Annotated in this window: 83 protein-coding genes and 1 tRNA gene (1 of these 84 cut by a window edge); 34 read left to right on the plus strand and 50 right to left on the minus strand. The window is 35.5% G+C overall.

From position 1 onward, the window contains the following. The 13 genes from GFU89_RS19805 to GFU89_RS19865 form a co-directional block, all read right to left on the minus strand. Positions 1–503, minus strand: partial view of an alpha-L-fucosidase gene (locus GFU89_RS19805; protein ID WP_318848768.1) — the beginning only. The gene continues 940 nt to the left of window position 1, outside the view; the window shows 503 of its 1,443 coding nt (coding positions 1–503); it begins with the start codon at positions 501–503; its stop codon lies off the left edge, out of view. Positions 504–553: 50 nt separating this feature from the next. Then, a complete protein-coding gene (locus GFU89_RS19810) occupies positions 554–1,453 on the minus strand; it encodes a TIGR01777 family oxidoreductase (RefSeq protein WP_318848769.1) in 900 nt (299 codons plus the stop codon). 80 nt (positions 1,454–1,533) lie between these two features. Continuing rightward, the gene (locus GFU89_RS19815; protein WP_318848770.1) at positions 1,534–2,238 is read right to left on the minus strand and encodes a DUF2071 domain-containing protein; all 705 of its coding nucleotides are present in this window, start codon (positions 2,236–2,238) and stop codon (positions 1,534–1,536) included. Positions 2,239–2,256: 18 nt separating this feature from the next. Continuing rightward, the gene (locus GFU89_RS19820; RefSeq protein WP_318848771.1) at positions 2,257–2,733 is read right to left on the minus strand and encodes an SRPBCC family protein; all 477 of its coding nucleotides are present in this window, start codon (positions 2,731–2,733) and stop codon (positions 2,257–2,259) included. Between the two features lie 33 nt (positions 2,734–2,766). After that, the gene (locus tag GFU89_RS19825) at positions 2,767–3,579 is read right to left on the minus strand and encodes a DCC1-like thiol-disulfide oxidoreductase family protein (protein ID WP_318848772.1); all 813 of its coding nucleotides are present in this window, start codon (positions 3,577–3,579) and stop codon (positions 2,767–2,769) included. A 5-nt stretch (positions 3,580–3,584) separates the two neighbouring features. Next, positions 3,585–3,938, minus strand: coding sequence for a hypothetical protein (locus GFU89_RS19830; protein ID WP_318848773.1), 354 nt, complete (start codon positions 3,936–3,938; stop codon positions 3,585–3,587). A 131-nt stretch (positions 3,939–4,069) separates the two neighbouring features. After that, positions 4,070–4,462 (minus strand): hypothetical protein, encoded by a 393-nt coding sequence (locus GFU89_RS19835; protein WP_318848774.1) that lies wholly within the window; start codon positions 4,460–4,462, stop codon positions 4,070–4,072. A gap of 430 nt (positions 4,463–4,892) precedes the next feature. Continuing rightward, positions 4,893–5,396 carry a transcriptional regulator gene (locus tag GFU89_RS19840; RefSeq protein WP_318848775.1) on the minus strand — a complete coding sequence of 168 codons (504 nt, stop codon included), beginning with the start codon at positions 5,394–5,396 and terminating at the stop codon, positions 4,893–4,895. A 131-nt stretch (positions 5,397–5,527) separates the two neighbouring features. Beyond that, complete coding sequence (locus tag GFU89_RS19845) at positions 5,528–10,045, minus strand: TonB-dependent receptor plug domain-containing protein (RefSeq protein ID WP_318848776.1); 4,518 nt, start codon at positions 10,043–10,045, stop codon at positions 5,528–5,530. A 3-nt stretch (positions 10,046–10,048) separates the two neighbouring features. Then, the gene (locus tag GFU89_RS19850; protein ID WP_318848777.1) at positions 10,049–12,817 is read right to left on the minus strand and encodes a hypothetical protein; all 2,769 of its coding nucleotides are present in this window, start codon (positions 12,815–12,817) and stop codon (positions 10,049–10,051) included. 63 nt (positions 12,818–12,880) lie between these two features. Next, on the minus strand, positions 12,881–14,791 hold the full coding sequence (locus GFU89_RS19855) for a VWA domain-containing protein (protein WP_318848778.1): 1,911 nt from the start codon (positions 14,789–14,791) through the stop codon (positions 12,881–12,883). A 118-nt stretch (positions 14,792–14,909) separates the two neighbouring features. After that, complete coding sequence (locus GFU89_RS19860; RefSeq protein ID WP_318848779.1) at positions 14,910–17,369, minus strand: vWA domain-containing protein; 2,460 nt, start codon at positions 17,367–17,369, stop codon at positions 14,910–14,912. A 12-nt stretch (positions 17,370–17,381) separates the two neighbouring features. Next, a complete protein-coding gene (locus GFU89_RS19865; RefSeq protein WP_318848780.1) occupies positions 17,382–17,900 on the minus strand; it encodes a sigma-70 family RNA polymerase sigma factor in 519 nt (172 codons plus the stop codon). A gap of 174 nt (positions 17,901–18,074) precedes the next feature. On the opposite strand from GFU89_RS19865, the gene GFU89_RS19870 reads away from it, so the two are divergent. Both GFU89_RS19870 and GFU89_RS19875 read left to right on the plus strand, forming a co-directional pair. Further along, positions 18,075–19,277, plus strand: a complete 1,203-nt coding sequence (locus GFU89_RS19870) for an aminopeptidase C (RefSeq protein ID WP_318848781.1) — start codon at positions 18,075–18,077, stop codon at positions 19,275–19,277. Between the two features lie 186 nt (positions 19,278–19,463). Then, on the plus strand, positions 19,464–19,628 hold the full coding sequence (locus GFU89_RS19875) for a bacteriocin-like protein (protein ID WP_318848782.1): 165 nt from the start codon (positions 19,464–19,466) through the stop codon (positions 19,626–19,628). A gap of 228 nt (positions 19,629–19,856) precedes the next feature. On the opposite strand, the gene GFU89_RS19880 is transcribed toward GFU89_RS19875, so the two are convergent. Beyond that, the gene (locus GFU89_RS19880; protein WP_318848783.1) at positions 19,857–20,918 is read right to left on the minus strand and encodes an NADH:flavin oxidoreductase; all 1,062 of its coding nucleotides are present in this window, start codon (positions 20,916–20,918) and stop codon (positions 19,857–19,859) included. Positions 20,919–21,084: 166 nt separating this feature from the next. On the opposite strand from GFU89_RS19880, the gene GFU89_RS19885 reads away from it, so the two are divergent. Both GFU89_RS19885 and GFU89_RS19890 read left to right on the plus strand, forming a co-directional pair. Further along, positions 21,085–21,477, plus strand: coding sequence for a helix-turn-helix domain-containing protein (locus GFU89_RS19885; RefSeq protein ID WP_318848784.1), 393 nt, complete (start codon positions 21,085–21,087; stop codon positions 21,475–21,477). A gap of 108 nt (positions 21,478–21,585) precedes the next feature. After that, positions 21,586–22,002, plus strand: a complete 417-nt coding sequence (locus GFU89_RS19890) for a carboxymuconolactone decarboxylase family protein (RefSeq protein ID WP_318848785.1) — start codon at positions 21,586–21,588, stop codon at positions 22,000–22,002. A gap of 31 nt (positions 22,003–22,033) precedes the next feature. Here GFU89_RS19890 and GFU89_RS19895 read toward each other — a convergent pair whose 3' ends face one another. Both GFU89_RS19895 and GFU89_RS19900 read right to left on the minus strand, forming a co-directional pair. After that, complete coding sequence (locus GFU89_RS19895) at positions 22,034–22,378, minus strand: hypothetical protein (protein ID WP_318848786.1); 345 nt, start codon at positions 22,376–22,378, stop codon at positions 22,034–22,036. A gap of 84 nt (positions 22,379–22,462) precedes the next feature. Further along, a complete protein-coding gene (locus GFU89_RS19900; protein WP_318848787.1) occupies positions 22,463–24,895 on the minus strand; it encodes a thiamine pyrophosphate-dependent enzyme in 2,433 nt (810 codons plus the stop codon). Positions 24,896–25,032: 137 nt separating this feature from the next. Between GFU89_RS19900 and GFU89_RS19905 the strand changes: the two genes are divergently transcribed. After that, a complete protein-coding gene (locus GFU89_RS19905; RefSeq protein WP_318848788.1) occupies positions 25,033–25,326 on the plus strand; it encodes a hypothetical protein in 294 nt (97 codons plus the stop codon). Positions 25,327–25,456: 130 nt separating this feature from the next. Beyond that, on the plus strand, positions 25,457–26,266 hold the full coding sequence (locus GFU89_RS19910; RefSeq protein WP_318848789.1) for a hypothetical protein: 810 nt from the start codon (positions 25,457–25,459) through the stop codon (positions 26,264–26,266). A 74-nt stretch (positions 26,267–26,340) separates the two neighbouring features. Here GFU89_RS19910 and GFU89_RS19915 read toward each other — a convergent pair whose 3' ends face one another. The 5 genes from GFU89_RS19915 to queA all read right to left on the minus strand — a co-directional run bounded on the left by GFU89_RS19915 (position 26,341) and on the right by queA (position 31,813). Then, a complete protein-coding gene (locus GFU89_RS19915) occupies positions 26,341–27,318 on the minus strand; it encodes a polyprenyl synthetase family protein (RefSeq protein WP_318848790.1) in 978 nt (325 codons plus the stop codon). A gap of 71 nt (positions 27,319–27,389) precedes the next feature. Further along, positions 27,390–28,298: a hypothetical protein gene (locus GFU89_RS19920; RefSeq protein WP_318848791.1), complete on the minus strand. Its 909-nt coding sequence runs from the start codon at positions 28,296–28,298 to the stop codon at positions 27,390–27,392. Between the two features lie 335 nt (positions 28,299–28,633). Continuing rightward, entirely contained in the window at positions 28,634–29,584 is a 951-nt protein-coding gene (locus tag GFU89_RS19925; protein WP_318848792.1) for a sterol desaturase family protein, read from the minus strand. Between the two features lie 73 nt (positions 29,585–29,657). After that, positions 29,658–30,692, minus strand: a complete 1,035-nt coding sequence (gene rlmN / locus GFU89_RS19930; protein ID WP_318848793.1) for a 23S rRNA (adenine(2503)-C(2))-methyltransferase RlmN — start codon at positions 30,690–30,692, stop codon at positions 29,658–29,660. A 71-nt stretch (positions 30,693–30,763) separates the two neighbouring features. Beyond that, entirely contained in the window at positions 30,764–31,813 is a 1,050-nt protein-coding gene (gene queA, locus GFU89_RS19935; protein ID WP_318848794.1) for a tRNA preQ1(34) S-adenosylmethionine ribosyltransferase-isomerase QueA, read from the minus strand. A gap of 154 nt (positions 31,814–31,967) precedes the next feature. On the opposite strand from queA, the gene GFU89_RS19940 reads away from it, so the two are divergent. The 6 genes from GFU89_RS19940 to GFU89_RS19965 all read left to right on the plus strand — a co-directional run bounded on the left by GFU89_RS19940 (position 31,968) and on the right by GFU89_RS19965 (position 38,206). After that, positions 31,968–32,201, plus strand: coding sequence for a hypothetical protein (locus GFU89_RS19940; RefSeq protein WP_318848795.1), 234 nt, complete (start codon positions 31,968–31,970; stop codon positions 32,199–32,201). Positions 32,202–32,266: 65 nt separating this feature from the next. Next, on the plus strand, positions 32,267–32,959 hold the full coding sequence (locus tag GFU89_RS19945) for an AIM24 family protein (RefSeq protein WP_047378211.1): 693 nt from the start codon (positions 32,267–32,269) through the stop codon (positions 32,957–32,959). Between the two features lie 55 nt (positions 32,960–33,014). After that, the gene (locus tag GFU89_RS19950; protein ID WP_318848796.1) at positions 33,015–34,550 is read left to right on the plus strand and encodes a hypothetical protein; all 1,536 of its coding nucleotides are present in this window, start codon (positions 33,015–33,017) and stop codon (positions 34,548–34,550) included. A gap of 329 nt (positions 34,551–34,879) precedes the next feature. Next, positions 34,880–36,277 (plus strand): Gfo/Idh/MocA family protein, encoded by a 1,398-nt coding sequence (locus GFU89_RS19955; protein ID WP_318848797.1) that lies wholly within the window; start codon positions 34,880–34,882, stop codon positions 36,275–36,277. Beyond that, on the plus strand, positions 36,267–37,181 hold the full coding sequence (locus GFU89_RS19960) for a sugar phosphate nucleotidyltransferase (RefSeq protein ID WP_318848798.1): 915 nt from the start codon (positions 36,267–36,269) through the stop codon (positions 37,179–37,181). Before GFU89_RS19955 ends, GFU89_RS19960 begins: the two co-directional genes overlap by 11 nt. Continuing rightward, the gene (locus GFU89_RS19965; RefSeq protein ID WP_318848799.1) at positions 37,172–38,206 is read left to right on the plus strand and encodes an aminoglycoside phosphotransferase family protein; all 1,035 of its coding nucleotides are present in this window, start codon (positions 37,172–37,174) and stop codon (positions 38,204–38,206) included. The genes GFU89_RS19960 and GFU89_RS19965 overlap by 10 nt, the downstream gene beginning before the upstream one ends. A gap of 192 nt (positions 38,207–38,398) precedes the next feature. Here the strand turns inward: GFU89_RS19965 and GFU89_RS19970 are convergent, their stop codons facing one another. Together GFU89_RS19970 and GFU89_RS19975 are read right to left on the minus strand one after the other, a co-directional pair. Next, positions 38,399–38,890 carry a DNA-deoxyinosine glycosylase gene (locus GFU89_RS19970; protein ID WP_318848800.1) on the minus strand — a complete coding sequence of 164 codons (492 nt, stop codon included), beginning with the start codon at positions 38,888–38,890 and terminating at the stop codon, positions 38,399–38,401. A gap of 143 nt (positions 38,891–39,033) precedes the next feature. Beyond that, positions 39,034–41,028, minus strand: coding sequence for a S9 family peptidase (locus GFU89_RS19975; protein WP_318848801.1), 1,995 nt, complete (start codon positions 41,026–41,028; stop codon positions 39,034–39,036). Between the two features lie 207 nt (positions 41,029–41,235). Between GFU89_RS19975 and GFU89_RS19980 the strand changes: the two genes are divergently transcribed. Continuing rightward, the gene (locus tag GFU89_RS19980) at positions 41,236–42,102 is read left to right on the plus strand and encodes a chitobiase/beta-hexosaminidase C-terminal domain-containing protein (protein ID WP_318848802.1); all 867 of its coding nucleotides are present in this window, start codon (positions 41,236–41,238) and stop codon (positions 42,100–42,102) included. A gap of 53 nt (positions 42,103–42,155) precedes the next feature. On the opposite strand, the gene GFU89_RS19985 is transcribed toward GFU89_RS19980, so the two are convergent. Together GFU89_RS19985 and GFU89_RS19990 are read right to left on the minus strand one after the other, a co-directional pair. After that, complete coding sequence (locus tag GFU89_RS19985) at positions 42,156–42,500, minus strand: phage holin family protein (protein ID WP_318848803.1); 345 nt, start codon at positions 42,498–42,500, stop codon at positions 42,156–42,158. A gap of 119 nt (positions 42,501–42,619) precedes the next feature. Further along, the gene (locus tag GFU89_RS19990) at positions 42,620–43,042 is read right to left on the minus strand and encodes a PaaI family thioesterase (RefSeq protein WP_318848804.1); all 423 of its coding nucleotides are present in this window, start codon (positions 43,040–43,042) and stop codon (positions 42,620–42,622) included. A 242-nt stretch (positions 43,043–43,284) separates the two neighbouring features. Between GFU89_RS19990 and GFU89_RS19995 the strand changes: the two genes are divergently transcribed. The 5 genes from GFU89_RS19995 (at position 43,285) to GFU89_RS20015 (ending at position 46,048) form a co-directional block, all read left to right on the plus strand. Then, entirely contained in the window at positions 43,285–43,707 is a 423-nt protein-coding gene (locus GFU89_RS19995; RefSeq protein WP_318848805.1) for a hypothetical protein, read from the plus strand. A gap of 67 nt (positions 43,708–43,774) precedes the next feature. Further along, the gene (locus tag GFU89_RS20000; RefSeq protein ID WP_318848806.1) at positions 43,775–43,909 is read left to right on the plus strand and encodes a hypothetical protein; all 135 of its coding nucleotides are present in this window, start codon (positions 43,775–43,777) and stop codon (positions 43,907–43,909) included. Between the two features lie 74 nt (positions 43,910–43,983). After that, positions 43,984–44,838, plus strand: coding sequence for an AraC family transcriptional regulator (locus tag GFU89_RS20005; protein WP_318848807.1), 855 nt, complete (start codon positions 43,984–43,986; stop codon positions 44,836–44,838). A 227-nt stretch (positions 44,839–45,065) separates the two neighbouring features. Then, on the plus strand, positions 45,066–45,560 hold the full coding sequence (locus GFU89_RS20010) for a hypothetical protein (RefSeq protein ID WP_318848808.1): 495 nt from the start codon (positions 45,066–45,068) through the stop codon (positions 45,558–45,560). Between the two features lie 418 nt (positions 45,561–45,978). Next, positions 45,979–46,048, plus strand: a tRNA-Ala gene (locus tag GFU89_RS20015). A gap of 18 nt (positions 46,049–46,066) precedes the next feature. Here GFU89_RS20015 and GFU89_RS20020 read toward each other — a convergent pair. Together GFU89_RS20020 and GFU89_RS20025 are read right to left on the minus strand one after the other, a co-directional pair. After that, positions 46,067–48,193 carry a DNA topoisomerase 3 gene (locus GFU89_RS20020; protein ID WP_318848809.1) on the minus strand — a complete coding sequence of 709 codons (2,127 nt, stop codon included), beginning with the start codon at positions 48,191–48,193 and terminating at the stop codon, positions 46,067–46,069. 118 nt (positions 48,194–48,311) lie between these two features. Next, positions 48,312–49,931, minus strand: coding sequence for a reverse transcriptase domain-containing protein (locus GFU89_RS20025; protein WP_318848810.1), 1,620 nt, complete (start codon positions 49,929–49,931; stop codon positions 48,312–48,314). Positions 49,932–50,389: 458 nt separating this feature from the next. Here GFU89_RS20025 and GFU89_RS20030 point away from each other — a divergent pair, with 458 nt between their 5' ends. Continuing rightward, positions 50,390–51,589, plus strand: coding sequence for a hypothetical protein (locus tag GFU89_RS20030; protein WP_318848811.1), 1,200 nt, complete (start codon positions 50,390–50,392; stop codon positions 51,587–51,589). A 56-nt stretch (positions 51,590–51,645) separates the two neighbouring features. Here GFU89_RS20030 and GFU89_RS20035 read toward each other — a convergent pair whose 3' ends face one another. The 13 genes from GFU89_RS20035 to GFU89_RS20095 all read right to left on the minus strand — a co-directional run bounded on the left by GFU89_RS20035 (position 51,646) and on the right by GFU89_RS20095 (position 64,369). After that, positions 51,646–52,386 carry a M17 family peptidase N-terminal domain-containing protein gene (locus tag GFU89_RS20035; RefSeq protein WP_318848812.1) on the minus strand — a complete coding sequence of 247 codons (741 nt, stop codon included), beginning with the start codon at positions 52,384–52,386 and terminating at the stop codon, positions 51,646–51,648. A gap of 257 nt (positions 52,387–52,643) precedes the next feature. Then, entirely contained in the window at positions 52,644–54,011 is a 1,368-nt protein-coding gene (locus GFU89_RS20040) for an alginate export family protein (RefSeq protein ID WP_318848813.1), read from the minus strand. Between the two features lie 2 nt (positions 54,012–54,013). Further along, positions 54,014–54,439 carry a DoxX family protein gene (locus GFU89_RS20045; protein WP_318848814.1) on the minus strand — a complete coding sequence of 142 codons (426 nt, stop codon included), beginning with the start codon at positions 54,437–54,439 and terminating at the stop codon, positions 54,014–54,016. A gap of 217 nt (positions 54,440–54,656) precedes the next feature. After that, positions 54,657–56,429 carry an amidohydrolase gene (locus GFU89_RS20050; RefSeq protein WP_318848815.1) on the minus strand — a complete coding sequence of 591 codons (1,773 nt, stop codon included), beginning with the start codon at positions 56,427–56,429 and terminating at the stop codon, positions 54,657–54,659. Positions 56,430–56,487: 58 nt separating this feature from the next. Next, positions 56,488–57,177, minus strand: coding sequence for a hydrolase (locus GFU89_RS20055; protein ID WP_318848816.1), 690 nt, complete (start codon positions 57,175–57,177; stop codon positions 56,488–56,490). A gap of 42 nt (positions 57,178–57,219) precedes the next feature. After that, positions 57,220–58,095 carry a pirin family protein gene (locus GFU89_RS20060; protein WP_318848817.1) on the minus strand — a complete coding sequence of 292 codons (876 nt, stop codon included), beginning with the start codon at positions 58,093–58,095 and terminating at the stop codon, positions 57,220–57,222. Positions 58,096–58,453: 358 nt separating this feature from the next. Continuing rightward, positions 58,454–59,038 (minus strand): Crp/Fnr family transcriptional regulator, encoded by a 585-nt coding sequence (locus GFU89_RS20065; protein ID WP_318848818.1) that lies wholly within the window; start codon positions 59,036–59,038, stop codon positions 58,454–58,456. A 10-nt stretch (positions 59,039–59,048) separates the two neighbouring features. Beyond that, positions 59,049–59,360, minus strand: a complete 312-nt coding sequence (locus tag GFU89_RS20070) for a hypothetical protein (RefSeq protein WP_318848819.1) — start codon at positions 59,358–59,360, stop codon at positions 59,049–59,051. A 132-nt stretch (positions 59,361–59,492) separates the two neighbouring features. After that, positions 59,493–61,103, minus strand: coding sequence for a Na+/H+ antiporter (locus tag GFU89_RS20075; RefSeq protein WP_318848820.1), 1,611 nt, complete (start codon positions 61,101–61,103; stop codon positions 59,493–59,495). 236 nt (positions 61,104–61,339) lie between these two features. Next, entirely contained in the window at positions 61,340–61,960 is a 621-nt protein-coding gene (locus GFU89_RS20080; protein WP_318848821.1) for an alpha/beta hydrolase, read from the minus strand. Positions 61,961–61,965: 5 nt separating this feature from the next. Beyond that, on the minus strand, positions 61,966–62,919 hold the full coding sequence (locus GFU89_RS20085) for a VOC family protein (RefSeq protein WP_318848822.1): 954 nt from the start codon (positions 62,917–62,919) through the stop codon (positions 61,966–61,968). Positions 62,920–63,081: 162 nt separating this feature from the next. Next, positions 63,082–63,378, minus strand: coding sequence for a GNAT family N-acetyltransferase (locus GFU89_RS20090; RefSeq protein WP_318848823.1), 297 nt, complete (start codon positions 63,376–63,378; stop codon positions 63,082–63,084). Positions 63,379–63,436: 58 nt separating this feature from the next. Beyond that, positions 63,437–64,369: a ring-cleaving dioxygenase gene (locus GFU89_RS20095; protein WP_318848824.1), complete on the minus strand. Its 933-nt coding sequence runs from the start codon at positions 64,367–64,369 to the stop codon at positions 63,437–63,439. Positions 64,370–64,944: 575 nt separating this feature from the next. Here GFU89_RS20095 and GFU89_RS20100 point away from each other — a divergent pair. From GFU89_RS20100 to GFU89_RS20120, 5 genes are all read left to right on the plus strand, one after another. Beyond that, positions 64,945–65,943: an EamA family transporter gene (locus GFU89_RS20100; RefSeq protein ID WP_318848825.1), complete on the plus strand. Its 999-nt coding sequence runs from the start codon at positions 64,945–64,947 to the stop codon at positions 65,941–65,943. A gap of 18 nt (positions 65,944–65,961) precedes the next feature. After that, positions 65,962–66,990 carry a methionine ABC transporter ATP-binding protein gene (locus tag GFU89_RS20105; RefSeq protein WP_318848826.1) on the plus strand — a complete coding sequence of 343 codons (1,029 nt, stop codon included), beginning with the start codon at positions 65,962–65,964 and terminating at the stop codon, positions 66,988–66,990. Next, positions 66,983–67,639, plus strand: coding sequence for a methionine ABC transporter permease MetI (gene metI, locus GFU89_RS20110; protein WP_105704006.1), 657 nt, complete (start codon positions 66,983–66,985; stop codon positions 67,637–67,639). The genes GFU89_RS20105 and metI overlap by 8 nt, the downstream gene beginning before the upstream one ends. Positions 67,640–67,726: 87 nt before the next feature. Further along, the gene (metQ, locus tag GFU89_RS20115; protein ID WP_318848827.1) at positions 67,727–68,536 is read left to right on the plus strand and encodes a methionine ABC transporter substrate-binding lipoprotein MetQ; all 810 of its coding nucleotides are present in this window, start codon (positions 67,727–67,729) and stop codon (positions 68,534–68,536) included. 282 nt (positions 68,537–68,818) lie between these two features. Continuing rightward, positions 68,819–71,029 (plus strand): glycoside hydrolase family 3 C-terminal domain-containing protein, encoded by a 2,211-nt coding sequence (locus tag GFU89_RS20120; RefSeq protein ID WP_413228615.1) that lies wholly within the window; start codon positions 68,819–68,821, stop codon positions 71,027–71,029. A gap of 602 nt (positions 71,030–71,631) precedes the next feature. Here the strand turns inward: GFU89_RS20120 and GFU89_RS20125 are convergent. From GFU89_RS20125 to GFU89_RS20160, 8 genes are all read right to left on the minus strand, one after another. Continuing rightward, on the minus strand, positions 71,632–73,818 hold the full coding sequence (locus GFU89_RS20125) for a TonB-dependent receptor domain-containing protein (protein WP_105704003.1): 2,187 nt from the start codon (positions 73,816–73,818) through the stop codon (positions 71,632–71,634). 382 nt (positions 73,819–74,200) lie between these two features. Next, the gene (locus GFU89_RS20130) at positions 74,201–74,752 is read right to left on the minus strand and encodes a DUF2652 domain-containing protein (RefSeq protein ID WP_105704002.1); all 552 of its coding nucleotides are present in this window, start codon (positions 74,750–74,752) and stop codon (positions 74,201–74,203) included. 58 nt (positions 74,753–74,810) lie between these two features. Beyond that, positions 74,811–76,223, minus strand: coding sequence for an efflux transporter outer membrane subunit (locus GFU89_RS20135; RefSeq protein WP_228407005.1), 1,413 nt, complete (start codon positions 76,221–76,223; stop codon positions 74,811–74,813). A gap of 17 nt (positions 76,224–76,240) precedes the next feature. Then, positions 76,241–79,381 carry an efflux RND transporter permease subunit gene (locus tag GFU89_RS20140; protein WP_318848829.1) on the minus strand — a complete coding sequence of 1,047 codons (3,141 nt, stop codon included), beginning with the start codon at positions 79,379–79,381 and terminating at the stop codon, positions 76,241–76,243. Positions 79,382–79,390: 9 nt separating this feature from the next. Then, the gene (locus tag GFU89_RS20145) at positions 79,391–80,536 is read right to left on the minus strand and encodes an efflux RND transporter periplasmic adaptor subunit (RefSeq protein ID WP_318848830.1); all 1,146 of its coding nucleotides are present in this window, start codon (positions 80,534–80,536) and stop codon (positions 79,391–79,393) included. 218 nt (positions 80,537–80,754) lie between these two features. After that, positions 80,755–81,669, minus strand: a complete 915-nt coding sequence (locus GFU89_RS20150; protein ID WP_318848831.1) for an AraC family transcriptional regulator — start codon at positions 81,667–81,669, stop codon at positions 80,755–80,757. A 76-nt stretch (positions 81,670–81,745) separates the two neighbouring features. Next, a complete protein-coding gene (locus GFU89_RS20155) occupies positions 81,746–82,576 on the minus strand; it encodes a metallophosphoesterase (RefSeq protein WP_318848832.1) in 831 nt (276 codons plus the stop codon). Between the two features lie 26 nt (positions 82,577–82,602). After that, positions 82,603–83,991: an MFS transporter gene (locus GFU89_RS20160; protein ID WP_318848833.1), complete on the minus strand. Its 1,389-nt coding sequence runs from the start codon at positions 83,989–83,991 to the stop codon at positions 82,603–82,605. 144 nt (positions 83,992–84,135) lie between these two features. On the opposite strand from GFU89_RS20160, the gene GFU89_RS20165 reads away from it, so the two are divergent. Continuing rightward, positions 84,136–84,606, plus strand: coding sequence for an Lrp/AsnC family transcriptional regulator (locus tag GFU89_RS20165; protein WP_309433853.1), 471 nt, complete (start codon positions 84,136–84,138; stop codon positions 84,604–84,606). Between the two features lie 83 nt (positions 84,607–84,689). Here GFU89_RS20165 and GFU89_RS20170 read toward each other — a convergent pair whose 3' ends face one another. Together GFU89_RS20170 and GFU89_RS20175 are read right to left on the minus strand one after the other, a co-directional pair. Then, positions 84,690–85,229 (minus strand): hypothetical protein, encoded by a 540-nt coding sequence (locus GFU89_RS20170; protein WP_318848834.1) that lies wholly within the window; start codon positions 85,227–85,229, stop codon positions 84,690–84,692. Continuing rightward, positions 85,222–86,223 (minus strand): hypothetical protein, encoded by a 1,002-nt coding sequence (locus GFU89_RS20175; RefSeq protein WP_318848835.1) that lies wholly within the window; start codon positions 86,221–86,223, stop codon positions 85,222–85,224. Before GFU89_RS20175 ends, GFU89_RS20170 begins: the two co-directional genes overlap by 8 nt. A 507-nt stretch (positions 86,224–86,730) precedes the next feature. Between GFU89_RS20175 and mnmE the strand changes: the two genes are divergently transcribed. The 9 genes from mnmE to GFU89_RS20220 form a co-directional block, all read left to right on the plus strand. Further along, positions 86,731–88,116, plus strand: a complete 1,386-nt coding sequence (gene mnmE, locus GFU89_RS20180; protein WP_318848836.1) for a tRNA uridine-5-carboxymethylaminomethyl(34) synthesis GTPase MnmE — start codon at positions 86,731–86,733, stop codon at positions 88,114–88,116. A gap of 510 nt (positions 88,117–88,626) precedes the next feature. Further along, positions 88,627–88,977, plus strand: coding sequence for a helix-turn-helix domain-containing protein (locus GFU89_RS20185; RefSeq protein ID WP_318848837.1), 351 nt, complete (start codon positions 88,627–88,629; stop codon positions 88,975–88,977). Positions 88,978–89,042: 65 nt separating this feature from the next. Next, positions 89,043–90,209 (plus strand): site-specific integrase, encoded by a 1,167-nt coding sequence (locus tag GFU89_RS20190; protein ID WP_318848838.1) that lies wholly within the window; start codon positions 89,043–89,045, stop codon positions 90,207–90,209. Positions 90,210–90,637: 428 nt separating this feature from the next. Then, a complete protein-coding gene (locus tag GFU89_RS20195) occupies positions 90,638–92,377 on the plus strand; it encodes a DNA cytosine methyltransferase (RefSeq protein WP_318848839.1) in 1,740 nt (579 codons plus the stop codon). Between the two features lie 10 nt (positions 92,378–92,387). Continuing rightward, positions 92,388–94,130, plus strand: a complete 1,743-nt coding sequence (locus GFU89_RS20200) for a nuclease-related domain-containing DEAD/DEAH box helicase (RefSeq protein WP_318848840.1) — start codon at positions 92,388–92,390, stop codon at positions 94,128–94,130. Continuing rightward, positions 94,130–96,595, plus strand: a complete 2,466-nt coding sequence (locus GFU89_RS20205) for a hypothetical protein (RefSeq protein ID WP_318848841.1) — start codon at positions 94,130–94,132, stop codon at positions 96,593–96,595. The genes GFU89_RS20200 and GFU89_RS20205 overlap by 1 nt, the downstream gene beginning before the upstream one ends. Beyond that, positions 96,595–100,875 carry a helicase-related protein gene (locus GFU89_RS20210; protein WP_318848842.1) on the plus strand — a complete coding sequence of 1,427 codons (4,281 nt, stop codon included), beginning with the start codon at positions 96,595–96,597 and terminating at the stop codon, positions 100,873–100,875. Before GFU89_RS20205 ends, GFU89_RS20210 begins: the two co-directional genes overlap by 1 nt. A 1-nt stretch (position 100,876) precedes the next feature. Further along, complete coding sequence (locus GFU89_RS20215) at positions 100,877–103,150, plus strand: DUF1998 domain-containing protein (protein WP_318848843.1); 2,274 nt, start codon at positions 100,877–100,879, stop codon at positions 103,148–103,150. Positions 103,151–104,347: 1,197 nt separating this feature from the next. Continuing rightward, on the plus strand, positions 104,348–105,354 hold a 1,007-nt coding region (locus GFU89_RS20220; RefSeq protein WP_318848844.1), incomplete at its 3' end, for a hypothetical protein.

Raw genomic sequence — 105,354 nt, forward strand, 5'->3', positions numbered from 1 at the left:
AAGATTTCTTTTGTCACATCTGATTTGGGATTTTTTGAAAATGGTGTTTTAGAAGAAGTAATCTTATAATCTGATTGTTGAGTATCAAACATTGCGAAACCGTCGTGATGCTTAGTCGTAAAAACCACATATTTCATTCCTGCTTTTTTTACGGCATCAGCCCATTTTTGAGGATTAAACTGCGTTGGGTTGAAAGTGGTCTGAAGATTTTCATAATTCTTTACATATTCGTAGTAAGATTTTCCGTGTTCGGGTTTTCTCTGAGTCCATGATTCGTCTTCGGGGCATAAGCTCCAGCTTTCAACAATTCCCCACTGGCTGTAGGTTCCCCAATGCATAAACAGCCCGAATTTCATGTCCTGCCATTGGTCCAGATTCTGAACAACAAGAGGGTCTGTGGGTTTCTGATATCCGTCAGATACATTATGAGCCTGTGAAAATATTACTGAACTTATTAAAAAGGATGAAAGAAAAAGAGGTTTTATTTTGGGTATAACCAGCATATGGAATAGTTTTCCGCTAATTTAATTATCCTTTGCGAAATCCACAAACATTAGGATTCCAAGAGATTAAGAATAGCTTCATAAAACTCTGGAAATGAAAACTTAAATCCACTTTTCATTAGTCTTTCAGGATATACATAGCGGCTTTTTAAAAGTAATTCGGTTTCTGTTTTCAGGAATAAAGAAGCAATTTCCAACTGCCACACCGGAGCATTGAGCCCGAAGGGTGCTTTTAATTCTTTTCTTAATTCTTTCATCATATTTTCATTAGAAACAGGTGTCGGAGCGGTTATATTGATGGTTCCTGACATATTCTCATGTTCAATAATCCAATCTACAGCTTTACAAAAGTCATCGATATGAATCCAGCTTACCATTTGATTTCCCCGTCCCTGTTTTCCTCCTAAGCCCATCTTTGTAACCATTTTTAGTTTTGGAAAAGCTCCGCCATTATTACCAAGAACAATTGATGTTCGGAGAGCTGCTTTCCGTATCCCTTCATTTTTTACTGCAAAGAATTCCTTCTCCCAGCTTTTACAAATATTCATTGAAAAATCATCTCCGATAATTCCGTTTTCTTCTGTATTCAGATGTTTCTCGGAATGAACATAAATGGTTGCAGAACTTGCATTCAGCCAAATTTTCGGTTTTTCAGAACACTGATCTACCGCTTCCTGCAATATTTTTGTGCTGTTAATTCTTGAAGCATAAATTTCCTGCTTATTTTTCTCGTGATACCGGCAGTCCACAGATTTTCCCGTAAGATTGATCAAAACATCTGATTTTTCCAAACTGCTTTTCCATTCACCCATTGTTCCGGCATCCCAAAAAATTTCGTTTTTACGTTGAGGATTACGGGTCAGGATATACACTTGGTTTCCCTTTTCGGTAAAATATTTTTCAAGGTTTTCACCAAGAAATCCAGTGCCTCCGGCTATAATTATTTTCATTGTTTTACAATTTAAGGTTTTGGGTTCAATGTTTAAGGTTCAGCTGCAGATTTGTACAGAGGTTTGTGTTTTTGTTCTTTTCAGTTGATGTGTTTCTTTGTTTTCACTTCAATTTCTGAGCCTTCAGCAAGCATTACTGAAACAGGTTCCTGATGATTCAGACATTCAAAGTCATCTCCGTAAATTTTTTGAAAATCAATTTCCAAACAGTGGTCTTTTATGGTGTAGAAATCCCATTTTGGGTGACATACTTCGTATTCTGAAGTTGTATTCTCTTTTTTTGTAAAACCAAAATAATGTTCTGTGATAAATTCAAATTCTGAGTTTTCTTCCATAGGTTTTGGTGTACTGTCAGCCATAATCTGAATAGAATGCCAGCTTTTATCTTTCCATGAATACCGGATCAGCAGTTCGCCTTCTTTTTCATGAATCTGGTTTTTCATTGGCATTGTGTGATAATTTTCTTTGTAAATGGTATTGGCAACAAAACTCAATGCAGGTTTGGGAACTATTTCTTTAATAAATACCACACCTCTTTTCCAGACTCCGTCTTGTTTTTTCTTTACATAAAATCTCAGGTTTACTTCTTCAAAATTACGGTGAAAAGGAATGGGCAATCCTAACAGTTTTGTATTTAAAAACATGAATCCTACTAAGCTTACATAGCATTTACCGTTGTAAAAATCAAGTTCTGTACCTATAGGTAAATAAGGCAATAAGATTTCAGGATCAATTTCGTAATTGATGATGGCCAGTTTTCGCCATTCTGCTTTTAGAAAATTCATAACGGTGTGTTTTTGAGGTTAAAAAATGGCTATTCCGTCTCGGGTAGCAGATTCTGCAATGGTTTTGATCATTTCGTTTCTTTTGAGCAGAAATTCCTTTAGATAACCGGTAAGAAAAACGGCATTAAATACTTTTCCAATGATCCCCAGCGGAGATTCGAATTCAAAAACATCGGTCATCAGTGTTTTTCCGTTTACCGTTTTAAAAATATGTCGATGACGCATAGATTTGAAAGCTCCTTTTTGCATCACATCAATGAACTGAACCGGTTTTTCCATGCTGACAATTTTGGTGGTGAGATTTTGGTATACTCCCAGATGTTTTGCCCGCCAGGTTACTGTTTCATTTTCTTCAATGAGTCCTGAAGTACGTCCTGCAATTGCTTTTTCATGAGATGTTGAGGTCGACTGCTGATGCAGATCAATGTTTCTTGCCAGATCAAAAACATAGTGAATATCTGCATTGATTACGGTATTTAAATAAATTCTTGACATTTTCAGAGGTTTTATGATTATACAAATTGTAGTTTAAATGATTGTCAGAATAATTATGGTCAGTGCTATGAGCCTGAATAATATCCATGAAATGGTAGGAAGAAAGTTCAGTTTTAAGATTCTGCATCTTCTTATATGTTCCAGAAACATGATCAATACTACTATTCCAAAGTATATTATGTAAAAAACAGGTGTAAAATTGGTCATCAGCGCAGGAATTAGCAGTAAAGTCCCTATTAAGGAAACCGTCATCATATTTCCAAGATAATCCCAGATTTTATCTTTGAGATAGGCTTTTAAAAAGAGGGTCTGCCAAAGGATCTGGCCGAGACACACAGCAAATTCTCTCAGAAAATTCCTTTCTAAATTAATATCCAGCTTTGCTGAAAATTGACTTAGGATATAGGCTGAAAAAATAACAACAAAGCTGATGTATGCCATTCTGTATTTCAGGTTAAAATCCGGAACGCAAGATTGTTCTGTATAGTCTTTTGAGGAAGGGATAATCTGTTTTCTGTTATATGAAACGAAGGAATATAGCTTTTGAAAAAACCAATAGAGAGGCTTTATCCAAGCGATTTTGGCCAACAAAGGAAAAGAGTTTCCAATAATGAGAAGCAGACTGTCTAATCCGTAAGTGACTTCATTTTTGTTATGATCTACCAGGGCAATTTCATTTTTCGCCCTGTTGAAATCGATTAGATTTTTATTTCTAACAGAGAGTTCTGTAAATGCTTCTCTACCTTCTTCATCCAGCATTCCACATTGGGTAAAACCTTTGGAATAGAGATTACACATAGGACATTCATTGTCGTAGATCAGGGTGTGGTTTTTTAGTGTTTTCATAATGATCATTTGTAAGATTCATAAGTGTTGTAGCAATCATACACATATGCTGCTGCCATCACAGGACTATAGAGAAGAGATGCCATTAAAATATATCCAAAAAAATCATTGATATGTTTTTCCATATACAACATTGTTACAATGATCCAAACTGGTATTATCACAATACTATAGGCGATATATAACAGTGACTTTTTTGTTCCAAGAAATAGTTTGATCAGGAAGCTTATCAATTGTGGGATTCCTACAATAAAATAAAAAAGAATCAATCCCGACAAACCACCAAATATAAAAGTCATAGGTCCGATTATTATAAAGAACAACTGAATGTAATAATCATATTTAGCAAATGTTTTCATGGTAATTAAGGTTTAAAGTGAGCCTTTTCTTCTGAAATAAATAATCAGAAATAAATGAATGATTAGATTTTTCATACTTATTATTAATTTAAAATTTTCAGTAATTTTTGAAAAATAATTTCAAATAAAAACTACTTTTCTTCGGCAGACATTTTTTCTTTTCTGATTGCATGTTTACGACCTTTCAGGAATAATAGTAAGTTCAATAGCATCATCACTCCAAGATAAATTGAAAATCCTCCAATCTTCTTACTTAGAGCAACAACTAATCTTTCCATTGTTTCTATTTGAAAAAACTCAATAATACATAAGGCAAATCCAATATTTAAAAGATAAAACCCTATTTTAAAAAGGGAATTTGTTGCCATAGCAATATCCTTTTTCTGATGAAAAATATCAATCATAAAAGTTTTTGAATTTTTAAATAAAAACTGAGAAACCAATACTGTAAGAGTAATTACAATAGGTAGATAAATCATATACGCTGAAAAGTTATACGTTGCGGTTAAAACTGTAGTTGCCATAATAGTATTATTTTAATGTTAATTTATTTCTCAAAAAGTAAAGGATGAAAATGTTCATATAATGCAGTATACAAAGGATTAAAATGATACTTCCAACTCTTGTTGCAGTAATGGTTATCATTTCTTCCAGACTGTTTATTTTGTTCCATATTGTAAGATTAATTGCAATGAAACCGAGATTCAAGAGATAATAACAACCAAGAAGTATCCTGTTAATTGTCAGACAAAGACCTTCATCATGGAGTAAGTATTTCAAATAGGCCTTTCCTTCATGGTAACATCTTCTACCAACATCAATTGTGATATATGAACTGATACTTAGGAAAATTATATAAGAAATAATATTGAACATTTTATAAATTTTATATTTTCAGTAATTATTGAAAATTAATTCGAAATAAAAAAGGATTTTCATCCTCTTTCAATTTCTTTATTTCAACAGATTGGTAATCTTTCCTACCAGCCAGTGATCATCACTTTTGATCGCCAGATCCATAATATTATTGATCTTTCCGGTTACCGAACTGAAGTCGTTCATCAGTTTGATAAATTCCTGAGCTTCTTCTGAGTCTTTATCCTCAATATTCTTTAATTCTTCAAGAAAAGAAATTACAGGTTCTATTTCTCGCTTTCTGCGTTCTTTGGTAATTTGTTTGAAGAGATACCAGACATCTTTTTCTGCAACAAAATATTCTTTACGGTCCCCTTTCACAAATTCCTTTTTCACAATACCCCAGTCTATCAGTGCGCGAAGATTCATATTGGCATTGCCTCTTGAAATCTCCAGCTGTTCCATTACTTCATCAGTAGAAAGCGCTCTTCCACTTGCCAAAAGTAGTGCATGCACCTGTGCCATTGTACGGTTGATCCCCCAATTGGTAGCAAATGTTCCCCAGGTCTGAATGTATTTTTCTTTTGCTTCTGAAAGTTGCATTTTGTTTTCTTTTAGATTTCTATTACAAATGTAATTATATTTTTTGAATTTTCAATAATTATTGAAAATTAATTTTTAAAATAAAACAGACACCCTTGAGAATGCCTGTTTCGGTTGATAAAAAATTAAAATTAAGGTTCTATATTCGTCGCTATTCCCTGATTCCAATATTTGGCTTCAGGCATATAATAGAGATACACATTGCTTGATTTACCAGTATATGTTCCTGCAAATTCTACTTTGAGATCCAGATTGATTGTTTTCGTTTCCTCTGCGTTGAAATGTTCCCAGTAAAGCACCAGATAATTATCAAATATTTCATAATAGGAAATCTGCTTTTTATCAATCAGATCTTTTAGTAAGGCATTTTGCAAGGTCAAACCTGCAGGAATACCAATCTTCGCTATGGTCATTGGAAGCTGTCCGTTGATTTTATTTTTAACAGTAATTATCATTCTGTTGGTCTCTCCTACTCTGGACACTGCGGATTTAAGTTTTGTTTCCAGGGTAAGAGGAATATCTTTGCTTTCCGGAGCCTGCAATGTATAATATTGATATTCCAGTTTATAAGGCAGCCCATTTTTGGCTGGATAATGAATATTGATCTTGTTTTCTCCAGCTTTATACGCTGATGAAAGACTGATATTGGGATAAGTATTTGCTTTATTGATGGTGATAACCGGTCTTTCATTACCGTAAAGCTTTTGATTTTTGGAGTAAAAATCAGACAATGCCTGTATTGCCAGCGTTGTTGCCTGTGTAGAACCGAACCCATAATATCCGTTTAAATTAATAAGCTGATCAGCAGCTTCTGCGATTTTCAACTGATTCAGTTTCTCCTCTTTCTGAAGTGCCATAATGTATAACGAGAGGGTTTCTGCATCCGCAGACCTTCCCCATGAGCCTGTAAAAGTGATGTTAGATTCTACATTCTTCATTTCATACTGCTTGTCCAGCAGCTTCATCAGATCATCATATTCTCTTTGTTTTCCGAGATGAGCCGCAGTATTGGCAAGTAAAGCCAGCTGATAGGTATCTTTTGTAGCCAAAGCTCTTTTCATCATTACTGTAAAGGAATCTTCTATTTCATTTTTAAAGCCCAGTTTGGATAAAGCATATACGATATACATATTTCTCGACCAGGAATATTCTGAATATTTTTCCTTTAATTCATACCCTCTTCTTACTTCAAATAACCCGTTTGCATTCTTTTTGGATAAAATGAATGAGGAAAGCCCCTGCATAAGCTTAGCATTAGGGTTTACATACTTTTTTAAATCTGTAAATTCCAATAATGCAAATGCAGAAAGTGACACATCCGATTCTTCGCTGCTGAAATATCCGAAACCTCCGTCTTTATTTTTATAGCTCAGCATTTTCTGGAAACCTTTTTTCATGTTTTTAATGACCAGATTCTCTGTTGCTGTATCTATTTTTTTACTTGATTTTAAATAATCCAGAATAAAAACATTAGGATATACCGTTGAGGAAAGCTGTTCAAAGCATCCGTAAGGCTCTTTCTTCAGCTGTTCAATATCTGAAAACATCTGTAAAGCAGTGTTCTCAAATACATAATATGAGGAGTACAGACTTCCATTGATATACTCCGGAATATTGATTTTAATATCTTCCGTTTTGTTATTGATGATCGAAAATTGATGTGGGAATCCTTTCTCTTCTACTTTAAACGGAAGAATCATCGTTTCCCTGAAGTCCCCGGATCTTATGGTAAATTGAATATTAGAATCTACGATCTCGTCTGTCTGTATTTTAACAAATAATCTTCCTGATTCTAGTGGTTTCAGAGTAATCAGGCTATCGGAATTGATCAGTTTTACATGATTGGGAACAATAACATTCATTGTTATTTTCCGTGTTTCAGGAGAATTATTTTTAATCACAACAGGAATCGTCATCTGATCTGTTCTTGTGAGATACTGGGGAGTTTTAGCATCTATTGAGATAAGGCTCTGTGCAGCATAGGTAGTTTCATCATTTCCTACAAGTCCTGATCCAGCAATTCCCTCTGTCATAATTCTAAAGGTGGAATTGGCATCAGAATTATAAAATTCCACTTTTGCTTTCCCATTTTTATCGGTTTCTACCACAGGGTTCCAATACAGTGCTTCTCGGTAATCGAAACGGTAGGATGTATTGGTCGTTTTATATTCCGGATAGGCAAATTCTCTTGATCCGGCATATGATATAAGCCTTCCATAAGGTATTGCTTCAACAGCAATATAAGATTTCGGGGTAATATCAAAACTAATATTTGAGCTGTTGTTTTTATATGAATTAATAATCACAACTCCGTTTGCGGCCCTGCTTCCATAAACAGCGGCAGCGACAGCATCTTTGAGAACGGTAATACTACTGATATCATTCGGGTTTATGATAGTATTGAAACTTTCTACAGGAGTACCGTCTACGATAAATAATGGATTCTTATTGGTGATGGATGCTGTTCCTCTGATATTGATTTGTTTTCCTGCTCCTGATTGTCCGACAACCGTAACTGCTATTCCTGCAACCTTCCCATTCAATAAAGAAGTTACAACAGGATTTTGAATTTCCAAGGAAGACGTTATTGTTGTGGAACTAACTGCAGCTTTCTCTCTTTTCGAACTGTATCCCAAAACAACAACTTCTTCAATCCTTTTATCTTGAACAGTATCTTTCCTTGATCGACCGGGTTTACTCAATGTTTCGGTATTATTTCTGTTTTCTGTCTTTATCTCTTCTTTTCTTTCCGCCTCTTTTACAATTTCTTCTACATCAATATTGGAAAGCTTCTGCTTCACTAAAGGGTTAATATCCAAATTATAAGACAGAATCCTGATTTTCAATTGATGTTTAGGCTGAGAAGATCTGGCTATCATTTTATATGAATATTCTGCATTCAGGTCTGAAAAATAAAACTTCCCGTTTTCAGCAACAGTCTGTCTGAGGATTTTTTTGTTATCTGTATCCAAAAGGAAAACATCTGCTTTCACCGGTTTTTTGTTTTCATCTTCCACAATTCCGTAGATTGTATTTTTCTTTTCAGGAAGATACTTGTACTTATTGGTCTTTACAACTTCAGGGATCAATTCGAAGTATCTGTAACCGTTTGTCAGCATAACAAGGTCTAAGCTTTTATTGGCTTTTTCTTCTTTTTTATCGAAATAAAACTGTGGTTTTTCAATTTTCCCTTTCAGCTCGGAGTCCATCAGAAGCCAGGAAATGATATGATTCTGCTTATCGTCAGCATACGTCCATAGTTTATCATCCACCACACTCAGCCCAAGATTGGCAGGAATAGGTCTGTCATTTTCATCGCTAGTTTCTATATTCAGCATTACTTTTTCCCTTGGCAGATAATGCTGTTTTACAGGTTTAACTTTTATATTCAACCGATTTTCTTTATTGGTAAAAACAACACGCTCTGCAAGAGGAATATTGTTTTCCAGAGCGGTAAATCTGCAAATTCCTATCGGGAAGTCTTTTTCATCAATTTCCAATGCGTTGCTACCTTTTTTTAACAGAAGATCTTTGGTATACATTTCTTTTCCACGGAAACTTCCTTGCAGGGTAATCATTTTTTCCTGGGTTGAAATGATGGTAAAAATCAGCTTTTTGTTGTCATTCTGAATATTTAAAACCAACCCTTCATCTTTTGCTGCCGGGAAATTAAAAGTCTGGGTACTATTTTCGGGCTTTATTACTTTTGCATAATAGGTTTCTCCATTTTTAGCGGTAAAACGAAAGCTTCCCATCCCGAAATTATAGGCTGAAATTTCTTTTATTTTTTCATGATTCTGATTGTAAACAGCCAGAACAGCATCAACAGGTTTTTCAAATTCATCCAGAATTTTAAAGGCAATATTTTGTTCTATTCCATTGATAAAAGTTCCTCCTTCAGGCAAAAACTTCACATCCAGATTATTCAGAACAATGGGAATATTTCTTGAAATAGATTCTGTAAATCCATCAAAATTCACTTTAATATTCAAAAGTGCATCAGAGGATTTCAATACTTCAGGAAGTTTGAAAATCAATTGATTTTTACCTTCTTTATTGGTGATAAGTTTCCCTTCAGAAACGGTTTCTCCATTGATCATTACTGTATAATCCGCTTCATAAAAAGGAATGGGAAGGTTACTAAGACTTCTCATCGAAAAGTCAGCAGTCACCTCATCTCCCGCACCATATCCTTTTTTAGGGAAATCCAGCTTCATTAATATTCTTGGAGATACTATTTTCTGGAGGGTAATTTCTTTCTCGAAGGTATTTTTCCCTTCTTCATTCTGCATCCAGTTGGTAAAGGCTCTGATCTTATAAATTCCGCCTTTCATTTCTTCATCAAAATAGAAATAACCCTGGGCATATCCATTGGTAATTTCATATTTCATTTTTTTCAAAACGCTTCCTGCGGGATCAATAATTTCAAAATTAACGATTCTGCTGTCTTCCACCGGAAGGTTGTTTTTTCCTTTTACAACGTATATTTTAAAGTACATTCCTTCACCAGGTTTATAAAAAACATGGTTGGTCTGAACGTAGGTCTTTTCTTTTTCAAAGTTCTGAAAAGGCTGCTGTGCTTTTAGAAAAACCGTTGACAATACTAAGCTCAGCAAGATGATATAGGGTGATATAAACTTGAAATTCATGGGTTAAAATTTGAGTGAAACAATACATCCAAATGTTTTAAATGACAGAAGGTTGAAAAAATCAAGTCCTCTTCCGTTATCCGCATCATAAAAATTCTGATTGGGGTCTGCTCCTTTATTGGCCTGCCAAAGCATTAGATTATTCACATAAAAAGTAAGTTTAAGATTCTGTTTTCCATAGTTGACCGGAAAACTGGAAGACAGTGAAATATTGCTGATTCTTATGTAATCTGCCTTTTGAATATAGTTTTCTGCCACACCAAGGTAACCATATCTGGACCATCGGTTTTCCTGAACATTCAGGTTGGGATCATAGAAATCTACAGGAATCTGGTTTATCGTTCCATTAGCATGTACACCCTGAAAAACATAGTTTTTGATATTTCTGTCTTCTCCTGACTCGGAAGAACGTCCATAATAATCGAGAACTGCCTGTGTCCCGTTCCAGAGCTGGCCGCCTTTTTTCCATTCCCAATTGATATCTAAAGAGAAGTTTTTATAGGCAAAATTATGGTTGAATTTCATCACAAAATCCGGAGTGGGGTCTGCTATAATTTTCATTCCGTCTGCTTTTTTGGGGAATCCAAACTCATCAATAATCAATTGTCCGGTAGCATTTCTTTCAAAGTAGCTTCCCATGACAGCTCCCAAAACCTGTCCCTCCGACAATGTTTTATAAATATCCTTAAATCCGGAAACAGCCAGGTTCTGATAGCCGGGAGCAATACGGTTTACAATGTCTTTATATTTAAACAATGAAACTTTATGGGTGCTGTAAAAGTTGTATCCCAAGCGCAAACGGTCATAGGCGAAATTGAATTCATACCCGCTGTAGGTATGATCCGCTATATTTTTTAATCTCAGCTGATTGTTTTCGAAAACAGGAAATATATCATCTGTATTTTTTCTATTGAAATATTCTCCTTCAAAGCTTACATTATAGCCAACGTTAAGTCTGGCACCAACTTTCAATTCCCTGGTATTGATATTGGATAAACCTCTGAAGCTTTCCGCTTCCTGTATAGGGAAATATTGATTGTAATTTTGAGCATTCAGTAAAGTTGTGGCATAAGAAGCGTATGATCTTGTAATTTCTGGCTCTGAGCTCAACTGTGTGTAACTTCCCAGTAATTTAAAACTGTAATTATTCCAATTGAAAATGTCATTAAATTTCACATAGAAATTAGCTGTGGGAAGCCAATAGTTATTTTTCAGGGATGTATTTGAGATATAAAAAGAATTTCCAAGATTAAGACCTGCTTCAAAATCATAATCACGAATATCCATATTGTAATTAAAGATATGATCCTGCGAAGTTCTCTGATAAAGGTATTGCTGATGAGTCAAACTGTTATAAACATCCGACTTTCTATCGTTTAAAATAAAATTCAGGCTGAACGTATTTTTAAAATCATAATTCCCTAATGCATAGGAACCTAATATGTTGGAATGATACAAGCTGTTCTCTTGAATCCTTTCATTGAGTAATCCGTTGCTGAAACCAGAAGTAGAAGGCTTATACTGATCTTTGTTCCAGATGCTGTTATTTTCATAAGACTGGCTGACATTCAGTTTAAATTTATCCCAATTTTTAACAACATTAAAACTCAACTGTCTTTCACGGTTCTGATAGCGGTATTTGCTGTCCTGTTCAAAAAGAAATGAAGGATTGTCTGCCTCTTTGCTGTAACTTCTCTGTGAGCCATTTTTCAGAAGGGAATTTTGTCCATTTGAAAAAGAAACAGGTGTTAACAAAGAATTCTGATACGCTCTGTTAAACAGCCCTATTCTATTGGTATTGGTGCCTTTATCTTCTTCGTAATTAAAAGCAAAATTAATGGAATATCCGCTTAGGTCGGTATTTAGTTTAGCTTTAAAAGTATTGGCAATATCAAACTGATCTATAAAATACATCTGGTTCTTCTGCTGCCCAACATTCAAAGACAATCGGATTTTTTCTTTGTTACCTTCTTTTATAAAAGCATTTACATTCAACTGATTATTGTATCCTACTGTTGTTTTAAAAAGACTGTTATCATATTTTCGGGCTCGTTGAAGTCCATCAACCCACGGAATTAATCTTCCGTTCCGGTCGTATTCATAAGCCAGCCCGTCAAATCCTAATGTAGAAATATCCGGTCCAAAACTGAACATTTCATTGGTTTCAGAGCCTTTCCAGACAAGATTCCCGTTTTCTGATCTTCCCTGTACATATTTGCTTTGAGTTCCCGGAATAGCGTTCCTGTTTTTAATATCTAAGGATGTGGTAAAGCTTCCGTTAAAAAGTAATGTTTTCTGATCGAGTCTTTTGACAATATAAATACTGTCATTCTTTTGTTTTACTTTTCTTATCTGATCAAAATACGAATGAGATCTTTTACTTAACCTGGTCTTCGTTTTTTCAATGCTGAAATCATCCTTTGTTTCTTTTGAAACCAGACTGTCATATGTTTTGCTGTAGATATTTTCTACATTTTTATTGCTTGTCTGATTTTCCAGAATAGTTTTTAATTCCCTGAGCTCATAGGTAGAAATAACATGCGTATTTTTTCCCTGGTTCCATGCGATGGTATCATAAGGCTTGGCAGCAATAATTGCAAATCCTTCCTCATCAGTCAGTTCATAAACTCCACTGTTTTTATTAGAAACCTTTAAAAAGTTCTGTGCTTTATCTTTAGTTGTTAAAAATTTTCCAGAGTAATATAATTGTGAGTTTTGTGCCTGTAATAAAGTAATGGTAAACGGCAGCAACAGCAAATAATTCTTTTTCATCGGTGATTAGTATGCTTAAAAATATAAAAAAAGAAACTTCCGTGGAAATTTCTTTTTTATTAATTATTTTTGAATTGTTTTATAACTCTCTACCAGCTTTATAAATTCTGAGCGGTAGCCTTCTTCATCTTTATTTTTACCTTCTTTAGCCAGTTTCTCAATATCAGAAAGATCTTTTTTTGTAATCAGTTCCGAATTTCTGAGTACCAAACCGAACCATGCTACGGAAGATACAAATTTAAAATCCGGACTTATTGAGGCAGATGGATTTTCTTTTTTAATCACTTTACTGATCTCCATACTTTTATTACCATCAGGCTTTTTATATCTGAATTTCACAGTTGCCAGCTCATCTCCAAATTTCCTTGTATCTGATGTTTCAGAGTATTTCAATTTAGTTTCTTTAGGAATAAATTCTGATTCTACATTTGCAGGAATAATCTCATATAGTGCAGTAACTGTATGTCCGCTTCCCAATTCTCCTGCATCAATCTTATCATTGACAAAGTCTTCATTTCTCAGCTTCCTGTTTTCATAGCCTATTAAACGGTAAGATTTTACAAATTTAGGATTGAATTCAATCTGAATTTTGACATCTTTAGCAATAGCATACATGCTTCCTGCAAATTCTTTTCCTAAAAACTTATTCGCCTCCTGCATATTATCGATATAGGCATAGTTTCCGTTTCCTTTATCTGCAAGGGTTTCCATTGTGTTGTCTTTATAGTTGCCCATCCCATAGCCAAGACAGGTAAGGAAGATTCCTGTTTTTCTTTTTTGTGTAATTAAGGTTTCAATATCAGTATTGGATGTAGCGCCCACATTAAAGTCACCATCTGTTGCCAGAACCACTCTGTTGTTTCCTCCTTTGATAAAATTTTCCTTCGCCAGTTTATAGGCCAATTCAATTCCTGCTCCTCCTGCTGTGCTTCCTCCTGCCTGAAGATTATCCAACGCTTTAATAATTTTTTCTTTTTCTCCTGCTGAAGTTGGAGGCAGAACCACTCCTGCATTACCTGCGTACACTACAATTCCTACTTTGTCTTTTGGTCTGAGCTGTTTCAGTAAAACTTTAAGAGAGGACTTCAACAATGGCAGTTTGTTTTCCTCACTCATTGAACCTGAAACATCAATAAGAAAAACAATATTGGATGCAGGCAGACCATCCATCGGAATATTTTTCCCCTGAAGACCTATTTTCAGCAGCTTGTGTTTTGGATTCCATGGAGAGTTGCCATATTCGGTACTAATTGAAAAAGGGTATCCGTTTGCAGGCTGTGGATAATCATATTTAAAATAATTAACCATCTCCTCTACCCTCACTGCATTTTTATCAACTCTATCTCCATACTTGATCATTCTTCTGATATTGGAATAGGAAGCATTATCTACATCAATAGAGAAAGTAGAAAGAGGCTGGCGGCTGGTAAGCTCAAATGCATTCTCTATCAATCCGGCATATTCCTCATTATTATAATCAATATTTTTATCGGTTTTTGCAGGCTTTTGAAGCTTTTTTTTATCTCCAATCTGCAAATTATAAACTTGCTCTGATTCATATCTTAGTGACCTACTTTCTGATACAATCATTGATGTAGGTTTTTTTGCTGGTGGACAGCCATTATATTCCGGCATTCCGGGGACTGTAGGGCAGGCATCATCTTTATCAAAAATACCGTCACCATCTGTATCCGGCCATGGGCAGCCATTATTTTCAGGAGGTCCTGGCACCGTAGGGCACGCATCATCTTTATCAATAACACCGTCTCCATCCGATTCTACCCACGGACATCCTTCATTTTCTACCGGACCGGCAATATCAGGACATTTATCCAGTTTATTAGGAATTCCGTCCTGATCTTTATCTTTTCTGACACTATAAGTCTTTGGTCCTTTGTCTTTTTCAGTGTTTTTTTGAGTTTTACAGCTTGTCAATGCAACAAGCCCTAGCATGGTTATTACAATTTTTCTCATCTTTTTCAAATTTCGGGAGGAAATTATTAAAATAAATTTAAACTGATCAATAAATATTTGATAAACCGATTTTTTAAATAAAGAAGAGAAATTTCCGAAGAAATCTCTCTTTCTAAAATTATTTTTGAATTGTTTTATAACTCTCTATCAACCTTAAAAATTCTGATCGGTAGCCTTCTTCATCTTTATTTTTGCCTTCTTTAGCCAGCTTCTCAATATCAGAAAGTTCTTTTTTTGTAATCAGTTCCGAATTTCTGAGTACCAAACCGAACCATGCTACGGATGAAGCAAATTTAAAGTCCGGACTCACTGAAGATATCCTGCTGTCATCATTTTTAACAATCTTACTGATCTCGCGGCTGGTATCTCCATCTGGTTTTTTATATCTGAATTTTATGGTTGCCAGTTCATCTCCAAATTCTTTCGATGAGGTATTCTGAGTATATTTCAAATCGCTTTCTTTGGGAACAAAATCTGATTGTACATCTGCAGGAATCACTTCATATAAAGCTGTAACAGTATGTCCGCTTCCAAGTTCCCCGGCATCAATTTTATCATTGACAAAGTCTTCGTTTTTCAGTTTTCGGTTCTCATAACCGATAAGACGATATGATTTTACATATTCAGGATTAAATTCAATCTGAATCTTGACATCTTTGGCTATGGCATACATACTTCCTGCAAATTCTTTTCCCAGAAACTTATTCGCCTCCTGCATATTATCAATATAGGCATAATTTCCGTTTCCTTTATCTGCAAGGGTTTCCAGGGTATTGTCTTTGTAATTGCCCATTCCAAAACCAAGGCAGGTAAGAAAAACTCCTGATTTTCTTTTATCTTCAATCAGCGTTTGAAGATCTGAGGTTGAAGACATTCCTACATTGAAATCTCCGTCTGTTGCGATAATGACACGGTTATTACCATCCTTTACAAAGTTTTCCTGGGCCAGTTTATAGGCCAATTCAATTCCTGCTCCACCAGCTGTACTTCCACCTGCCTGTAGATGATCCAATGCTTCAATAATCTTATCTTTTTCTCCTGCTGAGGTAGGTGGTAAAACCATCCCTGCACTCCCTGCATATACTACAATTCCTACTTTATCTTTAGGTCTGAGCTGGTTCAGCAAAACTTTAAAGGAAGATTTCAATAGCGGAAGCTTATTTTCTTCATTCATTGAACCGGAAACATCAATAAGGAAAACAAAATTGGATGCAGGCAGCCTGTCCATTGGTATATTTTTTCCCTGAAGCCCTATTTTAAGTAATTTATGTTTCGGATTCCATGGAGATTCACTGTATTCGGTATTAATTGAAAAAGGGTCTCCATTTTGAGGTTGTGGATATTCATATTTAAAATAATTGACCATTTCTTCGATTCTCACAGCATTTTTATCAACTGCCTGTCCGTTATTAATCATTCTTCTTACATTGGAATAGGAAGCATTATCAACATCAATAGAAAAAGTAGACAAAGGCTGGCTGCGTGTGAGTTCAAAAGGATTTTCAACAAAGGCATCATAGCTTTCATCATTCTGAGTCACTGGCGAAACCTGTTGTTGCTTATTAATTGCTTCCTGAAGTTTTTTCATTCTTTTTCTTTCCCTTCTTGAAAGATCTTTGGTAGTTACCACAACTACTCCATTTGCTGCCTTACTTCCATAGATCGCCGTAGCAGAGCCTCCTTTTAAGACATTCATACTTTCAATTCTGTTAGGATCTAAATTTTTGAAGTCATCAGCTTTTGTCAATACTCCGTTAATTACATATAAAGGGACATTTGCTGGTGAAATAGAAGCAGCTCCTCTGATCAGGATCGGGCTATTATTACTAAGAAATCCTTGATTAATACTGTTAACTGTACTTTTATTTCTTGAAGAAGTACTTACCTTTATTCCTGGGGCACTTCCCTGTAATGAGGCATAAACCGGTAAATTATTTACTGAATTAATCGTAGCTGTGCTTGATGAGGTAACAGATTCCACTTTTCTTTTTATACCCATGGCAGTAACAACAACCTCTTCAATACTTTTAACCTGATTGGTGTCTTTTCTCTGACCGGAAGAAATATAAGTTGCTTTTTTATCAGCATTGATTTCTCTTTCAGTATAATATTCAGAGATTACCGGTTGATACACATGATCTGAAGGTACAGGAATTGGTAAAGCCAGAGGTGGAGGAACTGTCACAGAGTATTTGATAGGATCCGGATTGATAGCCAGATGTTCTACAGGTTTAACAATCTTCTTTTCTTTTTGGAGATTATCCTTTGTTATACTATCTATTTTTGCAATATCTGTTTTGTTAATTGGTCCTCTTGAAGTTGTATTTTTTACAATTACAGGTTGTAAAGGTTCTACAATTTCTTTTTTATTGATAAAGTAAAAAGCGCCTAAACCAATGACCAGACTTGCGGCGATACCATACGGCAGCCAAATAGGAATGGCTCTCTTTTTTTCTTCTTTTTTATCTAATTTTTCTTCAATTTTTCCCCATACTTTTTCAAAACCAGGAAAAACAGTTGGCTCTTCTGAAAGCTTAGAAGCTTCATTGAATTGTTGATCTATATGATTATTTTCCATTGTTGTAAAAGTTTAAATGTTTTGATTCACTAAAAGTTCCTGCAGCTTTTTCCTTGCAAAATTGAGCTGTGATTTTGAAGTCCCTTCACTAATGGAAAGCATAGTTGCTATTTCTTTATGAGGATATCCTTCAATAGCGAAAAGATTAAAGATTGCTCGGCAGCCCTCTGGGAGAAAATTCAGTAAACTCAGAATATCTTTTTCCAAAGAAAGGTTGTCCGTTGTCCCTTCAGAATGATCTATGAAATTCTCTTCCAGAGAAATCAACAATCCTTTATTAGATCTTAATTTCTGCAGGCATTCATTCACTGCAATTTTTCTCGCCCATGCTTCAAAGGTTTCAGGGTTCTGAAGCTGAGTGATTTTTGTGAAGATTTTATAGAATGTATCGGCCAATACTTCTTCTATATCTTCGTCGTTTTTCAAATAGCGTCTGCAGACTGCGTAAAGCCTGCCCGCCATTTTCTCGTAAACCTTCCGCTGTGCATTGCGGTCGCTACGCTGGCATTCTAGTAATAATTTGTGTTCCATAGTCAGGAGTTATATCATTATAGATGCAGAAACTTTTGCTGGGGTTGGAAACATGGTCAACTTTTTAGAAAAATAGTAAAAAAAACATTTTTTTTGCATTTCAAATTTAACTTTTCCTTCTGTAACAAATCTCTATTATCAACGACTCTTAATATAAATAATCTTTTTATAGTAATGAAAAATGCCAAAATTGCATCATTACTTTTTGTTTTGTCTGCAGGAAGTATGATGTTTGCCCAAGATGACTTAATCAATAAGTTAAAAAACAACCAATCACAAAATGCTAATTTTCAGTTCACAACGTTAAAAGACGTTGGCGCAACTTCTGTAAAGAACCAGGGTTCATCAGGAACCTGCTGGAGCTACTCAGGAAATTCATTCCTTGAATCTGAAATGCAGAGAATGGGCAAAAAACCTGTAGATCTTGCCGAAATTTTTACAGCAAGAAACTCTTATCATGATAAGGCTAAATTATATGTTTTAAATAATGGAGCAATCAGTTGGGGTGACGGAGGAGAACTTCACGACGTAATTAATATGTACAAAAAGTATGGAGCAGTTCCTCAGGATGTTTATACTGGATTAAAATCCGGACAGACTACAAACAACTTCAAGGAAATGCAGGGAAAACTGAAGCCGGTTCTTGACAGTCTTGTTCAAGCTTCTTCTAAAGGGAAACTGACAGATAACTGGATGGATTCTGTAGATGCTATTCTTGATGAGTATTTAGGAAAAGTACCTGCTAACTTTACGTATGAAGGAAAAAACTACACTCCAAAAACATTTGCAAAGGAAGTGGTAGGAATTGATGCTGAAGATTATGTAGAGTTATCTTCTTACAAAGACTATGCTTATTATCAGAAATTTGTAGTTCCGATTCCTGACAACTGGAGCCACGATTCTGACTGGAATGTACCGATGAAAGATCTTACAGCAATCATTGATAACGCAGTAACTAAAGGATATTCTGTAGGTTGGGCAACTGACGTTTCCGAGCCTTATTTCTCTTACAAAAACGGTGTGGCGTATGTTCCTGATATGGATCTTGATCAGATCACAGCAGAGAACAAGCAAACTTTGTTTACGGAGCCTAAAAAAGATAAAACAATCACTGAAGATATCCGTCAGAAAGCACTTAACAATCTTTCTACAACGGATGATCACGGTATGCATATCGTAGGTTTGGCAAAAGACCAGACTGGTAAAGAGTACTATATGGTGAAAAATTCATGGGGAGTAACCAATGATTTCGCCGGATATATTTATGTAACAAGACCTTACGTTGAATACAAATCAACAGCAATCCTTGTTCACAAAAATGCAATCCCAAAAAGCATCTTAAAGCAATTAAAACCAACCAAGAATATTGGTTTGTAAGAAATCATTTCTGTCCTTTAAAGGGCAGTTTTAGATATTTAAATCTGTTAAAAACGCGCTCCCGGAAATTCTGGGAGCGCGTTTATTTTACAATATTACTGAAATATTATATTTCACATTTTAGTGCAAAGTATTGTTTAGTTTTCAAAAAATATTATATTTGTATGAATCAACAAACTAATCAATATGAAAAATCTAAAGAGATTAACAAAATCGACATTAAAGAACATCAATGGTGGAAATGCACCACAGTGTGAGGGTAATACTGTTGCCTGCCGTCATAAAGCTGAAGGTGGTGTTCCAGCATACTGGACATGTGAACCAGCTGCAACCGGATGCAGATTTTTATAAAAATAGCTATCAAAGCTTTTAGAAACTGTTTCTAAAAAACAAATAAAAACCCGATTTCAGAAATTCTGAAATTGGGTTCTTTAATAAATAGGTGAAAATTAAATATAAAATAAAGTGAATTATACTGATTTAATACCAGATTGAATCGTCAATTTTGCTTCGCAAGTGAATAAATTATGCTGTTAAAAAAAATCGACAGCGAAGCGAATTCACAATTCTTGATTGATATTAAAATAAAACGCTCATACTTTCTGCTGAAAAGTCCAGAAGAGCTTCGGTATTTCCGTCTTTGATCTTCTGTACCCACTGATGATCCTGAAGAATAGCTCTTCCTACAGCAACAAGATCAAATTCTTCATTATCCAATCTTCTGATCAGTTCTGTAAGATCTGTTTTTTCTGTTCCCTGTCCTGCAAAAGCATTAAGGAAATCTCCGTTTAAGCCTACAGAACCTACTGTAATGGTTGGTTGTCCTGTAATTTTTTTAGCCCATCCTGCAAAGTTCAGATCAGAACCTTCAAATTCAGGTTCCCAGAAACGACGCTGTGAACAGTGGAAAATATCTACCCCAGCTTCTTTCATTGGTAATAACCAATCTTCCATTTCATTAGGAGTAAATGCCAATCTGGTTTTATAATCCTGCTGTTTCCATTGTGAAAGACGTATGATAATGGTAAAATCCTCTCCTACCGCTGCTCTGATGGCTTTCACCACTTCAACAGCAAATCTGCTTCTTTCTTTTAACGTTTTACCACCATATTCATCTGTTCTTGTGTTGGTTACTTCCCAGAAGAATTGGTCGATAAGATACCCGTGAGCACCATGAATTTCAAGACAGTCGAACCCAAGGTCTTTTGCCGATTTTGCAGAGGCTGCAAACTGTGCGATAGTATCCTGAATATCTTCAATCGTCATCGTAGAAGCCTTTTCCATTTGAACTAACGGATAGTCTTCTGCCATTCTTGTATCTCCCACGTGCCAGATTTGAGGACCCATTTTACCTCCATTCTGATGTACAGTATCAATTACGTTTTTCCAGCCGTTTAAAGCTTCGTTTCCGTAGAAATCAGGAATATTCTGTAAGTTCTTTGATCCTGGTCTGTTGATCACTGTTCCTTCAGAAAGAATCAATCCTACTTCTGAAGCGGCTCTTCTTCCGTAATAATCTGCTATACTTTGTGTAGGAACTCCATTGTCAGACTGTGCTCTGGTCATAGGAGCCATTACGATTCTATTTTTAAGCTGTAAATTTTTGTATTGAAACGGTTTAAATAATGATGATGTGCTCATATTTAAATTTGTATTTTATAATTGTTACACAAAGTAACTAATAATAGTTCACTTTTGTATCTTTTATTAAAAAAATAGTGGTAACTTCGCAGTAACTTACATTAGTAACATCAAAGTAACGTATATAACTTCGGTTCCATATGATATTAAAAATAAAGATTTCCTTATGAAAAAGAATGAATTAATGCAATACAGCTGTCCTCTGGGCAAGGCAATGGCCGCTTTGGGAAGCAAATGGAAGCCCATTATTGTTCTGGTTATTAAAGACAGGAAGTTACGTTTTGGAGAGCTTGCAGTACGAATCAAAGTTATCTCCAGAAAAGTACTCACCGATCAGCTGAGGGAGATGGAAACAGACGGACTTGTTATCCGTGAAGAGTTTAAAGAACTTCCTCCACGCGTAGAATATTCACTTACAGAAAAAGGATTGGCTTTGCTACCGATTTTATATTTACTGGAGGAATGGGAAGCAAAATACCAGGTGAAAGGACTGCACGCAGATAAAGATTGTGCTTTTTTGAATGAGGATGTGAAAACTAAAAAGGCTGTCAATGTTTGACGGCCTTTTATTTTAATTTGTACTTTCAAAAAGGTAAGTGTATAACCAAAAAGTAAGTATATAGGTTCTGAAGCATTTCTCATGCAAATTTGCAGAAAAATATTTATTATGAATTACAAAGAAATTGCAAAAGAAACTATTGGACATCTGTATAAAGCTCATACCAGCATTAGAAAATCCGGGATTGATGAAAAATTAATCGCTCTGGTAGAACTTCGGGTTTCACAAATCAATGGCTGTGCATATTGCTGCAGCTATCATGCAAAAGAACTTTCCAATTTTGGCTTTGAACAGGATATCATTAACAGGCTTCCGGGCTGGAAACATACCAATGCCTTCGATAGTCAACAAAAGCTTGTTTTAGAATGGACTGAAGCAATAATTTACAATAAAGATGAATGGCAAAATATCAAGTCAAAACTAATAGAGCAATTCACGGAAAGAGAAATTGTAGAACTTACGGCAAGTATAACTCTGATGAACACTTTGAATAAGCTGAGGCTTGCTTTAGCGGAAGGAGACTAATCAACAAAGAGGTGTCAATATATATTTGTTTTTATTTGGGAATTGATAATTTATTAAGTTTTATTTGAACGCTTTCATGATAGCTACCATTAATATAATTCACAAATCCTTTCTCTATAACAGCTTTTGAACCTGCTTTAGGAATTGAATCTCTATATTCAAAATAAAGGGTATCATTCTTTAAATCATAACTTCCAATATACACATCTTTATCCCGCATCATTCCCTGAGAGATAAATTCGAAGCTTTTATCATCATACATTTTCAAATATATCCAGCCTAAAGGAGCTTCTCTGTCTGCCAGCAAAACTTCTTTTTTATACTCTTTTTTACAACTTATAATAATTAATATTAAATATAAGAGTCTAATTTTCATGGTTTATCATTGAAGGATTCAAACAAATATAAAATAAAAACCGCTCCCAAAAGGAAGCGGTTTTAAAATTTATTTAAAAGCCCATTAGAATATCGCAGGATATTTCTGAGGATTTGTTTCATTAAACATTGCGTAGATCTTTTCTACCATATCGTCTGTAGACGGCTTACTGAAATAGTCACCATCACTTGCATACGCAGGTCTGTGATCGTTTGCTGCAATTGTCAACGGATCAGAATCCAGATATCTGAATGCTTTCTGCTTTTCAAGGATCTGCTGTAAGATAAATCCTGTAGTTCCACCTTCCACATCTTCGTCAATCACCACTAATCTGTTTGTTTTCTTAACACTTTCAGCAATTTCGTGAGACAAATCGAAAGGAATCAACGACTGAATATCAATTACTTCTGCAGAAATTCCTAATTTCTCCAATTCATTGGCTGCTTCTGTTACAATTCTCCACGTAGAACCGTAAGTGACCAAAGTAACATCTTTTCCTTCTTTAGTTACTTCAATTTTCCCTACAGGAACTGTGAATTCTCCTAAGTTATCCGGTTGTTTTTCTTTTAATCTGTATCCGTTCAGACATTCTACAATGATTGCAGGTTCGTCAGCCTGAAGCATCGTATTATAGAATCCTGCTGCTTTAGTAAGGTTTCTAGGTACCAATACCAGAATTCCTTTTGAAAGGTTCAGAATACCTGCCATTGGAGAACCTGAATGCCAGATTCCTTCTAATCTGTGACCTCTTGTTCTAATGATCAATGGCGCTTTCTGACCTCCTTTGGTTCTGTAATGTACGGTTGCCAAATCATCACTCATTCCCTGTAAACAGTAAAGAACATAGTCTAAGTACTGGATTTCAGCGATTGGTCTCAAACCTCTCATTGCCATACCAATTCCCTGTCCAAGAATGGTTGCTTCACGGATTCCTGTATCAGCGATACGTAGAGCACCGTATTTTTCCTGCATTCCTTCCAATCCCTGGTTTACGTCACCGATGTTTCCCGTATCTTCACCAAAGATTAAGGTTTCAGGATATTTTTCAAAAATTTTGTCAAAGTTATTTCTGATCACTACTCTTCCATCAACATCCTCAGAGCTGTCGGAATATACCGGCTTGATCTCCTGAACGTTTTCAGATTTCCACTCAGACTGAGAGTATAAGTGAGAAGAATAGTTGTCTTTTTCAACAGCTGCAACTTCATTGTATTTCTGCATCAGCTGATTTCTTTCTGCAGAGTTGGTACCTCTTGTTGCCAGTAAAGCTTTTCTTACTAAATGGAAAATATCCTTTTTAGCTTTTGAAACAAGCTTATTGAATTGAGAAATGTATGTTTCAACTTCAGCATTCTGTCCTTTAAGGTTTTCTACTAAAGGTAAGATAGACTGAATAAGTTCTGAAACTGCTTTCTGATAGTTTTCCCAAGCCGTTTTCTGTCCTGCTTTTGCAATCTTTTTTGCTTCTTCATCAATAGCTTCAAGCTCTTCAGCAGTAGCAATCACCTCTTCATTTCCATCAATCTCAATAGAATAGTTCAGAATCCATTCTTTGAATTTTGCCAAGCCATCAAACTCAGCTTCCCAAGCCAGACGTTCTTCATTTTTATATCTTTCGTGAGATCCGGATGTAGAGTGCCCCTGAGGCTGAGTAACATCAATTACATGAACCACTACTGGTACACTTTCTGTTCTTGCAAAATGTTCTGCCTTAGCATATGCATCCAATAATGCAGGATAATCCCAAGCTTTCACCTGAATGATTTCACATCCCTGGTTCTCTCCTTCTTTTCTCTGGAAACCGCTTAGCATCTCACTGATATCCGCTTTTGCTCTTTGGTTCTTAGTAGGAACAGAAATTCCGTATCCATCATCCCAGATAGAAACAATCATAGGAACCTGAAGCGCACATGCTGCATTCAGAGTTTCCCAGAAATGACCTTCTGCTGTAGAAGCATCTCCAATGGTCCCAAAAGCAATTTCGTTCCCTTCTCTTGAGAATTTTTCTGAACCGTCAAATTTTACACTTTTATAAATTGTAGAAGCCTGAGCCAGTCCTAATAATCTTGGCATCTGACCTGCAGTAGGAGAAATATCCGAAGATATATTCTTCTGAGCTGTCAAATCTTTCCAGCTTCCGTCTTCATTTAAACTTCTTGTTGCGAAATGCCCGTTCATCTGTCTTCCAGCTGAAGCGGGTTCTCTTTCAACACTTGTATCTGCATACATCTGTGCAAAGAAACTTTCTACCGTTAAGGCATCTATTGCTAATGCAAAAGTCTGATCCCTGTAGTATCCTGAACGGAAGTCTCCATTTCTGAAAACTTTCGCCATTGCAAGCTGAGGAAGTTCTTTTCCATCCCCAAAAATTCCGAATTTAGCTTTTCCAGTGAGTACTTCTCTCCTTCCGAGATAAGACATTTCACGAGAGATCCTTCCTAACCTGTAGTCTTCAAGTATCTGATTTTTAAAATCTTGAAAGGATATTTGCTGTGTTTCAATATAGGTTGTTTGCATAGCTAAGTAAAAAAGTTTTTTAATCTTCAAGTATTTTGCTAATATACACTTTTTAAATTAATTTTAATTTTTAATAATCTTTTTTAAAAATTTGATAATAAAAAAAATTGTGCTTTATTTTGATAAAATTTGTAAAGATGGAAAAAAAATCACCTCACATTTTGAATGCTTCTAGCAATCTTTTAGGATTTTCATTGATTATAATGACGTCCCTTAAAATCGCTAAAATGAGCCAGAGTACGTATTTGGATGAATTTGCAGGCATTGCCAGCATCTTTTTTGCATGCAGCTGTTTCTTTTCATTCCTTGCTATCAGAACGAAAACGGAAAAGCGGGAATACACATTTGAGAGTATTGCGGATTATTTATTTTTAATCGCTTTATTTTGTATAGTTCTAGCCGTTATTATTGTAAGCCTAAAAATGATTTAATTCCAAAACACTAGTTCAATTATCATTATTGAACTATAAGTCATAGATATTTATCGAAAACCGTTTATTTTCAGTTTTCTGGTATATTATTTGAAATTAGTGTTAACAATTATTTTAAAAACACTATAAGATGACAAGAAAATTACTGACCGTAGTTAAGGTTTTTGCCTTTTCTACACTTTACTTCGCACAGGTAGGAATAAACACACCGAATCCTCAAACGACCTTTCATATTGATGGAGCCAAAGACAACTCAACATCCGGAGCTCCTTCAGCAGTACAGCAAATTAATGATTTTACAGTAACTAATTCAGCTCAAGTAGGAATAGGCACAACTGTTCCAACAGAAAAGCTGGATGTAAGTTCAGGAAATGTACGTGTTCGAAATATTAATTCCAATATCGGAATTGGTGGAACAGACAGGGTTGTTGTTGCAGATGCTACAGGTATCTTGAAAACTATAGACTTTACAGCCTATTCATTATTCCATGCGCGTTTGGCTGCTGATCAGAACATCGGCAGTGCTGCTTCAATTGTGACACTCATGTTTGCCAGTCCAGTTGCTACCTCACCATTTTATTCTTACAATACCTCTTCAGGTGTTCTGACATTTAATCAGGCAGGTAATTATCTTGTGACTTTGCAGGCAAGTTTTGCCAATATTTCTGCAGGAGCGCAATTACTTTTAGGGATCAGACCTGTTCCAGACAGCAATTATCTGGGAAGGGGAAGCCACTATGCCGGAGCTTCAACTCCTACGCTGACTGCTTCAACAAGAATTGGTGAACTAATGAATTACACGACAGTAATTGTAGTGCCTACAACAGGTTATCAGATTCGTTTTACGGCAGCTCCCAACCAGGCAAGCACTATCTTATCAACAGAGATGGGGCCTACAGGAAATGGAAATGTAACGAATGTAACGGTACAGAAAATATAAGCAGGAAAATCATAAATATAAAGGCTTCGGCGCACCAAAGGTGCGCCGAAGCCTTTATTTTATCAATATTTTTTTTAAAATTTTCGCTCAATTACGTAATCCAACATGCTATGTAATGATTTTCTTGCTTCAGAATCTGGAAACTCATTCAGAAGATCTTTCGCTTTCTGCTGGAAGTCTTTCATCACTTTAATGGAATATTCCAATCCACCGGAGCTTTTAACAAATTCTATAAGTTCTTTTACACGCTTGGGATTGTTATTATAACGTTTTATGGTATCGAAATAATACTTTCTATCCTTCTCATCAGCCATTTTCAAGGTATGAATTAAAGGCAGGGTCATTTTCTGTTCTTTAATATCAATTCCTACAGGCTTCCCGATCACATTTGAACTTAAATAATCGAAAAGGTCATCTTTGATCTGGAATGCCATTCCTGTAAAGGTTCCGAAATCCATCATTTTCTTAGCAAGAGCTTCATCTGCATTGTTGGACAGAACTCCTATTTCACAGCACGCAGCAATCAGAGTCGCTGTTTTCTGGCGGATAATTTCGTAATAAACATCTTCTGTGATATCCAGTTTTCTCGCTTTTTCCAGCTGAAGAAGCTCTCCTTCTGACATTTCGCGGATCGTTCTGGAAATTACTCCAAGCAAATCATAATCTTTATGGTCTGTGGATAATAATACGGATTTTGACAAAAGATAATCGCCTACCAAAACCGCAATTTTATTCTTCCACAAAGCATTGATTGAAAAGAAATTACGGCGTTTGAAGCTTTCATCCACTACATCATCATGTACAAGAGTAGCAGTGTGAATCAGCTCGATCATGGACGCACCACGGTAGGTTTTTTCAGTCACCTCACCTACCAGTTTGGCACAAAGAAACACAAACATTGGACGCATCTGCTTTCCTTTGGTGGTAACAATAAAACGGGTTACTTTATCTAATAAAGCCACTTTACTCTGCATTGATTCATAAAACTTCTGTTCAAAAAGTTTCATTTCATCATTGATCGGTCGTTTAATCTCTTCTACAATATTTGCCAAAATCTGCGATGCTGGGTGAATAATTATTAATTATCACAAAGATAATTTTTTTCGCTCAATTTTAAGACAAATTAATCTTTGAGTTCATCTTTCGGGATAAAATAAAAAGAGGGTTTTGTAGTTCCCAATGGAGATTTGAATTTTTCCCCGGAGATATAAATTCCTTTTTCATCTACACTTATCCCTTCAATCTGAGCTAGTGAAAGAGCTGTTCCCAGATAGTAGTGCTTTGGTTTTTGTTTGAAAAATATTCCGGGCTCTGTTTCCGTAAAGATATCTAAAAAGACTTCCGTGTTCTTGGTATATCCCACCAGATAAAGCTTTTTATCAAAGTAGGAAGCATCTGTAACCACAAAACCTGTTTTATAAGCTTCTACCTTTTCTGCTTTTTGCAGTTCGGAAATATTGGGATCTATAATATAATGAGAGCTTGCTTTTGCAGCCCATTCTTTAGTAAAGATATGCAGTTTCCCATTCAAATAGATCATGGCTTCTGCATCGAAATCATTTCTGGCATTTTTGGAAGTAAATTCAGTTTGTTCAGGATAATAAAAAGGAATTGTCGTTCCATCTAAAGCTCTTTCCGAGCCAGGAATTTTAATGTTAATAGAAGTATCAAGACGTTCGTAAGGAACTTTATAGATCATCAGATCTTTCCTTGTTCCTGCATTATTTCCAAAATCTCCGATATAAAAATTCTCACCGTCATTAGCCAAAGCTTCCCAATCATTATTAATCAGATTGGTTTTCAGTGTTCGGATAATTTCGCCATTATTTTTATCAATTTCAAAAAGCTCGGCTGGATTTCCACTATCGTTGAAAGTGTATAATTTCCCGTTTAAAATATCAAGTCCTGAATTTTCTTCAATCTTATCATTCAAATAATTAACCCTGTATTTTTTTATTTTCAGAAAGTCGGCCTGCTGGGAAAATGCAGATTGAGCAATGATGAGAGTAACAATCAGAAGGATTTTTTTCATACAACAAAAGTAGGATTTTATTCTGAGTTGGTGAGTTGGGATGTTGAAACTATATGAGTATAGATTCCTACGGAATGGACAAACTAATCGTTTTATTACTCCACACCCCTTGTCATTCCGCAGGAATCTAAATATTGTATGTAGTCCTTTAAAAAGAATTCTAATTTTGGAGGCTTGAAAGTCTGAGAGAGTTTGAGAGTTAAAGATATTTTTTGCAAATTGCTTGGCTCTTTTTACTTTTCACTTTCAACTTTCACCATCATCTTCCTAAAACAGGAAAACGGGCTAAAATAGCCCATTTTCCCTTAGATTTCTATTGATTTTAAAAACAGAAGTTAAGCAGTTTTCTGCTCTTTCTGAGTTTGCTGTTGTTCTTTCTTTTTTTCCTGTTTTGCAAAGTATTCTTTTTGGTATTGCCTTACCGTTTTTCCGGTTCCGTCATGTCTCCATCCTGGTGAATTGAAAATATAATTGATCCTGTCTGTGAATTTTAATCCAGGTTGTTTAAGATCTTTCCAGATTTTCCGCCATTCATAAAAAAGAACCGTATCTGGTCTGTTGTCCGGCATTTTAGGATAGATTCCGAATTTTACGGGAATATTAGGATCTTCTTTTTGAAAGGTTCCAAATATTTTATCCCAGATGATCAGACACATTCCCATGTTTTTATCCAGGTATTTTACATTGCATGCATGGTGAACACGGTGGTGGGAAGGAGTAACAAGAATGTATTCTAAGAATCCCATTCTCTTCACAGTCTGGGTATGAACCCAGGTTCCATATACCTGGCCAACCGCATAGGCCACCATAATAAGCCATGGATTGAAACCTAAAAATGCAAGCGGTGAGAAATATAAATATCTGTAAAGCGGCTGTAGTACAGGACTTCTGAATCCTGTTGTAAGATTAAAATATTCTGAACTATGGTGCGTAATATGAACTGCCCAGAATGCTCTGGAACGATGATCAACATAATGCAGGACATAATAGGCAAAATCTGTGATGATAAAACAAGCCAGCAGATACCATACACCAAGATCCCATGAAAAAAGTCTGTGATTGTAGAAGAAAAACATAACGCCCATGGCAAAAGCCTTCATGATAAGGTCTAAACCAAAGTTCATCAATGCCAGATAAACATTGGTAGCAAGGTCTTTCCCACTATACAGCTTAGCTTCTGAAACGTGGCTGTAAATCATTTCAGCTAAAATAATAGTCGCATGCAGTGGTATAGACCATGCATAGACATTTTCAAGCCCATCCTCATTCATAAGAAAATCCATCATCACAAAATAATTTGTGCAAAGGTAGGGTTTGGCCTATGCTTTAAGAAAGCCTTATATTTTTTTTAAGGAAATTTTAATCTGTTGCTTTGTTTGCTAATTGCCCACAGGCAGCATCAATATCACCCCCACGGCTTCTTCTGACCATTACAGTAACGCCTGCATTTTCTAGCTGACGGATGTAATTTTCTTCCGCCTGTTTGTTACACTGATCATATTTTCCATCACCAATCGGGTTGTACTGGATAAGGTTTACTTTTGAAGGAACCTGTTTGCAGTATCTGATTAAAGCTTTAATGTCTTCATCTCCATCATTGATTCCTTTCCATACACAGTATTCAAAAGTAATGACAGATCCTGTCTTCTGATACCAGTACTGAAGAGACTCCATAATATCTGTCAACGGAAATTTATCAGAGAATGGCATGATCTCGTTACGCTTAGATTCGATAGCTGAGTGAAGGGATAAAGCCAGTTTCACACGCAGTTCATCATCTGCAAGCATTTTAATCATCTTTGGAATACCGGATGTAGAAACTGTAATTCTTCTTGGAGACATTCCCAATCCTTCCGGCTGGGTAATTTTTTTGATGGCTTCCACTACGTTTTTGTAATTCATCATCGGCTCTCCCATTCCCATAAATACGATATTAGAAAGCGGTCTCTCGAAGTACATTCTACTCTGGCTGTCAATCAGGGCTACCTGATCTACAATTTCAGCTACTTCAAGGTTTCTCATCCTTTTCAGTTTTGCCGTAGCACAAAATTCGCAGTTTAATGAGCATCCTACCTGCGAAGATACACAGGCTGTAGTTCTTGTTTCTGTAGGAATAAGAACAGATTCCACCATCAATCCGTCATGAAGTTTCACACCGTTTTTGATGGTTCCGTCAGAACTCTTTTGAAGAAGATCTACGGAAACAGGGTTGATTGTGTATTCTTCGGAAATTTTTTCACGAAGAGATTTCGAAAGATTCGTCATTTCATCTATCGAATGGAGGTTTTTGCTCCATAGCCAGTCATAGACCTGTTTCGCACGAAACGGTTTTTCTCCTAAAGATTCAAAGTAATCTTTAAGCTGGTCTAGTGATAATATACGGATATCTTTCATTGTAAGGTTGTAGATTATAGGCAGCAGGTGGCGGATAACTACTATCTGCCACCTTTTACCTATTATCTTTTTTATAGAATTAACATTGCATCACCGTAAGAATAGAATTTATACTTTTCTCTTACAGCTTCTTCATAAGCCTGCATTATGAAATCTTTTCCGGCAAATGCAGCAATCATCATAAGCAGTGTAGACTTCGGTGTATGGAAGTTGGTGATCATTGAAGTAGCAACTCCGAAATCGTGAGGTGGATAAATAAATTTATTTGTCCATCCGTTGAAAGCAGAGATCTTTTTATTTGAAGAAACAGAAGTTTCCAATGCTCTCATCGTTGTAGTACCTACGGCACAAACTCTTCTGTGAGATTCTACAGCTCTGTTGATAAGATCCGCATTTTTCTCGTCGATGATGATCTCTTCAGATTCCATTTTGTGCTTAGAAAGATCTTCTACCTCAATTGGGTTGAATGTTCCCAATCCTACGTGAAGTGTTACCTCAGCAAAATTGATTCCTTTGATCTCTAATCTCTTCATCAAATGTCTAGAGAAGTGAAGACCTGCAGTAGGTGCAGCAACAGCTCCTTCTATTTTAGCATAGATAGTCTGATATCTTTCTGCATCTTCCGGCTCTACTGCTCTTTTGATATATTTTGGAAGTGGAGTTTCTCCCAATTCTTTTAATTTCGTTCTGAATTCGTCGTAAGAACCGTCGAATAAGAATCTTAACGTTCTTCCTCTTGAAGTGGTGTTATCGATAACTTCCGCTACTAAGGATTCATCTTCAGTGAAGAATAATTTGTTACCAATTCTGATTTTTCTTGCTGGATCTACCAAAACGTCCCAAACTCTGGTTTCTTTATCAAGTTCTCTTAATAAGAAAACTTCAATTTTAGCACCTGTTTTTTCTTTATTTCCGTAAAGACGAGCAGGGAAAACCTTAGTATTGTTGAAAATAAACAAATCATTTTCATCAAAATAATCCACTACATCCTTGAATAATTTGTGCTCGATAGTTTGTGTTTTTCTATCAAGAACCATTAATCTAGCTTCATCTCTGTGCTCTGATGGGTGTTCTGCTAATAATTCCTCAGGAAGATCAAAATTAAAATCTGATGTTTTCATTTTTTAAATTACGGTTTAAAAATTATTGAAATTACAAGGTGTAATTTTCGGAGTGCAAATATACGACATTGAATACCCCTTTGTCAAGTATTATTTACAATCAAATATAAAACCGTGATTTTACGGGGAGTTTTGAAGCTTAAAAAGTTTATTTTTGGGAAAATTAAAATTCACCATGGAGCCAGTAAGCAAAATCTACTTCCTTAATAATCCGTATCCTAGTGGTCATAAAATAAGTACATCCATCTGGAGTAGTCGGATTGATAAGGATCAGTTTATGGGGTTTGAATTTCATTTAAAAACTGAAAACTACTATGCAAATACTGAGAAAGAAAGTGAAGACCTGCCCGCCTGGGATTCCAAATCTATTGGAAAATTAAAGGAATAAGAGAGAATACAAACAAAATCAAATCGATAACCGCATAAAACAACCAATCAAAAAAAATTATCATTATGAGTAAATATTCAATTGAAGCATTTATCAACGAAACAAAAGAAAATCCACAGCAAAGAGATTATTTTGAGCTGGAAACCAAACATCTTCTGGAAATCAACCTTAATAACCAGGCGGTATGGACTAAAAAAGGAAGTATGGTAAGCTACGTGGGAAATGTCAATTTTGAAAGACAGGGAATGTTGGCTGGCGGAATTGGAAATCTCCTTAAAAAAGCGATCAGCGGTGAAGGAAGTAAGCTTATGAAAGCGGAAGGAACCGGAAAATTGTATGTAGCAGATTCCGGAAAGAAAGTCCGTATTCTTTATCTGAATAATGAATCCGTATGTGTGAACGGAAATGATGTTCTTGCCCATGAGCAAAGCGTAAAAAGTGATATTACCATGCTTAAAAGTATTGCAGGAATGATGTCCGGTGGACTTTTCCAGGTGAAACTTTCAGGAACGGGACATATTGCGATTACCACTCATGGAGATCCATTGACTTTACTGGTAACTCCTGATACACCTGTGTTCACAGATCCCAATGCTACTGTTGCATGGTCCGGAAATCTGAGCCCGGAACTTAAAACCAATGTTTCTTTCAAAAGCCTTATCGGAAGAGGAAGTGGTGAAGAATTTCAGATGAAGTTCTCTGGCCACGGATGGGTATTGATTCAACCTTATGAAGAAGTTTATTATATGGAAAAATAAAGTCCGCAAACCTTAGAGGTAATTTTGTATTTTCGTAGTACTTAAAGCAATAGCAATGAATACTATTATAAAGCTATTTTTTCTGATCGTTATAATTCCTAATACAATTATAGCCCAAAAATCAAAGAATAATTACGAATACAATATAGATCTTCTTCATATGTCCAATGATGAAGTCCGGGTTTCTTTTGCTCCCCCAAGGAACAATCTTAAACAGGGTAAGTTTATTATTCCTAAGCTGGTTCCCGGATTTTATCAGGCTATGAATTTCGGACAATATGTTTCGAATTTTACAGCCACCGACAAAAGCGGAAAAAAAATACCAACTGAGCGTTTGGATAAAAACAGCTGGCTGGTACACGACCTTAAGCATGTACACAAAATATCATATCAGGTAGCTGACGGCTGGGACTCTTTAAAAAACGATACTCAGGAAGCCAAATCTCCAGGCAGCATGTTTGTAAAAGACAGTGTTTTCGTGATCAACTATAATTCTTTAGTGGGATATTTTGAAGAAATGAAAGATATTCCTTATCAGATTAATATTACAAAAAACAAAGATTTTTACGCTTCTTCTGCCCTGGATTATAAACAGAAAGATAAAAATACGGATGTCGTCTGGGCTAAAGATTATAGACAATTGGTAGACTCCCCTGTCTTATATTGTGTTCCTGATACAACATGGCTGAAAATAGGCCATACCGAAGTTCTTGTCTCATTCTATAACAATAAAGAACGGCATTATTCAAAAACAATAGCCCGCGAAATAGAAAATATTCTAAAAAATCAACAAGCATATCTGGGAGGAACATTACCGGTAAATAAATATGCTTTTCTGATCTACTATGAATCTTCAAACGAGAGCGGATTTCTTGGAGATGGCCTGGAACATTCCCATTCTACAGTCTGTCTGTACCGTTCGGGAAGTATGAAGTTTCTTCCGAATGCTTTAAACAGGGTGGCATCCCATGAGTTTTTCCATATTGTTACTCCTCTCAACATTCATTCAGGAGAAATTCAACATTATGATTTCCTGAATCCTGTCATGTCTAAACATCTTTGGTTATATGAAGGAATAACCGAATATGCGACCATACATATGCCTATCAAACAAAAAATGATCAGTCTGGAAGATTTTGAAAAAAGCCTGGAAGAAAAGATACACGGTATGAAAGAGTTTGACAACAAATCTTCTCTTACGGAACTGAGTAAAAACTCCATGGAAAGACAGGATCAGTATATGAATTTTTATCAGAAAGGAGCATTAGTAGGGTTATGTCTTGATATTAGATTAAGAGAGCTCTCCGGCGGTAAAATGGGAACTCAGGATCTGATGCAGCTTCTTATGAAAAAATATGGTGAAGGGAAATATTTCAATGATGATGATCTGTTTGATGAAATTACAAAAATAACCTATCCGGAAATACGTACTTTTTTCAGAGATTTTGTAGAAGGTACCCAGCCTATTCCTTTGAAAGAGTATCTGGAAAAAGCAGGTTTTAACTATGATGAAGCCACCGGAAAAGTAACCTCTTTCCCTAACCCGGATTCAAAACAACTGGCGCTCAGAAAAGCCTGGATTAATCAATAGATTTTTAGATAAAATGGCAAAGAGGCAAAAGTTAAATGAAGATACTCTCCTACTCTCAAACCTTTTCATCCCAACAACTCTAAAATTCTTTTCCAAACAATAAATATATAATATCCGGATTCCTACGGAATGGACAAAGTGAGCGGATGCATAAAGTGCTTAGGTTGTCCATTCCGTAGGAATCTATACTCTTACAATTTCAATGCTCTTACTCTAAAACCTTCTCACGCTCTCACCCTCAAACTTATAAACTCTCCAACTCTCCCATTCAATATCTCTCACGCCATCGGGATTTACAAAAGTTTTTAATATATTTAAGAAAAAAATAGATGGACAATAGCAATTCGCGCAGAAACTTTCTTAAGACGGCAGCTCTGGCAAGCTTTGGGGCACTGGTTTTACCCAATTCATTATTTGCCTATTCCAATGATTTTAAAACAGATAAAAAAGTCCGTGTCGGTTTCATCGGTGTCGGTCTTCGTGGTCAGGAACATGTAAAATTACTGGCAAAACGTAATGATGTAGAGATTGTAGCATTTGCAGATCCTGAGAAAAGAATGCTTGCAGCTTCACAAAAAATATTGAAAGACAATAATAAATCGGCTGCTCAGGAGTTTTCCAACGGTGAATATGACTATCGAAATCTTTTAAAATTAAAAACAATAGACGCTGTTGTGATTGCTACTCCATGGGAATGGCATCTTACACAAGGGGTGGAAGCAATGCGTGCCAAAAAAATTGTGGGCATGGAAGTTTCAGGAGCGATAAAACTTCAGGACTGCTGGGAATTTGTAAAGGTATATGAAGAAACGAAAGTTCCTATCTTCATGATGGAGAATGTATGTTACCGAAGAGATATCATGGCCATTCTGAATATGGTCCGCAAAGGTATGTTTGGTGAACTGGTACATGGAAGAGGCGGCTATCAGCATGATCTGAGAGGTGTACTTTTCAATGACGGAATCAATCCTTACAATTCCGGTGCTGAATTTGGAGAGAAAGGATTCAGTGAGGCAAAATGGAGAACTGAACATTACGTAAAGCGCAACGGGGAGCTTTATCCTACTCATGGACTAGGTCCGGTTGCCATGATGATGGACATTAACAGAGGAAACCGTTTAACGAGATTATCTTCATTCTCCTCAAAATCTGTGGGACTTCATAAATATATTGTTGAACATCCAAAAGGGGGAGAAAACCATCCTAGCGCGAAAGTAAAATTCAACCAGGGAGATGTGGTAACAACACAAATTGCCTGCGCCAATGGTGAAACCATTCTTCTTACTCATGATACAAGTTTACAGAGACCTTATGATCTTGGCTTCAGGGTTCAGGGAACTGAAGGATTGTGGCAGGATTTCGGATGGGGAGATTTCAACCAGGGGCATATTTATTTTGAGAAAACAATGAACCATACCCACCGTTGGGATAATACTGAAAAATGGATGACAGAATACGATCATCCAATGTGGAAGAAGTTTGAAAGCTCGGCTGCAGGAGCAGGACATGGCGGAATGGATTTCTTTGTAATGAATACTTTTATTGAATGTATCAAACGAAATATAGAATTCCCTATGGATGTGTATGATCTTGCGTTGTGGTATTCTATTACACCATTGAGTGAAGAGTCTATTGCCAAAGGCGGTCAGGTAGTTGATATTCCTGATTTTACCAATGGAAAATGGAAGACCCGTAAACCTGTATTTGGAATGACCGATGAGTTCTAAAAAGACATTACTCATATTAGCAGGCGGATTAGGCAGCAGATACAAAGGGCTCAAGCAGGTGGATGGAATACTTGATAATGGTTCGCCGATTCTTGAGTATTCTATCTTTGATGCATTAGAAGCCGGCTTCCAAAAAGTGGTCATTATTGTCAATAAGCTGATTCCTCAAAGTTATATTGAAAGGCTCAATACCATTTCAAAGACTAAAAATTTTGAACTGCATTGGGTGTATCAGGAAATAGACAGTATTCCTATTTCGTTGGAGGGTTTTGATTATCCTGACCGTGAAAAACCATGGGGAACTGCTCATGCTGTACTTTGTGCCAAATATTCGATACAGGAACCTTTTGTGATGATCAATGCGGATGATTTTTACGGAAAAGAAGCGTATCAATTGGCTGCACATGAAATAAACCATCATCATATTTCAGATTTACAATTGGGAATGATTGCTTATCCTGTAGGAACTACATTGAGCGGTAACGGAGCTGTAGCCAGAGGAATATGCACGCTGGATCCGGAAAATGATCTGATCAAGGTTGAAGAGCAAACTTCCATTCAAAGAATAAATAATTCTATCATTTATATTAAAAATGGAGAAAATGTAAAATTAGATCCTGACACATTAGTATCTATGAACTTTTTTATATTTCATCCTCATATTTTCTGCTATCTGGAAGCTTATTTTTATGATTTTATAGAATCTGACCCACTACCAACCCAGGAGTTTTACATTCCTTCTGCTGTACAGAGAATGATAGATGAAAACAGAGTAAAAGTACAGGTAAAAGCCTCTCCTTCTCAATGGATGGGTGTCACTTATGCTGATGATAAGAAGGAAATTAAAGGTTTTCTGACTTCAGAAATTAAAAACAACAGATACCCGGAAGATTTATGGAGGTAAATGATATTGTCATTCAATTTATTGGCACAGATAATTATGATCTTACTCCTATTACTGACGGACTGATCAATACCACCTACCTTTTGGAAGATAAAGATCAGGGGAAAAAGTTTATCCTGCAAAAGATCAATCATCATGTTTTTAAACAGCCGGAAGTTATCGTCAACAATCATTTAATGATTAATGAACTTCTAAGGTCAAATAACTATCAGTTTCAAATCATAGAGCCCATCCCATCTCTTACTGATAAACTTCTGGTAAAAGATGCTAATGATGATCCATGGCGCATGCTGAGCTTCGTAGAAAACAGCACTACCTTTCTTACCGCTCCATCTTTACAAACGGCTTTTGAAGCAGCTAAAACTTTTAGTTATTTTCTGGCTACCATAAATACTGAAAAACTGCCTGCTATTGAAGATGCACTACCTAATTTCTTAAATTTTGAGAAAAGGGTTGCAGATTATAAACACTCATTAAAGAATGCAGCTCCCCATTTAAAAGAAAATGCAAAAACTGAAATAGAAATCACCAACCAGCTTCTGTCTTTGCCTGATCAATGGATAGAAATGGAGAAAAGCAATCAGATTCCGAAAAGAATTATCCATGCAGATGTAAAAATCAGCAATATCCTTTTCGATCAAAATCATCATCCGTTAGCAGTAATTGATCTCGACACCATGATGATTTCTACTATTCTGTATGATTTTGGAACAATGATCCAGTCTTATACCAATACCACCCATGAAGATGATGGAAAGGCCAGAAACAATTTCAACCCTGAAATGTATAAAGCTGTAAAAGAAGGATTTTTATTCTATCTAAAGGAAAAACTAACCCCTAAAGAATCTGACAATCTTGATTATGCCGCACAGGTCGCCATTTATATCCAGGAGCTTCGTTTTTTAACGGATTATCTGAACGGAAGTGTTTATTATGCTACAAAGTATCCTGAGCATAATTTAGACCGAACCAAAAATCAGCTGGAGCTGTTGAAAGGCTTGAGAGCATATTTGGGAAGTGAATGATCTAAGTTATTATAATTCTAAGGATTACATACAATATCTAGATTTCTACGGAATGACAAACAAAACGCTTTACTTATCCGTACACTTTGTCATTACGTAGGAATCTATACTCTTATCATCTCAACGCTCTTACTCACAAACCCCAAAAACCATTCAATCAACATACTGAATCTCGAATCCCGTAACCCATTCTCAACTCAAAAACTCCACAATCACTTTCCATTCTTCCAATTTCTTCTCAAAGGAAACTGTATGAAGCGGGCTTGTAGAAGGTAATAAAATAACAGGCAGTTTATAGCTTTTTCCTAACAGCTTCTGTAAGTTTTTATAGGATTTTCCTCCGTTGCAGAAAATGGCTTTCACATTTGGATGCTCTTCCAGCAATTCAGCAATCTGATTGGCTTCTTCGTTTCTGATCTCAGAATCAAGGCTTCCTTTCCGCTCACAGGAATCAATGACATCCCACAGGGCAATATGATGTTTCTTTATGATCTCAATTCTTTGAGTATACTCTTCAGTAAATTCTTCGTTCAGTAATTCGAAAATAATTTTCCAGAATTTGTTCTGAGGATGGGCATAATACTGTTGTTTTTCTAATGACTTCACCCCTGGAATTGATCCTAAAATGATAATTTCAGACTGAGCGTCAATAAGCGGTGAAAATGAAGAAATACGGTTTTGCATATTCAAATATAGAGATTTTATTCCGCGGATTATGCAGATTAAAAAACACGATCTTATTTAAATTTTGGCTAAAGCCATTGGGTTTTTATCATAAAAAAAGCGGGCCAAAGCCCGCTACTATTGATATTTTATTCTTATTGATCTTATAAAGTTTCCTTCAGCCAATCGAAGAATTCTCTCTGCCATACCAATCCGTTTTGTGGATGAAGTACCCAGTGGTTTTCATTCGGGAAGTACACCAGTTTAGATTTTAATCCTCTTAATTTTGCAGCCTGGAAAGCTTCCTGACCCTGCTCGTAAGGAACACGGAAATCAATTCCTCCCTGAACGATCATAATTGGTTTGTTCCATTTATCTACGAAATTGCTTGGGTTGAATTCTGTGTATGCTTTTGGCTGTGGTTTTTCCCATGGTGAACCAAGATCCCAGTTTGCAAACCAAAGCTCTTCAGTAGTCAGATACCATGATTTCATATCAAATAATCCATCATGAGCGATGAACGTTTTGAATCTGTTTTCATGAATTCCGGCCAACATAAATACGCTGTATCCTCCGTAGCTCGCTCCTACAGCTGCTACTCTGTCACCGTCTACGTATGGTAATGTTTTTGCAAAATCTGTTGCTGCCAGATAATCTCTCATCGGCTGTCCGCCCCAGTCTCTTGAAATTTCTTCATTCCATTTTGTTCCCCAGCCCGGCATACCTCTTCTGTTTGGTGCTACCACGATATAATCGTTGGCAGTCATCAGGGCAAAGTTCCATCTTACACTGAAAAACTGAGTAAGCGCAGACTGCGGACCACCCTGACAGTATACCAAAGTAGGATATTTTTTGTTCGGGTCAAAGTTTGGTGGGTAATGAAACCATACACCCATTTCTTTACCGTCTGAAGTTTTTACCATTTTAAGTTCAGATTTCCCCTGAGCCAGCTTAGCATAAGTTTCTTTGTTAGCTTCAGTCACCTGCTTCATTTCTCCGTTCTTCACGTTTACAGAGAAAAGTTCTGTTGCATGGTTTACGTCTGTTCTTCCTACTAAAAGTGAAGTTTTATTATCTGTAAAGATTTCGTTGACGTCAAAATCTCCTTTTGTGATCTGCTGTACTTTTGCTGATTTTGAATCAAGGGCAAAAAGCTGTTTCGTTCCTCTGAATGCTGCTGTAAAGTAGATTGTTTTTGAATCTGCTCCCCAAAGTACATCTCCAGAAACACTTTCGTCCCAGCCTGATGTCAGATTAGTTATCTTTCCAGACTTCCAATCCATGATTTTCACATCATTCTTATCTGCTTCATACCCGTCTCTGGGCATACTCTGCCAGATCAGAGATTTTCCATCAGGACTGAATTTAGGATTTACATCATATCCTTTGTTGGATTCCGTAAGGTTTTTGGTTGTACCTGATGCTAAATCGTAAGCAAAAATATCTGTATTGGTACTTGTAGAATAGTCTTTTCCACTTTTGGGTTTTGTAACATATAAAAGCTGTGCAGAATCTGAACTCCAGATAAAGTCTTCAGCTCCCCCGAAAGGTCTCTGAGGAGAATCCCACATTTTCCCTTCCAGCAGGTCTTTAGCTGATTCTGCTTTATCAGAAGTATTTACTACAAATACATGGTTGTATTTTCCTTCATTGAAATAATCCCAGTGTCTGTGGTTCAGATCTGTGTACACCTGAGCGGTAGTTTTAGGAGTATCAGCGAATTTATCTTTCCCCATTACTTTTTCTACCAATACCTGCTTGCTGAAAGCAATTTTCTTCCCGTCCGGAGAAATGACAACATTATCAACTTCACCGATGGTATAAAATTCTGTCCAGGTTTTCCCTGCATCTTTAGAAAGATAGATTTTATCGCCTTCCTGAGCATAGATCCCGTTTTTATCCCATTGAATAAGGGCTTTTTTACCGAAATCAATTTTGGAAGACTGATTATTAAGAACATTCAGAAAATAGTTCTCGTTTTTTGTTTTTTCTGTTTTCAGATCTACCTGTCCTACTTTATAGATAAGAGAACCCTGATCCGGTGAAACAGCCTGTACTCCAACTTTTTTCAAAGTCCAAAGAATTTCAGGTGTCATTACTTGTTGTGCATTCATTAAAAGCGGAGCTGCCAAGGCCAGCAGACTGTACTTAAGTTTCATATATCGATATTCATTTTTTAACGGATGTACGGAATCCTGCTGATTTCGTACCCTCCTTTTATTAAACTCAAAGATTGCCAAAGTTAATATTTAAAATAAAGATGAACGAAAGAATTAACATTTAAGTTTTCTAAAGTTTAAAGTAAGTTATTTATTAATAGGCAAATTGTATTAATTTTATAAAAAACAAACTAATATCCATCTTCCATGAAAAAATTTCTACTTATTTCGTCATTTCTTGTATCATCATTCTTTTTTTCTCAGCTAACGATGAGCCCTTTTGCAAGTCATTATGATAATCCTTATCAGGTCACTATTACCGGAATCGGAACTATTTATTACACAACAGATGGAAGCACCCCTACACTAAGTTCAAGCTCAGCTGCCAACAGCGTGCAAATTCTTATTGATCAGAATAAAGAAATCAAAGCATTTTTGGTGAACGGGCAGGGAAATTCTTCGGTTGTCATCAGTAAAAAATATTACACCGGAACTATTCCTTCTGCTGTTATTTATTTTAAAGCGCCTTCTACATGGACGGGAGGAAGCTGTGTAATGGTGGATAGGGTTAACCCTAATGCAGTCAACGGATTTGCCATGGATACATTCTGGCCGGGAATAACAATGCAGGCTGCAGGCTGCGAATCATGGTACAAGACTACCGGAGAGTTTGAAAATGCCAATCTTCGTTTTAATAACTGCACTCTTTTTGAAAACATTCCTCAAACCATAAGTTCGAATCTTATTCCGGCAGGAAGCACATTATATTATGACTTTACAAATGGTATTATCACAACTCCACCTTCATGTTTATTTTTAGTAAGTCATGAAACGATGTCAAAGAATAAGACTGTTTTAATCAAGGTGTATCCGAATCCTGTTTCAGATATTTTAAAAGTAAATACTAATCTGCATTTTCAGGAATATGAGATTATAGATGGTAATGGAAGAATCGTTTCAAAAAATCATTTTACCAAAGAAATTACGATCAGCCATCTTGTTTCAGGAAATTATTTTCTAAAACTGAAAGACCAGCAGGGAAGTTTAGTTTTGTTGAAATTCATTAAGAAATAAAAATATCCGCTCAAAATTGAGCGGATATTTTTTATTTTGATCTATTATTTTAATTAATCTCCATCTGAGAACATTGAATTTGCCAGAGATGTCACTATTGACAGCAGGATACTGAAGATAAATGCCCACCAGAAGCCTTCTACCACCATACTATCTATGAAATAGTCTGCAATCAGGATAATTCCGGCGTTGATTACCAATGCAAAAAATCCTAACGTAAGGATCGTTAACGGCAGACCAAACAGGCTTAAAATCGGCTTTACAAATATGTTAAGAACCCCAAGCACAATAGCAAAGATAATGGCTGAAGAAAACGTTTCAAAATGTACTCCCGGTAAGATTTTGGTCAAAAGATAGGCTACTATCGCTGTTACAAGTAATCGGATAATTAAGTTCATTGAGTTATTTTTTAATGTTTATGGGGGTGTATGGAGCAAAAGCCATTCCATTTCGAAAAAAAGAATTCCATGAAACCCTTTATTTAAAGAATATTTTGTCGATTATTTCCCTTAGTCGATTATTTTATTTTCATCATGGTGACCAATGAGGTAGCCACGTGACTTTCTGAGTCGGAACCTTCATTCCGAACATAGATTTCCGTTCTCACCACAATGATTTTCCCTCCGCCTTTGATTACATAGGATTTGGAAACCAACGCATCACCCATGGCAGGACGAAGATAATTTACTTTCAATTCAACCGTAACCACGTAACAATCTTCTGCATAATGACTTACTGCTGCATATCCAGAAGAAACATCTACCAGAGACGCAATCATAGCTCCGTTGAACATTCCTGCTTTTCTGGTCATCATTTCCATTTTAGGAATCTTCATGGATATAAAATCGGTTTCTACTTCCAGCAGTTCTGCTTGATAGAATTTTAAGGTTTCCGAACGGCTGAAGCTGTCTGTGATGAGTTTTCTTTTCTCTGGTGTCATTATTTTTTGAATTTGTATGTAAAGGTAGAAATTGATTTAAAGATTAAAGAATTTAAAGATTAAAAATTTCCAGCCGCAGGTAGCTTTGAGGATACTGATATACACTTATGCTGCTGCTTGATCTCTATGTGGATATTTAGACCTTATAGATATTGGAAACCTGTAAGGCTTGGTGTGTGGTTTGTTCAGTAATAATTAAAATTTTTCAGTTCAAAAGATTAGCTTTGCAGGAAAGCTTTATCATGGGTTTAAAAAGTTTTTTCCAATTTTTAGGTTTAGTTGCAGGCTTCAGTTTCCAGGCGCAGACCCTGCATTTGTATGGCGGCGCAGATCAGGATCAATACCTGGGATGCTTAAACTGTGATAATTTTGATAAGACTTCGATATGGAATAAGTTTAGTGATTACGGAAATGCATTCAGTTCAAAATCTATCTGGAATAGGTATGGAAATTATGGAAGTACCCACAGCACCTACTCTCCATGGAATGCGTATGGGGCTTATCCTCCGAAAATCGTTGATCAGGATGGAAACTTCTTTGGATTTTTTACGGGAAATCCTTATCAATCTGAAAGGTCTGAACTGGAACTGGCAGTAATTCTATACCAGCATCATGAGGAGATTAAAAATGATGTAGGTGGCTGGTATGAGAAATTGTTCCGGTAAACCACCCCGTCCGGAGGAAGAGAATTTTCACGTCTTCAGTTGAGATATTTTTATTAGAATAAAAGGTATGAAAAGTATAGGGCTGGATTCCTACGGAATGACAAACTGTGTGGATATGCAGAACGGTATATTTTTATTCACTAAAAATATGAATGAGAAAAAAGAATGCAGAAGTGCAGATGTTTCATCTAACATAAAATAGAATACAGTTTGCTATTGTAAAGAAAAAATTATTTAAATTTCCCGTGATTCATTTCAAAACAAAACCCTTCTATTATGCTGAATGATTACAAAAAACACGAATTGTTTGGAAAGACCCTGATCCAAAAAATTGATATGACAGGGCCATTCAGAAATGATTTTCCGGTTTCGGAACAAGCCTGTTTTCTGTATGTGATCAAAGGAGAGTTTCAATATAAAACAGATGAACAGGAGTTTGATGTTCCTGCCCATTATTCCCTGTTTCTGAACTGTATCAGCTCTGGAAAGCATATTCAGAATTCAAATGTAGAAAGTAACTGCCAGGTCGTCATTGTGACCTTCTACCCTGACATCCTGAAAAGAATTTACGACAGAGAATTACCTTCCTTACTGCAAAGGCCTGCAAACATAGTTTCAAATCAATCCAGTGAGAAAATAAGTAATGATTTTCTGATTCAAAAATATGTAGAGGGACTTCTTTTTTATTTTGAAAATCCCTCACTCATTAATGAAGATATATTAATTCTTAAGCTAAAAGAGATCATGTTATTGCTGGCTCAATCACAGAATGCAAATACCATTCAATTGATTTTGTCACAACTTTTCTCTCCTACCACTTATACTTTTAAGCAAATTATTGAAGCCAACTTATTTTCACAGCTTACCATTGAACAGCTTGCAGAACAAAGTAATCTGAGTATATCATCCTTCAAAAGAGAATTCGCAAAACTCTATGACGACACTCCCGCCAATTATATAAGAAACAAAAAACTGGAAAAGGCCGCCGAACTGCTTTTAATATCCGATGAACGGATTACTGATATCGCATTGGACTGCGGATTTAATGATCTGGCGACTTTTACAAAAAATTTCAGCGACAAATTTAATATTTCCCCTTCAGCTTATCGTCAGGAACGGAAAGAAAAATAATTGGAAAACTATTTTATACAAATTACACCTGCATTTCTTATTTCAGTAAGGAATGCTTTTTTTTTGAACCAAAATATCAAATTCTTGAACGAAATCACAAAATCATTTCTATGTTTCTATCGCAAATTTGTACCAACAGTTTCAGGGAATAACTTTCCTCTTCAGATGCCGTGAAAAGCAAAAAAGAATAAGAAACTGAATGAGTATAAATTTAAAATAATATTAATATGCTTCTATCAATTTTAGGAATTTTCCATACCATTATTGGTATCAGTGCCCTTGCCGGCGCAATAATCGGATTTATCAAATATGGTAAGATTAACCTGACTCATCTATCCGGAAAGGTCTACTTTTACGCTACGCTCATTACATCACTTTCAGCATTGGGCATCTCAAAAGCCGGAGGTTTCAATGCCGGGCATATCTTCTCTCTGTTTATAGTCGTTTTGATTTCTGTTGCTTACTTTCTTTTCTCGAGCAAAAAGGAAAACAGGAAAGCCAGATATTTTGAGAATTTTTTGCTGTCATTCAGCTTTTTCCTGTCCCTTGTTCCAACAATTAATGAGACTTTTACAAGGATTCCCATCGGACATCCTTTAGCTAAAGACATCAATGATCCCATCATTGGTCAGACCCTGCTTGTCATTTTCTTGCTTTTTGTAGCTGGATCGATCTTTCAGTTTATGAAGCAGAAAAAAGAGAATGTGGAAATTTCAGGATGATAATATGTTTAGAAAAACGGTAAAAACCACCCCGTCAAAAATTCTATGAATTTTCGCCACCCCTCCAAAAGAGGGGAATTTTTGTGCTTCAGTTGAGGTATTTGTATTTATGATGAAGATTGTGAAGGTCTGGAAAATAAGGGTGGATTCCTACGGAATGACAAACTGTATGGATAAACTAATCGTTATAATTGTTATTCCGTAGAATCTCGGTATAAATGAAAAACCGGAAGATTGTTGGAAAACGCAAAGGCGCAAGTTGTTCCCAAGTTGTCTGTTTTTAAGGCGCAAAGATTTTATATCCGATAAAATTTAAAATTCTTCGAAGATCCAGATTCAATACTATCTAAAATTGTATCGCCTATATTTATGAAGTTTCAGCCGTTATTTTATTATCTTTGAAGAACAATGCTCATATAGCGTACATTAAATGCTCCCGCGTTTGACTGGCAGTCAAAAGGTCACGGGTTCGAATCCCGTATTCTCCACTCAATGATAATATTTAATTAGCTAAGTTGTGTCTGAAAGTCATCGCTCAAAGTCAAAATACCTTCTGCAATAGCTTCCGGATGGGTGGTAAAGCCTTTTAATTTTGAAGTCTTCCCTTTTAAAACAAGGTCTAAAAGCTGTTTATCTGATAATTTTTTACCGAAAATTTCAAAGGTAATTTTAAAGCCACAGTTTTTGAAATCGGAACATCCTACCGCTGTTTTTCCTTTGATCAGGTTGTGTTCTTTACATTTCGGACATTTCGTTTCTTCCCAGGACTGAAGTTCTTTTTTCTGTGCGGGTTCTCTTTTTTTCTTCTCCTTTACTTCTTCTTTTTCCTCTTCCTGCAGGGTAATCACTTTTCCTTTTCCGTACACTACTTTTTCGGTCAATTCGGTAACCATCTGGATCAGTTCTTCTTTGAAAAGGTTGGCTTCATACTCGCCTTTTTCTATTCTACGAAGTTTTGATTCCCATTCACCAGTCAGTTCCGGACTTTTTAAAAGCTCGTCTTCGATGGTGTCGATCAACTGAATTCCGGTTTGGGTAGCGATGAGGTTTTTCCTTTTTTTCTCGATGTATTTTCTTTTGAAAAGTGTTTCAATGATGTTGGCACGGGTGGATGGTCTTCCGATCCCGTTGTTTTTCAGCATTTCACGCAATTCTTCATCTTCCACCTGTTTTCCGGCTGTTTCCATTGCTCTCAGCAAGGTTGCTTCCGTGTAAGGTTTTGGAGGCGTTGTTTTCCCCTGGTGAATCTTTGGATCGTGAGGTCCGGTTTCTCCTACAATAAATTCAGGAATGGTTTGTTCTTCCTCTTTTTCTTTGTCCTTATCTGTGGTTTCTTCTTTAGGTTCTTTAGCATAAACAGCTCTCCATCCAGCTTCAAGCACCTGTCTTCCGCTGGTTTTGAATGGAATGGTTCCTACTTTCCCTTCTACCAACGTATTGGAGATTTTACATTCAGGATAGAATACCGCTATAAAACGCTTTGCAATCAGATCATAGATCAGTTTTTCTTCCCTGCTCAAATTTTGAGAAGGTGGAATTTCCGTAGGAATGATCGCATGGTGATCGGTTACTTTGGTATCGTCGAAAACGGTTTTTGATTTTGGAATCGGAGCTTCCAGTAACGGAGCAATCAGATCCTGATATGGATACATTTTCTGAAGAATCCCTGTTATTTTCGGATATAAACTTTCGGATAGATAGGTGGTATCAACACGCGGATAGGTTACATGCTTTTTTTCATAAAGACTTTGGATATAATTCAACGTATTTTCTGCTGAATATCCGTATTTTTTGTTGGCTTCCACCTGAAGTCCGGTCAAGTCGAAAAGTCGTGGATTTTTTTCTTTTCCTTCTTTAATTTCGAAAGAAACGATCTCAAATGGATTGACTTTAAGATATTCCAGTCCTTTTTCTGCACGTTCCAATGTTTTTAAACGATCAATCGCTGCATTGAAAATAACGTCACGGTATTTGGTTTTCAGCTCCCAATATTCTTCTGTAGTAAAGGCATCAATTTCTTTCTGGCGCTGAACCAGCATAGCCAATGTAGGAGTCTGCACTCTTCCAATGGAAAGAACGGCTTTATTACCACCGAATTTCTTGGTAAAAAGTCTGGTAGCATTGATTCCCAATAACCAGTCTCCTATCGCTCTGGCATTTCCGGCCAGATACAGGTTTTTATAATCTTCTGCAGGTTTTAAACTTGCAAAACCTTCTTTAATAGCATCTTCCGTCAATGAAGAAATCCATAAACGCTGGATAGGTTTGTTGCATTTTGCCTTCTGCAATACCCAACGCTGAATGAGTTCTCCCTCTTGCCCGGCATCCCCGCAGTTGATGACCTCATCACATTCTTCGACCAATTTTTCAATGACTTTGAACTGATTTTCAACGCCTTTATTCGGGATCAGCTTGATTCCAAAACTGTTGGGAATAATGGGCAGTGAAAAAAGATTCCATGATTTGAATTGTGGACCGTAGTCGTGAGGTTCTTTCAGGGTGCAAAGGTGTCCGAACGTCCATGTCACGCAATAGCCGTTTCCTTCCATATAGCCCTGTTTAGGCATGGTAGCGCCCAATACTTTAGCAATATCTCTGGCAACACTGGGTTTCTCGGCAATACATAATTTCATGAACTCGGGGGTTTATTGAAGAGGGCAAAAATCGGGATTTTTTTTGACACTGCAAATTGGGACATATACCAACTTTAATATAAGAGATCTTTTATATGGAGATATATTAATATTCAATTCATTTTTTATGTAGATGTCTATTAATAGCAGTAAATACTACATGCTTTCTTTTTCTAATTTGATTCATAAAATGATCCTCTTCAAATATTGTACAACAACGTTTTACATAGGAATAATAATTAGATTCCTTTTTACTATTAGAAGAATAGTGCGAAAATTCATAAAACCCTCTATCATTCTTAACTAATGAATAACGTTTCCTATCCAGTTTTTTAAGTTCAGTACTTTCAGAATCTTTAACCTTTAATGGTTTATTATAAAGCTTTTTTATTTGGTTAATATATATTGCCTTCTTTGCTTCTGGATTCTTATCTAATAAAGTCTGGGCTCTTTTACATCTTCTCTTTGTTATTGAAATAATTTTTCTATAATAGGAAGATAGGTTAGCAGATTTTATAACCGTCTTATATCCCCTAAATTCAAATCCTAGATATAATAATGGAGTTTCTTTTTCTTCCTGTGTTGTTTTATTTACTTTAAAACAAGTCAACCTTTTCTGATTATGTTTCGGAGAATAATTAATATTTCTGAAAATAAATTTTTCAGTTTTATTTTTACTTATTTGAACTTTACTTTCTTCTACTAGATCATAAATATACCTTTCAATAAATTCCGCTTGATTAGGTTTACAAATTATTACAATATCATCTGAATATCTCTTATAATAAGCTCCTCTTTCAATCACAATATCATTGACAATTTTCAAGTCAAAATCATATAAATACAGATTGGCAAGAAGTGCACTAATTGGAAGTCCTTGTGGAATTCCAATATTTATTTTTTCGTTGGAAAAGAATGGATTATTATAAATTCTGAGTTTTCCTTCTTTAATCGCCTTTCTAAATTCTACATTGCTTTCAAAGAAACACCTGAATCCTTTTTCTTTCCTTATTTTAGCTAGTTTTGATTCATCAAAACCTAATCTACGTCCTTTCTTATTTTTTTTTTGTATTCTTAGATCATCAAGAAGTACATATCTAAATTTTGTACATGCTTTAAAGACATTATAATGATCTTTTGGTAATTCATCAACTCCTAAAAGCCACTTCCATTTTTGCTTTAAAAATTGATGATTTAAACTCGAAAAAAAACTTTTTAAATCAAAAGTCATAACACAAACATCTTGACTTTCACCTCTTTCTTTTATTTCATCAAATGCTTCTTTCGCAAAGTGAATTGTACTTTTGCCTTTCTCATTTTCTTTAGAAATTGGAATTTTGCGATAAGCATTTACAGAAGCATCTAATATAGGATTCTCCTTTAACTTTTTTTCGTAAAGCTCATTAAGAATATTTTTATAGTATCCATATACGAGTGCATCCATATGGCTGGCATAATGCAAAGGGCGAAGCTTATGTGTTTTCTCAGGTTTGTTGGTTTCTTTATGAAAATGACAATGTCTACGATTATCATTATGTTTATGCTTTTCAGAGTCTCCTTTCTTATATTTTCTATCTTTTAAAATAGTATGTATAAGTGGATAAAATGCATGTTTTTCTATATAATTTTCATTTGTAATATTCCGATTATAACTTACCCAATCCTCACCTATTTTAAGGGAAGGAGATAAATGTAAATAGCCTTTTTCTTTTATCCAATCAGGTTTATTTCTAGTCATAAAATTGCCTGCAAAAAGCCAATATCGTTTAATAATTACATACGCATTGCTAGATAAGTACCCAATTACTGAGTCATTGATAAATCCGTAATATGTATTGACATGTGTTGAGCTCACTCAGAAATCAGTGAGATACTGTATAAATAATATTAACCCTAATAATGAAGATGAAACCACATCATAGATTAACAAATTTCTTTAGGTTCTTGGATATTATCCAGGTATTCCTTAATTTAGTAACATGTTTCCTACTATGCTCTTCCAGCCCAAACAATGACTGGATTGAGACATTGCAATCCATTGCCCTTATAAACCATTTTTTATAAGTAAATCTTCTATATTTGCGAAATTTTAAAAGATCTTTTATCTCTACTAGTTGTAATTACACTCTTTTTGCAGGCTCTCAAAAATACATATTTATTATTATATTTGTCAAATAACCTTGAAATAATTAAATTATGAGTCATTTTTCCATTGGTGATTTTGTATGTCTTAAAAATCATCCTTACTTCGAATATAATTCACTCATTAAAATCGCTGCCAATGCAGACATGACACCTCCTGTAATGGTTGTTTCAGAGATACTAGATAAAAATGAATTTGATAGTACAACAGGGCAAAACATTGAAAAGCAATTTAAATGTTACTATTATTCACATAAAGACGGAAAATATCATGACAAATGGATTAAAGAATATGAAATTAAAAAACTAACTGCGACTAATACATATTTAGATTTAGATAGTTTAAAGATTATTGAAGATTATGATTTAGAATTTTTAAAGAAAAAATATATTGGTAAAACTATTTGCCTTAAAAGCATTGACTTTGAACTTACTAAAAAGAAAGTATTTATTGATTCTTCGAACGGCAAACGTACAAATAAAGAAAACAATCATTTAAGCTTTTTACCTCCAGTAATGACAATTATTGATATTCTAAAAAACAAAGACGAAAAAAGGTACTCAACAAAAAATAAGGGAATAATAGAAAAAGATTGTGCCAAATACCTTTTTAAATGTAAATGGTATAATCCTATTACTACATCATATTCTGAAGAACTTTTACCATCAAATATTTTTGGCTTAATAAAAAATAAGCAATATTCTCAAAATAGTTTAAAGAAAATATTGGATGAAAATTTATTAGTTCTTTCGAGATTAGACACTCCATTATCATTAGAAAATTCTTCTATTACAATCAAAAATTCGTTGTTAGATATTTATGAGATTGTATACAATCATTATTATTATAAAATAAATTATTTTGATTATCTGTTTCAAAAATATAGTTCTTCTGAAATTGAAAAAATTCACCTAAACCTCTCTAATAACTTAAATTTCACTTATACATTTAATAAAAATGATATTCTTGGTGAGAAATTGCCTAAAATAAATGGAAATACATTAATACAAATTAAGGAATCTAGCTTTATTAAAGATCAATATTATCTAATAAAATACACCGATAGGTTTGATAATGTAACAAATAGAGTGATTAGATCAAAAGGTAATATAAAAGTAAAACAGGGTCGGACTATAGTATCAACAGTAATAGAAGCAAACTGTTTACTCCGAAATGGAAAAATTAGACATTTTAATATTGACAGAATTATCAGCTCTCAGTTAATTATTGATGGAGCTAAATTATTTGAATAATAAAAGCCCCCTTAAAAAAGGAGGCCGAATCAACAATAGTAATGAAACTAGGTTCATTATTTCTTTTGGACTTCTGAAATGGCATCAGCAATTCCTCCGCCTGCGGTTTCAAAGAAGGCAGGACCAGCCAGAAGGTATACTTTTTCTAATTTTTTTGTGGTGGATAGTTTGTGTTCTTTCAGGTAGTTTTCAGAACGGTTGGCATGTACAATTCCTTTTACTACGTTTCCTGCTATCAAAGCGGTTGGAGAGTCTATTCCTGCATCTTTCAGATCACTGGCGAAGGCAAAATTGGTAACGCCTAATCTCATCGCTTCGCGGGCAGCCACTTCTCCTACGGAAGTCATTAAGTCAGGGGTAAATTTGTTACGGTCGCCCAAACCGATTAACAATAATTTCTTTGCAGACATCGACCCTACAGGAGGTGTAATCAAAAGGGTTTCTAAAGAATGTCCCTGAAACTGTCCTGCTTTTCTGATATTGGTCAGTTCTCCTTTTAAAGCTTCATCTAAATGAACTAATCCATTCAGTTTTGCGGGTAAAGCCTGAGTATTGAAGATGTCTCCTTCTGTATATTCAAAAACACAGGCTACCTGAAGTTGGGCATCAGCGGATGAAGGTCCTTGCACCAATCCTACCATGGAGATTCCGTCTATGGTTCCCCATGTTTTAGAGGTTCCGATGGCAGTTGTCTTTGCAGGTGCTGTGGTAGTGGTTTGTGCAAAACTTAGCGTAGAGAAAGCTAAAGCTGTGATTACTAATGAGTGTCTTAAGCTATTTTTTAGTGTATTTTTCATGAGATTTTTTTTGTTATTGTTATGAGTTTCGGGATGCGAGTTGTAAATGTTGTTTGTTGGGTAACGCAAAGGCGCAAGGTTTTTACATACTTTATTTTGTAAGGCGCAAGTCGCGTTGCTCCGGCTATTTCTTGTTTTTTCAAAGGTAGTTTCTGTGATGGATAGGTGCATTGATGTGGGGTAATTTTTGTTGCGGGGTTCGGGATGCGAGTTTTCGGGGTTCGAGCTGCGGGATATTCTGGCGGATATATGTATTTTTAAAATTTAAATACTATTCTGGAGTTGATAAAAAGTCCGTCTTTGTGGTTGTCGATCACATCGTTGATGAAAGCGCCTGTGTTGAAATATTGTATTCCTGTATTAAAGGTTAAAAACTTATTGATTTTATAATTAAAGCTTCCTAAGAAAGCGGTTCCGATATATCTCTTTTTTGAGTTGGAGGATGGCAGGTTTAATGTTCCGCTGGGTCTGTAAATTCCGTCCTGGGTAGAATATCTCCAGTTGAAAACAACATCTGCCTGTACGGTTATTTTTTCACTCAAATCCACGGTTGCATAGGGATGAATATCAATCAGATTCACAGGTCCGATCTGAGGATTGAATCCAAAATACCCTCCTTTCGGATACAAAGGGTTGAATGTTCCCAGCTTTCCGTCTCCTTTATTGCTGTCTCCTGAGATATAATCGTTTCTAAGGTTGATGGTCGGTTTTCCTTTTATATTTTCGAACATATATCCGATGTCTGCAGAAGCTGTCCACGCGCTGATATTTCCTTTATTGAAGTTTCCAAACTGATAGGCCGCTTCAAAATTGTAGATAAAACCACCACCATATCTCCAGAACCTTCCTCCTAAAGTATGTCTGTTCTCATCTGAAATTCCATCTTCAAAACGTACATCTTTTCTGTGAATTCCCAGGTAATACAACTCCAGATTTCCACTTCTTGGAATAATCAGCGTGTTGTAACTTCCCCAAAGGTTAATTGATTTTGAAGATTTATTATCGAATGCTCCGGGACTGATTTCACTGGCGGCCATCATAAAGGCATCGGATCTGAAATTCCCTCTTTTGTACATGAATTTTAATCCATCAAAATAGAGTCTTAAATTCGGACCTTCTCTCACTGAGATGAGTCTTCCGCTTCCATAATCCAGTTCCTGCCTTCCTGCACGCACTGTCAGTTTTTCTTTGTCATTCTTCAGGATATCTACATCAATGAAGAGATTCTGAATATTCAAATGGTCTTCATCAATAGGTCTCGGTCCGTTCTTCCTTCCGTTTTCCCAGGCACTTCTCACCTGTCCGAAAATTCTTACCCTTGACCCCAGATGCAAATCTGCATGCATATTATACCTTTGAATGAGAAAAGGATTGCTTCCAATTCCTGATCTTCCCCAATCTTCATTGTTAAAATCTACAAATTCCAATCTTGCTTCTCCCCCTACCGACAAATAGTTCTTATTATTTTCCGTAATAGGGATATATTTTATGGAATTATAAAAAGTCTTTGCAGAGTCTTTATAGGTGGAATAATCCTCATCAAACCTCATCAGCTTGAACTGGGCAGAAAGCTGAGCTGGAATGAAAATTTGCAGCAAAAGTGCAATGGCAATCAGTTTTTTCATGATTATTTCTTGGTTAAAAAATTATCAACTGAGTATTTCCCAGCCCCCATAAACAGTAAAAACAGGTAACATAAGCTATACATGAAAGGAGTGTCTTTCACCAGTAATGCATCATTCCAATGGAGGATAAAGTATCCCGTAAGGGTCACCGCCAAAATAGGTAATACTGCAATTCTTGTGAAAAATCCAAAGATCACAAACACCGGAAATACCAGGTTGGCAGCATCTGCAAAAAGACTGTTGAAGGCTTCCGGAAGGTGCAGCGGGTTCGGAACCTGCTCTGCTTCTGAAACACCTACTCCTAATTTTTTTAATCCGTGAGCTACGATTAATTCTGCAGAAAGTAAGACTCTGAAAACTAAAAGTGCCATGTCCGTTAATTTTCCTGACGGATTGGTATTGGTGATGATGTGGATTAGCTTTTTCATGATCTAAATGGAATTTTTAAGAGTGAGTTTGATTGAGAAAATTTTGTTTAACCGCAGATTACACGGATGAGCACAGATGATTGTGAATATTTTATACTGCTGATGGTTTTGCGTGTAGGGCCACCCCGTCAAAAATTCTTTGAATTTTTGCCACCCCTCCAGATGAGGGGAATGTTTGCTCCTTCAGTTGAGGTATTTGTGGCTTTTGTGGTTTACATTATTTGGTTTGATAACCTCCATAATATTTTACAGGTGACCAGTCCGGGATAACCGGAAGAGGTGCCGGAGCATCGGTTTTGTAAGTGTCGTCTCCGTACACTACTTTTCCGTCTACAATCGTCAGTTTTGAAGTAATGTTCTTGATTTCTTCGTCATTGACTGTGAAATAATCTTTGTCTAAAATGGTAAGGTCTGCAAAATATCCTTTTTGTATTTTCCCTTTCTGATAGTCTTTTATTAATTCATATCCGCCATAGGTAGAAAGTGATAAAGCTGTTTTTCTGTCTAAGGTATTTTCTTTGCCCATTACCTGATTTCCTCCGATTGTTTTTCCTGTGGTGATCCAATATAAAGCAACCCATGGATTGTAGCTGGCTACTCTGGTTCCGTCTGTTCCCAGTCCGACAGGAATTCCCATTTCAAGCATTTTTTTCACCGGTGGAGAAGCTAAAGCTGGTTTTTTACCATATCTGTGGATGAAACTCTCACCCTGATAAGCCATTCTGTGCTGTATGGCAATTCCGCCACCCATTGCTTTGATTCTTTTCATGTTGTCTTCAGTAACGGTTTCGGCATGATCAATAAACCAGACTAATCCGTTCAAAGGGGTTTCTTTGTTGACTTCTTCAATGACATTTAAAAATCTTGTGATACTTTCATTATAAGTGGCGTGAATTCTGAAAGGCCATTTATTTTTAACCAAAAGACTTACTACTTCTTTCATATTTTTTTCCATGGTTGCAGGAAGTTCCGGTCTTGGGAAAAGGAAGTTTTCAAAATCCGCTCCATCAGATACCAGGTTTTCTCCTCCTCCGTTGACATGATAATCTATTTCGTTGAAATCGTTGTGGCCATGATCGTCAATCTCTACCATCCCGATCCATTTAGTGTAATCTGCCAGCTCAGAGCCTTTCTTCTGGGCAAATAAATAGTAAGGCAAACGAACGGTAATTTTTCCTTCTTTGTTCAACTTGTCTGTTGTTCCATAGTCATCAGGAAAATTCTGGAATCCTCCTCCTGCATCCATCACAGCGGTTACTCCCAATCTGTTCAGTTCAGTCATATACTGAAGGGTAGAATTTACTTTTTCTTCTTCTTTCAACTCCGGCAATTTTGCCAATGTTGAATAAAGGATAAAAGCATTGGGTTCTGCCACCAGTAAACCTGTAGGATTTCCGTTGTTGTCTTTCTCTATCAATCCTTGTGTTGGGTTTGGAGTATCTCCGTTGATATTCAGTTCCTGTAATCCGGCTTTGTTCAACCATGCTTTTCCATAAAGATACATGACGAAAGTGGGTACATTTCCTGTTGCTTCATTAATTTCAGCCAGTGTAGGAAGTCGTTTTTCTTCAAACTGATATTCATTCCAGCCTCCTATTACTCTTACCCACTGTCCTTTTGGGGTTCTCTCTGCCTGTTCTTTCAGCATTTCCAAGGCTCTTTTTAGGGATTTTACTCCATCCCAACGAAGTTCCGTATTGTAAAATCTACCTCCACGAATTACATGCAGATGACTGTCAAACAATCCTGGAATCACTCTGTTTCCTTTGGCATCAATGACTTTGGTATTGCTGTTTTTTAGTTTTAAAATCTGAGCGTTCGTTCCGGTTTGTAAGATTTTATGGTCTTTTATAGCGACAGCCTGTACTTCGGGATTCTTATCATCCATTGTGGTGATCTTCCCATTGGTAATGATCATGTCTGCTTTCTGAGCATGTAGTATTCCCGTTCCTAAAACCGCAGAAAAGATAAGTGTATTCAGTAATTTCATTATTTCAATATTTAAGTTTGAAGGTTTCGGCAGGCTTTCAGCCTGCCGAAACAGACCATTAGTGTTTTAACATTTCCTGAGCGTACTGAATTCCGATACCGTAAGCTCCGCCGTGTTTTTTCATCAGATCATTCACAGGTTTGTAAGTTTCTTTTCTTGCCCAGTCTCTCTGAAGTTCCAATACATACTGAACAGAAGTAATAGGATGTGCCCCAGCCTGAACCATACGGGTGATTGACTGATCATGAGCTTCTTTAGAAATATCACCTGAAGCATCTGTTACCACATATACATCATACCCTTCATCAATAGCTGATAATACTGGTCCTACGATACATACACTCGTCCACAATCCTGCAAAAACCAGTTTCTTTTTATTTTTTCCTGTAATGGCTTTGTGAGCATTAACATCTTCCCAGGTATTCATCGTTGTTCTGTCCACATATCCGCTTGTTGCTTGAGGATATACTTCTGAAATTTCAGGGAAAACAGGTCCGCTGAATGATTTTTCTGCCACGGTTGTTACCACTGTAGGAACATTAAAAATCTTTGATCCTCCAGCTACCAGTGCTACATTGTTTCTTAATTCTTCCATACTGATGCTTTTTGTTGCAAAAGCCATCTGTCCTTCATGGTCTACAAGTATTACCGCATGATTGGTAGGATTTAATAATGATTTTCCAGGGTTTTGAGCTGACGCAGTTAAGGATAATAAACCAGCTGCAAATGATAGGATTAATTTTTTCATAATGATTTAATTTAAGGGTTGTTATTTTCTGTTTAATTTTTATTATAGTGTCATTGGTACGTCCATTACAAGGATTTCTGTACCTTCTTTTAGTGCTTTGATATTGATATTCTGAATGTCCCAGACTCCGAATCCATCACGTTCTTCCAAAGTCTCTCCGCCTATTTCTGCGCTTCCTTTCAAAATGAAAACATAAATTCCGTTTCCTTTTTTTCTGATTTGATAAGATGCTTCCGTATTCTGATCAAAAGTTCCCAGATGAAACCAGGCATCCTGATGAATCCACACTCCTTCGTCATCTGCATTAGGAGAAAGGATCTGTTGAAATTGATTGTGTCCTTTCGTTTTGTCTAAAGTGATCTGATCATATCTTGGCGTAACATTTCTCTTTTTCGGATAGATCCAGATTTGAAGGAATTTTACAAGCTGATCACTGTTTTTGTTGAATTCGCTGTGCATGATTCCGGTTCCTGCGCTCATTACCTGAATGTCACCACTTTTGATAATGGCTGTATTTCCCATACTGTCCTTGTGTTCAAGATCGCCCTCCAAAGGAATACTGATGATCTCCATATTGTCGTGAGGATGGGTTCCGAAACCTCTTCCTGCCTCTACTTTATCATCATTCAGGACTCTTAATACTCCGAAGTGCATTCTTTCAGGGTTGTAATAATTGGCAAAGCTGAAAGTGTGCTGGCTCAACAGCCATCCGTGGTCTGCCTTTCCTCTTGAATCAGCTCTGTGGATCACAGAATTTTCTTTTATTTTTGATTCTGTATTGGGAAGATGATTGTATCCGATTGGTTCTAATGGTTCAATCTCATCAATTTCATTTTTCATAGTATTTGCCAGAGAAGCTGATGCGACAAACATTCCTGTTCCCAATAATCCTTTCTTTAAAAAATCTTTTCTGTCCATATCAGATTGTTATTTGTTCTTGTTTGATAGGACAAATGTAGAGAGACCGGAAACCCTGCACATTTAACTAGTTTAATAAATGAGTTTACAGCAAAAAAAAATGCCGGATACGTTTTGTATCCGGCAGTATGATTATAAATAAATGAAATATAAGTAGCCTGTTCTTTCTTGTCTTGTATAGTTTTACCAATAAACTAGAGTATGTAAAGAATATATATGTTTAGATTCCTACGGAATGACAAATAGTACGCTTTCTCTCTCCATACAGTTTGTAATTCCGTAGGAATCTCACTATTTCTTATTAGTATTGATTATTGAGTTGATAAAATAAAGCAAAGGGTTCTTTAAATCTGAAAGATTATTTCTCCTTTGAAGCAAGGCGTTTTCTGATAGTGCTTACAAACTCTTTTGAAACCCCAAGATAGGAAGCGATGTAATACTGTGCTACTCTTTGCGGGATTGAAGGATATACCTTTATAAATTCAAGGTATCTATCTGATGCGGTCTTGGAAATGGTATTTACCAAACGGCTCTGCAATGTTGCCAGATTTCTCTGAACCAGCATTCTGAAAACTCTTTCGAGTTTCGGAATTTCCTGCAGCAGTTTTTCTTTGGTTGCAGGATTCAGCATATAGATTTCTGAATCTTCCAAGGTTTCAATATAAACTTTTGAAGGTTTCTGCTCCTGAAATGAGGCAATATCACTGATCCACCAGTCTTCAATGGCAAACAGCAGCGTAACTTCAGTACCAGCATCATCCAAACAATACATCCTTATACATCCTTTGTGAATATAACCTTCAAACTGGCATATCTCTCCTTCTCTCAGTAAAACGGTCTTCTTAGGAAATGACTGGCATACCAGCAAATCTGTAAATATTTTTTGTTCTTCGGGAGTGATTGAGATAAATCGTGTAATATTTTTGATGATATTTTCAAACATAATGTCAGGTTTATCCCTGCAAATTAGGAAAAAGACTGTAAACTTCGTTCTTTAAAAGTCCGCTTCCTCCTCCGTAATGATCAATTACTTTAACATCTTTATCTAATCTGGCACAAAATATTTTAATATCTTTTTCAAAATCCTCCTCCAGTCCGGAGCTTAAAAGCACAATATCTACTGTATTCTCTTTTATATATTCGTAGCAGAAATTTTCATCACTTTGTATTTCGGCAGTCCAACCTTCGTTATTTTCTATAATTCTTTTTAAAGTATCGAGAATTTCCTGATTCTTTCCAATGACTAAAAAATGTAATGTTTTCATTTTATTCAATATTTATGTTGTGATTAAGGTAAGAAACGGTTGAGTAAAAAACACATATCTTATACAATCTGTCACAGCTCATACCCTCTCTAACCCGAATTTTGTATCCCGAAACCCGCATCTCGCTCTATTCTACAAATGTTTATTCCCTGTTATTTTCAGTTCATTCAAATCCAGCTGAGATTCGGCTTTTCTAATCTCATCATCACTGAATAATTTTTCACGTTTCATTTTGAATAGCTCCTTTCTCTGTAATGCAAAAATATCGAGTATAATCTGATGGTATTCTTTCAGATCATTCTGCCTGTTGGAGCACATTTCTAAAGAGCTTAAATGACTCTGATGAAGAGAGATATCATTTTCAATCGTATTTTTAAAGTTTTCCACCAGACTGTTGGATTGTAAACTGGATTCGTATTTTTCATTTAATCTGTTTACCGCCAGGCTATCAAGTCTGATCTGGATACCTGCCTGCTGTTCATGAGATGGTAAAATAGGATCAATCTCTTCTATTTTAGTAAGCTTAATAATAAGAGGCAGTGTCAATCCCTGAAATACCAATGTCACAAAAATGACTACAAATGTGATAAAAATGATTAGATTTCTCATGGGAAATTCGGCCTGAGTATTCATCATTACCGGAATAGACAGCGCTGTAGCCAAAGAAACTACACCTCTCATTCCTGCCCATCCTATAATTAATGGGTTTTTCCATCCCGGACTCGGATCACGACGGGCTTTTTTACTCAACCATCTTGGAATATGAGCCACAGGATAAATCCATAACATACGTACTGCAATAACGATTAAACTTATAATTAAACCATATTTGATTCCTTCCATTAATGAAACTTCACCCAATCCATTGATAATATCCGGAAGTTCAAGACCAATTAATACAAAAACCAAAGCGTTCATTACAAAGATCAGGGTATTCCAGACTCCTGTCATATTGATTCTTGTAGTTCCTGTTTTAAAAATTTCATGAGCACGGAAAGACATAAATAAACCTCCACTCACTACAGCCATTACTCCCGAAAAATGAAAATGTTCTGCAGAAAGAAACAGAATATAAGGCGTAATTACTGTAATTGCAGCATCAATGGCGGGTGTAGTGGGTAAAAAACGGTGAATTGCATAAAAAATATGAGCTCCGATAATTCCAACAACAACACCCATTCCTGCTACCAGAAAAAACTGTCCGGTTGCTTCATGCATTGAGAAAGCTCCTGTCATTACTGCAGCCAGCGCAAATCTGAAAACAATCAGTGAAGAAGCATCATTGATCAGGCTTTCCCCTTCCAGTATAGCAAGAGTACGTTTTGGAACTTTTAATCCTTTTAAAACTGTCGTGGCAGCAACTGCGTCTGGTGGTGAAACTATTCCTCCCAATAAAAAGCCCAATGCCAAAGTAAACCCCGGAATCAGCATTTGGGAAGTATAAGCAACTACCAGCGAGGTCAGAAATACCAGCCCAAAAGCCAGCAGACTAATGGGACGTTTCCATTTCCAGAAATCATTCCATGAAGTATACCACGCTGCTTCATATAAAAGAGGAGGTAAAAAGATTAAAAATATAATTTCAGGATCCAGCTTTAAAACAGGAACTCCCGGAATAAAGCTAATTCCTAATCCGGCAAGCACCAGAAAGATAGGATAAGCAATCTTAATCCGTTGTGCCAGCATGACCAGCATCATAACGAGTAATAAAAGTCCCAGTATTAAAAGTAGTTGTTCGTGCATAGTTTTTTAAGTTATAATGTAGATTCTGGATTATATAGGTTTTGGCTAAAGCCCATGGTTTAATTATTTATTGTAAGGCGGGCTGAAGCCTACCTTTACTGAATGATTCTTGATTAGATTCCTACGGAATGACAAATAATACGTTTTATTTATCCGTACACCTTGTCATTCCGTAGGAATCTCACCATTACTTAAACACTTAAAAGATCTTTAAAAATAATTCAATGTAAAAATACTTATTTAAATAGTATTGAGTTGGCCAATTCCATTTCTTCTTCATTAATAGAGTGTCCGAAATTGGCATACACTTTTTCTGTTACCTCGGCGTTCATTTCTCTTAAAATATTGGCTGTAGCATATACTCTTTCTATAGGAACATGAAAATCAGGATTACTGGTTCCCAGAAAAACAGGGGTTCCGGCAAAGTCTCCTTTATAGTTTTCACGATTGATCTTATCTCCTATTACCCCGCCAATAATGGCAGCTGCTCCACCGAACTTTTGCGCATTACGGGCCAAAAATTCCAGAGTAAGACAAGCACCTTGTGAAAATCCAAAAAAGTATATATTTTCTGGTTTAATTCCTGCATCTACGGCGGCTTTTACTGTTTCTTCAACCATTTCAATGGCTGATGACAACCATGGTTCATTCTGATCCACAGGTGCTATAAATGAAAAAGGATACCAGGTATGATTCAAAGCCTGTGGGGCTAATAAAGCATAATCTTTTACATTTAAATGTTGAGATAAACTCAGAATATCCTGAGCGCTTCCTCCACGTCCATGAACCATGATCAAAGCTTTCTCTGCCTGATTTAATGGTATTCCTGCTGTTTTTATATTTAAAATATGACTCATTATTTCTATCTGTATTTTTCTGTTGGATAATTAATTACGGGAAGAACTTCTATCAATCGTTCTCTCCTTTTTTCAAACTGCGGCGGCAACTGAAGATCTTCTCCTAAAAATGCAGCTTCTTCATCTACATCGAACCCAGGACCTGAAGTGGCAATTTCAAACAAAACTCCACCCGGTTCTTTAAAGTAGACTGAGGTAAAATATTTTCTGTCCTTCACTTCAGTATGTTCCAGTCCATAGGCATTTAAGTGCTTTACCATTTCAAGCTGAGATGCAGCATCCGGAGTAGCAAAAGCCACATGATGAACGGTACCTCTTCCTGCCAATCCTTTCAATGCACTAGGCGTAGAAAGCAGATCTACATATTTCCCCGGCATATTGTCTGTTCCCAATCTCAGTCTGTCAGGAGTTTCCTTAATCACTTTATGATCCATCTGAGTGGTCAAAAGAGCCGCTGTTCTTTCATAAGCATCCTGCCAGATTTCCACGTGATGGATTCCTTTTACGGCATAATCTTTAGGAATATAGCCATTGTAATATCCTTTTCTTTCGTCCTTATCATTAAAAACCAACTCCAGACCCAGCCCGTCAAAATCTTCAAGATAAATAAAAACTTCCTCAGAAAATCTTTGCTGCGGCTGTTTGAAAGGAATATTAAACAGTTCCAGGCGGTTCGTCCAATAATCCAGTGCATCTATAGAAACTGAAAATGCAGTGGTGTTGAGCATTCCTTTACCATGTCTGCCATTGATCAAATCTTTACCATACGGAAAAGTAGTCATGATCGTTCCCGGTGTTCCGTATTCGTCCCCGAAATAAAAATGATAAACATCTGAGTAATCAAAATTGACCGTTTTTTTGACCAATCGAAGTCCTAAAACTCCGGTATAAAAGTCTATATTTTCCTGTGCATTTCCGGTGATTGCCGTAACGTGATGCAGTCCTGTGATAAGTTTCATTGTGATAAAATTGTTAAAGGGTTATTATGACGGAAGTCGAAATTTAGGGATTCGGGATTCAAGTTGATTATTTCGAGCGTAGCTTTATTCATCTTTTGTCTTTCACTTCTGTTCTTTAGCTCAAGACTCTCAAACCCTCCGGCTCTCAAATTCTCAAACTCACTAGAGTTCTTCCTTCATCCACACATCATTGTATTCTTCCGGATGACGTTTGAACTGTGCATGAACATACGGACACAATGGTGCAATTTTCAAATCGTTTTCTCTTGCGTAGGAAACCAATCTTTCTAATAAAATTTTAGCGAAGCCTTTTCCTTCATATTCAGTATTTACTTCGGTATGATAAACCGTCAGTTTTTTTCCAATGACTGAAATATCCATTTTACCGGCTTTATGATCGTCTGAAAAAAGCTGGATTTCTCCTTTTCTTCCTTCTAAAACTATTTCTGTTCTTTCCATTTTTTTGTTTTTAATTCTTGATTCAAAATTAGCATCTTTATCAGTATTGGCCGATGATCTATGATAAGTTCGGAAGTGCTTTTTCTATTTTATCACGCATTCCTTCATACTGCGCAGGAAGCTTAAGGTTTGTACCCAGCTCATTCAAAGGTTCATCTACAGTAAATCCCGGATTGTCGGTTGCAATTTCAAATAATACTCCTCCCGGCTCACGGAAATATAAGGAATAGAAATAGTCTCTGTTGATCTTTGGAGTAATGCTCAGTCCTGCAGATAATACTTTCTCACGATATTCCATCAGAACATTGTCATCTTTTACCCTGAAAGCAATATGGTGGTTGGTTCCGGCCGCGTTTCTTCCGGCAGGAATTGTACCATTTTCAATAATATCTATAAGATTAGCCGTATCAATGGCATCAGTGACGAATCTGTATCTTTCACCTTCCTGTTTCTGTAAATCGTAACCTAAAACATCAGTCAGAACTTTGATCGTAGGATCTGCTTTTTGTAAGGTTAAAGTGACATTATGAAACCCTTTCAATGCATATTCATCCTTGATATCATCAGTTGTCCATACTTTTCTGCTGTCATCGCCAGATGGTTCTATAAACTGTAACTGAAGGCCGTCCAGATCTTTGAAAGAAATCATTTTTTCTCCAAACACTTCCCCTTCTTCTACATTTACATTAAATTTTTGCAAACGGTTTTTCCAGAATTCAAGGCTTCCTTTAGGCACTGAATATCCGATATGGGTCGCCATTCCGCTTCCGTTGTTTCCTTTACCAATTCCTTCCCATGGAAAGAATGTAAGGATAGTTCCCGGTGTTCCGTTTTCATTCCCAAAATAGAAATGATATGTTCCCGGATCGTCAAAATTCACTGTTTTTTTCACCAGTCTTACGCCTAAAACCTGAGTATAAAAATCTAAATTTCTTTTGGCATTGTCTGCTATTGCAGTAATATGATGCAGACCTAATATTCTATTGTCCATGTCTTTTAATTTTGATGCTAAATTACAGTGAACTGAAATCCTGTGCATTTAACTAGTTTAATAAATGCAAATGCTTCATTTCGGCCAACATCGTTTTATCATACGTTTAAATAAGAACACAAAACCGCCTTTACACAATTCTTAAAAATATCAGCTTATTTTATCTTTTCCACAACATCAATTAAGATATAATTTCAGTATTACTTGAATTAAAAAACATAAAACGATTATATTATTTTTAGAATCAATTAAAAAACAAAATACGCAATCAATTAACTAACAATAACTTAACTCATTAACAATAAATTAATATTTAAAAAGCCTACTTTTTTAGTGGACTAACAAGAATTATATTATATATTTGCAAACGTATTCAGGAAATAAAACAAAATGAGCAAAGAACTAAAGAATAATTCAACAAGTAAACATACCATCAAAAATATGATGAAGGATATCTGTATGCCTATGCATCAAGAATACTGTGGTTGACCTTACTTTTATTTAAATATATTTTAAAGGCTCTACCACGGTGTAGAGCCTTTTTCATTGAACACAACAACATCAAAAAAATAAAAATGAACAATTCTAAAAACAAATGGTTGATTCCATTGGCTTTTACAAACATCTATGTGATATGGGGAATTACGTTTTTAGCTATTTCATTTGGCTTAAAAGGTTTTCCGCCATTTATTCTTTCAGGATTAAGATTTCTGGTTGCCGGAATTCTGATGATAGGGTATCTTCTTTCTAAAAGGGAAAAAGCAAATTCTCTGATCAATTGGAAGAAAAATGCAATTACCGGTATTCTTATTCTTACCGGAGGAACAGGGCTGGTAGCCTGGGGAGAACAATATGTAACGGCTCCTGAGGCAGCAATTTCTATTGCAACCGGACCATTTTGGTTTATTGCAATCGACAGAAAAAACTGGAAATATTATTTCTCAGATAAATTTATTCCGATCGGATTGGCCATTGGATTTGCAGGATTAATTATGTTTCTAAAAGGTAGCGTACATTCGAATGCAGCTCATGCTATTGCTGACGGAAACCTTCGTATCACCGCATTCATAGTATTGGGATTAAGTTCCATCGCATGGGTACTTGGTTCTCTATATTCAAAGAAAAATCCAGCTTCTCAATCTACCTTTATGAATATTGCTCAACAGCTTATAGTAGCGGGATTAGCTTCTTTTTTAATTTCTTTTTTAAGAAAAGAATGGACTGATTTTTCAGTTGCTGCTGTTCCATTATCGGCATGGTTTGGAGTTCTGTTTTTGATCTTCTTTGGATCGATAGTCGCTTATTTGTCGTACATTTGGCTTCTGTCCGTAAAACCCGCTGCCTTGGTAAGCACCCACACCTATATCAATCCTATTGTAACAGTGATTGCAGGTTGGATTGTTGCCAGCCAAAGCATCAATGGAGGTCAGCTGTATGGTTTATTCATCATATTGCTGGGAGTACTTCTAACGAATGTCACCAAGTATTTCAGACTTTCAAAACGGTCAAAGGTAAAAATCAGAAGAGTAAGAAGGTTTTTTAACAGAGCAGGCAGACCATATCAGCCAATTTAAACAGTATACAAAATCAGAATGATAGAGATCAGAAACATATCGAAAACATTTCACCAGAAAAAACAGTCCTTTAAGGCACTGGATAAGGTGAGTTTAAATATAGAGAAAGGAGATATTGTAGGAATCATCGGTTTTTCGGGTGCAGGAAAAAGTACCCTGATCCGTACAGTCAATTTACTGGAAAGACCGGATGAAGGGCAGATTATTATTAATGGAAAAGATTTTACCCAGCTCAATTCTAAGCAACTGGCTGAGGAACGTAAAAAAATCGGGATGATCTTCCAGCATTTCAACCTTCTTTCTTCGAGAACTGTTTTTGATAATATAGCGCTACCTCTGGAACTGGATCATAGCAGTAAGGATGAAATCAAAAGAAAAGTCAATGAATTACTGAAGGTCGTAGGGCTTGAAGATAAAGCCAATGATTATCCCAGAAGTCTTTCGGGAGGGCAAAAACAAAGGGTAGCCATTGCAAGGGCCCTGGCCAATGATCCTCACCTTCTGCTTTGCGATGAAGCAACCAGCGCACTGGATCCGGCTACAACGCAATCTATCTTACAGCTTTTAAGAGATATCAATCAGAGACTGGGAATTACCATCCTTTTAATTACCCACGAAATGGAAGTGATCAAAGCGGTCTGCAACCACGTTGCAGTGATAGACCAAGGAAAATTATTAACAAAAGGAACTTTAAGCGAGATTATTTCGGACAAAGAGAACCCGATAATCCGGCAATTTATAAATTCAGACATCATGACCCTGCCACAGGAACTCAACAACAGACTGCAGAAAGAACCCAAAGAAGGTTTATTTCCGCTGGTCGAAATAGAACTTAACGAAAGCATAACTGTTGAACAGATTCTTTCAACGCTATACAATCAATATAAAATCCCTTATAAACTTTTAAAGGCTGACGTAGAATATTTCGGAAATTCCAATTTTGGAAAACTTCTGCTGCAGCTTCAGGGTGAAGAGGAAGAAAACCAACAGGCGATCTATTATTTCAACCAAAATAAAATTCAAAATACAGTAAAAGGATATGCTTAGTGATACGGTAATTGCCCTTTTGGCAAAAGGAACCTGGGAAACGGTTTATATGACATTTTTATCCGGATTTTTTGGATTTGTGTTGGGACTTCCGGTAGGAATCATGTTATTTTTAACCAGAAAAGGACAACTGCTGGAAAATGTGGTCTATCACAGAGGACTATCTATTCTGGTTAATATTTTTCGTGCTATTCCTTTTATTATTCTGATTGTGTGGATGATTCCTTTTACCAGAATTCTGGCTGGAACTTCTATTGGAGTAAATGCAGCTTTGGTTCCGCTAAGTGTGGGTGCAGCCCCGTTTATCGCGAGACTTGTTGAGAACAGTCTTATTGAGGTTCCTCATGGTCTTATAGAAACGGCAAGAGCCTTGGGAGCTTCTCCTTTACAGATCATTAGAAAAGTATTGCTTCCCGAAGCGCTTCCTTCCTTAATCAATAATGCAACGATCACTTTGATTACGCTTGTAGGATATTCTGCAATGGGTGGTGCTGTAGGTGCAGGCGGACTTGGGCAGGTTGGTTACCAATATGGTTATATCGGATATGATATTGTCATTATGAATACGGTATTGATTCTGCTGGTTCTACTGGTTTTCATTATACAATTTGCGGGAGATCGTTTATCAAAAAGTTTTGACCACAGGTAGTTAAGTTTGAGGGTTTGAGAGTATAGAAAGTTATTAATCTAGTTATTTTCGTTCACTGTCTTCATCCATTTTAAATAAAAAATTAGAATGAAAAAAATAAATATTTTTGGTGTATTAGCTGCAGGAATACTACTGTTCAGTGCTTGTTCGGGAAGAAAAGATGATCCGAACTTTATCCGTGTGGGAATTACCTATGGTCCGGAGCAGGAAATTGCTGAGGTTGCCAAAAAGGTAGCAAAGGATAAATATAATCTGGAAGTGGAACTTATTCCTTTTAATGATTATGTAGTTCCCAATGAAGCCCTGACAAATGGAGATATTGATGTCAATGCTTTTCAGCATCTTCCTTATTTGACAGAACAGTCCAAACAGAGAGGATACAACCTAGTACCTGTTGGAAATACATTTGTCTATCCTATTATAGCGTATTCAAAAAAGATTAAAAATATCAGTCAGCTGCAGGAAGGCAACACCGTTGTTATTCCCAATGACCCAACTAATGGAGGACGTTCTCTGCTTCTTCTACAAAAAGGCGGTCTGCTGAAATTAAAAGAAGGTGTAGGACTTCTGCCAAAAGTAACAGATATCACAGAAAATCCAAAACAGCTGAAAATCATGGAGATTGAGGGCGCACAGATCCCAAGGGTTTTAGATGACCGAGATGTTGTTGTAGGGATTATCAATAACAATTTTGCCGCACAGGCAGGATTAGATTCCGAAAAACAGGGAATCCTTATGGAAGATAAAGACTCTCCATATGTAAATCTGGTAGTGGCCAGACAGGATAATAAAAACAGTCAGAAAGTAAAAAACTTTGTAAAAGCCTACCAATCTCCTGAAGTGGAAAAGAAAGCCAAAGAAATTTTCAAGGGTGGAGCCGTGAAAGGATGGGATTAATGAGTGAGAGGGTTTCGAGATTCGGGATACGGGTTTGAGAGTATGTAAAGGTCGTTTTTTTGCCTTGTATGCTTTTCTTCACTTTTTCATTCTTTACAAATAACAATATTCAACAATGAGCTGTCTGCAAATATGTGGACAGTTTTTTTATTCATTAAAATTTATTTTCTCAATTTGAGATAATAAAAATTTTCTTTACTTTTGTTTTTAATCAAATAGAAAGGCATCATGTTAAAGAAAACCGTCATTATAAGTTTATTCACCTTTATTTCTGCTTCTTATATGGCTCAGACTAATAATACCCTTCCCGTTTATTTAGATGAATCCAAACCTGTAGAACAGCGTATTCAGGATGCATTATCAAGAATGACCTTGGAAGAGAAAGTGGCAATGCTTCATGCACAGTCAAAATTCAGTTCACCAGGCGTTCCAAGATTGGGAATTCCGGAATTCTGGACCACTGACGGTCCTCACGGGGTACGTCCGGAAGTAATGTGGGACGAATGGGATCAGGCCGGATGGACCAATGACTCTATCATCGCCTACCCTGCCCTGACTGCTTTATCCGCAACATGGAATAAAAAAATGTCATGGAATTATGGTAAAGCTTTGGGTGAAGAAGCCCGCTACAGAAAAAAAGATATTCTTCTGGGACCTGGAGTGAATATTTACAGAACTCCGCTGAATGGAAGAAATTTTGAATACATGGGTGAAGATCCTTATCTGACTTCAAAAATGGTGATTCCTTATATTAAAGGGGTGCAGTCTAATGGAGTAGCAACTTCTGTGAAACATTATGCTCTGAACAATCAGGAGATGTTCCGTCATACGAGCAATGTGAATGTAGATGACAGAGCGCTTTATGAAATTTACCTACCTCCTTTCAAAGCTGCGGTAACAGAGGGCGATTCTTGGACGATTATGGGGGCTTATGATATGTACAAAGGCCAATATGCCAGCCAGAATCAGTATCTGTTAAATGATATTTTAAAGAAAGAATGGAATTATAAAGGGGTTGTAGTCTCTGATTGGGGTGCTGTAAACAACACGGAACAGGCGATTCACAACGGGCTTGATCTGGAATTCGGATCTTGGACCAACGGGCTTTCTGCCGGAACTAAAAATGCCTATGACAACTACTATCTGGCAAAGCCTTATCTTGATCTGATTAAAGCTGGAAAAGTAGGTACTACAGAACTTGATGATAAGGTAACAAGATTGCTTCGCCTTGCTTATAAAACTACGATGAACCGCAACAAGCCATTCGGAAATATTGCTTCTGAGGAACATAAAGCGGTTGCAAAAGAAATTGGCGAAGAAGGAATTGTTTTGCTAAAAAATCAGGGGAATGTTCTTCCTATTGACCTTAATAAAGCTAAAAAAATAGCGGTTATTGGAGAAAATGCCATTAAAATAATGACTGTGGGTGGAGGTTCTTCATCATTAAAGGTGAAATACGAAGCTCTTCCTCTGGACGGAATCAAATCCAGATTTGGAAAACAGGCTGATGTACAGTATGCGAGAGGGTATGTAGGAGATATCGGAGGTGAATATAATGGAGTAAAATCCGGGCAGGATTTAAAAGATACCCGTTCTGAAGCCGAATTACTGAATGAAGCTGTAGAATTAGCAAAAAAATCAGATTATGTCATTTTTGTAGGTGGATTGAATAAAGCCGACTTCCAGGACAGTGAAGGAAACGACAGAAAAAGCTACGGCCTTCCTTATAATCAGGATCATGTGATCTCTGCTCTGGCAAAAGCGAATAAAAATCTTGCCGTTGTCTTAGTTTCCGGAAATGCTGTAGCTATGCCGTGGATTAAAGAAGTTCCCACCGTTTTACAGTCGTGGTATCTGGGTTCTGAAGCGGGAAATTCTATCGCCTCTATTCTGGCAGGTGATGCAAATCCGTCAGGAAAACTTCCGTTTACATTCCCTGTAAAACTTGAAGACAACTCAGCCCATCAACTTGGAGAATATCCGGGACAGAAAGATGAATTGGCAGCAGGAAAAGGTAAAGATCAGAAAAATCCTATCAACATTACTTACAACGAAGGTGTTTTTGTAGGCTACCGCTGGCATGATACTAAAAATATAAAACCTCTGTTCAGTTTCGGACATGGATTGAGCTATACAACTTTTGAATTCGGAAAAGCAAAAGCAGATCAGACCACCATTTCACAAGATGGTAAAATTACGTTTACAGTAACTGTGAAAAATACGGGTAAAAAGGCAGGTGCAGAAGTTGCACAGCTTTACATCAGTGATTTAAAATCATCAGTTCCACGTCCCGCAAAAGAACTGAAAGGTTTTGAAAAAGTATATCTGAATCCTGGAGAACAGAAAGAAGTTACTTTCACCATTGATAAAACAGCTTTAAGTTTCTTTGATGCTCAAAAACACGACTGGGTAGCTGAACCGGGAGATTTTGAAGCACTGATTGGAAATTCTTCGGATGCCATTAAAACGAAAGTGAAATTTACACTTAAATAAACTGAGAGTTAAGAGTATAAACTCTATTTAATAATTATTTGATAGAATGCAAACAGATTCCAAATTGGAATCTGTTTTTGTATTTATACCGCGAATTACGATATTTTTAGACCTGTTAATTTTGTGGGATAAAGTTTTTTTAAACGCAAAGATTATTTAATTTGATCTATTATCTCAGGAAGCAAAGAAAGGCGATAAAGTCGCTGATGAAGCTAATTGATAATACGAATGCTTAGAAAGAATCAATTCTATTGATTCCATCTTTGCTCCCTTGCATTCAAAAGTATCTCAGATTAAAACTTTGCGTTAAAAATAAAATTCTAAATTTTAGATCTGCTCAAATATTCAATCTCCAAAAGCTTTTTAAACCATTAAGGAGTTTTAAGTGATGAAGAAAAGTTAAGATTCAAATAAATTTGAATGAAGCCCAGTACTTTATAAATATCTCCAGATATTCTCTTAATATTCTTAACAGCTTACTATTTTCTTAATGGTTCAAAAACTTCAGCGTAGATTTTCTGCTATAGCATAAATATTTTAGGTAAATAAAAAGCAGATTCCAAATTGAAACCTGCTTTTATTTTTATCTGACAAATTTTGGATTATTTTCCGCCACCGCCGTTTTTCTCTACATCGGTTTTGGTATTTTCTTTTACCTTCTGGTTTCCGAAACGCTTCACAAACGTAAGAGAAACTCCGTACCAGTCCCATTTTGAATATTCTCTGAAAGTCCCATCCTGGCTATAAGTTGTGTTATCTCCATAAGGTCTTTTAAAAATATTCATTAGCTGCATACTCAGCTCCATTTGGGTTTTTGGGAATATTTTAGTGACTGAAATATTGTGGAAAACATTGGTATTGTTCGCGTATGAATTTCCGTTGTTTTGATTGGCAAGTTCCACCCACGCACTCAGGTTAATGTTTTTATTGAACAGATTGGTATAAGAAACATTCGCAGAAGCTCCCCAATAGCTGATGTAATCTTTAGCTCCTAACTTGTTTTTTTCATTAAAATCTTTATTATTAATATAGTACCATCCAAATCCTGCATTGACGTTCAGCTTATTTTTCAGGAAGTTCTGATTGGTATTGGCAAAAAGGTAATATTTTTCAACTTTTCCATCAAAGTTCCCTGGTAACGAAACTGTTCTCCCATTTTCCGTTACATAAGTCGTCCAGTAATCCTGATTGGTATGCATATACCTTGCAGAAATAAAATACTTTTTCAGAATTCCGAATTTCAGATAAAGCCTGTCATTAGGATTGGGGTTCAGATTAAGGTTTCCTCTGGAATAGGTTCCGTTAATTTCAGGCATCACGAAAGGGTTAAACTCAGAATACCAAGGTCTCCAGATGCTTCGGTTATAGGTAAGACTTAAATCAAACTTCTCTGAAAAACTATACTTCAGCAATAGATTGGGAAGAAAAGTTCCATAAGAATCTCTTCTCTCTGTACCTGCCACATCCTGTGTTACTTTATAATCAATATATTCATATCGGATTCCGACTCTGGTTTCCAGTTTTCCGAAAAATGTTTTGCTGTAATTAGCATATAAAGAGCTTAAATGATCTTCATAATGGAATCTGTCATTCTTGGATAGATTGGCGTATTCCGGTGTACCATTATCAATACTGAATCCATAGAGCCTATTAGGAATAACATGGTTGTTCAATTCAGTTTTCCCTCCTACTTCCATGGTACCTCCTGTTTTACCAAAAGGATGGGTATAATCAATTTTCAGATAATAATTACGCATTTGGTTGCTACTGATAACTCCCAGCTGCTGGTTGGTAATCACCCCCTGCTTATTAATTTGTTTGTCAATCAAATTATCATTGTTATCGCCTGAATAATTGGTTCCCAAATTAACATCTAAAATCCTGTTCTTTTCTTTATCATAGTATTTGTAGAAGGCATTAGTTCCTAAATTTCGGCTGAATCCCCAGTTATTCTGGCTCTGGCGAAAAGATTCACCAGGATCTCCGTCTTTTGTCGTCATCCCATCAGATTCTGCTGAAAGTAAATTTCTGTTCTGTGAATATTCCAGCACAAATCCGAAATTATTTTTATCATTGATTTCAAATTCTGAAGTAGAGGAAAGAGAAGGGCTTTCATTTCTCATTAGGTTTTCAAGATTGAACTGGGTGAGCTTATTGCCCTCAAACCGGTTATCCCAGGTCTGTGTTTTCTGCACATAATTTCCGCTGTTGTAACTTCCTATAAAGGTTTGGGTAAACTTTTTCTTATGGTAATTCAGGTTAAAATTTGTGTATTGTGAATTCTTGGTACTTTGTCTGTTGTTCAGGGAGATGCTTCCTTTCAATCCTTCATCATCTCTCTTTTTCAGAACAATATTGATCACGGAACCTGAAGTTTCATATCTTGATGAAGGGCTGGTAATCACTTCAATCTTCATCAGGTTATCAGCAGGAATGGTTTTAAGGTATTCTTTTAATTCCTTTCCTGTAAAAACAGATTTCCTATCATTGATATATACCGTAACCATCTGTCCTTCAGCTTTTACATCATCATTATTGTCTATGCTTACCAAAGGGGTCATTCTAAGAACATCCCATGTTGTATTTCCTGCCAGAATTGCACTGTTAGCTACATTAAATACAGTTCTGTCTACCTTAGATTCTACGGTCGGTTTTCTGGCAACCAGAGTAACCGCTTCTATTTCTTTTGTATTTCCTTTTACAGTATCCTTTACGGCCGGGGTCTGAGCCTGCTGAGCCATTGCAAATGAACCTGCTAGTATTGCTATTGGAAATAATATTACTTTCATGTGAAATTATAGTTTTTCTATAAGACCATTATCTTCACAAGTTTGTTACATCAAAAAGTAAAAAAAAATAAAATAAATACTTAACTCCCAATAAGATATAAATTACAAACCCAACCATAAATTTAAAAACAGTGAAAAAATTTCAATAAATCAGCGTAATAAAAATCACATCCATAATAAATATTCTTAAAAATATATTTTATCTGTAAATTAAATTTTATTAAAAAAACTTTACAATTTGTCATGAATGCGTGAATCTTTTATTGTGAAAATAGGTTATTTATGATTCAAGTTTCAAAATTCTTATCAATAAAAAAGCCCGGATCTCACCCGGGCCGCTAGCAATAGCAAATTTACAAGGAATAATATTAAAAAATATATGCTAGTTTAAATTTTCAAAATAATGGATAACCCCCACTTCAGGCAGACGACGTGGATCCTTATTAAAATCAGACTCCTGATTTTTGCTGTTTTCCAGAAAAGAATTACTGAAAAGGGCGTAAGAAGGCTGTTCTGCCAGTCCGTTTTTCAAAAGTTGATGGGCTTCCACAATGGTTTTCCCATATAACTTTCTGAAGTTTCCAATATTATACTGTGAAAAAGAGCCGTAATGAACAATAAACTTGAGAGCCAGATCAATATTGGTACTCAAGCTCTTACTCAGCTCTTCAATTTTCCTGTTGAAGGCACTTCTCATCTTCCACAGCATTTTTGAAATACTCTGGTAAGACGGATTTTCATCATAACGGTAAAATAAAATGGCATCACCCTCAATCTCTGAAATTTCAAAATACTGATCGTTCACATCAATCAGTGTAGACAGTAACTGTCTTACAATATACTCACCTGTATACAATTTTGTATTGAACACAAATTCGGTAAATCCGCTGAAATCCGGAATTAAAATGATCCCCTCCTGTATATTTGTCTTCATAATGATATGGATTAAAAACCTGCTTCATCATTACAGACGAAGCAGATTCAATTTTACTTTATTGCCACCCGCCACCTACAGAACGGTAAAGCGTTGTTATAGCATTCAGTCTCTGGGTTTTCAGAGACGCCAGTTCCAATTCTGCCTGAAGTTTATTAGATTGCGCAATGATCACTTCTACATAAGTCGCTGAATTATATTTAAATAACAGATCAGCTTTCTTCACCGCTTCACCTGATTTCAAGACCAGCCCTTCTGCAATTTTCTGCTGTTCTTCCAGTTTCTGGATCTGTATCAGTGCATCTGAAACTTCGGCTACCGCTTTTAAAACAGATTGTTTAAAGTTGAGTTCCGCCTGATCAGCCACTACTTTAGACTGCTCATACTGTGTTTTCAACTGTTTCCCATTCAAAATTGGCTGGGCAACAGCTCCTGCCACCATTCCGAAAAGTGATCCCGGAACGCTGAACCATTTACTGATCTGAAAAGCATTTACACCGCCCTGCGCTGTAATATTCAATGAAGGATACATACTCATTTTGGCAACATGAATTGCTGCAGCACTCTTTCTTACCTCAAGTTCGGCCGTTTTAATATCCGGTCTGTAGCTTAATAATTCTGAAGGAACTCCTGCCGCCAGATGATCCGGAGACTGTACATTGTTCAGGCTTGCACTTCTTTCAATTTTCCCGGGCATTGAACCGGTCAACAGGCTCAAAGCATTTTCCTGGGTTGTCACAGAGCTTTCAATCGCAGGAATTGATTTCAAGATCTGATCTTTCACAATTTCCTGCTGCTGTACAGCCAAAGCTGTTGTTAATCCCAATTCCTGCTGTTTCGTCAGAAACTTCAATGTATTATCAGCATATGCCAGATTAGATTTTGTAATCTCCAGCTGCGTATCCAGCATCAGCAGGTTATAATATCCCTGCACTACAGCAGACACCACTTGTGTTTTTACCGCCTTTGCGGCTTCCTGTGTTTTCAGATATTCTGCTAATGCCTGTTCTTTTCTTCCTCTGATCTTACCCCACATATCGGCTTCCCATGAAAAACTAAGCGAAGTTGTATAATCTTCCATATACCTTTTTCCCATGAACTGTCCGGCCATCATCCCGTTCATACTGTTGTCTGAAGGACGGTTGATATTAGCATTGGCAGAAGCACTGATTGTCGGAATATTAGCCCATTTGCTTTGAGTATAGGCCAATGACGCAAATTCTATCTGCTTTAAAGCTACCTGAAGATCATTATTCTGCACCATCGCTTTATCTATCAAGCCTACAAGAACCGGATCTTTGAAAAAGTCTTTATAACTGATCTTAGCAATATTCTCCTCTTGTCCCGCAACAATGCTGTCACTTCTGAAAGCTTCAGGCATTTTTATTTCAGGCTGTTCATATTTCTGAACTTTACAGGAGATTGCCGTTCCTGAAATGAATGCGATATATGCTATATTTTTAATTTTCATTTTTAAAATCATTTGAATTAATATTCCCAATCCGCATCTGTAACTACCTTTCCGTTGATTCTCTCATGCAAAGCCTGGAATACCACAAAAAGAACCGGAACCACAAAAATTCCTAAGATCGTTCCGAAAAGCATCCCTGAAATGGCCGCATACCCGATAGAATGGTTACCCATTGCTGAAGGTCCTACCACAAAGATCAATGGCAGTAATCCGGTAATAAATGCCAGAGAGGTCATCAAAATAGGACGCAAACGTGCTTTTGCCCCTTCTACAGCGGAAGCAATAAGACTCTTCCCTGCTCTACGTCTTTGGATGGCAAATTCCACGATAAGAATACCGTTCTTCGCCAACAATCCGATCAGCATCACCAAAGCAATCTGTACATAAATATTATTGGATAATTCTGCGAATGTAATTCCCACAAACACTCCTGACAAACCTACCGGAATCGCGATCAATACCGCTAATGGAAGAATATAGCTTTCATATTGCGCAGATAAAAGGAAGAATACAAATACAATACACAATCCGAAAATCATTACTGACTGTGAGCTTGAGCCTGCTTCTTCACGGCTCATTCCTTTGTAATCGTAGGTATATCCCGGAGGAAGTACCTGCTTACTCACTTCTTCAATTGCAGCCATCGCCTGTCCTGTACTGTATCCCGGAGCAGCCATTACCGTTAAGTTAGATGAATTAAACAGGTTGAAACGGTCTACCACTTCAGCTCCCGTTACCTGTTTCAGGCTTACCAGCGTGTTGATAGGAACCATTTGACCCAGATTATTTTTAACAAAAATTCCGTTCAGAGATTCTTTATCCTGTCTTGTTTCCGGAGTAGACTGCACCAGAACTCTGTAATATTTCCCGAATCTGTTGAAATCCGAAGCCTGAATACTTCCGTAATACCCCTGCATTACTCCCAGTACATCAGAAACATTTACTCCCAACTGTGCAGATTTCACCTCATCTACAAGCACTTCAAACTGAGGGTAGGTAACATCGAAAGTGGTAAAGGCTACCGCTACTTCCGGTCTCTGCATCAAAGCTCCCATCATTCCGTAGGAGATATTTCCTAAATTCTGAAGTTCTCCGTTGGTACGGTCCTGAAGCACAAGCTCCATCCCACTGGTATTTCCGAAACCATCTACCGTTGGCGTATTGATGACAAGGAAATTGGCTCTTTTGTCTTGAGAAAGCATTCCCTGAGTCTGTCCGATGATATCATTGATGTTATTAACAGCCCCTCTTTCGCCTCCTTTTTTTAATTTAACGAAAATAGAAGCGGCAGAAGATGACATGGAACCACTGAATAGATTTAATCCGTCTACTGAAATTACTTTATCCACGGCAGGATTTTTCATCAACAAATCTTCTGTATCGGAAACTACTTTTGAAGTTCTGTCCTTTGATGCTCCCGGAGCAAGGTTTGCCGTTACAATAATGAAACTCTGATCTTCATCAGGAATAAATCCTTTGGGTGTAGTCATAGACATCCATGCGAACAATCCTCCAAAAGCTACCATGATGATCAGGGCTACCCATTTTCTTTTTAAAAGGAATAAAACAGCTTTCCCGTAACGGAATGTCAGTTTATTAAAGCTGGCATTGAATCCTGCAAAGAAACGGTCTTTGAAATTCATTTTTTCATGCGTTCCCGGATGGTGTTGTTTTAAGAATAAAGCACATAAAGCCGGACTCAATGTCAATGCATTGATCGCTGAAATCACAATTGCAATTGCCAATGTGAGTGCAAACTGCTGGTAAAATAATCCCGTAGAACCACTCATAAAAGCCACCGGAACGAATACCGCAGACATGACCAGGGTGATAGAAACAATAGCTCCTGTGATCTCACTCATTGCCGACATCGTAGCTGCTCTTGGGTTCAGTTTTTTATGCTCCATCTTGGCATGAACAGCCTCTACAACCACAATAGCATCATCCACTACAATACCAATCGCCAATACCAAAGCAAACAACGTCAGAATATTAATAGAAAATCCGAAAACCTTCATAAAGAAGAACGTTCCTACAATGGATACCGGAACTGCAATAGCAGGAATCAGGGTAGAACGGAAGTCCTGAAGGAAGATATATACCACAATGAATACCAGGATAAACGCCTCTATCAAAGTATGAATAACCTGTTCTATGGATTGATCCAGTGCTTCTTTTGTAGCGTATGGAATTTCATAATCCATTCCTTCAGGGAAAGACTTTTCCAGTTCTTTCATTCTCTCCTGAAGAGCGATCTGTACTTCATTCGCATTAGATCCTGCCATCTGGAAGATCGCCATCGTTACAGAAGCTTTTTTATTATAATTGGAAGAAACTGTATAACTGTAAGCCCCAAATTCTACCTTAGCAATATCTTTTAGCTTTAAAACAGAACCGTCATTCAACGCTTTGATAGTGATATTTTCATATTGTTCTGGTTCTGTAAATTTCCCTTTGTACCGAAGAACATATTCCATGACCTCTTTACTTCTTTCTCCTAATCTTCCGGGTGCTGCTTCCAGATTTTGGGTTTGAATCGCGCGGGAAACATCAGATGGAGTAAGATTGTATGAAGTCAGTTTATTCGGATCAAGCCAGATACGCATGGAGTAATCTTTATTTCCGTATACCATTGCATCTCCTACTCCTTTTACTCTTTTCAGCTCCGGAACGATGTTGATTTTTGCATAGTTTTCAAGGAAAAGATCGTTCATCTTTCCATCTTTACTGGTCAGGGAAACCATCGCAATCATACTGTTCTGTCTTTTCACCGTGGTGATTCCCGCCTGAATAACCTCTGCAGGAAGCTGATTGGTAACCTGAGCTACCCTGTTCTGCACGTTAATCGCTGCCTGATCGGGATCTGTTCCCAGTTTGAAAATAACAGTAATGCTCAATGTACCGTCATTACTCGCTGTAGAAGTAATATAGTCCATATTTTCCACTCCGTTGATTGCGTTTTCTAACGGAGGTGCTACAGACCTCGCGATTGTTTCAGCATTGGCTCCCGGATAGGCGGCCGTTACCATAACGGTAGGAGGCGCAATGTCCGGAAATTTGGTAATCGGAAGGCTTACCATCCCGACAATCCCCAGTATCACAAGCAATACGGAAATAACCGTTGCCAGTACGGGTCTTTTTATAATTTTCTTTAACATGATTTCTTCTTACGATTTTTTCTGTTGAGCATTTTTCTTTTGTGCCACGACAGGAGTTCCCGGCTGTAATCGGTCGAAACCGCTGGTGATATATTCATCTCCCGCTTTAATGCCTTTGGCTACAATGAAATTATCTCCGGCTTTTCCGTTCACTTCAATAGGAAGCATTGCTGCTTTCCCACCTTGAATGGTAAACACAAACACTTTATCCTGAATAGTTCTGGTAGAAGCAATAGGAAGTAAAATAACATTGCTGTAGAACTGATCCAGTACAATTTTCCCGGTATTTCCGCTCCTCAAAAGCTGGTTTGGATTGTTGAATTTTGCTCTTAATGTAATAGATCCGGTTGTTTTATTAAACTGTCCTTCTACGGCATCAATCTTTCCTTTTTCAGCATATTGCTCACCGCCGGAAAGTAATAATGATACTACCGGAGTATTTTTGATCACCTCATCAATACTGCTTCCGGTGTATTGTTTCTGGAAATTATTAAAATCATTTTCGCTCAAACTGAAATACGTATATACCTGATGAATATCTGACAATAGGGTAATAGGTTCCTGATTTCCCGGTGTCATCAAACTTCCCAAACGATAGTTGAATCTTCCGATAAATCCACTTACCGGAGCTTTGATGGTAGAGAAATTAAGATTGATTTTAGCTGACTCAATAGTGGACGTAGATTGACTTACGGCTCCTCTTGCCCCATTATAAGCAGCTTCAGCTTCTTTCACCTGAATTTCTGAAACCATTTTGTTTCTGAACAGTTCTTTTTTCCTGTCCAGATCAATTTTAGAGGTTGAAAGGGTTGCCTGAGCGGTGATCAAAGCCGCCTGAGCACTTTTCAGCTGTTCGCGGAAAACCTGATCTTCGATTTTAAACAAAGGCTGCCCTGCTCTCACAAAGTCTCCTTCATCCACATAAATTTTGCTTAAATATCCTGTTACCTGAGGTCTGATTTCCACATTGGAAACCCCTTCGATAGATGCTGCATATTCTCTGGAAACAGAAGCGTCTCCCTGAGTCACTTTTGCAACAGGTAATTCCGGTGCCTGCTGCTGATAGCCTTGGTTTTGATTGCCTTTTCCACACCCCGCCAAAACGATCAGTGAGAGGAAAAGCAGGGTTGATTTTTGAATAAAAAATCTTTGCATAACAATAGTCCTTTTAAATTTTCCGGACAAAAATCGAACGAAAAAAGTTGAATAGAATTATTCAAAAAACTCCTTGTTTTGTCAAAAAGACTCCTTATTTTTAAAAACATGAGAAATATCATTCATAGACAATATAAATGACACTATTTACTATTTTAAATCAAAATTATAGTTAGAATTTGGTTAAAAGACGTCTTAAAAACACAAATCTCTCATTATCAATACAAATCATCCTTTCTGTATTCCAAAGGAGATCTTCCCACGTGTTTTTTGAAAAACTTACTGAAAGACGCATGATCTGAAAACTTCAGTTGTGATGCTACATCAGCGATATTCAGGTTAGGATTTCTTAGCAGCAATCTGGCTTCTACTGCTAAAACCTGATGAATAATATCTCTGGGGGATTTGAACACCGTTTTATTAATGACTTTCGTAAGGTATTTTCGACTGATAAAAAGCTTATCGGCATAGAACTGAACGTTGTGTTCTTCTTTAAAATGGCTCTGAACCAGCGTAAAAAAACTTGTCGTTAACTCATCTTCTCTATTGGTTACCTGATGAGGTTTTTCTGTTTTCTTGAAATAATTATCAATTTCATAGATCACCAGCGAGAAATGATGCCATATCATTTCATTGAAATAATAATTATCTTTTTCTTTATCATTCAAAACCTTAAGTTCATCGAGGTGGAAATTCAGCTTCCTGTATACATCTGGTTCATTCCTGATAATATGGGTAGGATCTGATGAAAGGCTCTTCAGAACATTATTTGACTTATAATTAAAACCTGCATCAGAAATAAAATTCAAGGAAAAGAAAATATACTTAGCGTTGTAATCTTCCGTAATTTCATCCAGCCAAAAAGTTTCCAACATCGGACAAAACACGATATCACCTTTGGACACCTGATAACTTTTATCATCTAATCTGAATGTCACACCTCCCTTCTGTATCATAAAAATACAGAAATAATCTGAACGGTAGGGAGTATTCGGTTGTATTATATAATCAGCTTTGCCGATTTCCATCACCACAAATTCCTTGATTCTAAGATCAAATTCCACCTGCTGCAATACTTCATCAAAGGCTAACTGCGAAACAAAATCAGATTTTGGCTGGGATTTTTTAGACATTGGAAAGAAAATTAAACACGAAGATAGTAATTAAGGTCAAAAAATTAAAAATACCAATAAGTGAATAATTCTTTTGTTAAACAATAACGATCAACTCTTTATCATATCCATTGTATTTTTCATCTATATAACCGTGAGGATTACAAATGATTTCCGTCTCTTCAATTTTATATCTGCATGGGGTATGAATATGCCCGTGAATCCAGTATAACGGCTGATATTGTGTAACGAGATCTTCCAGATCAGAAACATAGGCCGCTGTTACCGGATCTTCTTTATAATGTTCCGGAACAGATTGGAGACTGGGCGCATGATGGGTAACGACTATATTTTTAAGTCCTTTTGAATCTTCAAGACTTTCTTTTAACCATTCTTTTGAAAACTGATGGATTTTGAAGGTATCCAGTGTTCTCATTCTGGAATAGGAAGGATCTCTCCTGATCATTTTGTAATCATTCATTTTAGACTGGCAAATCATTCCGTATTGAACCGGATTCCCAAAGATGGAAAAATCCGTCCATAAGGTAGCACCATGAAAGCGAATACCATCAATATCTACAAATGAATTTTCCAACACATGAACATTAGAATTTAAAGCAGCTTCCCTGATCTTATTGAGTGTTTTCGGATAGGAACCTTTATAGTATTCATGATTGCCCAAAACATAAATTACAGGTTTATCGGGAATTATTTCTTTAATCCATTCGATTCCTTTGGTTCCCAAATTGACATCACCTGCCAAAATAACAATATCAGAATGATCAAAACATAATTCCGTACTCCCAAATTCCCGGTGAAGATCGCTGATGACCTGTATTTTCATGATGTATCGTAAAAGAACAAAGGTAATGAAGTGAAGCGTAAAGACAAAAAAAGAACCGATACCTAAGCACCGATTCTTCGTCATATAGTTTGTATATTTTTAAATCCTTATTATGAAACGGCTACTTCTGCCTGTTTTACTTTTATGCTTTTCAATATAAAATAAAACAACATTCCAAGCGCCAAAAGAGCATAACCGATTAAAATAATCAGATTCAGACTTCCTACTGAAAACTCCGAAGGAAAGATCTGGCTCATTAAAGTCATGAATGACAATCCAATCCCGGCTCCCAAAAAGTAACTTGTAGAGCTCAAACTTGATGCCAATCCGTAATGGGAAGGTTCAACATCCTGGATTCCCATTACTGAAAGCGCGGTAAAACAGAATGTCATTCCTACTCCTGAAATGCATGCTGCTCCCAATAAAACTACAGCTAACGGGTGTCCGGTATAAACGGAGATCAACAGTGACAATCCTCCTATCAGCATAAATAGCCATCCTAAAACTCCCATTTGAGAAGAGCTCAGGCGTTTTGATATATGAGGTAGAATAAATTTAGCCGTCAAAGCAGATATGATACTGAACGGTACAAGCATTAATCCCGCAGAAGCAGCGCTGTAGCCCATATCTTTCTGAAGCATCAATGAAATCAGGAATAAAAACCCGATAAAAAATGCACCCAACGTAAAGAATACGGCATTGGAGATCACTAAAGATTTGTGTTTGACTAACTTTAAATCAACCAGGGGCTCAGCAACAGATTTCAATCGGTAATACACCATAACCAGCAGCAATACTGCCAGAACTAAAGAACCTATAACCAGGAAAGATTGTTCTTTAATATGAACCAATTCGTGTGTACCATAAGTAAGACTTAAAAGTCCCAGCACCATCAATATCCCGGAAACCATATCTGTTTTCTGTGCAGTTTCATTTTTCTCATCTGCAGGCAGATAATAGTAAGAAAGCACCAATGTTATTAAAAGTATAGGAACATTGATCAGGAAAACCCAGTGCCAGCTCAGGTATGTACTGATAATTCCTCCTACTGAAAGGCCGCTTCCTGAACCGATCGCAGCGAATGAACTGAAAATTCCGATAGCATGATTTCTCTCCTGTTCACCTCTGAAGGTATTGGTCACAATAGATAACGCTGACGGCATCACCAATGCAGCCCCCAGCCCCTGTAAAGCACGGAAAATAGCCAGCACTTCAAAGTTTTGGGATAATCCTGCCCCCAGCGAAGTGAGCATAAAAATCAACGCTCCGAGTAAAAACATTTTCTTTCTTCCGATCTGATCTGAAAGCTTTCCGCCAATGATCAGAAATCCTCCAAAGAACAATACATACAGCGTCTGCAGCCACTGAACCGTCTCTGCTCCAATCTGGAACTGCTGCTGAATAGAAGGAATTGTTAAATTAATAATGGCAATATCCAAAGCCTCCACAAATGTTCCCACCGATGCTAAAATTAATATTACATTTTTCCTTGTATCCATATATTCAAATTTCCTGCAAAATTAAAATTTACAGAACGTATTTGAAAATTTAACCTTAAATTTGGAACGATATTAAAAATAAAACACACATAAAAGAACAAAATTACTGTTACATCAAACAACAATCCATAAAAACAGAACAAAATGGCAACTGAAAATTATATCCCTGACGAAAAAGACTTATCAATCCTTCGCCTTCTTCAGAAAGATGCCAAGATGAGCGTGCGTGACATTTCGGCAAGGATCAATCTGAGCCCCACCCCTACCCACGAGCGCATCAAGCGTATGGAAAAACAGGGAATTATTAAAGAATACACGGCTGTTGTAGACCGTAAAAAAGTCAATAAGGGAATGATGGTGATCTGTATGATCGCGTTGAGTGTTCACAATAAAAAAACGGCAGGAAAATTCATTGAGGAAGTTAGCAAACTGAAAGAAGTTGTGGAATTTTATAACATCAGCGGAGATTTTGATTTTATGCTGAAGATTCTTGCTCCCAATATGGATGAATTCCATGAGTTTTTTGTGAGCAAATTATCAGAGATTGAAGGAATTGGCCAGACCAAGAGTATTTTTGTAATGAACAGCATTAAGGAAAGTGCCCAGATTGTTTAAGACAAAATAAAAATCAGCTGTATGAAAACACACAACTGCTTTTATATTGTAAACCAGAATATTCCGGATTAATTTCTCATCATTTATTTCCAGTAATTCCAGACTGATCCGTCAAATATCGCCAAAGTCTTACTGGTTGTATCATAGCAGATCATACCGGGATAGGGATTTTTTACACTAAGATGTGGTGTAGCTACTTTCGGAAGAATCATTGCTTTATCCTGAGATTCAAGGACCAATACGCCATCAGCAGTACTTGATGCCTCTCCCATAATTACTCCTTTCCCTGATTCTACAGAATTATTAACAACAACCGCACTTGAGTTCCCTGCATCGGATAAAGATTTCCAGGTATCATTTTCATAGACTTTTACTTTATTATCTGTGAGATCAAAGATCAATGTTCCGTTCACCAGAGTCCCGGCAGGAAGCCCGGATGTTGCAGGAAGAATCAAACCTTTTGTATTTCCGGAAACGTTATCAAAATCCAATACAGTACTTTTTCCATCCACTGTCTGCTTTCCAATTGCTACCTGAGCAAAAGATGAATTAAAAACGATCAGGGCAGCGATTATACTTATATTTCTTATACTTTTCATATTCTTATCAGTTAGATTAATCATTACAGCTTTTTTGTACACATTTCCATTCGGTACCATTGTAAAGTTTTACACATTTGTCCTTGATATCGTATAAAAGCATTCCTTCTTTCGGATCGGCAATGGCATCACCAGGCTGTGGCGTCTGGCTTACATGCTGAACTCTCGTCATTACAAAACCTTTATTTTTTGATTCCATCGCTAAAAATCCATTAGGTATGTTTTCCGGCCAGGCATTGTTTTTCTCCTGTACTGTAATTCCGAATTTGGTAAAACTATCGGGTGTACCTGAAATTCCCGGTTTTGTACAAAATCCATCGATCTCATCAATAATGACAGGAGCATTTCCACAACTTGACTTATCTTCGGATAATCCTTCAGGCCAAAGACCCGGACACATCGCTTTTGTTGCATTAGGACCACAGAAGCTTGAATTCCCCATGCCTAATCCTGTAACAGATCCCATAGCAATTGTTACAATCTGGCTGTCATCACTAATAATGGAAGCTTCTCCACCTCCACTTACGTCTGCTTTTGCAATACAGTAAGCTTTTCCGGTAGGAATTCCAATATATTCAACTGAAGGATACGTTTTAGACTGTTGGGTAAATGTTCCGCATATTTCTACAACACTATTGGTTCCCATTTCAATAACCGAAGTTGATCCGGGGTAAAATCCACCAAAAGAAGGATCTTCCTGAATAACCGACCCTACCAATGATAAAAATGACTTGGTTCCCAGTCTGATTTTTGAATTTTTCTGAGATCCGAAAGTTCCTACTTTCACTGTTCCTGTAGATTTAACACTGGCTCCATTACCAATTTCCAGCACTCCATCCACCTGAATACTGTTAGATTGAAGCTGACCGGATTGAATGATAAGTGTTGCTCCATTCGGGATACTGATATTCGTACTTACATTGATATTGCCGTTAAGACAATAGGTATTTCCACTCGTCATCGCCTGTCCTGTATAAGGAATACACTGAGCATAGGCTAAAGCGCTGAAAACAAGCATTAATAAAAAAATGACTTTTTTATTAATATTTAAAAAAAATAATTTATTCACGTACATTTATAATATTTTAACAGATTATTATCGTTTAATTGAAAAATATTTAAATTTTCAACATCATCGACGGACTAAGAAACAATTAACATACCAAACAGGTGTTTAACTTTTCATCTTATTACAAGCTCTCATTAGAATCCGTATTTAATAATTTGATTAAAAACATTTATAAAATACTACATTACAACCTACTGTACTCTTTTAAAAGCTACTAACAATTAAGAGATGATTTAAGAGTTTAAATATTCTTTTTCTTATCCAATTATATAATGTTTAATAAAGGAATCCTGCGTTTTTTCATACAGCATTCTTATTCTCAATCACAAAATGGTCAAAAACATAGTAAAGTTTATCCTGATACACTCTTCCTTATTTTTCATCTGAATACAACAATAGATAATCTGAATAGCAGATCTCAGCGAAAATTCATATTAAAAAACGTAAATTTGCAGCATGAATAACGATACGATATGTGCACTGGCTACTGCCAATGGAATAGGTGCTTTAGGCATCATCCGGGTTTCAGGAAATGAAGCTTTATCTGTAGTTCAGAAAAGTTTTCCGGGGAAAAATCTGGAAAAACAGAAATCTCATACCATTCATTACGGTTATTTTATGGATGAGGAGGAAGCTATTGATGAAGTAATGCTTTCTATCTTTCTGGCACCGAAAAGTTTCACCACTGAAAATTCTGTGGAGATTGCTTTTCACGGTTCCCCGCATATCGGAAAACGTATTCTTGAAACCCTGATTAAAAACGGAGCGAGAATGGCGAAAGCAGGAGAATTTACACTCCGCGCCTTTATCAACGGAAGAATTGACCTTTCCCAGGCGGAAGCAATTGCTGATGTAATCGCTTCTGATAACGAAGCCTCCAGAAAGGTAGCCATCAATCAATTGAAAGGAGGAATTACCAATGAAATCTCTCTATTAAGAACTGATCTTCTGAATTTTGTTTCCCTGATTGAGCTGGAGCTGGATTTTGCTGAAGAAGATGTAGAATTTGCAGACCGAACAGCCCTGAACGGATTATTGGATAAAATTGAATTAAAATTAAATTCTCTTATTGAAAGCTTCCAATACGGAAATGCCATTAAAAACGGAACAGCTGTTGCTATCATCGGAAAGCCCAATGCTGGAAAGTCTACCCTACTGAACTCTCTTTTGAAGGAAGAAAGAGCGATTGTAAGTAATATTGCCGGAACCACCAGAGATACGATTGAGGAAATTCTTCATATTAAAGGACACGCCTTCCGACTGATTGATACGGCGGGACTTCGCGAAACGGTGAATGAAATTGAAGCGATTGGGGTAAAAAAAGCAAAAGAAAAGGTAGAAAATGCCAACATCCTTGTATATCTGGCTGATGCTGCTACTGAAGATTTTTCAGAGGATATTGAAATGATTCAGTCACTGTTGAGAGAAGATCTGAAACTGATTATCTGTGCAACAAAAATTGATGAAGTGACTCCTACCAAATACGAAACAGTAGAAAACATCTTTAGAAATGCCCTTTCTCACGAATTTGATTTCATTAAAATATCAGCCGTTGAAAATCAAAATATTCAGGATCTAAAAAATGAACTTTCATCCTATGTTGAGCATTTAAAATCTGAAGAAAACAACGTTGTGATCACCAACCAACGTCATTTTGAAGCACTGCGAAAATCTCTGGATGCTGTTCACAAAGTAAAAGAAGCCATCGTTTTCCAGATTTCTACAGAATTGCTTGCTTATGAGCTTAGAAATGCATTAGAACATCTTGGAGAAATTTCCGGAGAGGTTACAAATGATGAGGTGCTGGGGAATATTTTTTCTAAGTTTTGTATCGGAAAGTAGAATTTGTAAATCGTTGATATACAGTTGTTTGTTTTTTTAAGACTATTTTTTATAACCTGTTGATTTAGTGTTGTTTATGTGATTTTATACGTTCTGGTGCTACAATTTTTGCCCCTTTTCTTGCCCCTTTGGCATTAAAAACACAAAATTTAAGTAAACTAAAAATAAAATTGCTATAGAGCTTCAGGGTCTTATATCCTCTAATGGTCATTAATTTACTCATAAAAAAGATTATTGGATTATATCTACCCTTAATTTGGAGAAATTATTAATTTTTGACGTCCAAAGCTTGATGATTTATAAAAATTAAAGTCAAATTTTAAAAACAATCTGAACAAACAGAAGAAATAATGTTCAAATATTTTATATTAGATTAGGTTGTCTTTTGGGATGAATTTTGTATTCGTTTATATGTAATGACCCTTAATAAAGGGGTATAATGACAACTCAGTGCCATTATTGTAGCCTTCGGCCTAAATAAGTATTCTTCAAGACTTAAAAAATCTGATCATGAGCTCAAACATCAGAATTGAAAAAGTCTGCCAATATTGTGGTACAAATTTTATTGCCAAAACTACAGTTACCAGATATTGCAGTCATACCTGTAATAAAAAAGCCTATAAACTTGAACAAAGAAATCTAAAAATTAGTTATGCTAAGCAAGCAATACGAAGTTTTGAAGAGCGGCAGTATCAGCCTATAAACAATCCCGTATATCTAACTGTAAAAGAGGCTTCTGCAATATTGAAATGCAGTGCGAAAATGGTGTATTTCTTAATCAATACCGGCCGTTTAAAAGCCATCAACCTATCTGTAAGAAAAACAAGAATCAAATTACTTGATTTAGCACTAATTTATTAGAATCAATCATCAAACACCAGAAGATTGACTTCATAATATTTTAGAGGACTTCAATAGCTGTGGCTATGAGCCAATTTGACAATATACAATTGAATTTCACCCTTAATACCGATATCATGACCAAAGTAACATTACGGTATAAACCGATAAGCAAAGGAAGACAAAGTCTGTATTTAGAAATTTATCCTCCTATACAGAGTGAAACAACAGGAAAGCTGCTTAGAAAACTTTATCTTAAAATGTTCATCTATAACAGCCCAAAATCTGAAGCTGAAAAACTCCATAATGAAGAAATTAACTCGTTTGCTGAACGTGTACGTCTTCAACGACAAATTGATGTTCACAGTACTGACTATGGTTTTTTGAATAAGACAAAATTCAACTCCAACTTTATTGATTTTTTCCAGGCAGAAGTCGATAGCAAATCAGGGGCAATGCATTGGAGTATGGCTGTTGCATATTTTAAAAAGTTTGCAGGTGAAGTCTTTTTATTTAAACACCTTAATGAAGCCTTCTGTGAGAGCTATAAAAAATACCTATTATCCTCTCCTGCAGTTGGACGTTCAAAAATAAAGATTCAAAAAAGTACTGCTGCCACTTATTTTTCAAGATTTAAATCCGTTCTTAAAAAAGCCTATAGAAACAAATATATTTCAATAGATCTGGGAAATTTTATTCATAATATCAAAGTAGATGATACGCATAGGCCTTATCTTTTTAAAGATGAATTACAAAGAATGGCAGATTCTGAATGTAGCTCCCCTATTGTTAAGAAAGCAGGCCTATTTTCTGCACTAACCGGTCTGCGTTTTTGCGATATTGAAAGTCTAAAGTGGGGCGATATACAGGGAACATCAGGAAGTTATTATATTCTATATAAGCAGAATAAAACCGGAAAGGCGGAATATTATCCCGTATCCGATGATACACTCGATTTATTGGGACCTCGTGGCGAAGATGCTGCAAAAGTTTTTGAAGGTCTAAAATACAATATCGTAGTTAAATTTCTTCCTGGATGGCTTAACAATGCAGGAATGAAAAAGCATTTTACATTCCATGGTTTTCGTCATACATTCGCAACGTTGCAGCTAACATCAGGTACGGATATCTACACGGTATCAAAATTATTAGGTCATAAAGATGTTAAAACCACAGAAGTTTACGTGAGGATTGTAGATGAATTGACAAAAGAGGCTTCAGAAAAAATTAAATTGAATTTCAGTAACAATTAATAAAATAACAGGATTACTCTTGGAAAGGAATATATTGCAAGCTGAGAGCTATTCAATTTATATTTTGACATTAAAAAATTGGGAAACTATATATTGGATATAAATTACTATGATAATAATTAAAAAGCAGAATTGCTTTATAGTAATGACTTTACATCTGATTCAAAAAATTAAAAAGTGAGAGTACGGAAAACCGTAACATTAGATAGATAAATTAATTTATTTTTACTAAGTTTAGAATCAATTAGATGAAAAGTACTTTTTGCTAGCTCGGTACATGATTATTTTGGTAATTATGACATATTTCAGCTAAAAAATTTATCATATTTGTGTGATTAATAAAATCAGAAATAATGAAGAAGTTTTAAAACTGTACAATATTCTTCTATATAATTATAATCAAACATGAAATAATATCAGTTGAAAGAGTGAAAGAACTAGAAAAAAGCAACCAATTATTAACAGTAGTAGATTTTTTCTGCGGAGCAGGCGGGTTTTCCGAAGGTTTCAGGCAAGTCGGTTATACTATTCTTAAAGGGTATGACAATTGGAATCCAGCAATTGAGACATATAACCATAATTTTAACTTACAATGTAAAGTAAAAAACATACTTGACTTCGAGTATTCAATTGAAGAAATTCAAGAAATACCTGATACTTCAATAATATTGGGTAGCCCCCCTTGTGTTAGCTTTTCAAATTCAAATAAATCAGGGAAAGCTGATAAGAAACTAGGATTACGCCTCATAAAGACATTTTTAAGAATTGTAGCAGTAAAAAAGCATCAGCCCGATTCAATTCTTAAAGGGTGGTTTATGGAGAATGTTGTTAATTCAAAAAAACATTTACAGGAAATTTACACTTTTAAGGATTTAAATCTTGGTGAATGGGCAATTACAATCGGCAAATCTCCCAAAAGTGAAGCATTAAGAGTATTCTCAAATACAATTATCATGAATTCAGCCGACTATGGTTCATATCAAGCAAGAAAAAGATCGGTCTCAGGAGAAATCATTTCTAAAAAAGCATTTATAACTCCTAAAACAACACATGAAGAAAAAGGTGAAGATTTAAAGCCATGGAATACTCTTGGACAATTAATTAATAAGTTTCCTTCTCCTACTCAGGAAATAATCCAAGGAGAGATTATTGATCCCATATATCCTGACATAAAAATAAAAAAGTCAGAGTTAACAGATCACTTTTATGATAGCGGTCTTTATGAGTGTGAATGGCGTCAGTCTAAAGAGCTGAAAACGAATCACCATTGTATGGGTAAAATGGCTTTCCCTGAAAATCTAGAAAAACCCAGTAGGACAGTAACAGCAATTAAGAGTGGAACATCTAGAGAAGGGTTAATATATAAATCTGACTATGCTCGTAAAGGAGATGGTGAATATAGATCTCCAACAGTTAGGGAGATTGCGTCTATAATGGGGTTTCCAATAACCTATCAGTTTACGGGAAATTTATATGCGAAATGGCGACAGGTTGGAAATGCAGTATGTCCATCTATAAGCAGAGCTTTAGCTATTGAAGTTTTAAAACAATATAGCTATTCAATTCCTTCCACATGGGCTCTGGAAAAAGAAATCAAATTAGAAGGAATTATAAATTTAAATACTTTCAAGGAAGGTGCTTTTACAAATCCACCAAAAAGGACTAAAGATTCAAAATACAGAAGACACCCAATTAAAGATGGAAATCTAACCGTTACACTTTCCAATTTTGATATTTCATCAAATAAAAAAACTAATGGTAAATGGCTGACATCAATTCAATATGGGACTGGAGCCAAATTTAAACATCAAGAGATTAACGACAATTTCTATCTGAAGCTCGAAGACATTATAAGAAAAGAAGTAAAAGAGGGAGAATTATTTATTAAAATTATAAACAATGGTTTTTCAGAGAAAATTGCTCATTCATCACTAATGCAAAAAATGTACGAACAACAAAAATGTGAGAATGGAAAAAGAGAACCTACCCAGCTGATGGATGACCTCAAAAAAATAATTAATGATATTGGAATAGATGATAAGATATATAATCAAGATCAATCAAATACAATATTCAAATTCAAAGATAACGTACCTGTAAAACAAATTTTAGCCTTATATGGAGTGAATAAAATAGCTTCACTTACAAACGAAATAGATTTAGTATAAATTTCAAATTATGCCAGTTCACTTTCATCCTAATAACCCGATAGATGCTTTAGAAACCATTCTTGTCAAAGAAGATGGAAGTCCTCTTCATGGAGAGATAAATATCTATAGAAAATTATGGAGTGATTTAAGTAAAAGTGAATTGGAATGGGATGTTTGGCATGATCTCAAATTACCTGAACATTCAGACCAATTTAATTACTACAAAAAAACAAGTTCTCAGATTGATTTTGTGATACTTTCTAAACACGGATTAATTGTATTGGAAGTAAAAGGAGGACCTGTCTCTACGATGTTAAATAAGTTCTATTATGGGAAGAACTTTGATACTCCAATGACACAGAATCCATTTAAACAGGTAGAAGGATATAAATTCACATTGAAGGACAATATACTCAATAATTTAAAGAGTTGTTTCTTTTGTGAAGTTGTTGCCTTTCCTCATGTTGACTATCCTTTCGAATCAAAATTAATAGACTCAAATCTACTTTGGACAGCACATAATGCATGTAATTTTGATCAATCGATTGAAAAGTTTCTTTTAAATGCAATTACATACTCAAAAAACAAACATAAAAGGCACTTTAGAAATTATGATGACCTTTCACAAAAAGAATATGCTACGATAAAAAAAATCCTTAGTCCTAAAATAGGAGATAGAAACCACAATAATTCTATAAATACGCTAGAATGGCTAGGTGTTCAAAATATAGAAATTCTGGAGGGACTTTATAAAAACCAAAGAATATTACTCGAAGGCCCCCCCGGATCAGGAAAAACAACCCTTGCAAAGGCATTTATTGACAAACAACAGGATAAGAGAGGAATTTATTTATGTTGGAACAATTTGCTAATGCATTATACCAAATCCTTACTAAATGAAAGAGGAATGTTGGATAATGTGGAGGTTTCTACATTTTTTCGCTTTTTTCAAAAATTAAATCCAGATATAGATTATCACACACTTAGTTCATTCAATGAAGATGATTTTTATACCCTGGTTAAAGAAACAATTGTAAAATTGGAGCTAGCTGACGAGCTAATCCCTTATGATTTCTTAGTCATAGATGAGGCACAGGATTTATTTGACAGAGGATTAGATTTATTTATAAATTCATTCTCTGGATACCATAAAAAAGGACTTATTAATGGTAATTCCTTAATTCTTTATGATATTGATCAAAGCTATTCAAACAGTGGAAGGAATGTTTCTGAACTTGCCGATTTGATATCAGAATATTATTCTCATTTCAAATTAAATGAAATAAAAAGAAGCGCTCAAAATCCTAATATTAGAAAATTAAGCTCCGAGATATTAGATAGTCCGGGAATAATCAATACTACAGATTTTAAGAGTTCATACCCAGATATACCTGTTTTATACCACGAAAACTTACAAAGTGTAAAAAAACATATTGTAAAAAATATTTTAACACCAATTCGTGAAACCGATTCATCTCTCAAAGGTGATGATTGTATTATTCTAATTGAGTCAACTTTTTTAAAAGGCAGCTATAAGGGAAAAGAAGACCTGCGAGAATTACTAATCATCAAAGATATCGAAGAGTTATCCGAATTCAATATTAGGGATACTGCAAATAAACTTCGATATACTTCAATACTAAAATTCAAAGGGTTAGAGAAAAAGAATATTTATATAGTGATTTCTGAACCATCAGATCTCAACAAGTACGAAATATTTGTGGGAATTACTCGTGCAATATTAAATTTTGAAATAAATATAGTGAAGTAATGAGCCTATTGGATAAACATATCAATAAACATTTACTTCATTTTCAAAATGAAAAGGATTCTCATTTTGATGATATTTTTGAGCTAATTCAAAGTGAGGTAAAGAATAATAATTATCTTTTACTTCAATATATCCATTTATTATTAAATGAGATATTCCCAGAAGACATATCTGAAACCAAAACGCTCCATTTACATTTTGAATATGATCTTAATGATGATTCACTATTAATAATTGCTCAATATCTTTTAATACGTTTTTTTAAAGAAAGTAGTAATATAAGTTCACTTTCTTCTCAAAATGAAGAAACCTTAAAATCATTAAAAACAAATCTTCAAATAAAACTAAGAAACCTTTCTACCTGTCCAGATGGGGCAAGCGGTCTAAAAGGAAACAAAATTTATAAAAATTGGATAAAGGATAAAAGAAATATACAAACCTTGATAAAATTTTATAGTGAACTAGATGATAATATTCAGATAGTAGGTAAAACTATATTTAATTGCCAAGTTCGATTAGCAAGCTCCTTGAGCAATATCTTTGAAACAAGACCGTATGCTCAAGAAATTGAAAACCAAAGCACTCATCTTACATTCAATTTATTAAATACAAAATTAACAATAAACCAAATAGATGAAATTGATGAACGTATTATCAATAATTTAGAAAGCTTAATCTTGTTTGATTCTGAAAGAAAGAAGCAAATGCAGTATTTCTCTTTAAAAGACATTAATGACTATGATATAAAATTAAAAAAATATTTAATCATAACCTTCGGTACTAAAAGTACTTCTACTCAAAACTTACAGGATAGAATAAACTTAATACAGAATAGGTTTAAAGTAGCTGCTGAGGATAGTTATCCCATCATTCGATCTGAGATTGATTACACGCTAGGAAACAAATCAGATAAATCCATCTTTGTTTCATTTATTGGAGTAGATACATTTCATTTTTGGGACGCCTTTGTACTTGAAACAAAATTCCAGGATTTATATGAATTAAGATCTGTCAAGATGATGAACTTATATTCTTTGTGTTTTAGTCAGAAGATAAAGGATTATATACTGCAAGAAATATTTTCTGAAAAGCGAGATACAAACCTAATATCAGACGAACTAAAACAAAGATTATTGGATTTGAGAAATGAGGATTTAGTAATCTTAAAAGATGCATTGGAGAAAGTGTTAGATTTAATCATTAACTCTGGCATAAAGCAATCTATAACAGATAAAATAAAATCCGAAACAATATTTTTAGTTGATGGTGTAGTTCTTAATTCAAAAAGTCTATGTAATCTCATATCCTCATCTCTTTTTTTTAAAGAAACAAATAAGCTTATCTCCTGGTCAGCTTTAAAGGATATTAAAGATGGGAATATTCTTATTTTATCGTATCAGGATCAGGGAAAAAATCCATATTATTTTTATCCTAACCTAATTGAAACAAGAGTTACTAAGTCTATTGCTGTTGAAGCTATATTTCATAAATTTTTATTTTACAATAGATACCAATGGGCAAAATATAATCTTGCACAAGATTTATATAAACTTACCGAACATCCAGCCAGAAAAAAATATTTTCATTGGGAAAGATTAAAAGATTCTATCAATAATTTGCTTCCACAAAAAGATGACGGTATAATATGGGAGCTAGAGCAAGAGTATTCAGGAAACACAGATCGAGAAACAATCAAATTGAAATTAAAAGATTCCAAAATAAAAACATTTGGCAGTTCAGATCTTTTTGTATACTCAACAGATAGCAAGTGTTTTAGAGTGGAAAAAATAGGATACATTATTGATATGTTAGATTATGAAAATAAATACTATGTTCATAATCTTGATGAAATTCAAGAAAACATCAACATATATGAAGAAATAATAGATACAAATCAATACGAAAAGGAATTAAATATTATCCGCAAAAAATTTAACATTGAAAATGAGACTACAGGCAGACTTTGGAAGATTTTATTAAAACGGAAAGCGCAGCTATCGGGTGAAGAAATTGTATATGATAATCTGAAAAAACATTTAGAGGGAAAAGGACTTAAAATAGTCTCTTTAAATCATTTTCAAAATAATTGGCTAAATCCTGAAAGTGATTCAATAGCACCTCTTAGTAAAAAAGTATTTATAGAACTATGTAATTTTCTTGAAATACCAAGAGGATATTTTTTTCTCATACAGCGAATAAAAAATATATCCAAGCAATCATCTCGTCAAAGTACCTTACGAATGAATTGGCTTTTACAGAACCTATTTAATGATGGTTGTTTTGATGATGAGATAAATCTGAATGAAATAATAATTGCAAATATTGGAAGCTACAAAAGCAAACATCCTTTAGATGAATTGGGTATAGACGAACAATATCTTGCAGATAATTTAATTGCTTTGGTCCAATTAATAAAACCAGAGATTACATTAAAAGAAATAGAAGAATTCAAAAAGACCGAATAATGAATAAAATATTGCAGAAGAGAAATTCCTTGGAAACCTTTATTCGTGAGCAAACATTGGGCCCAGGAATTAACGGGTATAAATATGTTGATTTGGAAGATACTTCATTGGTGGAAAAAGATTTGAACACGGAACCATACATAAACTATGATTCCGAAATTTTAGAGATTGTGCCCGCAGCAATTTATAGTACAGGGATTCTTTTTCCCGAGGATAAAAGTGGAACATGTAGTGATGGAATCGTTTTGGACAATAATGAACAAACAGATGAAGAGGATGGTGTAGAAGAAAAAGACTCTCAGGATAGCAGTTTAGATTACGAAGACGTAGAAAATGAAATAGAATTAAATCAAATGTTTCCAAGATTGATGGGATTAACCTGTTGTTTGGACGAAAAATGTTTAGAAAGTAATGAAATAGCATTTGCAGTTTCATTCAGATATTATAAAAAACTTAAACAAGATAAAGAAGGATTATTTAATAAAAAATACGGCCTTCTATGTGAGGTTGATAAAAACCATTTCGAAGAATTTTTAAGCATCCATAAATTATCTCAATTTGCTATTACGACTGTAGAGCAAAATGATTTTATTTTATTATCAAAAATTACGACAGAAGAAATCTCTAATCTGAAGAATATTTTGCGCGACATTCAAAAAGAATATGCAGAAAAACTCTTTGATAAAGCTAAAGAGATAATGAGCCCTCCTCTATCTTTGAGCAAAGAAAAATGTTATTTAAGTAATCTAAAATCAACTATATATTATGAGTTAAAAACTTCGATTGTTGATGATGCAAAAAGAAAAACGCTTTACGAAATATCTCAGGAAATAGAGCTGATCGAAAATATTACCGATCATTTAAGAAATATTTTAGATATTTATTCTGGTGGATATGGTCTATGGCAATCTACTCCGATAAAAAGAGTGATAAAACTAAAAAATATTAACTTTCAAAAATCTCAGAGTAAAATATCATTTTTATACAACAGACCAAAGCAAGATGAAAATATTACCGTAATTGATGAAAAAGAAATTGAACAAAGCGGACTATTAGATTTGTTTAAGTTTAATCTGAATGAGGAACAAAATGAATACGCCTCGCTTTCTGCGAATGTTCAAATAACCAGAGATTCAAGGAATGATGATAATAAAATTTTTATAAAAATTCAGTTAATCAATACAAGTACTGCATTCAATTTAGACAAGAAAAAAGACAGTAGATATTATTCCACCTTTAATGAAGTTGTAAATCAAAGATCTTTTTTTGGTGTTAAAGTATCAGTTGAAAGCGAGTTTTTAGTTCCATATTCAGATTATAAGTATATTCCAGATGAAACAAACAAATATGATGAAGATACCACCACTCGATTCATTTATGATCAGTTCAAGGATTATGGAGTTGGGCATGGATGTTCTGTCAAATGGGATAAAACAACAAATAAAATAGAAACAGAATATCTTCCAGAATGTAAAACTCCCGATATTGATCCTATCCCAAGAGATAAAAGCAAGTTGGCAGTACAAAATGAAGATGGAGAATATAAATCACCTTTATTTTTAGAAAGTTCACAATTTCAGGAATTCAAATGGCTGTCTGTACTTTCTGATGCAGAGAATGGAGAAATTGTAGATGGATTGCTTGCCTTTGTTGACTCTTATGGAAAATGGATTGAGAATAAGAAAAAGGATCTAAAATACCAATCCAGGCTAAAAGATATTGCGAATCAGGAGCTAGGCAAATGTGAAGATGACTACAAGAGAATGAAAAAGAATATCGAGGAATTATTGCAAGGAGAAAATAATAAAGATAACCTCGATACTTTTCGTTTAATGAATGCTGCTATGTTTATGCAATTATGGCACGCTGAAAAAGTTAAAAAGGGAGAAGTAATTGCGTTGATTGAGAAAGAAGATTTTAAAGTTTTTGACCTTGATTTCTATAAAAGAACGGAGGATAAATTATTTTCAAAAACAGAATCAGCAGGATGGAGAGCATTCCAATTAGCCTTTATTCTACTCAATCTTGATGGCATTTTTAAGCTTAAAACTGATGAAAATTGGATAAAAAGAAACGAATGGGTAGATTTAGTTTGGTTCCCTACCGGAGGAGGAAAAACTGAAGCATACCTAGGGTTAATAACACTTACAATTATAAATCGGAGAAAGCTTCATAAAGAACATGGTGGAGGTGTTGCATCTATAATGAGATATACTCTACGCCTTCTTACCATGCAGCAATTTCAGAGAGCCACTTTGGTCATAATGGCATTGGAGCTAATAAGACGCTGGGGTTCATACAATTTAGGTGCAGAACCAATTACAATAGGTTTATGGGTAGGAGACAATTCACTACCTAATAAAACAGAAGACCTAATTAAAGAATATGAAAATTTAAAAAATAATCGATCAAATAAAATACCATTTTCGAATTGTCCTTGGTGTGGGAGCAATATTGAAGGAGAAGATAAAGAAGACTCAGAAAATCTTACTAACAGAGAAAATCAATGGTTCGCTAATAAAGTACATTTGAAGTGCGTTAATAATAAATGTTCTTTTTCGTATCCTAAAAGAAGAATTACTACAAGAATTAATGACCAGGGTGCAATACCCGTATGCTTATCAGATGAGATTATTTATCAACATCCCCCAACATTATTATTTGGAACCGTAGACAAGTTTGCTCAATTGGCTCACAAGGTAAATGGAAAAGAAAATGGAAGAAGTGCGGACTCAAGACGTCTGTTTGGTAGAGGCAATTGGGAAGCGGGCAAACCTCAGAATGGTTATTTACCTCCTGATTTGATAATCCAGGATGAGCTTCATTTATTACTTGGACCATTGGGTTCAGCAGTTGCATTATTCGAATCAGCAGTTGATCAGCTTTGCATTCGGGAAGATGGTACAAGGCCCAAAATCATTTCATCAACAGCAACTACAAGGAATACACAAATACAAATAGCTGCATTGTTCGACAGAAAGGTCAATCTCTTCCCAAAGCCCGGAGTGGAATGTGATGACTCGTTCTTCGCTTTTTATAGTAGAAAATTTACAAATGCTGAAAATATAAGTGAGGAATATTTGTCTAAAAGAAAATACATAGGAATATTACCTACAGGAAGGACACAAATCTGGATGCAAATGAGATTGTCAGCTATTATTATGACACATCGTGCTATTTTTGAACTGAAGGAACTATCAGAAAATACTCCCATTGATTTTGATTGCTATTCTAATGAGTTTGAAAAGGCCATGAACTTTTATCATACAACGATATCTTATTTTAATAGTTTGAAAGAAGTTGGAAAAACACAATCTCAGGTACAGACTTATATTCTTAAAGAACTCCGAAGGGTTTTTAATAGGGTAATCCGTCCTCAAAAACTAATGCACGCCCTTTATACTTATGGTCCGATACACGATGCAGAGTTGACAGGTAGGTTATCCGGAGAAGAAGTTAAAAATGAGCTAAAAAAAGTAGAAACAAATTGGGTGGCTAAAAATAGATTTGCTAATATTCATAATGGAGAAACCATAAAAGGAAAAATACCTCCTGAATTTGTCGTTGCCACTAATATGATATCTGTAGGTATTGATGTGTCACGGTTCAATACGATTATTATGAATTCAATGCCCAGGAATACAGCAGAGTATATTCAGGCAAGTAGTCGTGTGGCAAGAAATGATTACGGGTTAGTACTTACAGTACATCATCCTTTTAGAGCTAGAGATGTGTCACATTATGAAAAGTTTATTGAATTCCATGAAAAAATGTACAGCTATGTCGAACCAATATCTATTACTCCCTTTACAAAAAAATCGGTTGAAAGATATATGGGGTTGTATTTGGCAACAATAATCCGACATACTCTTCCGAGATTTACTGAGAGAGAGGCTGCGATGAATATTTCGTCCATTAAAGATGATGAGCTTTCTTCGATTGTTTCCGAGTTAGTCAAATATTTTGAAAAAAGAAAGGAAAGACTTTCTGATTTCAATAAGCTCATCAATAATCTATTAAAACAAGAAAATATAGATCAAATTAAAGGATGGATTAAGGAGGCTTTTAATGAATGGAAAATATTAAATGATGGGTTGAGTAGTACAACTGATTTAGTATTTAATAATAAAAAGAATATGACAAATCAGATAAGAAAACAAGAACAACTGTATGTTGACATTGATGAATACGAAGGAACTATCCATAGCAAAAAATGGCAAGTACCTATGTCATTAAGAGTTATTGAACCGGAAGCTGCTATTAAAATTAATCCAATTTGAAATGAAGATACTAAGATCAAATCAATATAATCAGGGGATTGGTAAATATAAATTACTTTCCTCTACTTCAGGTGTGGGCTCAATAATCACTACAAAAGTTGGATCTTATGTATTGATTTCTGATATGAATAAATGGAAGTTCATCAAGTGGGCAAACGCTAAAGTAGGATTAGTTCGTACTAATAATACTGATGATAGAAAAGTTTATGAAATTAGCAGGACAGAAATGTGTAATCGAGGATTTGAATTTATTGATGATCAGAGATTTATAAAATTTATAAAAACGGAAAAAGACCTTATTAATTTAGTTTGCCTCATAGGCATACCGCATATGTCCCTAAATGAATCATCCAATACCCCAAATTGGAAAAATCATCCGATAAAAACAGCGTTGGAAGCATCTGGAGAAAATGCAAAAGGAGCACAGTTTGATTATATGATAACTGGAACACATTTTCCAAAATGGTTTAAAAATAGAAAAGGAGAATTAAAAGAAATCTCTGAATGGAAAGGGCTGTGGGAGAAAGAAAGTAGAAAGAATGGTGGTACACCTTCTATTAATGATTTTGCTCCTCCAAGAGATGCTACTGATTTCATTAGATTTATATCTGTTAAAAATTCAGAAGGAAAGGATGAAACATATAGAGAATATAAAGAACTTGACCAAATCAATCTTACTCTCATTTGTCCAAATGGACATTTATCCGATATACCTTGGTCTAAATTTCTAAATTGGAAAACATTAAAAGAGACTTTTCAATTAGACAGAGACGATACTGGCAAGAACTTATTCGATATTGAGCCTTGTTGTAGTAATTCAAACTTGATTTGGACAGAAAGTAAAACCAAATCAGAAGGATATGGAAGCATTTTTATAGAATGTAAAAGTTGCGGATTAGGTTCCGGCGTCTCTAAAGAGAAACCAAAGATAAATTTAGAAGGTATAAATGGTTTACAACCATATTGTAAAGGACAAAAGCCTTGGGAGATTGAACTAGATAATCCAAATGCTGTTCCCTATGAAAAATGTTATATAGGTGGTGAGTTGAAAAATGACCGTGAAAGAATGCAAGTTTCATTAGTGACAGCTAATAATATGTATTATGCTAATGGTTTTTCAAGCTTATTTATTCCGATGCACCTAGCGGAAAATAAATCAAAAGAACTGAACGATGCTATAAGCCTTCTTGAAACGAAATATAATAAGTATTTTGAACGAACAGCAATAACCCGGGAAGAATATTGGAATTCAAAATTTGATTACAGTGATTTTTTAATTGACAACAATATTAGACCTAATGATGAAAGTGTCTTTAAAACACAATTGGAATCAGAGTTTTTGAATATGCCAAATACTCTTGAAATTAGTGATAGACATGAAGAATATAGATGGGAGGAATACAGGTGCTTTTCTCAGAATTCGCTTATACAGGATATTAAAGAAAACAAAGGACTTAGCTTTCAAGATATTCAACTACCAACAGAACTAAAACCATTTTTCACCAAAATACAGCAAGTTGAAGAACTAAAAGTAACCAATATCCAATTAGATTTTACAAGAAGTAGACCAAAAGAAAGAATAATTCGACTAAATGCAAAAGGTGAAAAGGTTGTTGAAGAGGCATCTGTTGGTCAAAACATTTTCTCAAATAAAAAAGAAGAATTATTTGTACTTCCCGCAAATGAAACTTATGGAGAAGGATTATTTTTTCAATTCAGTGATGATACAATTAATAAATGGATAGAAGATAATTCACAGCAACTAGAAGAAAGGTTCTTCAAGTTCTTAAATAAAGAAATTGATGGAAAAGAACAATTAGCAGGTATAAAGCAGAAAATAAAAAACAATGGCATAAAGCATTTTTTAATCCACTCATTTTCTCATATAATGATGAGAGAACTTGAATTTTCTTGTGGTTATCCAACAGCTAGTTTAAAAGAAAGATTATATATATCTAATACTCCTGAAAAGGTAATGTCTGGTGTCTTAATTTTTACAGCAGAAGGTTCTGAAGGAAGTATGGGTGGGCTGGTATCCCAAGGAGAACCTGAAAAGATATTAGAAATCTTAAAAAAAGGACTCCAAAGATGTGAAAACTGTTCTTCTGATCCTTTATGTTGGGAATCTGATGGACAAGGAATTCTTGATTTGAATCTATCTGCTTGTTTTTCATGTTCACTGGTTTCTGAAACTGCTTGTGAGGAAATGAACTTAGGATTGGATAGAAGAGTATTGATTGATGAAGAAGTAGGTTTTTTCATTAAAATGATATAGTTTTATATTACTTAATCTATAGGTTTTGTTTAAAATCACTCAAAAATTATAACAAGGAAGGTCAACTATTTTTTAACATGACGATTTTTTTACAGCTAAAACGAAGGTCAGAATACGTTGGTAAGTGCAGCAATGATCACCAAATAAATCCGGGTAATTGGACGGATTCAGATTATTGGATTTTTGAAAATGAAAAGGCAGTACATCCTATAAATTAAATTTAATGAACTCATCATTGATCACCGGATTTATTCAAGATGGCATAATATAGAACTAGCGGAAAACCCTATGGTTACAACGTATTATAGTGAAATAATGTTACTGACATTGAGATTGATTTGAAAAATATTTTTTAATTATTATTGAGGTATTTTTAGAATATAACTACCTTTGTAATAAATATTATTAGTTTGTAGGATTCTGTTACCCTATTGTCCCTTAAAAAGCATAAACAATTGTGTATCAAGATAATTTACTTTTTGTATCGGAAAATAAATACAATTTCTTTTATCAGCTTTCAAAAATTTTGAATCAAAAAATATAAAAACAGTCTTTTTAAGACTGTTTTTTAGTTTCTTCTATTTTTTTTTAAGACTTTAATTATTGACTCAAAGTAGACTTTGTGTAGTGAGGGTTGTTTGTAAAGAGTTAAAGATTAACTGAGATAAAATACAAAGTAAAGTTGAAACGTTGACCGATAAATCAAGTTTTACTACAGATATTATAGAGCCTGAGAAACAAATAAGAAATGGAAACTTTATCCAAATAAGTTCAAGAGGTCAACTTGATAATTTCCTGAATAATCTATCTTGACATAAATTTTTCAGTTGTCACTTCCTCAGACTGCTCGTTTTTTCAAAACGCTTGTCATTCGTTGCTCCTTTATTCAAAATTTTTCACTTTCAAGTAAAAAGTCCACATATTTTAATATGATGGACTTTTTAATGATTTCATTTTACGGATTTCCGTAAAATAATATCTAAAAAGAAATATATTTTTGAAAGTTAAAATAAAATTTAGAACAAGTTTATTAAAAATATATCAATATTATATGAGATCTTAAGCAAAGTTTACAATTGATATAATCTCATTCTAGTTGATTAGTTTCCTTTGCTTTCCTTTTAAGCATTTTGTATATTTATAGCTATTGAATTTTTATCTTAAGAATATTAATAATTAAAAACTAATAAACATAACATGGGATTTTTTGATGATAATGACAGCAAAAAGAAAATACAATATCTTGACAAAGAAAGAGTTGAAATCTGGAAAAGAATAACTTCTTTAGAAAATGAAAATAAGAGTTTAAAGAATCAAATAATTGCAAGTAGTTCAGATTCAGCAAAACTTGCAGCAGAAAATTCAAAAAGAACAGCAGAATTTAGAAATAAAAGTGAACAAAGATTAATCGAGGCCAGTGAAAAAGTAGGAGAAATCAACGCTAAGCTTCAAGAGGCAGATAGAACCTTAGAAAATATAATAATTACTAATGAAAATGTTAAGGCTATTAAAGATAAAGCCGAACAAACTGATAATGAATACGTAGAGGCTTATGAATCTTTAAAAGAAAAAATTGATCAACTAACAGAGTTCTTCGATGAATACCCTGAACTTGATGAAAAGCTTATAGAAATAACAAACTTTGTAGACGAAGTTGAATCCAATGTTAGTAAATCTAAATCAGGTTTGTCTATAATTAATTCTAAAAGAAAAGAGATTGAGGAATTTTATCAAGAAGTATTCGGATATATTCATGAGGATGAAACAGGACTAGAGACAAGAGTTGAAGGATTAAAAGATCGATTAGAAAATGGATATGGAGAAGTTATAGAAAATATTAAGAAATCTGAGGATAGAATATCTAACATTAAAGATGAATATGAAAGTCAATTTAAAAACTTTGAACAAAGTCATAAATCCAAATATGAACAAATTAATAAAGAGATTTCAAGCCTTTTACCAGCTGCGTTGACAGCAGGTTTAAGTTCTGCTTTTTCAACTAAAAAGAAGCAAGAGGAAAAAAATTCTGCGGAACTACAAAAAAGATTCTCTTTCGGAATTTATATGTTAGTCATAGCAAGTTTTATCCCACTTATAATTAGTGTTGTTCTACTTAAGAAGGAAGCTGTTGACCAAGTTATATATAAAATTCCAAGACTAGTTTTGGCCATTATCCCAATGTATATTCCTATATTATGGTTTAC

Source organism: Chryseobacterium sp. JV558 (assembly GCF_033712365.1).
Classification (GTDB): domain Bacteria; phylum Bacteroidota; class Bacteroidia; order Flavobacteriales; family Weeksellaceae; genus Chryseobacterium.

Excerpts from the sequence above, each read along its gene's own strand:
- GFU89_RS19810 (WP_318848769.1), bottom strand. The coding sequence starts at position 1,453 with ATGAAAATAATTATAGCCGGAGGCACTGGATTTCTTGGTGAAAACCTT.
- GFU89_RS19815 (WP_318848770.1), bottom strand. The coding sequence starts at position 2,238 with ATGAATTTTCTAAAAGCAGAATGGCGAAAACTGGCCATCATCAATTAC.
- GFU89_RS19820 (WP_318848771.1), bottom strand. The coding sequence starts at position 2,733 with ATGTCAAGAATTTATTTAAATACCGTAATCAATGCAGATATTCACTAT.
- GFU89_RS19825 (WP_318848772.1), bottom strand. The coding sequence starts at position 3,579 with ATGAAAACACTAAAAAACCACACCCTGATCTACGACAATGAATGTCCT.
- GFU89_RS19830 (WP_318848773.1), bottom strand. The coding sequence starts at position 3,938 with ATGAAAACATTTGCTAAATATGATTATTACATTCAGTTGTTCTTTATA.
- GFU89_RS19835 (WP_318848774.1), bottom strand. The coding sequence starts at position 4,462 with ATGGCAACTACAGTTTTAACCGCAACGTATAACTTTTCAGCGTATATG.
- GFU89_RS19840 (WP_318848775.1), bottom strand. The coding sequence starts at position 5,396 with ATGCAACTTTCAGAAGCAAAAGAAAAATACATTCAGACCTGGGGAACA.
- GFU89_RS19845 (WP_318848776.1), bottom strand. The coding sequence starts at position 10,045 with ATGAATTTCAAGTTTATATCACCCTATATCATCTTGCTGAGCTTAGTA.
- GFU89_RS19850 (WP_318848777.1), bottom strand. The coding sequence starts at position 12,817 with ATGAAAAAGAATTATTTGCTGTTGCTGCCGTTTACCATTACTTTATTA.
- GFU89_RS19855 (WP_318848778.1), bottom strand. The coding sequence starts at position 14,791 with ATGAGAAAAATTGTAATAACCATGCTAGGGCTTGTTGCATTGACAAGC.
- GFU89_RS19860 (WP_318848779.1), bottom strand. The coding sequence starts at position 17,369 with ATGGAAAATAATCATATAGATCAACAATTCAATGAAGCTTCTAAGCTT.
- GFU89_RS19865 (WP_318848780.1), bottom strand. The coding sequence starts at position 17,900 with ATGGAACACAAATTATTACTAGAATGCCAGCGTAGCGACCGCAATGCA.
- GFU89_RS19870 (WP_318848781.1), top strand. The coding sequence starts at position 18,075 with ATGAAAAATGCCAAAATTGCATCATTACTTTTTGTTTTGTCTGCAGGA.
- GFU89_RS19875 (WP_318848782.1), top strand. The coding sequence starts at position 19,464 with ATGAAAAATCTAAAGAGATTAACAAAATCGACATTAAAGAACATCAAT.
- GFU89_RS19880 (WP_318848783.1), bottom strand. The coding sequence starts at position 20,918 with ATGAGCACATCATCATTATTTAAACCGTTTCAATACAAAAATTTACAG.
- GFU89_RS19885 (WP_318848784.1), top strand. The coding sequence starts at position 21,085 with ATGAAAAAGAATGAATTAATGCAATACAGCTGTCCTCTGGGCAAGGCA.
- GFU89_RS19890 (WP_318848785.1), top strand. The coding sequence starts at position 21,586 with ATGAATTACAAAGAAATTGCAAAAGAAACTATTGGACATCTGTATAAA.
- GFU89_RS19895 (WP_318848786.1), bottom strand. The coding sequence starts at position 22,378 with ATGAAAATTAGACTCTTATATTTAATATTAATTATTATAAGTTGTAAA.
- GFU89_RS19900 (WP_318848787.1), bottom strand. The coding sequence starts at position 24,895 with ATGCAAACAACCTATATTGAAACACAGCAAATATCCTTTCAAGATTTT.
- GFU89_RS19905 (WP_318848788.1), top strand. The coding sequence starts at position 25,033 with ATGGAAAAAAAATCACCTCACATTTTGAATGCTTCTAGCAATCTTTTA.
- GFU89_RS19910 (WP_318848789.1), top strand. The coding sequence starts at position 25,457 with ATGACAAGAAAATTACTGACCGTAGTTAAGGTTTTTGCCTTTTCTACA.
- GFU89_RS19920 (WP_318848791.1), bottom strand. The coding sequence starts at position 28,298 with ATGAAAAAAATCCTTCTGATTGTTACTCTCATCATTGCTCAATCTGCA.
- GFU89_RS19925 (WP_318848792.1), bottom strand. The coding sequence starts at position 29,584 with ATGATGGATTTTCTTATGAATGAGGATGGGCTTGAAAATGTCTATGCA.
- rlmN (WP_318848793.1), bottom strand. The coding sequence starts at position 30,692 with ATGAAAGATATCCGTATATTATCACTAGACCAGCTTAAAGATTACTTT.
- queA (WP_318848794.1), bottom strand. The coding sequence starts at position 31,813 with ATGAAAACATCAGATTTTAATTTTGATCTTCCTGAGGAATTATTAGCA.
- GFU89_RS19945 (WP_047378211.1), top strand. The coding sequence starts at position 32,267 with ATGAGTAAATATTCAATTGAAGCATTTATCAACGAAACAAAAGAAAAT.
- GFU89_RS19950 (WP_318848796.1), top strand. The coding sequence starts at position 33,015 with ATGAATACTATTATAAAGCTATTTTTTCTGATCGTTATAATTCCTAAT.
- GFU89_RS19955 (WP_318848797.1), top strand. The coding sequence starts at position 34,880 with ATGGACAATAGCAATTCGCGCAGAAACTTTCTTAAGACGGCAGCTCTG.
- GFU89_RS19960 (WP_318848798.1), top strand. The coding sequence starts at position 36,267 with ATGAGTTCTAAAAAGACATTACTCATATTAGCAGGCGGATTAGGCAGC.
- GFU89_RS19965 (WP_318848799.1), top strand. The coding sequence starts at position 37,172 with ATGGAGGTAAATGATATTGTCATTCAATTTATTGGCACAGATAATTAT.
- GFU89_RS19970 (WP_318848800.1), bottom strand. The coding sequence starts at position 38,890 with ATGCAAAACCGTATTTCTTCATTTTCACCGCTTATTGACGCTCAGTCT.
- GFU89_RS19975 (WP_318848801.1), bottom strand. The coding sequence starts at position 41,028 with ATGAAACTTAAGTACAGTCTGCTGGCCTTGGCAGCTCCGCTTTTAATG.
- GFU89_RS19980 (WP_318848802.1), top strand. The coding sequence starts at position 41,236 with ATGAAAAAATTTCTACTTATTTCGTCATTTCTTGTATCATCATTCTTT.
- GFU89_RS19985 (WP_318848803.1), bottom strand. The coding sequence starts at position 42,500 with ATGAACTTAATTATCCGATTACTTGTAACAGCGATAGTAGCCTATCTT.
- GFU89_RS19990 (WP_318848804.1), bottom strand. The coding sequence starts at position 43,042 with ATGACACCAGAGAAAAGAAAACTCATCACAGACAGCTTCAGCCGTTCG.
- GFU89_RS19995 (WP_318848805.1), top strand. The coding sequence starts at position 43,285 with ATGGGTTTAAAAAGTTTTTTCCAATTTTTAGGTTTAGTTGCAGGCTTC.
- GFU89_RS20000 (WP_318848806.1), top strand. The coding sequence starts at position 43,775 with ATGAAAAGTATAGGGCTGGATTCCTACGGAATGACAAACTGTGTGGAT.
- GFU89_RS20005 (WP_318848807.1), top strand. The coding sequence starts at position 43,984 with ATGCTGAATGATTACAAAAAACACGAATTGTTTGGAAAGACCCTGATC.
- GFU89_RS20010 (WP_318848808.1), top strand. The coding sequence starts at position 45,066 with ATGCTTCTATCAATTTTAGGAATTTTCCATACCATTATTGGTATCAGT.
- GFU89_RS20020 (WP_318848809.1), bottom strand. The coding sequence starts at position 48,193 with ATGAAATTATGTATTGCCGAGAAACCCAGTGTTGCCAGAGATATTGCT.
- GFU89_RS20025 (WP_318848810.1), bottom strand. The coding sequence starts at position 49,931 with ATGACTAGAAATAAACCTGATTGGATAAAAGAAAAAGGCTATTTACAT.
- GFU89_RS20030 (WP_318848811.1), top strand. The coding sequence starts at position 50,390 with ATGAGTCATTTTTCCATTGGTGATTTTGTATGTCTTAAAAATCATCCT.
- GFU89_RS20035 (WP_318848812.1), bottom strand. The coding sequence starts at position 52,386 with ATGAAAAATACACTAAAAAATAGCTTAAGACACTCATTAGTAATCACA.
- GFU89_RS20040 (WP_318848813.1), bottom strand. The coding sequence starts at position 54,011 with ATGAAAAAACTGATTGCCATTGCACTTTTGCTGCAAATTTTCATTCCA.
- GFU89_RS20045 (WP_318848814.1), bottom strand. The coding sequence starts at position 54,439 with ATGAAAAAGCTAATCCACATCATCACCAATACCAATCCGTCAGGAAAA.
- GFU89_RS20050 (WP_318848815.1), bottom strand. The coding sequence starts at position 56,429 with ATGAAATTACTGAATACACTTATCTTTTCTGCGGTTTTAGGAACGGGA.
- GFU89_RS20055 (WP_318848816.1), bottom strand. The coding sequence starts at position 57,177 with ATGAAAAAATTAATCCTATCATTTGCAGCTGGTTTATTATCCTTAACT.
- GFU89_RS20060 (WP_318848817.1), bottom strand. The coding sequence starts at position 58,095 with ATGGACAGAAAAGATTTTTTAAAGAAAGGATTATTGGGAACAGGAATG.
- GFU89_RS20065 (WP_318848818.1), bottom strand. The coding sequence starts at position 59,038 with ATGTTTGAAAATATCATCAAAAATATTACACGATTTATCTCAATCACT.
- GFU89_RS20070 (WP_318848819.1), bottom strand. The coding sequence starts at position 59,360 with ATGAAAACATTACATTTTTTAGTCATTGGAAAGAATCAGGAAATTCTC.
- GFU89_RS20075 (WP_318848820.1), bottom strand. The coding sequence starts at position 61,103 with ATGCACGAACAACTACTTTTAATACTGGGACTTTTATTACTCGTTATG.
- GFU89_RS20080 (WP_318848821.1), bottom strand. The coding sequence starts at position 61,960 with ATGAGTCATATTTTAAATATAAAAACAGCAGGAATACCATTAAATCAG.
- GFU89_RS20085 (WP_318848822.1), bottom strand. The coding sequence starts at position 62,919 with ATGAAACTTATCACAGGACTGCATCACGTTACGGCAATCACCGGAAAT.
- GFU89_RS20090 (WP_318848823.1), bottom strand. The coding sequence starts at position 63,378 with ATGGAAAGAACAGAAATAGTTTTAGAAGGAAGAAAAGGAGAAATCCAG.
- GFU89_RS20095 (WP_318848824.1), bottom strand. The coding sequence starts at position 64,369 with ATGGACAATAGAATATTAGGTCTGCATCATATTACTGCAATAGCAGAC.
- GFU89_RS20100 (WP_318848825.1), top strand. The coding sequence starts at position 64,945 with ATGAACAATTCTAAAAACAAATGGTTGATTCCATTGGCTTTTACAAAC.
- GFU89_RS20105 (WP_318848826.1), top strand. The coding sequence starts at position 65,962 with ATGATAGAGATCAGAAACATATCGAAAACATTTCACCAGAAAAAACAG.
- metI (WP_105704006.1), top strand. The coding sequence starts at position 66,983 with ATGCTTAGTGATACGGTAATTGCCCTTTTGGCAAAAGGAACCTGGGAA.
- metQ (WP_318848827.1), top strand. The coding sequence starts at position 67,727 with ATGAAAAAAATAAATATTTTTGGTGTATTAGCTGCAGGAATACTACTG.
- GFU89_RS20120 (WP_413228615.1), top strand. The coding sequence starts at position 68,819 with ATGGCTCAGACTAATAATACCCTTCCCGTTTATTTAGATGAATCCAAA.
- GFU89_RS20125 (WP_105704003.1), bottom strand. The coding sequence starts at position 73,818 with ATGAAAGTAATATTATTTCCAATAGCAATACTAGCAGGTTCATTTGCA.
- GFU89_RS20130 (WP_105704002.1), bottom strand. The coding sequence starts at position 74,752 with ATGAAGACAAATATACAGGAGGGGATCATTTTAATTCCGGATTTCAGC.
- GFU89_RS20135 (WP_228407005.1), bottom strand. The coding sequence starts at position 76,223 with ATGAAAATTAAAAATATAGCATATATCGCATTCATTTCAGGAACGGCA.
- GFU89_RS20140 (WP_318848829.1), bottom strand. The coding sequence starts at position 79,381 with ATGTTAAAGAAAATTATAAAAAGACCCGTACTGGCAACGGTTATTTCC.
- GFU89_RS20145 (WP_318848830.1), bottom strand. The coding sequence starts at position 80,536 with ATGCAAAGATTTTTTATTCAAAAATCAACCCTGCTTTTCCTCTCACTG.
- GFU89_RS20150 (WP_318848831.1), bottom strand. The coding sequence starts at position 81,669 with ATGTCTAAAAAATCCCAGCCAAAATCTGATTTTGTTTCGCAGTTAGCC.
- GFU89_RS20155 (WP_318848832.1), bottom strand. The coding sequence starts at position 82,576 with ATGACGAAGAATCGGTGCTTAGGTATCGGTTCTTTTTTTGTCTTTACG.
- GFU89_RS20160 (WP_318848833.1), bottom strand. The coding sequence starts at position 83,991 with ATGGATACAAGGAAAAATGTAATATTAATTTTAGCATCGGTGGGAACA.
- GFU89_RS20165 (WP_309433853.1), top strand. The coding sequence starts at position 84,136 with ATGGCAACTGAAAATTATATCCCTGACGAAAAAGACTTATCAATCCTT.
- GFU89_RS20170 (WP_318848834.1), bottom strand. The coding sequence starts at position 85,229 with ATGATTAATCTAACTGATAAGAATATGAAAAGTATAAGAAATATAAGT.
- GFU89_RS20175 (WP_318848835.1), bottom strand. The coding sequence starts at position 86,223 with ATGCTTGTTTTCAGCGCTTTAGCCTATGCTCAGTGTATTCCTTATACA.
- mnmE (WP_318848836.1), top strand. The coding sequence starts at position 86,731 with ATGAATAACGATACGATATGTGCACTGGCTACTGCCAATGGAATAGGT.
- GFU89_RS20185 (WP_318848837.1), top strand. The coding sequence starts at position 88,627 with ATGAGCTCAAACATCAGAATTGAAAAAGTCTGCCAATATTGTGGTACA.
- GFU89_RS20190 (WP_318848838.1), top strand. The coding sequence starts at position 89,043 with ATGAGCCAATTTGACAATATACAATTGAATTTCACCCTTAATACCGAT.
- GFU89_RS20200 (WP_318848840.1), top strand. The coding sequence starts at position 92,388 with ATGCCAGTTCACTTTCATCCTAATAACCCGATAGATGCTTTAGAAACC.
- GFU89_RS20205 (WP_318848841.1), top strand. The coding sequence starts at position 94,130 with ATGAGCCTATTGGATAAACATATCAATAAACATTTACTTCATTTTCAA.
- GFU89_RS20210 (WP_318848842.1), top strand. The coding sequence starts at position 96,595 with ATGAATAAAATATTGCAGAAGAGAAATTCCTTGGAAACCTTTATTCGT.
- GFU89_RS20215 (WP_318848843.1), top strand. The coding sequence starts at position 100,877 with ATGAAGATACTAAGATCAAATCAATATAATCAGGGGATTGGTAAATAT.